95 protein-coding genes, 17 tRNA genes, 1 rRNA gene and 2 pseudogenes (1 of these 115 running past the window's edge) are annotated in these 115,343 nt (G+C 38.2%); 85 read left to right on the plus strand and 30 right to left on the minus strand.

Going from position 1 to position 115,343, the window contains the following annotated elements:
- Positions 1-26: 26 nt before the first annotated feature.
- From rrf to J7E81_RS00225, 18 genes are all read left to right on the plus strand, one after another.
- A 5S ribosomal RNA gene (gene rrf / locus J7E81_RS00140) occupies positions 27-142 on the plus strand.
- Between the two features lie 14 nt (positions 143-156).
- Positions 157-231, plus strand: a tRNA-Asn gene (locus J7E81_RS00145).
- Positions 232-239: 8 nt separating this feature from the next.
- Positions 240-331, plus strand: a tRNA-Ser gene (locus J7E81_RS00150).
- Between the two features lie 10 nt (positions 332-341).
- A tRNA-Glu gene (locus tag J7E81_RS00155) sits at positions 342-416 on the plus strand.
- 9 nt (positions 417-425) lie between these two features.
- Positions 426-501: transfer RNA gene (locus tag J7E81_RS00160), tRNA-Val, on the plus strand.
- A gap of 149 nt (positions 502-650) precedes the next feature.
- Positions 651-724, plus strand: a tRNA-Met gene (locus tag J7E81_RS00165).
- 2 nt (positions 725-726) lie between these two features.
- Positions 727-803: transfer RNA gene (locus J7E81_RS00170), tRNA-Asp, on the plus strand.
- Between the two features lie 6 nt (positions 804-809).
- Positions 810-882, plus strand: a tRNA-Phe gene (locus J7E81_RS00175).
- Between the two features lie 170 nt (positions 883-1,052).
- A tRNA-Thr gene (locus tag J7E81_RS00180) sits at positions 1,053-1,128 on the plus strand.
- 28 nt (positions 1,129-1,156) lie between these two features.
- Positions 1,157-1,241 (plus strand) — tRNA-Tyr (locus tag J7E81_RS00185).
- 5 nt (positions 1,242-1,246) lie between these two features.
- Positions 1,247-1,320 (plus strand) — tRNA-Trp (locus J7E81_RS00190).
- 11 nt (positions 1,321-1,331) lie between these two features.
- A tRNA-His gene (locus tag J7E81_RS00195) sits at positions 1,332-1,407 on the plus strand.
- 25 nt (positions 1,408-1,432) lie between these two features.
- Positions 1,433-1,507: transfer RNA gene (locus tag J7E81_RS00200), tRNA-Gln, on the plus strand.
- 4 nt (positions 1,508-1,511) lie between these two features.
- A tRNA-Gly gene (locus J7E81_RS00205) sits at positions 1,512-1,586 on the plus strand.
- Between the two features lie 8 nt (positions 1,587-1,594).
- Positions 1,595-1,668, plus strand: a tRNA-Cys gene (locus J7E81_RS00210).
- A 33-nt stretch (positions 1,669-1,701) separates the two neighbouring features.
- Positions 1,702-1,787: transfer RNA gene (locus J7E81_RS00215), tRNA-Leu, on the plus strand.
- Between the two features lie 20 nt (positions 1,788-1,807).
- Positions 1,808-1,888: transfer RNA gene (locus J7E81_RS00220), tRNA-Leu, on the plus strand.
- 752 nt (positions 1,889-2,640) lie between these two features.
- Positions 2,641-2,714, plus strand: a tRNA-Gly gene (locus J7E81_RS00225).
- Between the two features lie 698 nt (positions 2,715-3,412).
- Here J7E81_RS00225 and J7E81_RS00230 read toward each other — a convergent pair.
- The gene (locus tag J7E81_RS00230) at positions 3,413-4,078 is read right to left on the minus strand and encodes a B3/B4 domain-containing protein (RefSeq protein WP_215039904.1); all 666 of its coding nucleotides are present in this window, start codon (positions 4,076-4,078) and stop codon (positions 3,413-3,415) included.
- A 110-nt stretch (positions 4,079-4,188) separates the two neighbouring features.
- Here J7E81_RS00230 and queG point away from each other — a divergent pair, with 110 nt between their 5' ends.
- From queG to J7E81_RS00265, 7 genes are all read left to right on the plus strand, one after another.
- Complete coding sequence (gene queG, locus J7E81_RS00235; RefSeq protein ID WP_215039905.1) at positions 4,189-5,322, plus strand: tRNA epoxyqueuosine(34) reductase QueG; 1,134 nt, start codon at positions 4,189-4,191, stop codon at positions 5,320-5,322.
- A gap of 83 nt (positions 5,323-5,405) precedes the next feature.
- Complete coding sequence (locus J7E81_RS00240; protein ID WP_215039906.1) at positions 5,406-6,287, plus strand: amidase domain-containing protein; 882 nt, start codon at positions 5,406-5,408, stop codon at positions 6,285-6,287.
- A 63-nt stretch (positions 6,288-6,350) separates the two neighbouring features.
- Positions 6,351-6,824: a tRNA (uridine(34)/cytosine(34)/5-carboxymethylaminomethyluridine(34)-2'-O)-methyltransferase TrmL gene (gene trmL / locus J7E81_RS00245; protein ID WP_215039907.1), complete on the plus strand. Its 474-nt coding sequence runs from the start codon at positions 6,351-6,353 to the stop codon at positions 6,822-6,824.
- Positions 6,825-6,878: 54 nt separating this feature from the next.
- Positions 6,879-7,628, plus strand: coding sequence for an oxygen-insensitive NADPH nitroreductase (gene nfsA / locus J7E81_RS00250; protein WP_215039909.1), 750 nt, complete (start codon positions 6,879-6,881; stop codon positions 7,626-7,628).
- Between the two features lie 364 nt (positions 7,629-7,992).
- Positions 7,993-9,888, plus strand: a complete 1,896-nt coding sequence (locus J7E81_RS00255) for a PrkA family serine protein kinase (protein WP_215039911.1) — start codon at positions 7,993-7,995, stop codon at positions 9,886-9,888.
- Positions 9,889-10,147: 259 nt separating this feature from the next.
- Complete coding sequence (gene yhbH, locus J7E81_RS00260) at positions 10,148-11,317, plus strand: sporulation protein YhbH (RefSeq protein ID WP_215041161.1); 1,170 nt, start codon at positions 10,148-10,150, stop codon at positions 11,315-11,317.
- A 124-nt stretch (positions 11,318-11,441) separates the two neighbouring features.
- A complete protein-coding gene (locus J7E81_RS00265; RefSeq protein WP_308162099.1) occupies positions 11,442-12,464 on the plus strand; it encodes a CAP domain-containing protein in 1,023 nt (340 codons plus the stop codon).
- Between the two features lie 69 nt (positions 12,465-12,533).
- Here J7E81_RS00265 and J7E81_RS00270 read toward each other — a convergent pair whose 3' ends face one another.
- From J7E81_RS00270 to J7E81_RS00280, 3 genes are all read right to left on the minus strand, one after another.
- Positions 12,534-13,592: an ATP-binding protein gene (locus J7E81_RS00270; RefSeq protein WP_308162100.1), complete on the minus strand. Its 1,059-nt coding sequence runs from the start codon at positions 13,590-13,592 to the stop codon at positions 12,534-12,536.
- 321 nt (positions 13,593-13,913) lie between these two features.
- Complete coding sequence (locus J7E81_RS00275) at positions 13,914-15,443, minus strand: diguanylate cyclase domain-containing protein (RefSeq protein WP_215039915.1); 1,530 nt, start codon at positions 15,441-15,443, stop codon at positions 13,914-13,916.
- A gap of 174 nt (positions 15,444-15,617) precedes the next feature.
- Entirely contained in the window at positions 15,618-16,277 is a 660-nt protein-coding gene (locus J7E81_RS00280; RefSeq protein WP_215039917.1) for an FMN-dependent NADH-azoreductase, read from the minus strand.
- A gap of 351 nt (positions 16,278-16,628) precedes the next feature.
- On the opposite strand from J7E81_RS00280, the gene J7E81_RS00285 reads away from it, so the two are divergent.
- Both J7E81_RS00285 and J7E81_RS00290 read left to right on the plus strand, forming a co-directional pair.
- On the plus strand, positions 16,629-18,032 hold the full coding sequence (locus J7E81_RS00285) for an MFS transporter (RefSeq protein WP_215039919.1): 1,404 nt from the start codon (positions 16,629-16,631) through the stop codon (positions 18,030-18,032).
- 309 nt (positions 18,033-18,341) lie between these two features.
- Positions 18,342-19,718, plus strand: a complete 1,377-nt coding sequence (locus J7E81_RS00290; RefSeq protein ID WP_215039920.1) for a glycoside-pentoside-hexuronide (GPH):cation symporter — start codon at positions 18,342-18,344, stop codon at positions 19,716-19,718.
- Positions 19,719-20,805: 1,087 nt separating this feature from the next.
- On the opposite strand, the gene J7E81_RS00295 is transcribed toward J7E81_RS00290, so the two are convergent.
- The gene (locus tag J7E81_RS00295) at positions 20,806-21,999 is read right to left on the minus strand and encodes an ROK family transcriptional regulator (protein WP_215039922.1); all 1,194 of its coding nucleotides are present in this window, start codon (positions 21,997-21,999) and stop codon (positions 20,806-20,808) included.
- Between the two features lie 274 nt (positions 22,000-22,273).
- Here J7E81_RS00295 and uxaC point away from each other — a divergent pair, with 274 nt between their 5' ends.
- The 7 genes from uxaC to J7E81_RS00330 all read left to right on the plus strand — a co-directional run bounded on the left by uxaC (position 22,274) and on the right by J7E81_RS00330 (position 30,391).
- Entirely contained in the window at positions 22,274-23,677 is a 1,404-nt protein-coding gene (uxaC, locus tag J7E81_RS00300; protein ID WP_215039924.1) for a glucuronate isomerase, read from the plus strand.
- A gap of 143 nt (positions 23,678-23,820) precedes the next feature.
- A complete protein-coding gene (gene gndA, locus J7E81_RS00305) occupies positions 23,821-25,233 on the plus strand; it encodes an NADP-dependent phosphogluconate dehydrogenase (RefSeq protein ID WP_215039926.1) in 1,413 nt (470 codons plus the stop codon).
- 237 nt (positions 25,234-25,470) lie between these two features.
- Positions 25,471-26,370 carry an AraC family transcriptional regulator gene (locus tag J7E81_RS00310; RefSeq protein WP_215039929.1) on the plus strand — a complete coding sequence of 300 codons (900 nt, stop codon included), beginning with the start codon at positions 25,471-25,473 and terminating at the stop codon, positions 26,368-26,370.
- Between the two features lie 30 nt (positions 26,371-26,400).
- The gene (locus J7E81_RS00315) at positions 26,401-27,288 is read left to right on the plus strand and encodes a sugar phosphate isomerase/epimerase family protein (RefSeq protein ID WP_215039931.1); all 888 of its coding nucleotides are present in this window, start codon (positions 26,401-26,403) and stop codon (positions 27,286-27,288) included.
- Between the two features lies 1 nt (position 27,289).
- Positions 27,290-28,447, plus strand: coding sequence for a Gfo/Idh/MocA family protein (locus J7E81_RS00320; protein ID WP_215039933.1), 1,158 nt, complete (start codon positions 27,290-27,292; stop codon positions 28,445-28,447).
- Positions 28,448-28,527: 80 nt separating this feature from the next.
- A complete protein-coding gene (locus J7E81_RS00325; RefSeq protein WP_215039934.1) occupies positions 28,528-29,532 on the plus strand; it encodes a Gfo/Idh/MocA family protein in 1,005 nt (334 codons plus the stop codon).
- Between the two features lies 1 nt (position 29,533).
- The gene (locus tag J7E81_RS00330) at positions 29,534-30,391 is read left to right on the plus strand and encodes a sugar phosphate isomerase/epimerase family protein (protein ID WP_215039937.1); all 858 of its coding nucleotides are present in this window, start codon (positions 29,534-29,536) and stop codon (positions 30,389-30,391) included.
- Between the two features lie 113 nt (positions 30,392-30,504).
- On the opposite strand, the gene J7E81_RS00335 is transcribed toward J7E81_RS00330, so the two are convergent.
- Positions 30,505-31,662 (minus strand): ROK family transcriptional regulator, encoded by a 1,158-nt coding sequence (locus J7E81_RS00335; RefSeq protein ID WP_215039939.1) that lies wholly within the window; start codon positions 31,660-31,662, stop codon positions 30,505-30,507.
- Between the two features lie 322 nt (positions 31,663-31,984).
- Here J7E81_RS00335 and J7E81_RS00340 point away from each other — a divergent pair, with 322 nt between their 5' ends.
- From J7E81_RS00340 to larC, 6 genes are all read left to right on the plus strand, one after another.
- On the plus strand, positions 31,985-33,253 hold the full coding sequence (locus J7E81_RS00340; RefSeq protein ID WP_215039941.1) for a nickel pincer cofactor-dependent isomerase, group 22: 1,269 nt from the start codon (positions 31,985-31,987) through the stop codon (positions 33,251-33,253).
- 18 nt (positions 33,254-33,271) lie between these two features.
- Entirely contained in the window at positions 33,272-34,042 is a 771-nt protein-coding gene (locus tag J7E81_RS00345; RefSeq protein WP_215039943.1) for an SDR family oxidoreductase, read from the plus strand.
- 81 nt (positions 34,043-34,123) lie between these two features.
- Positions 34,124-34,927, plus strand: coding sequence for an ATP-dependent sacrificial sulfur transferase LarE (larE, locus tag J7E81_RS00350; RefSeq protein ID WP_215039945.1), 804 nt, complete (start codon positions 34,124-34,126; stop codon positions 34,925-34,927).
- A 95-nt stretch (positions 34,928-35,022) separates the two neighbouring features.
- Positions 35,023-36,498 (plus strand): gluconokinase, encoded by a 1,476-nt coding sequence (locus tag J7E81_RS00355; protein WP_215039947.1) that lies wholly within the window; start codon positions 35,023-35,025, stop codon positions 36,496-36,498.
- Positions 36,499-36,517: 19 nt separating this feature from the next.
- A complete protein-coding gene (gene larB / locus J7E81_RS00360; protein WP_215039949.1) occupies positions 36,518-37,294 on the plus strand; it encodes a nickel pincer cofactor biosynthesis protein LarB in 777 nt (258 codons plus the stop codon).
- On the plus strand, positions 37,275-38,240 hold the full coding sequence (larC, locus tag J7E81_RS00365; protein ID WP_215039951.1) for a nickel pincer cofactor biosynthesis protein LarC: 966 nt from the start codon (positions 37,275-37,277) through the stop codon (positions 38,238-38,240). The genes larB and larC overlap by 20 nt, the downstream gene beginning before the upstream one ends.
- 243 nt (positions 38,241-38,483) lie before the next feature.
- Here larC and J7E81_RS00370 read toward each other — a convergent pair whose 3' ends face one another.
- From J7E81_RS00370 to J7E81_RS00385, 4 genes are all read right to left on the minus strand, one after another.
- A complete protein-coding gene (locus J7E81_RS00370) occupies positions 38,484-38,768 on the minus strand; it encodes a hypothetical protein (protein WP_215039953.1) in 285 nt (94 codons plus the stop codon).
- Positions 38,769-38,779: 11 nt separating this feature from the next.
- A complete protein-coding gene (locus tag J7E81_RS00375; protein WP_215039955.1) occupies positions 38,780-40,060 on the minus strand; it encodes an ArsB/NhaD family transporter in 1,281 nt (426 codons plus the stop codon).
- Positions 40,061-40,253: 193 nt separating this feature from the next.
- Complete coding sequence (locus tag J7E81_RS00380; protein ID WP_215039957.1) at positions 40,254-41,357, minus strand: metallophosphoesterase; 1,104 nt, start codon at positions 41,355-41,357, stop codon at positions 40,254-40,256.
- Positions 41,358-41,504: 147 nt separating this feature from the next.
- On the minus strand, positions 41,505-43,667 hold the full coding sequence (locus J7E81_RS00385; protein WP_215039959.1) for an MMPL family transporter: 2,163 nt from the start codon (positions 43,665-43,667) through the stop codon (positions 41,505-41,507).
- A 222-nt stretch (positions 43,668-43,889) separates the two neighbouring features.
- Between J7E81_RS00385 and J7E81_RS00390 the strand changes: the two genes are divergently transcribed.
- From J7E81_RS00390 to J7E81_RS00425, 8 genes are all read left to right on the plus strand, one after another.
- Positions 43,890-44,828, plus strand: a complete 939-nt coding sequence (locus J7E81_RS00390) for a DNA-binding transcriptional repressor DeoR (protein ID WP_215039961.1) — start codon at positions 43,890-43,892, stop codon at positions 44,826-44,828.
- Positions 44,829-44,949: 121 nt separating this feature from the next.
- Positions 44,950-45,624 carry a deoxyribose-phosphate aldolase gene (gene deoC, locus J7E81_RS00395; RefSeq protein WP_215039963.1) on the plus strand — a complete coding sequence of 225 codons (675 nt, stop codon included), beginning with the start codon at positions 44,950-44,952 and terminating at the stop codon, positions 45,622-45,624.
- Between the two features lie 15 nt (positions 45,625-45,639).
- On the plus strand, positions 45,640-45,810 hold the full coding sequence (locus J7E81_RS00400) for a XapX domain-containing protein (RefSeq protein WP_215039966.1): 171 nt from the start codon (positions 45,640-45,642) through the stop codon (positions 45,808-45,810).
- 122 nt (positions 45,811-45,932) lie between these two features.
- Positions 45,933-46,736 carry a pyrroline-5-carboxylate reductase gene (proC, locus tag J7E81_RS00405; protein WP_215039968.1) on the plus strand — a complete coding sequence of 268 codons (804 nt, stop codon included), beginning with the start codon at positions 45,933-45,935 and terminating at the stop codon, positions 46,734-46,736.
- A 208-nt stretch (positions 46,737-46,944) separates the two neighbouring features.
- Complete coding sequence (locus tag J7E81_RS00410) at positions 46,945-48,564, plus strand: response regulator (RefSeq protein WP_215039970.1); 1,620 nt, start codon at positions 46,945-46,947, stop codon at positions 48,562-48,564.
- 1 nt (position 48,565) lies between these two features.
- A complete protein-coding gene (locus J7E81_RS00415; protein WP_215039972.1) occupies positions 48,566-49,606 on the plus strand; it encodes a HEAT repeat domain-containing protein in 1,041 nt (346 codons plus the stop codon).
- A gap of 61 nt (positions 49,607-49,667) precedes the next feature.
- Positions 49,668-51,020 (plus strand): glycosyltransferase family 2 protein, encoded by a 1,353-nt coding sequence (locus J7E81_RS00420; protein WP_215039975.1) that lies wholly within the window; start codon positions 49,668-49,670, stop codon positions 51,018-51,020.
- Entirely contained in the window at positions 51,017-54,250 is a 3,234-nt protein-coding gene (locus J7E81_RS00425) for a hypothetical protein (protein ID WP_215039977.1), read from the plus strand. The genes J7E81_RS00420 and J7E81_RS00425 overlap by 4 nt, the downstream gene beginning before the upstream one ends.
- Positions 54,251-54,297: 47 nt before the next feature.
- Here the strand turns inward: J7E81_RS00425 and J7E81_RS00430 are convergent, their stop codons facing one another.
- The 3 genes from J7E81_RS00430 to J7E81_RS00440 form a co-directional block, all read right to left on the minus strand.
- Positions 54,298-54,873 carry a YitT family protein gene (locus tag J7E81_RS00430; protein ID WP_215039979.1) on the minus strand — a complete coding sequence of 192 codons (576 nt, stop codon included), beginning with the start codon at positions 54,871-54,873 and terminating at the stop codon, positions 54,298-54,300.
- 116 nt (positions 54,874-54,989) lie between these two features.
- Positions 54,990-55,991 carry an inorganic phosphate transporter gene (locus tag J7E81_RS00435; protein WP_215039981.1) on the minus strand — a complete coding sequence of 334 codons (1,002 nt, stop codon included), beginning with the start codon at positions 55,989-55,991 and terminating at the stop codon, positions 54,990-54,992.
- Positions 55,992-56,002: 11 nt separating this feature from the next.
- Positions 56,003-56,617, minus strand: a complete 615-nt coding sequence (locus tag J7E81_RS00440; RefSeq protein WP_215039983.1) for a DUF47 domain-containing protein — start codon at positions 56,615-56,617, stop codon at positions 56,003-56,005.
- A gap of 373 nt (positions 56,618-56,990) precedes the next feature.
- Between J7E81_RS00440 and J7E81_RS00445 the strand changes: the two genes are divergently transcribed.
- Entirely contained in the window at positions 56,991-57,245 is a 255-nt protein-coding gene (locus J7E81_RS00445; RefSeq protein ID WP_215039985.1) for a GlsB/YeaQ/YmgE family stress response membrane protein, read from the plus strand.
- A gap of 48 nt (positions 57,246-57,293) precedes the next feature.
- Here J7E81_RS00445 and J7E81_RS00450 read toward each other — a convergent pair whose 3' ends face one another.
- Positions 57,294-58,217: an RluA family pseudouridine synthase gene (locus J7E81_RS00450; RefSeq protein WP_215039986.1), complete on the minus strand. Its 924-nt coding sequence runs from the start codon at positions 58,215-58,217 to the stop codon at positions 57,294-57,296.
- 468 nt (positions 58,218-58,685) lie between these two features.
- On the opposite strand from J7E81_RS00450, the gene J7E81_RS00455 reads away from it, so the two are divergent.
- Entirely contained in the window at positions 58,686-59,072 is a 387-nt protein-coding gene (locus J7E81_RS00455) for a YhcU family protein (RefSeq protein WP_215039987.1), read from the plus strand.
- 200 nt (positions 59,073-59,272) lie between these two features.
- Positions 59,273-61,015 (plus strand): phospho-sugar mutase, encoded by a 1,743-nt coding sequence (locus tag J7E81_RS00460; RefSeq protein WP_215039990.1) that lies wholly within the window; start codon positions 59,273-59,275, stop codon positions 61,013-61,015.
- A gap of 126 nt (positions 61,016-61,141) precedes the next feature.
- Here the strand turns inward: J7E81_RS00460 and J7E81_RS00465 are convergent, their stop codons facing one another.
- Complete coding sequence (locus J7E81_RS00465; RefSeq protein WP_215039991.1) at positions 61,142-61,396, minus strand: YhdB family protein; 255 nt, start codon at positions 61,394-61,396, stop codon at positions 61,142-61,144.
- A gap of 149 nt (positions 61,397-61,545) precedes the next feature.
- Here J7E81_RS00465 and J7E81_RS00470 point away from each other — a divergent pair, with 149 nt between their 5' ends.
- Positions 61,546-62,529: a M14 family zinc carboxypeptidase gene (locus tag J7E81_RS00470; protein WP_215039992.1), complete on the plus strand. Its 984-nt coding sequence runs from the start codon at positions 61,546-61,548 to the stop codon at positions 62,527-62,529.
- 129 nt (positions 62,530-62,658) lie between these two features.
- A complete protein-coding gene (locus J7E81_RS00475) occupies positions 62,659-64,074 on the plus strand; it encodes a SpoVR family protein (protein WP_215039993.1) in 1,416 nt (471 codons plus the stop codon).
- Positions 64,075-64,140: 66 nt separating this feature from the next.
- On the opposite strand, the gene ald is transcribed toward J7E81_RS00475, so the two are convergent.
- Positions 64,141-65,274 (minus strand): alanine dehydrogenase, encoded by a 1,134-nt coding sequence (ald, locus tag J7E81_RS00480; RefSeq protein WP_215039994.1) that lies wholly within the window; start codon positions 65,272-65,274, stop codon positions 64,141-64,143.
- A gap of 133 nt (positions 65,275-65,407) precedes the next feature.
- Positions 65,408-66,640 (minus strand): PucR family transcriptional regulator, encoded by a 1,233-nt coding sequence (locus J7E81_RS00485; protein WP_215039995.1) that lies wholly within the window; start codon positions 66,638-66,640, stop codon positions 65,408-65,410.
- Positions 66,641-66,950: 310 nt separating this feature from the next.
- Between J7E81_RS00485 and alaP the strand changes: the two genes are divergently transcribed.
- Complete coding sequence (alaP, locus tag J7E81_RS00490; protein ID WP_215039997.1) at positions 66,951-68,351, plus strand: alanine permease AlaP; 1,401 nt, start codon at positions 66,951-66,953, stop codon at positions 68,349-68,351.
- A gap of 97 nt (positions 68,352-68,448) precedes the next feature.
- Here the strand turns inward: alaP and J7E81_RS00495 are convergent, their stop codons facing one another.
- The gene (locus J7E81_RS00495) at positions 68,449-70,404 is read right to left on the minus strand and encodes a helix-turn-helix domain-containing protein (protein WP_215039999.1); all 1,956 of its coding nucleotides are present in this window, start codon (positions 70,402-70,404) and stop codon (positions 68,449-68,451) included.
- A gap of 369 nt (positions 70,405-70,773) precedes the next feature.
- On the opposite strand from J7E81_RS00495, the gene J7E81_RS00500 reads away from it, so the two are divergent.
- From J7E81_RS00500 to J7E81_RS00535, 8 genes are all read left to right on the plus strand, one after another.
- Positions 70,774-72,009 (plus strand): MFS transporter, encoded by a 1,236-nt coding sequence (locus J7E81_RS00500; protein WP_215040002.1) that lies wholly within the window; start codon positions 70,774-70,776, stop codon positions 72,007-72,009.
- Between the two features lie 60 nt (positions 72,010-72,069).
- Positions 72,070-73,497, plus strand: coding sequence for an amidohydrolase (locus tag J7E81_RS00505; protein WP_215040004.1), 1,428 nt, complete (start codon positions 72,070-72,072; stop codon positions 73,495-73,497).
- A 210-nt stretch (positions 73,498-73,707) separates the two neighbouring features.
- Complete coding sequence (locus J7E81_RS00510) at positions 73,708-75,600, plus strand: XylR N-terminal domain-containing protein (RefSeq protein ID WP_215040006.1); 1,893 nt, start codon at positions 73,708-73,710, stop codon at positions 75,598-75,600.
- Between the two features lie 309 nt (positions 75,601-75,909).
- Entirely contained in the window at positions 75,910-76,665 is a 756-nt protein-coding gene (locus J7E81_RS00515) for an SDR family NAD(P)-dependent oxidoreductase (protein WP_215040008.1), read from the plus strand.
- A gap of 101 nt (positions 76,666-76,766) precedes the next feature.
- Complete coding sequence (locus tag J7E81_RS00520) at positions 76,767-77,894, plus strand: acyl-CoA dehydrogenase family protein (RefSeq protein WP_215040010.1); 1,128 nt, start codon at positions 76,767-76,769, stop codon at positions 77,892-77,894.
- Between the two features lie 87 nt (positions 77,895-77,981).
- Positions 77,982-78,269 carry a hypothetical protein gene (locus J7E81_RS00525; protein ID WP_215040012.1) on the plus strand — a complete coding sequence of 96 codons (288 nt, stop codon included), beginning with the start codon at positions 77,982-77,984 and terminating at the stop codon, positions 78,267-78,269.
- 35 nt (positions 78,270-78,304) lie between these two features.
- Positions 78,305-78,793 (plus strand): flavin reductase family protein, encoded by a 489-nt coding sequence (locus tag J7E81_RS00530; RefSeq protein WP_215040014.1) that lies wholly within the window; start codon positions 78,305-78,307, stop codon positions 78,791-78,793.
- Between the two features lie 14 nt (positions 78,794-78,807).
- On the plus strand, positions 78,808-79,170 hold the full coding sequence (locus J7E81_RS00535; protein WP_215040015.1) for a hypothetical protein: 363 nt from the start codon (positions 78,808-78,810) through the stop codon (positions 79,168-79,170).
- 103 nt (positions 79,171-79,273) lie between these two features.
- On the opposite strand, the gene J7E81_RS00540 is transcribed toward J7E81_RS00535, so the two are convergent.
- Positions 79,274-81,205, minus strand: coding sequence for a XylR N-terminal domain-containing protein (locus tag J7E81_RS00540; RefSeq protein WP_215040017.1), 1,932 nt, complete (start codon positions 81,203-81,205; stop codon positions 79,274-79,276).
- A gap of 267 nt (positions 81,206-81,472) precedes the next feature.
- Here J7E81_RS00540 and J7E81_RS00545 point away from each other — a divergent pair, with 267 nt between their 5' ends.
- From J7E81_RS00545 to J7E81_RS00605, 13 genes are all read left to right on the plus strand, one after another.
- On the plus strand, positions 81,473-82,795 hold the full coding sequence (locus tag J7E81_RS00545) for an MFS transporter (RefSeq protein WP_215040019.1): 1,323 nt from the start codon (positions 81,473-81,475) through the stop codon (positions 82,793-82,795).
- Between the two features lie 445 nt (positions 82,796-83,240).
- On the plus strand, positions 83,241-84,617 hold the full coding sequence (locus J7E81_RS00550; protein WP_215040021.1) for a hypothetical protein: 1,377 nt from the start codon (positions 83,241-83,243) through the stop codon (positions 84,615-84,617).
- Positions 84,618-84,648: 31 nt separating this feature from the next.
- Entirely contained in the window at positions 84,649-85,884 is a 1,236-nt protein-coding gene (locus J7E81_RS00555; RefSeq protein WP_251028383.1) for a dipeptidase, read from the plus strand.
- A gap of 289 nt (positions 85,885-86,173) precedes the next feature.
- A complete protein-coding gene (locus tag J7E81_RS00560) occupies positions 86,174-87,451 on the plus strand; it encodes a Rieske 2Fe-2S domain-containing protein (protein WP_215040023.1) in 1,278 nt (425 codons plus the stop codon).
- Between the two features lie 137 nt (positions 87,452-87,588).
- Entirely contained in the window at positions 87,589-88,998 is a 1,410-nt protein-coding gene (locus J7E81_RS00565; protein ID WP_215040025.1) for an amidase, read from the plus strand.
- Positions 88,999-89,070: 72 nt separating this feature from the next.
- Positions 89,071-89,517, plus strand: a complete 447-nt coding sequence (locus J7E81_RS00570) for a VOC family protein (protein ID WP_215040027.1) — start codon at positions 89,071-89,073, stop codon at positions 89,515-89,517.
- A gap of 22 nt (positions 89,518-89,539) precedes the next feature.
- On the plus strand, positions 89,540-90,454 hold the full coding sequence (locus tag J7E81_RS00575; protein ID WP_215040029.1) for a catechol 2,3-dioxygenase: 915 nt from the start codon (positions 89,540-89,542) through the stop codon (positions 90,452-90,454).
- Positions 90,455-90,502: 48 nt separating this feature from the next.
- Positions 90,503-90,829: a 2Fe-2S iron-sulfur cluster-binding protein gene (locus J7E81_RS00580; protein WP_215040030.1), complete on the plus strand. Its 327-nt coding sequence runs from the start codon at positions 90,503-90,505 to the stop codon at positions 90,827-90,829.
- A 2-nt stretch (positions 90,830-90,831) separates the two neighbouring features.
- Positions 90,832-91,266 (plus strand): GlcG/HbpS family heme-binding protein, encoded by a 435-nt coding sequence (locus tag J7E81_RS00585; RefSeq protein ID WP_215040032.1) that lies wholly within the window; start codon positions 90,832-90,834, stop codon positions 91,264-91,266.
- 98 nt (positions 91,267-91,364) lie between these two features.
- The gene (locus J7E81_RS00590) at positions 91,365-92,465 is read left to right on the plus strand and encodes an NAD/NADP-dependent octopine/nopaline dehydrogenase family protein (protein ID WP_215040034.1); all 1,101 of its coding nucleotides are present in this window, start codon (positions 91,365-91,367) and stop codon (positions 92,463-92,465) included.
- On the plus strand, positions 92,452-93,447 hold the full coding sequence (locus tag J7E81_RS00595; protein ID WP_215040036.1) for a 3-hydroxybutyryl-CoA dehydrogenase: 996 nt from the start codon (positions 92,452-92,454) through the stop codon (positions 93,445-93,447). Before J7E81_RS00590 ends, J7E81_RS00595 begins: the two co-directional genes overlap by 14 nt.
- Before the next feature lie 71 nt (positions 93,448-93,518).
- Positions 93,519-94,838, plus strand: coding sequence for an MFS transporter (locus J7E81_RS00600; RefSeq protein WP_215040038.1), 1,320 nt, complete (start codon positions 93,519-93,521; stop codon positions 94,836-94,838).
- 272 nt (positions 94,839-95,110) lie between these two features.
- Positions 95,111-95,929: a 5'-nucleotidase, lipoprotein e(P4) family gene (locus tag J7E81_RS00605; protein WP_215040040.1), complete on the plus strand. Its 819-nt coding sequence runs from the start codon at positions 95,111-95,113 to the stop codon at positions 95,927-95,929.
- Positions 95,930-95,995: 66 nt separating this feature from the next.
- Here J7E81_RS00605 and J7E81_RS00610 read toward each other — a convergent pair.
- Positions 95,996-96,359 (minus strand): annotated as a pseudogene (locus J7E81_RS00610) (cytochrome-c oxidase).
- A gap of 124 nt (positions 96,360-96,483) precedes the next feature.
- A complete protein-coding gene (locus tag J7E81_RS00615) occupies positions 96,484-97,740 on the minus strand; it encodes a DUF445 domain-containing protein (RefSeq protein ID WP_215040042.1) in 1,257 nt (418 codons plus the stop codon).
- Positions 97,741-98,182: 442 nt separating this feature from the next.
- Between J7E81_RS00615 and J7E81_RS00620 the strand changes: the two genes are divergently transcribed.
- Positions 98,183-98,716: a hypothetical protein gene (locus J7E81_RS00620; RefSeq protein WP_215040044.1), complete on the plus strand. Its 534-nt coding sequence runs from the start codon at positions 98,183-98,185 to the stop codon at positions 98,714-98,716.
- Positions 98,717-98,762: 46 nt separating this feature from the next.
- Here the strand turns inward: J7E81_RS00620 and J7E81_RS00625 are convergent, their stop codons facing one another.
- Positions 98,763-99,068, minus strand: a complete 306-nt coding sequence (locus tag J7E81_RS00625) for a HesB/YadR/YfhF family protein (protein ID WP_215040046.1) — start codon at positions 99,066-99,068, stop codon at positions 98,763-98,765.
- Between the two features lie 280 nt (positions 99,069-99,348).
- Here J7E81_RS00625 and J7E81_RS00630 point away from each other — a divergent pair, with 280 nt between their 5' ends.
- Complete coding sequence (locus tag J7E81_RS00630) at positions 99,349-99,645, plus strand: hypothetical protein (RefSeq protein ID WP_215040048.1); 297 nt, start codon at positions 99,349-99,351, stop codon at positions 99,643-99,645.
- 274 nt (positions 99,646-99,919) lie between these two features.
- Here the strand turns inward: J7E81_RS00630 and J7E81_RS00635 are convergent, their stop codons facing one another.
- The 6 genes and pseudogenes from J7E81_RS00635 to J7E81_RS00655 form a co-directional block, all read right to left on the minus strand.
- Entirely contained in the window at positions 99,920-101,272 is a 1,353-nt protein-coding gene (locus tag J7E81_RS00635; RefSeq protein WP_215040050.1) for a hemolysin family protein, read from the minus strand.
- Positions 101,273-101,333: 61 nt separating this feature from the next.
- On the minus strand, positions 101,334-101,540 hold the full coding sequence (locus tag J7E81_RS31040; RefSeq protein ID WP_308162104.1) for a hypothetical protein: 207 nt from the start codon (positions 101,538-101,540) through the stop codon (positions 101,334-101,336).
- 12 nt (positions 101,541-101,552) lie between these two features.
- A pseudogene (locus J7E81_RS31045) lies at positions 101,553-101,735 on the minus strand (MerR family transcriptional regulator); the annotation flags it as partial.
- A gap of 187 nt (positions 101,736-101,922) precedes the next feature.
- Complete coding sequence (locus tag J7E81_RS00645; protein WP_215040052.1) at positions 101,923-103,233, minus strand: hemolysin family protein; 1,311 nt, start codon at positions 103,231-103,233, stop codon at positions 101,923-101,925.
- Positions 103,234-103,442: 209 nt separating this feature from the next.
- Entirely contained in the window at positions 103,443-103,994 is a 552-nt protein-coding gene (locus J7E81_RS00650; protein ID WP_215040054.1) for a GNAT family N-acetyltransferase, read from the minus strand.
- Between the two features lie 369 nt (positions 103,995-104,363).
- A complete protein-coding gene (locus J7E81_RS00655; protein WP_215040056.1) occupies positions 104,364-105,521 on the minus strand; it encodes a histidine kinase N-terminal domain-containing protein in 1,158 nt (385 codons plus the stop codon).
- A gap of 201 nt (positions 105,522-105,722) precedes the next feature.
- Here J7E81_RS00655 and thiT point away from each other — a divergent pair, with 201 nt between their 5' ends.
- The 7 genes from thiT (at position 105,723) to fumC (ending at position 113,348) form a co-directional block, all read left to right on the plus strand.
- Complete coding sequence (gene thiT / locus J7E81_RS00660) at positions 105,723-106,313, plus strand: energy-coupled thiamine transporter ThiT (protein WP_308162106.1); 591 nt, start codon at positions 105,723-105,725, stop codon at positions 106,311-106,313.
- A 150-nt stretch (positions 106,314-106,463) separates the two neighbouring features.
- Complete coding sequence (locus tag J7E81_RS00665) at positions 106,464-106,688, plus strand: FeoA family protein (RefSeq protein ID WP_215040060.1); 225 nt, start codon at positions 106,464-106,466, stop codon at positions 106,686-106,688.
- Entirely contained in the window at positions 106,688-108,691 is a 2,004-nt protein-coding gene (gene feoB / locus J7E81_RS00670) for a ferrous iron transport protein B (protein WP_215040061.1), read from the plus strand. The genes J7E81_RS00665 and feoB overlap by 1 nt, the downstream gene beginning before the upstream one ends.
- Positions 108,692-108,712: 21 nt before the next feature.
- Positions 108,713-108,865 carry a FeoB-associated Cys-rich membrane protein gene (locus J7E81_RS00675; protein ID WP_215040063.1) on the plus strand — a complete coding sequence of 51 codons (153 nt, stop codon included), beginning with the start codon at positions 108,713-108,715 and terminating at the stop codon, positions 108,863-108,865.
- 172 nt (positions 108,866-109,037) lie between these two features.
- A complete protein-coding gene (locus J7E81_RS00680; protein ID WP_215040065.1) occupies positions 109,038-109,493 on the plus strand; it encodes a helix-turn-helix transcriptional regulator in 456 nt (151 codons plus the stop codon).
- Positions 109,494-109,630: 137 nt separating this feature from the next.
- On the plus strand, positions 109,631-111,655 hold the full coding sequence (locus J7E81_RS00685; protein ID WP_215040067.1) for a transglycosylase domain-containing protein: 2,025 nt from the start codon (positions 109,631-109,633) through the stop codon (positions 111,653-111,655).
- 313 nt (positions 111,656-111,968) lie between these two features.
- A complete protein-coding gene (fumC, locus tag J7E81_RS00690; protein WP_215040069.1) occupies positions 111,969-113,348 on the plus strand; it encodes a class II fumarate hydratase in 1,380 nt (459 codons plus the stop codon).
- 78 nt (positions 113,349-113,426) lie between these two features.
- Here the strand turns inward: fumC and J7E81_RS00695 are convergent, their stop codons facing one another.
- A complete protein-coding gene (locus tag J7E81_RS00695) occupies positions 113,427-113,633 on the minus strand; it encodes an alpha/beta-type small acid-soluble spore protein (RefSeq protein WP_215040071.1) in 207 nt (68 codons plus the stop codon).
- A 316-nt stretch (positions 113,634-113,949) separates the two neighbouring features.
- Between J7E81_RS00695 and J7E81_RS30395 the strand changes: the two genes are divergently transcribed.
- The gene (locus J7E81_RS30395; RefSeq protein WP_251028384.1) at positions 113,950-114,192 is read left to right on the plus strand and encodes a hypothetical protein; all 243 of its coding nucleotides are present in this window, start codon (positions 113,950-113,952) and stop codon (positions 114,190-114,192) included.
- A gap of 145 nt (positions 114,193-114,337) precedes the next feature.
- On the opposite strand, the gene J7E81_RS00700 is transcribed toward J7E81_RS30395, so the two are convergent.
- A protein-coding gene (locus J7E81_RS00700) for an ABC transporter ATP-binding protein (protein WP_215040073.1) crosses the window boundary here: on the minus strand, positions 114,338-115,343 show its 3' portion. Its footprint extends 107 nt past the window's final position; 1,006 of the gene's 1,113 nt are visible here — the last part of the coding sequence; the start codon falls outside the window, past its right edge; its stop codon occupies positions 114,338-114,340.

A 115,343-nucleotide genomic window follows, 5' to 3' on the forward strand; every position in this document is an offset into this window, starting at 1 on the left:
ATAATAAAATAGTGTCAAATAAATAGTCTGGTAATTAAGGCGAGAAGGTCACACCCGTTCCCATACCGAACACGGAAGTTAAGCTTCTCAGCGCCGATGGTAGTTGGGACTTTGTCCCTGTGAGAGTAGGACGTTGCCAGGCTGTAATACTATTATTCCGCAGTAGCTCAGTGGTAGAGCTATCGGCTGTTAACCGATCGGTCGTAGGTTCGAGTCCTACCTGCGGAGCCATTATTTATGGAGAGCTGTCCGAGTGGCCGAAGGAGCACGATTGGAAATCGTGTAGGCGGGTAACCCTGTCTCAAGGGTTCAAATCCCTTGCTCTCCGCCATAAAATATATGGCCCCTTGGTCAAGCGGTTAAGACACCTCCCTTTCACGGAGGTAACACGGGTTCGAGTCCCGTAGGGGTCACCATTTTAATATGGAGGATTAGCTCAGCTGGGAGAGCATCTGCCTTACAAGCAGAGGGTCGGCGGTTCGATCCCGTCATCCTCCACCATAATAATTATCGCGGGGTGGAGCAACGAGTGTTGCTTCGAAGAATAATCTGCGAGTTGTATCAATCGAGCTGCTGCTTGAATAAGCTTTCTGAGATTGATACAGTCCATGTAAACTATGAGCATGGATGAACAATATATTTTCTATTATCGCGGGGTGGAGCAGTCCGGTAGCTCGTCGGGCTCATAACCCGAAGGTCGCAGGTTCAAATCCTGTCCCCGCAATTGGTCTGGTAGTTCAGTTGGTTAGAATGCCTGCCTGTCACGCAGGAGGTCGCGGGTTCGAGTCCCGTCCAGACCGCCATTTAGTGGCTCAGTAGCTCAGTCGGTAGAGCAAAGGACTGAAAATCCTTGTGTCGGCGGTTCGATTCCGTCCTGAGCCACCTTTTATTTTGATTTTGCCGGTGTAGCTCAACTGGTAGAGCACGAACGAATATGCTTCCTTGAGTGAACATCAGCATACCGATCGAAATGCTGCTTGAATAAGCTTACTGAGATCGGAATGACGTTAACCTAACGTCGAGTATGATACTATTATAGATTTATGAATCATGCCGGTGTAGCTCAACTGGTAGAGCAACTGAATCGTAATCAGTAGGTTGGGGGTTCAAGTCCTCTCGCCGGCACCAGAAGCTGGCAATTTTCATTCATATATGTGGAGGGGTAGCGAAGTGGCTAAACGCGGCGGACTGTAAATCCGCTCCCTCCGGGTTCGGCGGTTCGAATCCGTCCCCCTCCACCATTTATAGGGGTATAGTTTAAAGGTAGAACGAAGGTCTCCAAAACCTTTGGTGTGGGTTCGATTCCTACTACCCCTGCCAATTATATTGTGGCGATTGTGGCGAAGTGGTTAACGCACCTGATTGTGGTTCAGGCATTCGTGGGTTCGATTCCCATCAGTCGCCCCATAATATCATTAATGATTATAAGCATTGGGCTATAGCCAAGCGGTAAGGCATCGCACTTTGACTGCGACATGCGTTGGTTCAAATCCAACTAGCCCAGCCATTTTGCGGAAGTAGTTCAGTGGTAGAACACCACCTTGCCAAGGTGGGGGTCGCGGGTTCGAATCCCGTCTTCCGCTCCAATTATATCGGCGGCATAGCCAAGTGGTAAGGCAGAGGTCTGCAAAACCTTTACCACCGGTTCGAATCCGGTTGCCGCCTCCAAAGATCTTTAATAAGCAAATGCTATTATATTATGCCGGGGTGGCGGAACTGGCAGACGCACAGGACTTAAAATCCTGCGGTAGGTGACTACCGTACTGGTTCGATTCCGGTCCTCGGCATTGCTAAAAAAACTTAATACGCCGGTGTGGCGGAATTGGCAGACGCGCACGACTCAAAATCGTGTTCCTCTGGAGTGTCGGTTCGACCCCGACCACCGGTATCTGAAATGTTGAATTGAAGCGATTTCCTTTTGTTGGGAGATCGCTTCTTTCATTTTTAACAGTGATTTTTGTCGTGCAAACCACAAAAAGAGTGAAGGAAGGCAACCATTTTTCGAATCTCAATCAGTTAGCAAAGAAGCGATAATAGAAATTGTCATTCTTTTAAGAGAAAAAAAGGGAATCGCATGTAATATTAAGGTTAAGCACCCGAGCTGAAAAATAGACGGAAAAATTCCGCTTAATTAGTAATAATATTAAAAAAGTCCGAAATAGACGGAGAGATTCCGACTATTGACTCGAAAAATTCAAAAATGAGGGATTTTGCTGAGCATAAGCGGAAAAGCTCCCCTTATTTACCCCGAAACAACCTCCATTCTATATTTAACCGGAAATTCTCCACTTATTGTACTTTTGCTAGTTCCTCGATAAAAGACCAGATATCTTATTTAAAAGATTACGATGAAACCTATCCCCCAACCGATAAGTGCGGACCCTCTTGATCCTGATATGGAATCACCTTCTTTTTATTGACCAGCATTTAAAAATCAATAAAATTGGTACTTCGACTACAACTAGTAATATTAATTTGATATATAGAATAGATTAGCAGAAATAAAGAGATACATTATGTATATCTATCTAGATAACAAATTAAGAAAAAAATCGACAAACTTTGCGAAATTGACTTGACTCCTTTAATGAATATGTGTAGTATTTATTAAGTCAGATTGTTCAGTTCTTTTTCATAAATGCGGGTGTAGTTTACTGGTAAAACCTCAGCCTTCCAAGCTGATGTAGTGGGTTCGATTCCCATCACCCGCTCCATACATATTAACTAACGCAGTGTATCGTTACATTAGGAGAACGATGCATTGCGTTTTTTTATTTTGGCTATTAACGGAGATAACTTTTTATTGGACAATTTATAAAAATGCTTAAAGTTTTTTTTGCTAGATAGGTCCTAGTGGTAAATTTAATAAAACAAAACAATAAATTGTCTATTAGATTTGCTTCTATAGGACAGTTTTTGTAGGACTCCTGAGGATTTTGTTCAATAAGAGCTGCTAAAGGACAATTATTTATAATGCACAGGGAGGTTGTCCGTTTGAAAGATTCCAATGGACTTTTTATTGAGGAAACACATACTTTTGTCTATTAGAGCTGTTTCTATTGGACCGTTTTCTAAGATACCCGAGGATTTTGTCTAATAGAGAGCTGCTAAAAGACAATTATTTATAATGCACAGGGAGGTTGTCCGATAGGAAGATTCCAATGGACATTTTATTGATGAAAAACATAATTTTGTCTATTAGAGATATTCTATTAGACAGTTTTCTTAGATACCCGAGGATTTTGTCTAATAGGGAGGTGCTAAAGGACATTTTTTTAAAATACTTAATACTTTTGTCCATTAGAACCACTTCATCTTAAAATCGTAGACCTCTGAAAAGAATTCAAAAAGGATGAAGGACATCTTGCGATAATTTAATCCGGTAGCTGCCCTTCATTACTGTATAAATCAGTCATTCAACAATGTAATATGACGCTTCGCCTCCATGTATCTGGGTAAACATGGTCATTAATGATTTTGTAAGCTTATGCGCAGCCTCTACCTCTGTAGATGGACGGAGATAAATGATTTGCAATGCATTTTTTGTATGAATCGTCACTGGGGCTTTATCTGAATCAACAAAAGGGCTTCCAAATGGTCCATCTTCATCGGAAGAAAGAATTAAATGCTCCAAGGAGTTGGTCCTTCCATTCAATCCGTTGTATGTCTCGTTCTCCCTCCCAAACCTAATCATTACAGGAGCTTTTAACAAATCTTGGTCATAAACACCGATGGGAACTTGATATTGTAGGGAGAAAAAATTATTAATATCGATCGCACTATGGATTGAAGAAAGATAATTTTGTTTCTGTATTCTTCTAAATAATGCTTCAGCTGAATGACGGTATCGATTTGGATCCTTTCCTGTCTTCTTAAAAATATTTCTCCATTCCTTTATCCCAGGAAGGTCCGAAATCTGCTTGTTTTCCAGTTCAAAAAAGATCGACTCTTGGAAAAGCTGTAGTCTGCCTTTTACCATTTGTGGTGAATCCCCAACTGTTATATTTTTATATTCAATAACCCCAATTTTAAAATCGGGAATTAGTTCGCAAATTTCTGCTGAAACTTGAATTTCCAACCATTCCACCTCCAAAATTTGTTGAAAATAGTTTATCATAAATAGATATGTAACTAATAACTTTAACAACTTATATAAAGTTAAGTCGTCGTCGAAAGGAGGAGAAATCTATGGATGTTCAGGTTTTACAAAAAGAATTGATTGCTTATAGTAAAGAAATCGGTATAGATAAAATTGGATTTACGACCGCGGACCCGTTTGCAGAATTAAAAACACGGTTATTGAGACAACAGGAACTGGGCTATCAATCCGGTTTCGAAGAACCTGATATAAATAAGCGGGTTACTCCGTCAATGCTGCTCGAAGGCGCACAGTCGATTATTTCCATTGCCCTTGCGTATCCTGCGAAAATGACAACCCGTGTCGAGAGTAAAAAGGGAGAAAGAAGAGGGATCTTTAGCAGGGCTTCATGGGGACTGGATTATCATCATATACTTCGCGATCGTCTCAACAAACTTGAAGAATTTATCTTACGTAAACTACCTGATGCTAAGGTAAAATCAATGGTTGATACAGGAGAGCTTTCGGACCGGGCTGTAGCAGAGCGTGCCGGTATCGGCTGGAGCGGGAAGAATTGCTCCATTATAACCCCTGAATTTGGCTCATACGTATATTTGGGTGAAATGCTTACCAATATTCCTTTTGAACCGGATACACCGATAGAAGACCAGTGTGGCTCTTGTAGTAAATGCATAGATGCCTGTCCAACAGGGGCATTAATCCAAGGCGGTCAGATTAATGCCCATCGCTGTATTTCCTTTTTAACACAAACAAAGGAGCTTATCCCTGATGAGTTTAGAGATAAAATAGGGAATCGTGTTTATGGGTGTGACTCTTGTCAAACCGCCTGTCCGATTAACAAAGGAGTTAATTTTCACTTCCATGAAGAAATGACACCTGATCCAGAAGTGGCCAAACCTTTATTAAAACCGATCCTAAAATTAAGCAATCGTGAATTTAAAAAAAGGTTCGGCTCTGTTTCTGGGGCTTGGAGAGGAAAAAAACCAATTCAACGGAATGCTATTATTGCCTTAGCTCATTTTAAGGATGAAAGTGCGGTTCCTGAATTGATTGAAGTATTAGAAACTGAAGCAAGTTCAGTCTCAAGAGGAACTGCTGCATGGGCGCTTGGGAAAATTGGCGGTGAATCAGCTTTTGCAGCATTAAGAAGAGCCAAGGAACTCGAGACAGACATCGAGGTCCAAGCAGAAATAGAAAAGGGCTTAAATTTTTATAACAACTAGCGGGCAAACCAATTGGTTTGCTCTTTTTTTATAGTTAAATGCCACGTGCTATCATATGTATGAAGGGAAAGGGGTGGATAGGTTTGCGACAATTACTTCAAGACTTATTTGATAAAAGGGTAAATCAATTTGTTTCTGCTAAACGTAGCCAAAAGTTATTTTTTCCAAAGGCAGAGACAAAACAAGCATGTTTAGCCAATCGCTCAGCAGAGATAGTAAAAGTAAAAGCGGCAGGAAAGATTATAGAAGAGTCCGTGGAGGATGAGTTTCAAACAATCAAATACCAAGCCCATTATCAATATTTAATCAAACAAAATGGAATTCTTTATATGGAAGAGGAAATGGAAGATAGGTTAGCCAAGTTTTACAAAAATGCGTTAGTAATGGATGAGGAAATTAGACCAGTTCTAGAATCGGAAAATGACCCGGAAACTGAACTAAATCATTTGGACTTAGAGGATCATACTGAAAGGCTAAGCTATGCATACGATCGATTAAAAGCAGTTCAATACGCAGAACGCTGGTGGAATAGCTATAATCCTGCTTATAAAAAGTTTCAGAATGATTGTACCAACTTTATCTCTCAATGTCTTAAAGCCGGGGGAGCACCCATGAGAGGTTATCCAAAGCGGGATGCAGGCTGGTGGCTGCAAAATAATAATTGGAGTTATAGCTGGGCTGTAGCTCATTCATTGAGGCTATATTTATCCCATTCAAAAATCGGTCTTCGGGCAAAAGAAGTCAGCAGCCCGGATCAGTTAAAATTGGGAGATGTCATTTGTTATGATTTTGAAGGGGATGGAAGATTCAATCACAACACCCTTGTTACTGGAAAGGACGCTAACGGGATGCCTTTAGTGAATGCCCATACTTATAATAGCCGGATGCGTTACTGGGCCTATGAGGATTCATCTGCCTATACGCCAAATATCAAATATAAGTTTTATTCGATCATTGATGAATGATTCTTGAAAGCATAGGTCAGAGTGGTATAATTGCCCTTATAGTTTTGATATGAGGTGAATTTTTTGGCTATACACGTAGTTCTTTATCAACCACAAATACCTTCTAATACAGGAAATATCGCTAGGACTTGTGCAGGTACGGGTACTAATTTACATTTAATCCGCCCTTTAGGATTTTCCACAGATGATAAAATGTTAAAAAGGGCAGGTTTAGATTATTGGGAACATGTAAATATCACTTATTATGAATCGCTGGATGAATTTTACGAAAAGAATACTGGTGGTGCCTTTTTTTATATAACAGAATCTGGGAAAAAGGACTTTACCGGTTTTGACTATAGTGATCTGTCTAAAGATTATTATTTTATTTTTGGCCGGGAAACAACAGGACTTCCTACGGATGTTATTCAACATAATCTCGATAAAGCTCTAAGGATTCCAATGAATGAAAAGATTCGTGCCTTAAATTTATCCAATACAGCAGCGATTTTGATTTATGAAGCTTTACGCCAGCAGGATTATCCAAAACTAAAATAAGCATGGGGCCAACATAAGGCCTCCTGCTTGGTTTAAAGGGAGGAAAAATTTGTTATGAATGATGCCATCACAACCATCCTAAATCATCGCTCGATCCGTCAGTTTGAGGACAAGCCATTATCCGACGAGCAAATTCACACGATCGTTTCCTGTGCACAAGCCGCAGCTACATCGAGTTTCATTCAGGCATACTCCATTATTGGTGTGAAGGATAAAGAAAAAAAGCGGAAACTAGCCGAACTGACAGGAAACCAAGAATATGTGGAGAAAAATGGCCACTTTTTTGTTTTTTGCGCCGACCTTTTCCGTCATACGGTAGTTGCTAATAGGGAACAAAAGCAGGTAACACCGACACTAGAAAGTACAGAAAAGTTCATGGTAGCATTGATTGATACATCCTTGGCTGCACAAAATGCTGCCGTAGCTGCAGAATCTCTTGGATTAGGAATTTGTTACATAGGTGGAATCCGTAATCACTTGGAGGAAGTAAAAAGGCTTTTAAACATACCTGATCGGGTTATTCCATTGTTTGGCCTTGCCGTGGGCTACCCGGCACATCTTACAGATAAAAAGCCAAGACTGCCCTTTGCGCATGTTTATCATGAGGATGAATATGAGCAGGATATGGAGAAATTTAATCATCAGCTCGATGATTATGACCAGTTAATTTCAAATTATTATCAGACTAGAACAAAAGGGCAAAGAAAGGATAGGTGGACTGAACAAATTGCCAATATGCTCTCCAAACCAACCAGAATGTATATGAAAGAGTTTATTCAAAAAAATAAACTTGATTTACACTAAAAAAGACTGCCGGCATGGCAGTCTTTTTTAGTCTTTAAACATTATTTGTTAGTCCCCGGCTTGTCGTTATACCCCGCTGTGAAGATGGCTGCCAAAAACGCAACCATAACTAAAATAACAATGAAAGTATGCATGTTATGTACTGCCCCCTTTGTCCCGTTTTTAATTAGGTAGAATCCGCTAACGGACGCATTTCTGACACATACAATTTTATTATAGCCTAAGATTTTAAAATGAAAAGAGCAATATTCCTTTTATTCAAATAAAAAAGATAGACAATATCTCGAAATGGTTACGCATGTTCAAGTCTTTTAGTGCATAGAGTATATTAATCGTCTCTGATAACCTACAGGGGGAGGGCCATATGGATATTTTAAAAAAAATCGAGAGCTTTCGTGAAGAAGAGGAAAAACTGCGCTGGGAAGGTTCATTCGCTGACTATTTATTGTTGTTGAAGGAAAAGCCGTGGGTAGCACAATCTGCACATTCTCGAGTTTACAATATGATTAGGGATGCAGGAATTGAAGAAGTTAAAGGGACGAAGCAGTACAATTTCTTTAGTAATCAATTATTTGGCTTAGAAGAGTCACTTGAAAGGCTTGTTGAAGAATACTTCCATCCGGCTGCCAAAAGGCTGGACGTTAGAAAGAGGATTTTACTTTTAATGGGCCCGGTGAGCGGTGGTAAATCAACCCTTGTTACCATGTTAAAAAGAGGGTTAGAAAACTACTCACGTTCAGACAGAGGCTCCGTTTTTGCCATCAAAGGCTGCCCGATGCATGAAGATCCATTACATTTAATTCCTCATCATTTACGAGCAGACTTCTTTGATGAATACGGCATCCGGATTGAAGGTAACTTGTCACCATTGAATATGATGCGCCTAGAACAGGAATATGGCGGCAGAATTGAAGATGTTTTAGTAGAAAGAATATTCTTCTCAGAAGATAAGCGGACTGGGATTGGAACCTTTAGTCCATCTGATCCAAAGTCTCAGGATATAGCTGATTTAACAGGAAGTATTGATTTCTCAACGATTGCAGAATATGGCTCTGAATCTGATCCAAGGGCCTATCGCTTTGACGGAGAATTAAACAAGGCGAACCGTGGGATGATGGAGTTCCAAGAGATGTTAAAGTGTGACGAGAAGTTCCTCTGGCATTTATTATCACTAACACAAGAGGGGAATTTTAAAGCAGGAAGGTTTGCGCTCATAAGTGCAGATGAACTGATAGTTGCTCACACCAATGAAACTGAATACCGCTCCTTTATTTCTAATAAGAAAAACGAAGCTCTTCATTCGAGGATCATTGTAATGCCGATTCCTTACAATTTAAAGGTTTCACAAGAAGAAAGAATTTATGAAAAAATGATTAATGAGAGCGATGTTTCGGACGTTCACATTGCACCGCATACATTAAAGGTTGCAGCAATGTTTACGATTTTAACCCGCTTGAAAGAGCCGAAAAAAGGGGATATCGATCTTCTGAAAAAAATGCGTCTCTACGACGGGGAGAATGTAGAAGGATTCAATTTGGCTGATGTAGAAGAATTGAAACGCGAGTATCCTGATGAAGGCATGAGCGGCATAGACCCTCGTTATGTTATCAATCGGATATCCTCAACGATTATACGTAAAGAGGTACCGTCCATTAATGCCCTGGATGTATTAAGATCGTTAAAAGATGGACTCGACCAGCACCCATCTATTACAGCGGAACTTCGTGATCGTTATATGAATTATATTTCATTAGCGCGAAAAGAGTATGATAATATTGCGAAAAATGAAGTACAGAAGGCATTCGTGTACTCCTACGAGGAATCAGCTAAAACATTAATGGATAATTACCTTGATAATGTTGAGGCCTATTGCAATAAAGCAAAACTGCGTGATCCGTTAACAGGGGAAGAGATTAATCCGGATGAAAAGCTTATGCGTTCCATTGAAGAGCAGATTGGCATCTCCGAAAATGCTAAAAAGGCCTTTAGGGAAGAAATATTAATCCGGATTTCAGCCTTTGCCCGAAAAGGGAAACGATTTGATTACAATTCTCATGACAGGCTCAGGGAAGCAATCCAAAAGAAATTATTTGCGGATCTTAAGGATGTTGTTAAGATTACAACTTCATCCAAGACCCCGGATGAGCAGCAATTGAAGAAGATTAATGATGTTGTTGCTCGTTTAATTGATGAACATGGTTATAATTCGACATCAGCAAATGAATTACTACGCTATGTTGGAAGCTTATTAAACAGATAATCTGGGTTAAAATAGCAGGACTGGCAGAGAAAAAACTGTCAGTCTCTTTTTTTCCAATAAATAGATCCCCATGTGATAATCTTGTCCAATTAGTAGGCTATCAACCAATTGTCAAAATTATTTGTAAATTATTTGCTGCTTCTGCATAGGATAAAGTAATCCATCATTTAATTGAATTTTTTCATTCGCGTTATTCTATGTATTGGCTAAAAAAATTGTGCAGTATGGAGTAAATTTTTAATTTAATAAGGAGGGGTTTATAGTGACTGTCGATAACCATCAATTTGTGATTTCTAGAGAAGATTGGTCCCTCCACCGTAAAGGCCACGATGACCAGCAGCGCCATCAAGAAAAAGTCCAGGAGGCAATTCGAAACAATCTTCCAGAATTAATTACAGAAGAGAGTATTATAATGTCTAATGGTCGCGATGTGGTAAAAATTCCAATTCGTTCATTAGACGAATACAAAATTCGTTATAATTATGACAAAAACAAACACGTGGGCCAAGGTGACGGTGAGAGTCAAGTCGGTGACGTTGTAGCGCGGGACGGTTCCAGCGGGCAAAAGGCACCAGGCAAGGGTCAAGGTGCAGGGGATCAAGCAGGTGAAGACTATTTTGAAGCAGAAGTATCTTTAATGGAGCTAGAGGAAGCACTATTTAAGCAATTAGAACTGCCAAACCTAAAGAGGAAGGAAGAACAAGAACATCTCGTTGAAAATATTGAGTTCAATGATATCCGGAAAACAGGATTAATGGGGAACATCGATAAAAAACGTACGATGATGTCTGCCTTTAAACGAAATGCGATGAGCGGGAAACCTGCCTTCCATCCAATTTATAAGGATGATTTAAAGTTTAAGACTTGGAATGAAGTCGTGAAACCTGATTCAAAAGCTGTTGTCATTGCAATGATGGATACAAGCGGTAGTATGGGAATATGGGAAAAATATATGGCACGAAGCTTTTTCTTCTGGATGACACGTTTCTTGCGAACAAAATATGAAACGGTTGAAATTGAATTTATTGCACATCATACTGAGGCAAAAGTAGTCACAGAAGAAGACTTCTTCTCGAAAGGTGAAAGCGGTGGGACCATTTGTTCATCAGCCTATCGAAAGGCTTTAGAAATCATTGATGCTAAGTATAATCCACGGAAGTTCAACATCTATCCATTCCACTTTTCTGACGGTGATAATTTGACATCCGATAATGCCCGGTGCGTGAAGTTAGTTGAAGAGTTAATGAAAGTTTCTAACATGTTCGGTTACGGAGAAGTAAATCAATATAACCGCCATTCCACATTAATGTCAGCTTATAAAAACATCAAAGACGAACAGTTCCGCTATTATATACTCAAACAAAAAGCAGATGTTTTCCATGCGATGAAAAGCTTTTTCCAAAAAGAAGAATCAAAATTATATGCTTGAAAAAATTGACAGGAGGAAGCTCCTGTCAATTTTTTTGTTTCTTTTCAGACTTTACCAAATATAATTTTCCTAAAAAAATCAACACTAAAAAAGCAAGAACATCTTTAAAAAGGGGGTATTACCAGTGATAAAAAAACCGGTTGGATTACTGTTAACGGCTATTCTTACAATGGGACTGGCCGCTTGTACTAATAATGACCGAAATAATATAAATGATCGGACCACGAATCGAGTAGGAATGGATACAAATGATCGGACCACAAATCGAGTAGGAATGGATACAAATGATCGGGATTATCGAAATTTAAATGTTCGTAATGGCCGAGACAATGGAATTGATCATAACGGGCCACTAACAGAGGATTATTCAAACCGTAACAATAATGAGCCTGATTTAGATACAAATCTGTTCAATGATAAGCGAAAAGTTAAACGTAATAACGATGACATGATTTCCGCATATCAAACAAACTTAAATAGCAGTCAATATCCACATACACAAGCGGTTTTAATTAGGGATGCCAAATATCAGTATATTACCATCGATCCTAGACAAAGAAACTGGTTTCAATTTGGATTTATTCAACCAGGACAAACTAATACCCAGCAACAAAGCCCTACAGTACCAGCACCTGCGCAGCAGCAAACAACAAGGCAGGCACCAAATCAAGCACCTGCCCAGCAGGCAACACCTGTACCTAGACAGCAGCAGACACAGGCACCAAGTGGTGCTGCACAAAATCAAAATAATACGGCAACCTCGGGTACCGTTAGTCAGTATGTTCAACAAGTCATTTCTCTTACCAATCAACAAAGAACTAAGAATGGTCTGCCGGCGTTAAAAACAGATACACAGCTTAGTGGTGTAGCTCAGAAGAAAGCAGTGGATATGCAGCAAAACCATTACTTTTCACATACCAGTCCGACTTACGGTTCTCCATTTGACATGATGAGAGATTTTGGTGTTACCTATAAGTCTGCAGGTGAAAACATTGCTCAAGGACAACGAACACCACAAGAAGTTGTAACTGCTTGGATGAACAGTGAAGGTCACCGTAAAAATATTTTAAGTGCTAATTTCACCCATATTGGCGTAGGATTTGAGCAAACAGGAAAAAACTGGTCGCAAATGTTTATTGGAAAGTAAGAAAAGCACAAGTGATTGTTTAGCGCAGAAAAAAAACAAACCGACAGATTCTAAATTCTGTCGGTTTGTTCATTTGCCGCTGATCGGCAGGGTTGGGAATTCAAAGTGAAAGATAGTTCCTTTTCCAACCTCACTTTCCACCCATATCGATCCATCCATGGCTCTGACAATGCTATAAACCACCATCATCCCTAAGCCAGTGCCATTCTTTCCTTTAGTGGAATAGAACGGTTCTCCTAGTCTGTCTAGCTGCTGGGAATTCATCCCTACTCCTGTATCCTGTACTTTGATTGTTACCTCATCTTGGCTATATTCAGTTGAAACATATAAATATCCACCATGCGGCATTGATTCAATGGCATTTTTTAGTACGTTTACAAAGCATTGTCTAAACTTTTGTCCGTCTCCTTTGATATATCCAATAATGGAAAAATCAGTTACGATTTCGACTGAATTTTGGTTGGCTAACGGCTGTAGAATACTGATAATTTGCCGAAGTTCGCTTTTTACATTTAATTCTTCAAGAGATTCAAGTGAGGGTTTTGCAAACGTTAAATAATCCTGAATGACCTTTTCAGCTGAAAATAACTCTTCCTTAACGATTGCTAGATATTCTTTTCTTTTTTGCCTAGATAAATAATCGTCTTGGAGCAGCTGAACAAATCCGCTCGCCGCTGTTAACGGATTTCTAATTTCATGGGAAATAGCAGCTCCCATTTGCTCTACAGCCTTTAATTTTTCCGTTCTAATAAGCTCCTGCTGCATCTCGTTCGTTTTTCGTATAAATTCAACTCCATATGAAATGATCGCAATACCTAAGGAAGGAATGACAAGATACGCAAACCATGCATCCACAAGATTAAGCGGTTCGTCGTAAAAGCTCATTCCTAAAACTGTCAGGATACCAAGAATCATTCCCAGACATACGGTACAGAAAATTCTCCGGGCAGGGGCCTGCTTGTAAAACCAAGGGTGTAGCCGCCATAGGACCAATCCAAGTGGAATATAAAGCGCCAGGGTTTGCCAAAAGCCAAGATTAATCCCATAAAAACTACGAATAACAATCAGTGCTGCCATGAGAATGGGGCCAATACCGACATATAAACCGCCAAGAACGAGCGGGATCATCCGTAAATCAAATCTTGTGTATGAAATAGGTGTATAGGAAAATTGGATACATAACCAAATCGTTACTATAAACAAAATTATAAAAGAGGGCTTCGATAGGGAGAATTTTTTGCTTTTTTCAAGATATATTAAACCGAAAAATAGTAAAATTATCATAAGAGAAAGATTGAAGAAAAGGTGTTTCGTGATTTCCATTTTCTCACCATCCATAATGAGCTCATAGGAAAATTTTACATTTTATTTTGGCAAGTTACAACAAAATTCGCAAAATATTTTGATAAAACGAATATTAAAGTTGATTATATTAAAAAACCTGAAAGGTCACTTAGAATCCTTCCAGGAAAGTTCGTTGATTGAGATGGTATTTCTGCCTCTTGTTTTAGAAAGATATAGGGATGAATCAGCTGCTTTAATTAATAAATCTGGATGATTTAGTTTAGTAGGATACATAGATGCAATCCCGATGCTTAACGTGATAATATCCGCTATTTCTGAACTTTTATGTGGGACTTTAAGGGACTGAACTGTTTCTTTAATTTGCTGTGCTATCTCTAAACCGTTCTCACCATTACTAGATGGGAGGATTAAGGCAAATTCTTCGCCGCCGTACCGGCAAAATGTGCAGTTTGAAGGTTCTGGAAACAAATCGTTAATAGCTTGAGCAATCTTTTGTAAACAAAAATCTCCTTTCAAATGACCGTATGTGTCATTGTATTTTTTAAAATAATCAATATCAAACATAACCAAAGTAATGGGTGTATGAAGGTTAATCGCTTTGGCCCATTCCCTAAGAAGTGTTTCATCAAAATATCGGCGATTAGCTATCCCTGTTAACCCATCCATATAAGATAATCGGTTCAGAAGCTCATTTGCTTCTTGGAGCTTTTGCTCAGTCAGTTTTCGGTTCGTAATATTTCTTGAAACAATGATGACCTTCTTCTCACCTTCTTCTTGATAAGGCACACTTTTTAAAGTGGATTCTATCCAAATATAATCACCAAATTTTGAACGGTAACGGTGAGTGGATTCAGCAGAACCTTTTTGTAGAGCCCTTTGAAACATACTATTTGTTCGTTCGACATCGTCTGGATGAATAAAGGTCTCCAATGTTTTTCCTAAAAGCTCAGGATATTCGAAATGAATGACCTCTTTTACAGCAGGGGAGATGTATATATACTCTGCTTGATCATTATGCATAGTAATCATGTCACTAGAATACTCTGCCAGTAAGCGGAACCGTTCTTCGGTTTCTTTTACCTTGAAAAGGCTATGTTTTAATTGGTGTTGAGTCTCATTCGAATCGACCACAAATACAAAAAAATGATAGCCAAACACCCCTCCTACTAAAGATATGAGGCAATGCAGGGATAACACATTTTTCAGGACCGCTGCATCTTCAATGCGTATGATAAAAACAATCGATATAATTAGTAACCCGCATAGATTCATGGTAAAAGCTTTTGCTGTACGATGAATGTTTAATTTGGAGATCACACCGCAAACAACTCCAGTCAATAATGCTGCAACAGCAGGCAGGAGGGCGGAATGGTTAAAGCCAAATAAACAAATTCTTCCTATAGAGATTAGTGCTGCGGCAATAATTGCCGGTATGTACCCGCCAAACGCACCAGCAATAACGATTGCTAAGTGGCGCAAATCTGCATAAATGTCTGGACCTACTTGGAATGAAAACGACATTAAAACATTACCAAGAATACCAAAACAAGTCCCCCAGTAGAGTTTTGTAGATAATGGTGAGGTGGGATATAATGGCTTATCTTTAAATAAAACACCCATAAGAGAAAAAGAAGCAATTAAGAGTGCTGCATTTGAGATGAATTCTTTAAGCATATAAGAGGATTCTCCTAAAATGAAATAGAAATGAATGCTTGCCACTATCGTGTTTTGCAGGTAATGACAAAGCATTCCAATTATACTATAAGTTGATATTTATAACTAAGCAGTTAGGAAAACAATCTGTGAATAAAAAAAGCCCCTTAAAAAAGGAAGCTATCTTGGTCAGAATTATGCTTGAACCAATTCTCTCACAAATTCTCTGGCTGCCATTCGGGCATGGACTTTGCCTTGTTTAAGAAGTTCAGGTACTTTTTGTGGATTTAAATCAAAACCTTCTGCGATAACTGACTCACTTACCTCCATTCCTAAAAAGCGAAGAGCGATTTTTAAATATCGATCACCCGACTCCAATTCCTCCATTGGGGTCCCGGTATACTGGCCTCCTCTTGTTTGAATATGAATCGCTTTTTTGTTAGTTAAAAGACCTTTAGGACCATTGGCAGTATGGGCAAAAGTTTTTCCCGAAATAAATAAGTTGTCAATATAAGCTTTTAAAACAGCAGGAGAATTTAAATTCCACATAGGAGAAACAAACACATAATAATCAAACGTAATAAACTCATCTGCAAGAGCGTGCATCTTCGTTATTTTTTCTCTTTCTGGAACTGTAAGCTGATCAAGGGTGAAACCATAACCGGCCAACTTTCCTCGTGCTGACACCAAATCAGCATCCATTTGTGGAAAATCATAGGCAAATAAATCGATTCTGTTGATTTCTATATCTGGACGTTCCTCATGAAGTGCTTCTAGAAATGCTTCTCCAATTTTTAGCCCTTTTGATTTCTCTAAACCTTTCGGGTTTGCTGTTACATATAGTAATTTTTTCATATAGGATCACGACCTTTTTAGTTAATATTACTTATCACTTCAATTATAGTAAAAATATCCTTCATCAAGATTGAACAATTGGTGACGTTCATGAACATTAAGTGAAATGGACAAGCCAGTGGACTAAAAAAAAAGCCAATTATAAATTGGAAAAAATAATTAATCAAACGCTTACAAAAATGTGTTGACGCGCTTTATAGAGGGTGATAAGATAAGGATACATTAATTAGTTAGTTCATTAAACTAATTAATGGAATCTCGAGATGCAATTATATTTTTTTTAATAGTTTTGTAAAGGGTTACAAGTCAAAAAATTCATATTAAAGAATAGTTATTTTGGAGGGGAAAAAAATGGGTCAAGCGATGCGAAAAGTAGAGACAAATCAAACTACTGCATTTAGAAAGTTTGGTATGAAGGATAAAATTGGTTATATGTTTGGTGACTGGGGTAATGATTTCTTCTTTATTCTTGTAGCGTCTTTCTTAATGGTTTTCTATACCGATATTTACCATTTGAATCCGGCTACAGTCGGCGGACTATTCCTAGTCGCACGTTTGTGGGATGCAGTAGCAGACGTTTCTTGGGGACGATTCATTGATACAAGAAAAGCTGGGATACACGGAAAATTTAAACCATGGATTTTAAGAATGTCATTTCCACTCGTTATTGTCGGTGTGTTAATGTTTGTACACATCCCTGGTATGTCTAATGGATTTTATCTGGCTTATGCCTATGTAACGTATATTTTATGGGGAACTTTGTATAGTACTGTTAATATTCCTTATGGATCAATGGCATCTGTTATCACAGGTGATCCGGTTGAACGTACAACACTATCAAGCTGGAGAGCAATGGGTGGGAACTTAGCAGGGTTAATCATTAACGTAGTTGGTCCTATGATTTTGTTTGTTAACAATAAAGCAGATGCTAATCACTTTTTACTAGGCGCAATTATTTTTGCTGTACTTGCACTCGCTTGTTATATCGCTTGCTATAAATTATCAATTGAGCGTATTGTGATCGATGAAACAACAAAACCAAAGATGAACTTTGGAGTAACAATGAAAGGCCTTGTCAAAAACAGACCGTTAATTTGGTTCCTTATTGCTTCCTTATTGTTTATGGTTTGTTTCATGTTAATTGGTACTGTAAACGTTTACCTATTTAAAGATTACTTTGGTGAAGCGAAAGCATTAAGTATGGTTGGACTTATTCAATCGGTTGCTGTATTTATTGGTATGCCGATGGTAAAACCATTAGTTGCAAAATTTGGTAAAAAGGAAGTAGCTTCAGGCGGTTTATTACTTGCAACTTTAGTATATGCTCTCTTATATTTCCTTCCAAATTTAACAGCAACACAATTTATTGGAGTATTATCAATTGCCATGTTTGGTTATGGTATCTTCAACCTTGTTATTTGGGCTTTCGTTACAGACGTCATTGATTATCATGAGTATTTAACTGGTCTTCGTGAAGATGGAACTGTTTACTCCATCTACTCAATGGCACGTAAAATTGGACAAGCAGTTGCTGGAGGTTTAGGTGGTGCTGTGATTGCAGCAGTAGGATATAATTCAACTCTTCAACACCAAACATCTGGAACTCTTCAAGGAATTCACACACTAGCAACTTTAGTACCTGCCATCACATTGGCTATTGTGTTCTTAATTATAGTGTTCTGTTATCCTTTAAACAAAAAACGTACAGCACAGCTTACAGTTGATTTAGCAGAGAAAAGAAAAGGTAAAAACTAAGTAAAGATATATAAACAGAGAAAAGATAGCTAAGATCCTTTAGCTATCTTTTTTTGTTTATAAAAAACAATAAATAGGTTTAATAGGAAACGACAACAATCAAATTTTGATAATCTATTGAAAAACGCTTACAAATTTTTATTGACGAAATGTGTCGAGAGGTGTATTCTAACTATGTAATTAGTTAGTTTAGTAAACTAACTAATGGAAACGTTGATATTCACAAAAATTTTATCGTTCATTTTTGCTGATTTTGAAAAGGGTTACAGGTTAGACAATTATTTAACTTCTAGAGGGAGAGTGGACACGATGGGGAATAATAGCTCAAAAAAATTAACCTTAAAAGAGAAAGTTTCATATGGATTAGGCGATGTCGGAAATGGATTTATGTTTGATATGGGCCAAATTTATTTGCTTAAGTTTTATACCGATGTGTTAGGGATTTCGGCTTACTGGGGAGGATTAGTATTTTTAATTTCGAAAGTTTTTGATGCGTTTGCAGATTCCACTGTTGGAGCCTTTGTAGATAAACGAAAGGTAGGGAAACGAGGTAAGTTCCGGCCGTTCATCTTATTTGGATCGATTCCGCTTGCCATTATGACAGTCATTTCCTTCATGGCACCGGATTTCTCAGGCACAGGAAAAATTGTATATGCGTTTATCACTTATATGGCATTTGGGTTGTCTTATTCTATTGTTAATATTCCTTATGGTTCACTCGCGGCCTCTATGACACAAGATTCTGTGGACCGTGCATCTCTTGGATCTTTTAGAGCTATTGGCAGCCAGTTTGCAATGCTTATCTCTGGAATGGTTGTTATTCCAATTGTTCTATATTTTCCAAACCAAAAATTAGGATACACTGTGGGAATCGCATCTATGGCATTAGTAGGGGTCATCTTCCACTATATTTGCTATCGGAATACCAATGAGAATGTAATAAGGGAACCTAAAATAGAAAAAGAAAAAGTTCCAATGTCAAAACTATTCAAATTACTGCTTAGTAACAGACCACTAATTGCTCTTTGTTTCGTTTGCTTGTTTATGGTAGCCGCAAGTAACCTGCGTACGGCTGTTCAGTTATATTACTTGCAGTATAATTTAAAGAACACAGGACTTATGTCATTGCTTTCTTTTACTAGTATTGGAATCGCCGTCATCGGTTCGTTTTTTATTCCAGTACTTGTTAAAAGGCTAGGAAAAAAGAATACATTCATTATGGGTCTTTTAATTGGAATTGTTGCAGATGCTTTGAACTTTTTATTACCAGCAAGTGTACCGGCTTTTCTTACATTACTTTCAATTGGAAGTTTAGGTCTAAGTTTCGCTATGGGATTACCATGGGTAATGGTAGCAGATGCGGTAGATTATCATGAATGGAAAACAGGACAACGGACGGAAGGGATTGTCTATTCAAGTTACAGCTTTTTCCGTAAATTAGCACAAGCACTAGCTGGATTTATTCCTGGCGTTGCGCTAGGCTTAATCGGTTACGTTCCGAATGCAGAGCAAACTGCAGGAACACTCCTTGGAATCAAGGGGCTAATGTTCCTAGTTCCAGCTGGATTAAACCTAATAGCAGCTGTTATTTTAATTGTTGTTTATAACTTAACAGAGGATCTTTATAAAAAAATTATTGATGAACTTAAAAATAAACCAAAAACTAACGATAGTTTAAGCGCTTAATTAAATGATTAAACAGAAAACCCCTTCTTGCTGCAGCAGGAAGGGGGTTTTGTTAAATTGCTTTTTTTTAATACGTGCCGAAATGACAATTCTATTGGCATCGTTATCGGTAACGGTATATAAAAAAGGAAAACTGCTAGTAATTGAACTGCACTCCATATTAGACACAAACTCGGCTTCGGACACCACCTTATTTTTTTGATATCACCTTGTCCAAAGTTCAAATGGGTTAGGACACCAACATGCCTTTATATTCACTTGGCTTCGGACACCAACATGCCTTTACAGCTTTACGGTGTCCAAAGCTCACACGACTTCGGACACCAACTAGCTTTTTTAGTTTTCCCATGTCCAAAGTTCAAATGGCTTCGGATACGATCAAGCCTTTATAGCTTTACGTTGTCCAAAGTTCACACGACTTCGGACACCAACAAGCCTTTACAGCTTTACGGTGTCCAAAGCTCACACGACTTCGGACACCATCTAGCTTTTTTAGTTTTCCCATGTCCAAAGTTCAAATGGCTTCGGACACGATCAAGCCTTTATAGCTTTACGTTGTCCAAAGTTCACACGACTTCGGACACCAACAAGCCTTTATAGCTTTACGGTGTCCAAAGTTCACTTGGCTTCGGACACGATCAAGCCTTTAAAACTTTACAGTGTCCAAAGCTCACACGACTTCGGACACCATCTAGCTTTTTTAGTTTTCCCATGTCCAAAGTTCAAATGGCTTCGGACACGATCATGCCTTTATAGCTTTACGTTGTCCAAAGTTTACTTGGCTTCGGACACCAACATGCCTTTTTAGTTTTCCCATGTCCAAAGTTCACTTGACTTCAGACACCATCTTGCTTTATTTGCTTTCCCATGTCCAAAGTTCACACGACTTCGGACACCGCTATATCACTTTGGTATTGTCTGTCCGAAGTTCATCCGGCTTCAGACACCACCTCATCTTTTTGGTACTGCCTTGTCTAAAGTTGCTGCCTCTATTTATGATACGGTTCACCATAATACAAAGACCGATAAAGAAAAAGACGTATGCAAATTCATACGTCTCTTTTCTTGGGTTTTTCTAAGGGTTATATCAAATGACTGCGCTTTCATCTCTAACTGTTTTTAAAAGAAAAGGTAAATTTAACATTGGAACCTCTAGAAATTGCTTGATTGCAAAGGCGCAGGCTCCAAGAATGCTTGACTTCCTGCCAATGGATGAGATTCTCAATTCACGGTAATGGCTGATAGATGAGTTCAGATTCGCACTTATTTTCTTGAGAGAATCCGGATAAATACTCAAAAGTTTACTATCAAGCACAATTACATCGGGATTATACATGTTAATCATATTATTCAGACCAATTGATAAATAGAAAACAAATTCCTCCATTACCTCAAGTACTTCTTCATCGCCTTCATTTATCCAATCTTCGATTTGTTCATAAGTTAAATTCTCAATTTGTCTAATTTCGGACAGATGTCGAAAAATCATTGATTCTGAGGCATATTTTTCCCAGCATCCTTTATTTCCACAATTACACTGTTTACCTCCCGGAACGACAATCATATGACCAATTTCACCTGCATACCCTTCATGGCCTCGAAAAAAATCATTATTCATCATCATGCCAAGTCCGATTCCTGAATAGAGGGTTGCGCATAATAAATTGTCTGTTTCATGATGTACAAATACACGCTCTGCAAATGAGCTGAGATTGGCGTTGTTTTCAAGATGAATTGGGATATCGATCTCTCTTTCCAGGTCACTTTTTAAGTCCATCTCATGCCATTTCAGACGCGGAACATAGTGAATGATCTCTTCTTTTGATACCAAACCATGGATCGCAATAACAATACCAACAATCCCATAGCGGCTTTCATTAAAATCAGCTTTGAATTTTTTTATTTGTTCAATAAGCAGCAAAAGAATGTCTTTATAGTCTGTAGTATTTATTTTGACACTATTTGATGAGATTGGACAACCAAGAAGATCTGATATGGTAAAAGATATTTCTCCATAATCAAGATCAATTCCAAGTGCATAACCAGCCTTTCCGTTTAAGGAAAGCATAATCGGTTTTCTGCCAACGGTATAGTGCTCAAGATGCGTTTCTATAATGAGCCCTTCTTCTAATAGATCTGCAACCTGGGCAGAGATGGTTGCTCTCGTCAGGTTAGTGGCCTTAGATAAATCAGCCCTTGATATCATTCCTTCTTTAATTATTTCTCTTATAATGAGAGAACGATTAATTTTCTTTATATATGCCGCATCACCGGTAACCATTTATATCCTCCATTTCGGGCATTTGCCTTTATGTATATTTCTATTATATCAGTTATAGGTAACAAATGACTGTTATTATTCAATTAATTCCTAAATAGTTAATTGACTAAACATATTAAACGTGATAAATTATGATTGTAGTTAATTTGTTTATTAAACAAATTAAAGAAGTATAAGAGTATTCATTTTCAGGAAAAGATTTATTAGTAATTCTGTAAGGGGTTACAGTGGGTAAGCTAACAATATAAATTTAATTTAAAGGAGAGGACTTTGAATGAAAAGTTTTATAGACCAACACTTCTTATTAAATACAAAGACGGCTGTTAAGCTTTATGAAAATGCTGCAGCTGAGGCGCCTATTTTTGATTTTCATTGTCACTTAGATCCTAAGGAAGTATGGGAAAATAAGTCTTATGAAAATATAACACAAATATGGCTAGGCGGAGACCATTACAAGTGGAGAACGATGCGTATGCACGGCATTGGCGAGCGCTACATTACCGGTGATGCTAGTGATTGGGAAAAGTTTGAAAAGTGGGCGGAAACCGTTCCCCATTTAATTGGCAATCCTGTTTATCATTGGACACATTTAGAATTAAAAATGTTCTTTGGAATTGATAAGGTTTTAAGTCCTGAAACTGCTCGTGAAATTTGGGAAGAATGTAATAAAAAATTACAAAAGCCTGAATTCAGTGCAAGAGGGCTAATTGAGAGATCAAACGTAAAGTTTATCGGAACTACTGACGATCCCATTTCCACTTTAGAATATCATCAATTATTGAAAAACGATGAAACTTTTAACACAATGATTGCTCCAACATTCCGTCCTGATGGTGCACTCTTTATTGAACGTCCAACTTTCAAAAGCTGGATTGAAAAATTGGCTGATGTTTCAGGCGTGAAAACCGATTCCTTAGATGGATTTTTAGCAGCATTAAAACAACGAGTGGAGTATTTTCATGAAAATGGAGGCCGTGCCTCTGACCATGATATTCAAAAAATGCAATATGTAGAAACAACAAAAGTAGAGGTTGAAGCGATTTTCAATAAACGTGTAAGCGGCGAACAACTTTCAAATCAAGAATTGGTTGCTTATCGCATTTTCCTCTTAAAAGAACTTGGCAAAATGTATGCTGAAAAGCAGTGGGTTATGCAGCTTCATATGGGAGCTATGCGGAATAATAACACAAGAATGAAAGAGCTGCTTGGAACAGATGTAGGATTTGATTCAGTTGGAGAAGCTAATATGGCGGAGGGATTATCTCGATTCCTTGATTCCCTTGATCAAATAAATGCACTTCCAAGAACGGTTTTATTTAACTTGAACCAAAAAGATAATGTCGTGTTAGCAGGAATGATGGGGAACTTCTATGAAGAGGGTATTCCTGGAAAGGTCCAACTAGGTTCGGGCTGGTGGTTTGTTGACCATATCGATGGAATGGAAAGACAAATGAAGGATTTTGCAAATGTCGGTGTATTAAGCCACTTTATTGGAATGTTAACGGATTCTCGCAGCTTCCTGTCATATGCACGTCATGATTATTTCCGTAGAATTCTATGTAACATTCTTGGCGATTGGGTTGAAAACGGCTTAGCGCCAAACGATCTGAAGCATATGGAAAAAATGGTTCGGAATATTTGCTATGATAATGCCGAACACTTCTTTTTAGAGCGCTAGGATGTAGAAAGGGATGACACGCATAGGGCCATCCCTGATTTGACTGAAATACCTGATAATATTTTAAATTAAGCACTTTTTTATTGTCATTAGGGTAAGAATATGGTTATCTATAAAGAATACAACAATGAAAGAGGGATAGTATGTCAAAACAACAAATTGGTGTAGTTGGACTAGCAGTTATGGGTAAGAACTTGGCACTAAATATTGAGAGCCGTGGCTATTCTGTAGCTGTTTTTAACCGCTCCTATGACAAAACGGAGAGCTTTTTAAAGAACGAAGCCGAAGGAAAGAATTTTGTTGGGGCTAAAACAGTGGAGGAATTTGTGAATTCCTTAGAAAAACCGCGCAAGATTTTACTAATGGTTAAAGCTGGTGCAGGAACGGATGCAACAATCGATTCTTTAAAACCATTCCTAGAAGAAGGAGACATCCTAATCGACGGTGGTAATACATTCTTCCAAGATACAATTAGACGTAACAAAGAATTAGCTAATGCTGGTTTCCATTTTATTGGAACAGGTGTTTCCGGGGGAGAAGAAGGAGCGCTTAAAGGACCATCCATTATGCCTGGCGGGAATAAAGAAGCATATGAATTAGTTCAGCCTATTTTAGAAGCTATCTCAGCTAAGGTTGGGGGCGATCCATGTTGTACTTATATTGGACCAAACGGTGCAGGTCATTATGTGAAAATGGTTCATAATGGAATTGAGTATGGAGATATGCAATTAATCTCTGAAGCGTATTTCATTTTGAAAAATGTTCTTGGCTTAAGCGCTGAAGAACTTCATAATGTGTTTTCTGAATGGAATAAAGGCGAATTAGACAGCTACTTGATTGAAATTACTGCAGATATCTTTACAAAGGTAGACGAAGATACAGGTAAACCAATGGTCGATGTAATCTTAGATACTGCTGGTCAAAAAGGTACTGGTAAGTGGACAAGCCAAAATGCCCTAGATTTAGGTGTGCCACTTCCAATTATCACAGAATCAGTATTCGCTCGCTTTATCTCGGCAATGAAAGAAGAACGTGTTAAAGCAAGTAAAGTATTAACAGGACCAGAGGTTAAACCATTTGACGGCAGTAAGGAAGAATTAATTGAAGCGGTTCGTAAAGCATTATATATGAGTAAAATTTGCTCGTATGCACAAGGCTTTGCTCAAATGCGTGTTGCATCTGAAGAATATGACTGGAACCTTCGTTATGGGGATATTGCGATGATTTTCCGTGGCGGCTGTATCATCCGTGCTCAATTCTTACAGAAAATCAAAGATGCATATGATCGTGATTCCGAACTAGCTAATCTTTTATTAGATCCATACTTCAAGGATATTGTAGAGAACTACCAACAGGCGTTACGTCAAGTCATTGCAATGGCGATTGAGCGTGGTATTCCTGTTCCATCATTTGCAAGTGCAATTGCTTACTATGACAGTTACCGTACTGAAACACTTCCTGCAAATCTGTTGCAAGCACAGCGCGACTACTTTGGTGCTCACACGTATCAACGTGTCGATAAAGAAGGCGTATTCCATACAAATTGGATGGAATAAGGACTTCCTAAGGTTAAGTGATTTATAGAGACTATACTGGCCCATAAGGGTTGGTTAGTCTCTATTTTTTTACATTTCGTTTTGACTGGAAACTTTTTATAAAAAGCAATCTTAGACAAAAAAGAGGGATATTTGAGCACTTTTAGAGAATGATTTTTACTATGAAGTGCAATAAAATATAAATATGGTTCGTTAACGAATTAGTTGTTAACGCTTACTTTTGAGGGTGTGGAACTAATGAATAAAGTGAGTTCATCTAAATATAGTAAAAAAATTATGGATGAATGGATAACAGCTTTTTATCGGGTACAAGGTTTGGACAACTCATTTAAATTTCACTCCCACCAAGAATATGAGATTTATTTTTTTCATTCAGGTGATTGTAAGTACTTAATTAACAATCGAATTTATGAATTACAGCCTGGTGATATTATCTTGTTGGATGGGATGACCTTGCATAAACCAAATCCGGGTACTGGCAGCACCTACACAAGAAGTATGCTTCATTTTTCACCTACTTGGCTTCGTGAATTGTTGGGCACTCTTGGAATCCCTAATTTATTAGATCCCTTTAAAAAACTTAATAATTGCTTATTGCGAACGGGATATGATGAATCAGGACAAATAGTAGATGGAATGATGAAGGAAATTGCAGCTTCGTTGGAACTAATTGATCTAGACTTCCAAAGAACCCATAAGAAAAATGAGCTATTAGAAGCAGAACTGAAACTTGAATTAATTCAATTATTGTTACGAATTTATAAAATGAGCCAAAAGGAATTATCTCAAGTAACAAGTAAAAAGACTGAAAAAGAAGCTCATGCAGAGTCTATTGCTTCCTGGATTAATGACCACTATATGGAAAAGGTAAGTTTGGAACGTATTGCAGGAGAATTAAATCTCAGTAAGTACTATGCCTCACATGTTTTTAAGGAAGTTACAGGTTTTACCGTAATGGAATATGTAATGGGGTGCCGTCTCAACCAGGTGAAGTATCTGTTGGAGATGGAACCGAATCTCACATTAACAGAGGTCTCGCAATCAGTTGGATTTGAGAGCGTTGCCCATTTTAGCCGGTATTTTAAAGAAAAAATGGGCAAAACACCATCACAATATCGTAAGGAAAAACGAAAGTAGAATTCGTGTAAAGAAGGAGGAACAGGGAAAATGGATAATGATTTATTGATTTCCGGTTTTTCGGATGAAATCTCTTCTGATTTTGATACCCAGCTTGAAGTTGTAGCAAAATTAGGGATGCGTTATATATCCTTGCGGGGTGTAGATGGGAAAAATATCGGTGATTTTACTGTGGAAGAGATTAAAGAAAGTGTCCAGCCGCGGCTTCAACAAGCTGGGATAGGTGTTTCTTCGATTGGATCGCCAATCGGTAAGGTGTTCATCAATGACGAAGAGGGATTTGCCAAACAAAAGACCATGTTAAATACACTTTGCCAGATTGCTAATTTATTAGAATGTAAATACATCCGTATTTTTAGCTTTTATATTCCAAAGGAAGAAGATGCTGACACCTACAGAGATGAAGTAATTAGTAAAATAAAAGAGTTTGCAGCAATAGCAAATAAATATGATGTTATTTTATTACACGAAAATGAAAAGGACATTTATGGGGACATTGCTAGACGCTGTCACGAGATATTAAAAGAGGTTGGTTCTGATCATTTTAAGGCAATCTTTGATTTTGCTAACTTTGTTCAGTGTGGCGAGGATGCCCAGGAATGCTACGATCTGTTAAAAGATGAAATAGTCTATATACACATCAAAGACGCTGTCACAACCGATAGTCAAAACGTGGTCTGCGGTACGGGGGAAGGTAAAATACCTGAAATTTTAGCACAAGCGATTCAAAGCGGTTACAAAGGCTTCCTAACTCTCGAACCTCATCTTGTTCGTTTTGATTCTTTAAAGGATCTAGAACTTGAAGATGCTGACCAGATAATTAAAGATAACAAAGACCTTGATGGTGCAGGCGGATACCAACTTCAATATGAGTCACTAGTAAACATTCTTGAGAAAATAGAAAGCGGGGAAAAATAAGATGACAAATGTTAGATTGGGAGTTATTGGCTTAGGAGCACAAGGCGGGGCTTACGCAGGTTTTTTAGCAGAGGGAAAAGTAAAAAACATAGTACTTGGAGCAATCTGTGACATTGCCCCAGCAAAAAAGGAATTGGCAGCAGAAAAATATCCTGAAGTTCCATTCTTTGATAACTACATTGACATGTTGGAAAGCGGTGATGTTGACGCTGTAGTTACCTGTGTTCCACATTACCTTCACCCTGAAATGGGAATTGAAGCATTAAAAAGAGATATCCATGCATTGGTAGAAAAACCAGCTGGTGTATATACAAAACAAGTAAGAGAATTAAATGAATTTGCTGCTACAAAACCAGAATTAACCTTCGGAATTATGTTTAATCAACGAACAAATCCACTCTATCAAAAGGTGAAAGAGATTATTGATAATGGTGAAATTGGCGAAATTCGCCGTACTAACTGGATCATTACGACTTGGTGGAGACCACAAGGCTATTATGACCAAAGTGCATGGAGAGCAACATGGGGCGGCGAAGGCGGCGGTGTCCTTGTCAATCAGGCACCACACCAAATTGATTTGCTTCAGTGGATCTGTGGTATGCCTAAAAAGGTCTATTCTAATGTTAAATACGGCTACCAAAGAAATATCGCTGTAGAAGATGAAGTAACGACAATCTTAGACTATGGTAATGGTGCAACAGGCGTATTTATTACTTGTACACACGATGTTATGGGAACTGACCGCTTTGAAATTTTAGGTGATAAAGGAAAAATTGTTGTCGATGATAGCAAAAAAATAACCGTTAAACGTCTAAAAAAATCTGAATCTGAAATGAGCGCAACCATGAGCTGGGCAGATGTAACAAAAATTTTCATGGGTCAGGGCTTATCTGAAATATTTACAGAAGAAGTAATTGAATTTGAAAGTGTTTGGGGAGGTCAGCATATTGCTGTAATGGAAAACTTTGCAGCGAATATCGTGGAAGGAACTCCATTACTTGCACCAGGCAGTGACGGAATCAATGGTGTTGCTCTCGCAAATGCAATCCACCTGTCGAGCTGGTTAGGTAAAGAAGTAGAACTTCCAATTGATGAAGAGCTATACTTCGCTGAGTTGAGTAAAAAAGTGGCAGAGGAAAAAGAGAATCCAATTAAATAACCTATTTTATCATCTATAAATCTAAACGAACTCGGGGAGTCTTGTTTCCTCCTCGAATTCATTTTAAAGGGGAATAGCTAATGCTCAAAATAGCAGTTATAGGACTTGGCGATATATCAAAAATTCATATTCCAGCTATACAAGCAAACCCTCATGCCGTGTTAACGGCAGTATGTGATCTTGATGAATCATTAAGGAATACCGTCCCTGATATAAACTTCTATACCGACTATCAAGAAATGCTGAACAAAGAATCATTGGATTGTGTACATGTTTGTTTGCCGCACTATCTTCACTATCCAGTAACAAAGTTCTGTGTTGAAAATGGAGTTCATGTTTTTCTGGAAAAACCCTTGTCTTTGAATACACAAGAGGGTTTGGCTTTAGCAAAGCTCGAAGAAGAGCTGCAGGCTAAAATCTGTGTATGCTTTCAAAATCGTTATAACGAGTCCTTTGAATTGCTGCAAGAACTAATTACAAGCGGTCAATTTGGCAAGATGATTGGAATAAAAGGATTAGTCCCTTGGTTTCGGCCAAAAGAATACTACGATGTGAAACCATGGCGGGGAAAGATGGAGCTTGCCGGCGGTGGAGTGATGATTAACCAGGCTCTCCATACCCTTGATTTAATGCAGCTGCTGGGTGGTGAGATTGATACGATGAGAGGGTCCATCGATCAATTATTAGATTACGGGATTGAGGTTGAAGATACTGCATCTGCTCATATTCACTTTAAAAATGGCGCAAAGGGATTATTTTTTGCAACAAATGCCAATGCAGAAAATTCAAGTGTCGAGCTAGAGGTTTCCTTTGAAAAAGGTAAATTCAACATCAAAGATAGTATTTTAACAAAAATTGATAAAGATGGAAAGAAAGAAAATTTGATTGAGGATGCCAAGATGCCAGGCACAAAATTCTATTATGGGGCAAGCCATATTAAACTAATCAATCAATTTTATACAGCAATCATAAATAACTCTCAGATTTATGTAATGGTAAAAGATGCCCTTACATCGATTAAAATGATTGACGCAATCCGCCAATCCTCAGAAGAAAAAAGGATCATAAAAATGGAGGAATTATAACATGCAAACAGCTAAAATTGGCGTTCAAATGTTTAATCTTAAAGAAAAAATCGTAGAACTAGGCGCATATGAAACATTAAGAAAGATAAGTGAACTTGGCTATCATTATGTTGAGGTAACTCAAATTCAAATGACTGAAGAAAATGTAGCTGAATTAAGAAGAGCTAGTGTTGATTTTGGAATCAAGATTGCTTCCATCTCAGCTCCATTAGACACCATGCCAGGCATGCCCGGTGAGTCACTGACAAAAGACTTTGATAAAATTGTGAATGATTGCAAAACATTAGATTGTAATTTTATCCGCATTGGTATGATGCCAATCCAATTAATGGGCCATAAGGACCAAGTTATGGAATATATAAGTAATGCAGAAGCGATGGCAGAAAGACTAGCGGAGCATGGAATTGAATTATATTACCATAACCACCACATTGAATTTGAAAAATATGATGGAAAATCTTTATTGGACATTATGAAAGACAATACTTCTAAACTCGGATTTGAGTTAGACGTTCACTGGGCTCAACGAGGTGGCGAGAATCCGATTAATGTCATAAATAGATTTGCAGGAAGGGTCTCATTAATCCACTTAAAAGATTATCGAATTGGAAATATGAATGTAAGTGAAGAAGATTTTAAAGATATGTCTAAGTTCATGCAAAAGTTCACAAATATAATCGAGTTTGCGGAACTTGGTCAAGGCAACTTGGATATAAAAGGTATAATAGAAGCTGGTGTCAAGAGTGGTGTACAATATTTCCTAATTGAGCAAGATGATACGTATGGCCGCGATCCATTTGATACGTTAAAGGATTCCGGAGACTATTTAAGAGAGTTAGGTTATGGTGATTGGTTCTAATTGGTAATTGGAGAAAATATTAACAGGGGAGTGTCCGGCATAAACGGCCGGGCACTTTTCTTTTATTGATATAGAAAAGAGCCTCCAGTGCCGGAGGCCAATATGAATGTTGGCTAAAGGGTTAAACTAAGCTCGGAAACGTCTAAAAACTTTTGAATTCCCATTGCACATGCACCCATAATACAAGCTTTTTTTCCGAATTCGGATAGTAACAGCTCAGAATAATGGCTGATTCTAGAAGAGAAATGTGCTTTAAGTTCTTCAATGGCATTCGGAGTTATACGAAGTAATTCACTATTTACGACTAGAATTTCTGGGTTATAAAGATTAATCAGATTATTTAGCCCAAACGACAGATACATGATAAATTGTTCCATTTCTTTACAAATTATAGGTTCTTTTTCGTTAAGACCATTCTGGATATCTTCAAAACTTAGATCAAGTTTTTGTAGATCATGAGAAATTCGCTGTGTCAGACTATTTTCTGAAGCATACTGTTCCCAACATCCTAAATTACCGCAGCTGCATGGCAAGCCATTGGGCACAATGATCATATGGCCTATTTCCCCAGCATATCCATGAAATCCCTTTACAAGCTCACCGTTTATCATAAATCCAAGTCCAATCCCAGAATATAAGCTTACGGAGAGTAAATTCTTACTATGATGATGTTTGTAGACCTTTTCCGCAAGTGAACACAAATTTGCATTATTTTCGATGTAGACATTGATGCCAACTTCACTTTCTAAGTCTTTTTTTAAGGTTTTGTTTTTCCAACCATGTTGAGGAACAAAATAAATGACTTCATCGGTATCGACAATTCCATGAATCCCAATGACGACTCCAATAAGGCCATAATGAGTTTTTTCACATTTGGATTGATATTCTTTAATCTGCCGGCTAAGTATATCAAGAATGACTTCGTAGTTAGAATCCTGCAGGTCAACTACATCCGTGTGAACGGGATAGCCACTTAGATCTGCCAGTGTAAAGGTAATCATAGTCTTATCCAAATCAATCCCCAAGGCGAAACCGGCTTTGTTGTTAATTGAGAGCATAATGGGTCTTCTGCCTAAACTCGTGTGGTCTAGATGTGTTTCGATTATTAATTCATTCTCCAAAAGTTCGGAAACCTGGACAGAAATAGTCGCTTTATTCAAGCCGGTAACTTTAGCAATTTCCGCCCTCGAGATCCATTTATGCTCAACGATTGTACTCAATATTAACGATCTGTTCATATTTTTTATAAGTGATGCATCACCAGTGAGCATAAAAACCTCCTTGTCTTATTAAAAGGGTTTGTGATAATGATAAATTTGTTTATGAAACACTGTTTGGAGTGGAGAGTAACAGCCAAATTAACGGAGCTTTTTAAACGAAATATCCGTATTTATTTATTGACGTAAGCACCCCATAATGATATATTATACAGGTAATTAGTTTGTTTGGTAAACAAATTAAATGAAGATTTTAATAAATATTTTAAAAAGGTTGATTTGAAAGGGATTACAGGAGAGGATTCTTCCTCTCTGTTAATACATTGAATAGATTCCTTAGTGGTAAACTTAAATTAAACAAAGGAGTGAAATAGATATGGGAATTCTTCAAGAACTCTTAAAAGATATTCCGGTGCCAAAAATGGCCAAAGTAAGGGTGAATTTTGAAAATAATAAGATTGATGACCTTGGATCAGAATTAAAGATGAAATTAAACCAGGTACATATTCAAGAAAAAATACTGCCTGGAATGGAAATTGCCATTGCAGTTGGAAGCAGAGGGCTGGATCGCCTTGTAGAATTAACAGCTGTAACAGTTCAATTCCTAAAGGAGCAGGGAGCGAAACCGTTCATTGTTCCAAGTATGGGAAGCCACGGCGGTGCAACGGCCGAGGGACAGCGTGAGGTATTAGCCCATCTAGGCATAACAGAAGATACTGTAGGATGTGAAATCCGCTCATCGATGGAGGTTGTAAAAGTTGGGGAATTACCTAACGGTTTACCAATCTATGTTGATAAGTTTGCCTCAAAAGCAGATGGAATTGTAGTCATTAATCGTGTAAAACCTCATACAGCCTTCCGAGGTCCGGTCGAAAGCGGCATAATGAAAATGATTAGTATTGGACTGGGGAAGCAAAAAGGGGCGGAAGCATGTCACCAAATGGGTTTTAAATATATGGCTGAGAATGTTCCCGCAATGGCAAAGGTGATTATGGAAAAAACTCCTTTCCTTTTTGGGGTTGCAACAATTGAGAATGCCTTTGATAAAGTGGCAGTGCTCGAAGTTCTTACCCCCAAGGAAATTGTGGAAAAAGAACCTGCACTACAACAGCAAGCAAAGGAGCTATTGCCGAAGCTTTTCTTTGATCAGTTGGATGTTCTTCTGATAGATGAGATTGGTAAAAATATTAGCGGGGATGGTATGGACCCCAATATTACCGGTCGTTATCCAACCCCATATGCCTCAGGCGGTCCTGATGTGAACAAAATGGTCGTGCTTGATGTGACCGTTCAATCAGAGGGGAATGCGAATGGAGTAGGGACAGCTGATTTTACTACCCAGCGGCTGGTAGATAAGATGGATAAAGAAGGTACGTATGCAAATGGGTTGACTTCAACCGTTTGTGCACCTACAAAAATTGCTACTACCTTGCCAAATGATAAAATGGCAGTTCAGGCAGCGGTTAAAACCTGCAATATCTTAGATTTTACAAAAGTTAAATTAGTAAGGATTAAAAATACATTAGTGCTTAGTGAAATTGAAGTTTCAGAGCCATTGCTTCCTTACATTGCACAGCATCCAAATATGGAGCAAATTTCAGATGTGTATGATTTCCAATTTGATGATAAAGGGAATTTATTTTAAACAAGAGGAGAGATAGATATGGCAAATTTATTTGATTTAACAGGAAAAACAGCAGTTGCAATCGGGGGAAATGGTGTATTAGGTTCAGCCATGGCAAAGGGCTTAGCCGAACATGGAGCAAGAGTAGCTATTGTCGGCCGTAATTTGGAAAAGGCAGAAGCAGTTGTAAAGGAAATTAACGATAATGGCGGCGAGGCAAAGGCATTTCAAGCGGATGTCAGTTCTCGTGACTCCTTAATTAAAGCAGCAGATGAAATTGACCAATGGTCAGGCGGCTGTGATATTCTCTTAAATGCACCTGGAACGAATAGTTCAACCCCATTTCTTGAACTTGAAATGGATGAGTATGATAAAATTATGGAAATTAATTTAAAAGGAATTGTGTTAGCTTGTCAGATCTTTGCGAAAAGGATGATTGAGCAGGATAGAAAGGGAAGTATTATTAATATTTCCTCTGTATCTTCTACCACACCGCTTTCTCGGGTATTTACGTATTCTGTTTCAAAAGCAGGACTTAATAGTGTCACCCAATTTTTAGCTCGTGAGTTTGCGCCAAATGGAATTCGCGTAAATGCCATTATTCCAGGGTTTTTCCCTGCCGAGCAAAATCGTAAAATATTAGATGCAGATAGAATTGAAAGTATTATGAGACATACACCAATGAACCGTTTTGGGGAAGCGGAGGAGCTTCAAGGTGCAACAGTATGGCTTGCTTCAGATAAAGCTTCAAGCTTTGTGACTGGTGCCTTGATAAGAGTAGATGGCGGATTTGGAAGTATGACCATTTAGTTTGAATCCACATAAAGCAGCTTTTCTAAAAATATGTTAAAAGAAGACAGAAATTAAAGAAATGGTGAGGGAGTTGGGGAAATGCTAACAGAGAAGTATAAAAAATTACAATCCATTCTCCGTGAAATGAAATCAGTTGTTGTTGCATTCTCAGGAGGGGTAGATAGTACGTTTTTGTTAAAAGCTGCGGTTGACACGTTAGGTACAGAACAAGTACTAGCAGTTACAGCAGACTCTGAAAGCTATCCCTCAAGTGAATTGGACGAGGCCAAGAAATTAGCAGAAATAATTGGTGCTAAACACCAAGTCATCGAAACATCAGAACTAGCAATCCCAGGGTATGCAGAGAACGATAAAAATCGATGCTATTTTTGTAAAAGCAGTCTGTTCGATCACTTAATCCCTGTGATGGATGAAAAGGGATTCCAAAATGTTATTTATGGTGTTATCGCAGACGATATGAATGAATTTCGCCCTGGTATGAAGGCTGCGAAAGAAAAGGGAATACGAGGTCCGCTTCAAGAGGCGGAATTGTATAAAGAAGAAATTAGAGAACTTTCCAAAGCGTTTAATTTGCCTACCTGGAATAAACCATCCTTAGCCTGTCTCTCATCCAGAATAGCTTATGGGGAGTTTATTACAAAAGAGAAATTAACCAAGGTTGAAAGAGCCGAGGATTATTTAAGATCACTTCATATTCACCAAGTACGGGTAAGGACACACCAGGAGATTGCAAGAATAGAAGTAGAACCAAGCGATATGGCGATTATTTTAAATCAGCATGAGCAAATAGTTAAACAACTTCAAGACTTTGGATACAAATACATTACACTAGACTTAGTTGGTTATCAGAGTGGAAGTATGAACAAAGTTCTCTCTAAATAATAGTTGCCTAATGTGTTATACGGAAAAAAGAAAAGGCTTTGGTAGAATCCAAAGCTTTTTCTTTTAAATATGTTATAAATAAAGGAAGATGAATTATGTCAAGTGAATATGTAATGGGGCTTGATATTGGAACAACAAGTGTGAAAGCTTGTCTGTTTACGTTAAAGGGAAAATTAGTAGCCGAAGTAGAGAAAATGAACACGTCCTCATATCCCCATCAAGGCTGGGTGGAGCAAGATCCTATTGAAATTGAACAAGCTTCCATTCAAGCTATAAGAGAAGTAATTGAAAAAGCAGCTATCGAGAAAAGTGAGTTAGTTTCCATTGGCTTTTCTGCTGCGATGCATTCACTAGTTTGTATAGATGACGAAGGAAGACCAATATCTCCAGCACTTATTTGGGCGGATGGCAGGAGTTATGAACAAGCTGAAAATATTATGAAAACCCTGGGAAATCAGGTTTATTCCCAAACCGGAACTCCGATTCATCCAATGACACCTTTTGTAAAACTAGTCTGGATGAAAGAAACAGGATATGAGCCTTACAAAAGAGCCCAATATTTTATGTCCATTAAGGAATACTTACTGCAATGCTGGTTTGGTAAAAGAGTAATCGACTATTCCATGGCATCAGCTACAGGATTATTCAACCCACAAACACATAAATGGGTACAGGAATTATTAGAACTTGCAGGTATTAAAGAAGACCAGCTTTCCGAAATTGTTCCTCCGACAAAAATCCTAACAGGTATTAATCAAGCAAAGGCTGAAGAAATGGGTATAAACCCGCAGATGCCATTTGTTGTAGGGGCTGCAGACGGCCAATTGGCAAATCTCGGCATTGGAGCTATTTTACCTGGTGAAGTGGCTGTATCTGTAGGTACGAGCGGTGCAATCAGGCAGCTTACAAGAGGAGTAAGGATTGGTGAAAATCAAGAAACTTTCTGTTATTCCTTTACAGAAGATACCTCTATTATTGGTGGTCCAACTAACAATGGAGGAGTAGTTCTGCAATGGCTGAAGGATCTTTTACAAGATGATCGAAGTTTTACAGACTTTTTAGCTGATGCAAAAAAGGTTGGGCCGGGGGCAGGTGGAATCCTCTTTCTTCCTTATCTAAATGGTGAACGAGCTCCTCTCTGGAATCAACGGGCAAAAGGGAATTTCTATGGAGTTTCGATAACCCATAAAAAAGAACATTTTATTCGAGCTGTGCTAGAAGGAATTACGTTTAATCTTTATCAAATAGGTAAAGCCCTGGAAAGGTTAGCCGGTGAGCCGAAAAAGATTTATGTTAACGGTGGTTTAGCCAGATCTCCATTATGGCTGCAAATGATGGCAGATATTTTTGAAGCAGAGATTTATGTTTCGGAAAGCCACCATAGTGCTGCCTGGGGAGCTGCATGGACAGCCCTTGTCGGGATTCATAAAGTAGAATCTTTTGAAGATATTAAAAAGAATATACCGATGGGGGAAGCGACCTTACCAAATAAAGATACAAGCGAAATTTATAAGGGAATCTATCAGAATTATATCGAATTGGCTACAGATATGAAAAAGTACTTTAAATAGAAAATTAAGGGGGAAGCTTATGCTTGAGGAAATATTAAAACAAGTTCAAACAGGAACCCTTAGTATTACAGAGGCGAAAGAAAGACTAGCGACCTTTGAAAATTTAGGTTTTGCTAAAGTGGACCATCATCGTAAGAAACGTCAAGGCTTTGCTGAGGTCATTTATGGAGAAGGAAAAACAGCTGAGCAAATTATCTCAATTGTTCAAGCTTTACGGGCGCGGAATAACGAAATCCTTGTCACAAGGGTATCTAAAGAAAAAGCAGAAGTCATCCTGCATACTTGTCCGGAACTTACTTATAATGAAACAGCGCATATTCTTTTTTGGAAAGATGAAACGGGGCCAATAAAAAACAAAGAGGGATACATTGCTGTAATAGCAGCAGGTACCTCTGATTTAAGAGTGGCAGAGGAAGCTGCCGTTACTGCAGAAGTTTTAGGCAGCCCAGTTCATCGCATTTATGATGTTGGGGTTGCAGGAATACATCGTCTTTTGAACCATGCGGAAGAAATTCAAGAGGCAACGGTATCTGTTGTGGTGGCAGGAATGGAAGGAGCCCTTCCAAGTGTGGTTGGAGGACTTGTCTCACACCCTGTTATTGCTGTTCCGACTAGCATTGGGTATGGAGCTAATTTTCATGGATTATCTGCCCTTTTAACGATGCTAAATTCATGTGCCTCGGGAATTAGTGTGGTCAATATTGATAATGGGTTTGGCGGCGGCTACAACGCAGTCTTAATTCATCAACTAGCACAAAAAGGGGAAACCGTAAAAAATGAAGACACTTTACTTTGATTGTTTTTCAGGAATTAGCGGGGATATGGTCATTGGTGCACTAATCGATGCAGGAGCAGACCCGGAACTTTTAGAGGCAGAATTGAAGAAGCTTAAATTAGACGGCGAATATGAATTAAAGTGGAAAAAGATCGTCAAGAATGGAATTACGAGTACTAAGTTTGATGTGATTTTAAAAAATACGCCTAGTCAAATTGAGATATCTGCTGAACAAGGTAAAGAGCATACTCATAACCATGTTCATGGAACCCAAGACCATCATCATGAGCACCATGATAATGATCATGAACATAGTCACGATCATGAACATAGTCACGATCATGGGCATAGTCACGATCATGGACATAGTCACGATCATGGACATAGTCACGGTCATGAACATAGTCACGACCATGTGCACAGTCATAATCATGATCATGGCCACCACCATCATCACGAACACCGTGCCTATAAAGATATTGTAGAATTAATAGATGCAGCTGATTTTGCTAGTCCAGTGAAAGAAACTGCTTTAAGGATATTTAAACGGATTGGTGAAGCGGAAGGGCTTATTCATGGTATTCCTTTAGAAAAGGTTCATTTCCATGAGGTAGGTGCCATTGATTCCATTATCGATATTATAGGTGCAGCGATATTAATTCATCAATTAAATGTTGAATCAATAAAGTCATCCCCTATTCCAGTAGGAACGGGAAGAATCCGTATTGACCATGGAATTTATCCAGTTCCGGCTCCTGCCACACTTGAGATTCTTAAAGGAGTTCCAATTGAACAGTCGGATATAAGGGCAGAGTTAACCACACCCACTGGAGCGGCTATTATAGCGGTACTATCTGAGGAATTCGGGCCAATTCCTTCAATGAAAATTTCTTCTATTGGCTATGGTGCAGGAACAAAAACCTTTAAACAGCATCCCAATGTACTTAGAGTAATTATCGGTAATTAAAATAAGAAGGTGTCCCAAAAGTATAACTCTTTGGGCACCTTCTTTTCTATACATTAACCTAGTCTGTTGATTTCCGCTCCAGGCGCTTCGCTTTCCGCGGGCGGTACGGGGAGCCTCCTCGTCGCTTCGCTCCTGCGGGGTCTCCCCTGCCCCGTACTCCCGCAGGAGTCTTCGCGCCTTCCGCTCCAATCAACAGAGTGTGCAAAAATTATTCCATCAACCACCTTTTGGGTCAGCCTTTATTTAAGTCCATTTTATCTCTTTTAATAGTTGCTGCCTAAATAACTGAATGATAAATTCATTGTAAAAGTCATTCCTCACAATCACTTGATAGTTGTTATTCGGATGAATGTAATAATGAATATCTGTTAATACCCTATTATCATCAAAATACTGCCGTACTTTCATAAGGTTTTTCTTTAACTCAGAATTCAATAAGGTAATGAAAAATTCAATATCGTTACCGTTCGTTGTTTCTTTTAGTTCGATATGCTTTTTGTCATACGTGTACTCGACTCTCATTCCCAATCCCAATCCCCCTATAGTAAGTATCTTAAATAGATGTAGATGGTACAAATTACAATTGAAAGAATCATTAACGGAAAAGCGATTAATAGGAACTTCCCAAAGGTAATCTGATGACCTTCCTTTGCAGCCAGACCAGCTACAATCACGTTGGCACTTGCGCCGATCAATGTACCATTCCCCCCAAGACAGGCTCCAAGAGACAGGCTCCACCAGAGTGGTTCCAAATTGTGAATCCCCAGTTCACCCATATCCTTGATCATCGGAATCATCGTGGCGACAAAGGGAATGTTATCGATAAAGGCAGAGGCAATCGCACTAACCCAGAGAATTAAGATCGATGTAGAGGTAACATCCCCGCCGGTCAAATGAACGGAGTAATTGGCTAATAAAGAGATGACTCCTGTTTCAATCAAGCCCGAAACAAGTACAAACAACCCTATAAAGAAGAGTATGGTTGTCCACTCCACCTTTGAAAAAGACTTATCCAAATATTCTTCTCCTGTTAATAAAAGTAAGAGAAAGGCCCCTGCTAGGGCCACAGTTGCTGATTCAATATGCAGCAGTTGATGCAGGAAAAATCCTATAATTGTTAAGAAAAGGGCTGTTAATGACTTAATTAATAGTTTTTTATCGGTGATTTCTTCTTTTTCATCAAGGTCCATTAAACTAGCCTTCAATTCAGTTGAAGTACGAAGCTGCTTCCGATAGAGGAAGGCTAAAATACAGATATTGACAAATAAAATGAAAAAAGATATGGCAGCAAGATTGTTAATAAAAGCGATGAACGTTAGTTCCTTTACAGCACTTCCCAGCATGATATTTGGCGGATCACCAATTAAGGTAGAAGTTCCGCCGATATTAGAGGCGATAACCTCCGTAATTAAAAACGGTATGGGATTGACACGTAATTGTCTTGTGATACTAAATGTCACAGGTACCATTAGTAGAACCGTGGTGACATTATCTAAAAAAGCGGAGCCTAATGCTGTAATCACTCCTAGGGCGATTAATATCCTCAATGGATCGCCTTTCACCTTTTTAGCTGACCAAATGGCGATAAATTTGAATAACCCTGTCTCAGTTGTAATGGCAACAATAATCATCATCCCCGTCAACAACCCGAGTGTATTAAAATCAATGTGATGTAAGGCCGTTTCTTGACCAACAATCCCTAAAAGGACCATCATGATTCCACCAGCCATTGCGATAATGGTGCGGTGAATCTTCTCGGTGACGATAAAAGCGTAGGTAATTAAAAATACACCTATTGCCATGATTGCTTGGATTGACATGTATGAACCACTTCCCCCTCTATAGTTTTACATCATTGAAAAATGCAAAAAAGGAGCCTGTATTGACAGACTCCACCACAAAATCAATATATGTATTATATGTTTTATTGTAATAAACTATCCACGGGATGTAAAGGGAATATATTCGCTTAGGAATCAGTCAGCCTTGTTTCTTTCAAAATCTCAGTTGTTTTTATAATCCCAACTTCTTAATAAAATCAACAGTCTCCTCATGTTCCTCTTTGACTAGTTTATACAATCCTATATCAGTTTTGACGAGGGACTTTCCATTTTCATCTGCAATGGGCTTTGTGTATGATTTTTGTGCAACTATCTGCCATTTCCCTGATCGATTGCTTAATTCAAGATCAATGATACCAAGGCGGCTCCCAAAGGCTGCAGCCATCACGACGGGTTTTCCGTTGATTTCTCCTGTCTCCAAATTAGTATTTGGCAGCGCTTGATAGACAGGACCAGGAAAGACGCTGTGTGAATGCCCTGCCAGAACGACATCGATTTCCGGAATTTGCGTTAAATAATAAACGGCATTTTCGGTATCGGCATGATAGGGTTCACTGCTAATCCCTGTGTGGGCAAGGGCGATAATTAAATCAGCTCCCTCTGCCTTAAGAATCGGTACAAACTCCTTAGCCGTTTCAACCATGGGTTTCGCAAACACTTTTCCTTCGAGATTGGCTTTGTCCCACTTCATAATATGCGTAGGCATTAAAGCAATAAGGCCAATTTTTAGCTCGTGTGACTTGCCGCTTTGATCCACTACTTTTCTATTTAGTATCGTATAGGGTTTAAAGTATGGTTGGTTTGTCTTTACTGAGAACACATTTGTATTAAGGACAGGCATCCTTGCCCCTTTTAATGCAGTCTTTAAAAAGCTTAATCCGTAATTAAATTCATGATTTCCAATTGCGATTGCATCATATTTTAAATAATTAAATGCCCGGTAGACGGGATGTATTTTTCCTTTATGCATTCCTCTGATTCTGGCCAGATATTCGCCGAGTGGATTGCCTTTTAAATGATCTCCATCATCGAACAACAATGTGTTTTTACTTTCCTTCCGAGCCAGACGGATGAGTGTCGCTGTCTTAACCAATCCAATTCGATTGTCCATTTTTGTTTGATAGTAATCATAATTTAGCAAATCTGCATGTAAATCAGTGGTTTCTAATATCCGCAAATTCACCAATGCCTGACTCTCTGGTCTCGGCTCGGCTGCAAGAGTATTAGATGTAAAAGTAAAAAATAATATGAATAAAGATATCATTCTTTTTTTCAATATGATTACCTCCTACATATCATGGTGTAGAGTAATCTTAGTATGGTGTTTTTTTGTCAATTTATCCTCGCACAGTGCTTCCATGCATGAAATAGTAAGAAGTGGCTGTGCTGGGAACAGGAGCCCGTCAACTAGTTAGGCTGGACTTTAACTTCGATTCCGCTGTCGTTTAAAGTGAGTGCCAAAAAACCACCAATTCCAGTCACCGAACAGTCTCATTAAAGCGGGGACTAGCACCATTCTGACAATTGTTGCATCAATAAAAATGGCCATCGCAATCCCCACGCCAAGCTGCTTTACCGGCATAACCCCTGTAAAAGCAAACGCCCCGGTTACGACAATCATGATCGCAGCAGCGGAGGTAATGATTTTACTAGTGAGGGTTAACCCGGAAATGGTGGCTAAGGTATTGTCACCAGTTTGATCGTAAAATTCCTGTATCCTGGAGATAAGGAAGACCTCATAATCCATAGAAAGTCCAAAGACAAGGGTGAAAACAAATACTGGTAAAATTAATGCAATATCTACAGGTTTTATTCCAAAATGTCCCTGCTGAAAGATCCAAACAACCATTCCGAAAGTACAGCCGAGGCTCAACACATTCATTAAGATAGCCTTAAATGGAATGAGTATGGAACGAAAAGCAGCCATTAGAATCACAAGAGTTGATAGGAAAATTAATAAAAGCCCATATGGTGCCTTTTTATAAATCTCTGCAAAAATTTCTTGTTCAAATTTGATGGGACCGCCAAAAAAGGCTTGGACACCAAGCTTTTTTTGTGACCAATCTTTTACCCAATCCCTCGCTTTTGGAGAATGCTCCCCGGTATTTAAATAAACCTCCACTAGCATTTTATCGTTTCTGATAAAGTAGTTCCTTAATCGCGCAAGCCGTGCTGGATCGCCCTTCTGAAGAAACTGATATAGCTGCTCATCATCCCTTATTCCTGATGCAGTAAAAGGAGAATTAACCATATTAACCAGCTTATCCTTCTCAAGTGTATGAATGATTGTACCTATTTTCTTGAAATTATTACTCTCCGTAACCGGACCATTTGTTTTTAGAACAATGGTTACTTTTTTGTCATCTTGTTTCTCTTTTGCAATAAATTGCTTTTGAAATGTTTCCAGTGCCAACCGAGAAGGGTAATTGGCCGGCAGAGAATCCGTACCGGGAATGGCCAAAACCATTTGTCTTACTGGTACTAGACCAGCTAAAAGAATGGCGAGTGCAAGGACGGCCATTATAATCGGATGATTCATCACCAGCTTGGCAAATCTGTGCCAAATGCTATTCTCCTGTTTTATCATCCCAATAATACTTAATTTGTTAATACGCTGTCCTAAAAGTGAAAGTAATGCCGGAAGAAAGGTTAAAGCGGAAAGAACAGAAATTAGGACGACCAGCATTCCCCCAAGTGCAACATTTTGAAAAATGTCAATTTTAATAAACCAAAGTCCAGAAAGCCCAATAAATACACAAAGTCCCGAAAAGATAATCGAACGTCCAGCTGTTCTAACAGTCACCGCAACTGATTCTTGAATGGAATTGATTTGCAATTCCTCCTTATAGCGGTTAATGAACAATAAAGCAAAATCAATACTTAGGGCAAGACCTATCATGGGAACAATATTTAGAATAAAGATCGTTAGATCAACACGATAACTAAAAAGATAAACAGTTCCCATCGTGATTAAGATGGAAACCACTCCAATCACAATGGGAAGGGCTGCCGCAACAAGACCCCCGAAAGCAAGGATAAGCACTACTAATGCAATTGGCAGACCAATCATCTCTGCTTTTGCTAAATCCTCCTGGCTGGCGACATTTAAGTCTTGGACAATAATGGGTTCTCCAGTCATGGTGACCCTTAAGCCAGGCTGGTCCTTTAGAATCCTTTTTAATTTCGTGATTTCTGTTCCAAGACTTTCTGCTTCTTTGTCAAAGGTTAGCAATCCATATGCATAATTGCTTTTAATCATCCCTTTTCGATCGAACGGAGAGGTAATATCTCTGGCGGAGTCGAAATTATTAAGTCTATTAAATGTATCTTGAATAAATTGATGAAATTCCTCAGCACTGATGGTTTTTCCTCTTTCAAAAACAAGGATAATCGAGGATTTGGGTTGCCCAAACTCTTCTTCCAGTAGTTTCTTTGATTGATTATATTCTCCATTGAATTGGAAGCCATTTCCTCTTAAAACACTAGGCAATTTCTGGGCAAAAAGGCCGAATAAAATTATGGCTGCTAACCAACATAGCAATACCCATTTTCGATTTCTATAGATAAATCCCCCTAATTTTTCCAAAATCTTGGCCTCCTTTACGAAACGATTTCCTTAGGTGTAAGATAAGACACTATCCGCGCACTTTTTGCTTTCCGTAAATTTTTCCCTAATTCTAGTTGAACATTCACGTGAAAACTATAATGAAAAAATGTTCAAATCAACTGATGCAAATGTAAAAGAAGATGTGAAATTGGATCAGTTATTGGTACAATAAAGAAAATCGATAGTGTATAGGTGATACTTTTGGAGCAAGATAAATTAAACAAAGTGATTGAAGCAGCAAAGTTATATTATTTACTGGATTATAACCAAAATGAGATTGCAAAGATATTGGGGGTTTCCCGCCCGACAGTATCGCGATTGCTACAGCAGGCAAAGAGCGAAGGCATTGTCCAAATTACCATAATGGACCCAACAGAAAATGTTGAAAGTTTAGCTGCTCAACTAGAAAAAAAGTTCCATCTAAAAAAGGCGATTGTCGCCTCTATACCACAATATGAAGACCATATTATCAAAAATTACCTAGGTGAAAAGGCCGCAGCTTATTTGGATAGCATCGTTAAAGAAGACGACATTATTGGGGTTACATGGGGAACAACGCTTTATCATATTGCGATTGAGCTAAAACAAAAGTTTGTAAAGAACGTCAAGGTAGTCCAATTAAAAGGCGGAGTGAGTCATGCGGAAACCAATACGTACGCCTCGGAAATTCTATATCTTTTCGGTAAGGCCTACAATACGACTCCTTTGAATCTTCCCTTACCTGCCATCGTGGATCATGTAGTTGTAAAGCAGGCAATGGAGGCAGACCGGCATATCCGCAGAATTTTGGAATTGGGAAAACAGGCTAACATCGCCATATTTACAATAGGTTCAATTAAGACAGATTCATTATTATTTCAATTAGGATATTTTATAGACAGTGATTTGGACTCACTATATGGCAAGGCAGTTGGTGATATTTGTTCACGATTCTTCGATAAAAATGGCCAAATTTGCAATGAAAGTTTGAATGAAAGAACCCTGGGTGTGAACCTTGATGTGCTTAGCCAGAAAGAATATTCTATTGTTGTAGCTGGAGGGCCTAACAAAATAGAGGGAATCTATGGCGCCTTAACAGGAAAATATGCAAATGTTTTAATTACCGATCAATTTACTGCAAGATTCCTGCTTGATAAATAGGATAAACACTTTTACATTTGTTCATATTATTGTTTACAAATGTTCACTCTCTTTGTTATAGTTAGGTTGTCGTAAAAAAGAATGTAGTCCGAATAACTTAAATAATTAGGGGGAAATTAAAATGACTCAAAATATTGTTAAAATAATTGATCATACATTATTAAAAGCGGATGCAACGCGCGAAGAAATCATTAAAATTATTGATGAGGCAAAAGAGTATTTATTTGCATCTGTTTGTATTAATCCAACATGGGTTAAAACCGCAGCTGAACTGCTTGCTGATACTCCAGAGGTTAAAGTATGTACGGTAATCGGATTTCCATTAGGAGCATCAACCTCGGATACAAAAGCATTTGAAACCAAAAATGCTATCGAGAATGGTGCGGATGAGGTGGATATGGTTATTAACATAGCTGCACTTAAAGACCAACAAGACGAAGTAGTCGAACAAGATATTCGTGCTGTCGTTGAGGCGGCAAAAGGTAAGGCACTAGTGAAGGTAATTATTGAAACATGCTTACTAACCAATGAAGAAAAGGTCAGAGCTTGTGAGCTTGCTGTAAAAGCAGGGGCTGATTTTGTAAAAACTTCAACAGGATTTTCTACAGGTGGTGCAACCGTCGAAGATATCCGTTTAATGCGTCAAACTGTAGGACCTGATATAGGTGTAAAGGCCTCCGGAGGAGTTAGAAGCCGTGAAGATGCCTTAGCGATGGTAGAGGCAGGGGCTACCCGCATTGGCGCAAGTTCTGGTGTTTCGATTGCAAAAGGGGAACTTTCTAATAACAACTATTAATGTGAGGGTAATAGGATGAAAGAAGTCGTAATGGCCTTAATTGCTGGTCTGGTTGTAGGAATGTTATTTAGGTTCTTAAAATTACCGTTACCGGCTCCACCTGTATTTTCAGCTGTTGTGGGTGTTTTCGGTGTTTATTTTGGCGGCGTAGTTCTAGATTGGATTTTAAAGGTCATTCGGCATTAATAGGTAGGGAAAAGAATTTTTTCTTAATCGGTGAGAAGCTATTTCTATGGAATATCTTCTCTTTTTTATTTATTTAAAGTAGTGAAATGGAATTAATTTTTCAATCGTTAGGAATGAAGCGCATGATAAAAAAGATTGGGTTCATCGGGGCCGGAAAAATGGCCCAAGCAATGATTGGTGGAATCTTACAAGCAAATGGAGTTAGTAAGGAGCATATAATGGCCAGTGCTTCTACTGAAAGAACGATACAGGCTATTTCTGAAAAGTATAGGATTCTCGTATCGTTGAACAACAAAGATGTGGCAAGGTTTGCTGACATCCTTATTCTAGCAGTGAAACCTGACCAGCATGCAGGGATTATTGAGGAAATTAAAAGTGAAATAAAACAAAGCACCATTATCGTTACGATTGCAGCGGGTATTACCTTAGCGGATATCGAACAGTTATTTGGTTTAGCAGTTAAGACCGTACGGACCATGCCTAATACTCCTTCGTTGGTAGGTGAGGGCATGACCGCACTCTGTGCAAATAGTTATGTTAAGGAGGAAGAGCTAGCAGCGGTTGAGCAATTGCTGCAATGCTTTGGTCAAACTGAGCGCATGGATGAGAAATTAATGGATGCAATACCGTCTATCAGTGGGTCGTCACCGGCCTATGTTTATATGTTAATAGAAGCAATGGCCGATGGCGGAGTACGTCAAGGCATCCCTAGAGATCAAGCCTACCGCCTGGCTGCACAGGCTGTACTGGGAGCCGCTAAAATGGTTCTGGAAACTGGCCTGCACCCTGGAGAGTTAAAAGATCAAGTTTGTACACCTGGCGGCACAACCATAGAGGCAGTGGCAACCCTTGAAAGAGAACAGTTCCGGGGTTCAATCATAGCCGCCATGGAGAGCTGTACAAGTAAGGTGAAAAATTTAGGCTAAAATTAGTTTGGGATTCCATAAAGGGATCCTTCTTTTTTTAGCTTGTATATGAATTTTGTACACTTCTGAAAATTTTCGCCTTTTTTCGACTTTTTTCATGGTATTTCTGATCAATTCATAATACACTCAAGATAATCACAAACTTATCACATATGGTATGTTACGATCGTCATTATTTTCTCATAGAAACTTGGGGTGCAGGTAGTTAATGGACTTAAATAAATATAAAAATTTGCTTATTCAGAAGGTAAAAAATCAACTATCAATGTGGTTTGATAGTAACGAAGTAATCAAACATTCAGAAGTTTATCGATTTCTGCATTCCCTTCATGGAAGTGCAGGCACATTACAATTAGTGGGTCTTCATCAGCTTTCTGGATTTTTACTGAACCAGATCAAGGCAGAAGATGAAAGGGTATGGGGTAAAGGAGAACTACAAAAGTTTTTAGAAGAAATCATTAGCCTGACAGATAAATACGAATCATACTCTGAAAAGGGGTCGATAATCCCCAACGAGCGCCGATATGAGGAAAGATTACCGCTTATTCAAATCATTGATGATGATATTTCCATGCTTATTCTCCTTAAAGATACCCTCGAGGAAAAGGGGTGGATGGTTGCTGCCAATACCGATTCTAAAAAGGCGATTTCACAATATTACGATTTAAATCCTGACTGTGTAATCATTGATATTAACTTACCTGGAATTAATGGTATTGAACTGTTAAAGGAAATTGGGCAGCATACACATCAACATTTTGTTCCCACAATCATGATTAGTCTAATGAATGACCGCGAAACAAGAATAAGAGCTTACGAACTAGGTGCTGATGATTTCATTGAAAAACCAATTGATTTAGAAGAATTGACTGTTCGAATATCCCGTCATATAAAGAGAAAAAAGTTATTAAATCAACTTGTACTAGTAGACGAGCTTACACAGTTATATAATCGAAAGTTTTTATTCGACGTGTATAATCGCTGCCTTAGGGATATTAAACGAACTAAACAACCTTTCAGTATAGCCATCTTAGACCTTGATCATTTCAAACAAATTAATGATTCCTTTGGGCACGTCAATAGAGACAAAATCCTTGCAGCTTTTGCCTCTTTTTTAAAAGAACATACAAGAAGCTCTGATACCGTTTTTAGATATGGCGGTGAGGAGTTCATCATTATCTTTGAGAATGCCCATCAAATTGAAGTGGCTGAGATTGTTTCAAGATTACTTACCAAATTTTCAACCATCCCTTTCCCTTTAAGGGAGGAGACACATTATGTTACTTTTTCAGCCGGTATTTATACGATCCATCATTCTGATGTTTCGATGGAAACAGCTATCTTGGCTGCAGATCAAGCCTTATATTCAGCAAAAGCAAACGGCAGGGCACGGGTGGAGAGTGCCAATGAGTCCATAATGGATGTCCCAAAAAGGAAATTATTTGTTTCCATTATTGATGACGACCCAATTATTCGAACAATGTTAATGAGAATTCTAAATGTCATGGATTTTTCTAATTTTGAATTAAACTTGGCGGAATATGGAGATGGAGTACAGTTTTTTCATTCAAATCGAATAGAAGAAAAAGGAGAACATTTTTTAATAATAGATGGTGTGATGCCGGTAATGGATGGGATTGAAGTTCTTCAAAAGGTACAAAAAATAAAATATAGCCACAATATTCATGTCCTTATGCTGACTGGAAGGAAAAATGAAGCTGATATCGAAAAGGCTTTAGCACTTGGTGCAGATGATTATGTAACAAAGCCCTTTAGCATTAAGGAACTGCAGGCGCGAATACAAAGGTTAATTAAAAGGATGAAATAAATTGTTTACAAACGAGTTACTGTTCCTTTCCATTCTAACTCTCTCCTTACTAGTGCTGCTTGTCATTTTACTGGGATATTTAACGATTAGAAAAACGGTTGAGATTCGAAAGAGAAAAAAAGTTGAACGATACCGTGAGGTCTACAATCCCCTTATTTCTTCTAACTTAATAGAAGGTGTGATCTCAAGGAAACTCACACCTGAATCGATTCTTCAGCAAAAGGCTATCGAACAACTGCTGAGCAGGTATACGAAGGTAATTGAGGGAGCAGAGGAAAAAGCCCGTTTAGCGAAACTAGCTTCGATGTATCTATCGAATTATTATCAAAAACAGCTCCAGAGCCACAAGTGGAGCACAAGAATGAATACCCTTTATCATATTGAAGATTTTAATATGGTAGACCTCACTGACGATGTCCTCAGGTTATTAAATAGGAAACGGCTTTCACAACAAGAAATTATTTATATCTTAAGAATTCTGGCTTTATTCCAATGTAATCAGCTATTCGATTTGTTAACTACAAAATATCAAGACCTAACCGAATTTGATTACCGCCATATACTGATTCCTTTAGAGCAAAAGAAATTTGACCAGTATGTGCTTCATTTTCACCATGCAGGCATGCCGCTTCAAAAAGCAATTATTGATGTGATTGCAAGTAAACGTGAGGTCTCCTATAACCATTTCCTTGAAAAAATCTTTTCAAGCTATTCCGGTGAAATAAGGTTAAGGGCTTTAAAAGCTTTGGCCGAAATTGGTTATGTAAAAGATAGTGCCCCATACTTAGAACTTCTCTATTCAGATAAATGGAAAGAAAGACTAGTAGCAGCCAAATTAATCGGATCACTAAAAGAAGGAAAAGCTATACCGCGATTGATTGAGTTGCTGCATGATCGTACTTGGTGGGTTCGCTCACAAGCTGGGGAGGCCATCAGCCAATTTACTCAGGGAAAAGCCATCTTACAAACTGTATTAGAAACATCAACCGATCCATTTGCAAAAGATATGGCCTGGGAATGGCTGCATAAAGGGGGAGAATAAGCTGGCATTTATACTATGGGGAGATATTGTTACGTCTTTTGCTTGGTTTATTGCATTTTATATGGTAATTGTCATTGTTTTTTATACCGCGATTCTCATAATATCATTTTTTCAGTTACGAAAGGAATATCAGCTTGATCGGATTCAGGCCTATGAAGATTATTTAGATGAAATTTATACCAAACCGGTTTCGATCATCGTTCCTGCCTATAATGAGGAGGCCGGAATTATTCAAAGCGTCCGTTCACTTTTAAGTATAAACTACCCAACCTATGAAGTAATTGTCGTAAACGATGGCTCTAAAGACAGCACCTTGCAGAAAATGATCGATTTTTATGATATGAAGGAAATACAAAAAGTGGTTAGAATCCAGGTGAATGCTAAACCAATTAAAAGGATATATCAATCATCGATACTTTCTAACCTTTTTCTGATTGACAAGGAAAATGGAGGAAAAGCGGATGCCCTTAATGTCGGTCTAAACTTCTCTCATTATCCTTATTTCTGTTCTTTGGATGGTGATTCTGTTTTAGAGGAAGATGCTTTTTTAAAGGTAATGAAGCCAATTGTGGACTCGAATGAGGAGGTAATTGCTTCTGGCGGCAGTGTGAGGATTGCCAATGGATGTGAAATTCAGAATGGTCATATTCAAAATATTGGCCTATCAGATAAGCCCTTGGTGGTTATGCAAATAATTGAATATTTACGAGCATTTTTAATGGGGAGGATAGGTTTAAGCAGACACAATCTTCTCCTTATTATTTCTGGTGCATTTGGTGTTTTTTCAAAACATTGGGTCATTGAAGCAGGCGGCTATCGAACCGATACCGTAGGTGAAGATATGGAACTTGTTGTACGAATGCACCGCCTCTTAAAAGAAAAGGGACTTAAAAAGAAAATCGTATATGTACCGGATCCTGTTTGTTGGACAGAAGTACCGGAGGACATAACATTTTTGCGGAGGCAGCGGAGACGCTGGCATAGGGGGCTTTTTGAAAGTTTATGGACCCATCGTAAATTAACCTTTAATCCTAAGTACGGGTCCATCGGATTACTTGCATTTCCTTACTTTTGGATTGTAGAATTTTTTGGTCCGATTATTGAACTATCAGGGTATATTTTTATGATTTTATGTTTGCTCCTTGGAGGAACCTACATCGAATTTTCAATTTTATTATTTTTACTTTCTTGTTTGTATGGGTCCATTTTTTCGATGGCTGCTGTTCTTTTAGAGGAGTGGAGCTTAACCAAATATCCAAAAGTTACAGATATCTTCAAGCTTTTTTTCTATTCGTTAACAGAAACCATCTGGTACCGGCCAATGACTGTTTTTTGGCGTTGTGAAGGGGTTTGGCAAATCATAAAAGGAGAGACAAGCTGGGGAGAAATGAAAAGAAAAGGTGTATCAAAATGAAAAAGTCAATCTACTTATTTTTCTATGCTATAATTTTTCTAGCATTAGTAACAAGTCCATTTTGGCTATGGAAACTTCAGCCGGAGAAGAATTTGAATGTACTAATTATGGATAAAACAGTACCAAATTCATCTTATCGGGAGCATAAGGGATTGGTTTGGATCTTAAACAATGCTAAGTATTTTAAAAATGGTCAACCTTATTCTGCAGAAAAGGATTATAAGGGATTTGAGCCAAAAGGTAATCAAGACTATTCGATTGTCCCACTTCCCAAAGATATAACTAAATATGATGTTTTTTATCTTACAGATCAATACGGTGTCTATAAGAAGGAGTTTTATGGACAGAATTCCAGTGGAAAAAGGTCAGCAAAAATTTATGGCGGTCTAACACAAAGTGAAGTTAATCAATTGAAGAAGGCACTTATTCAATCAAAACCTAAAACATTAATAGCAGAATTTAATACCTTTGCCAGTCCAACCTCAGATCCTGCAAAAGAGGGAATATCAAACCTATTGAATGTAGAGTGGTCGGGATGGATTGGCAGATATTTTTCAGATTTGAATAACGAAGAGGTACCTGAATGGGTAAAACAGAATTATCAAAAGCAGCATGAAAAATGGACTTTCAGTGGAGAAGGTTTTGTCTTTGTTAGTAAAAGTAATTATGTGGTAGTCATAGGAAAAGAAGATGTTAACGATCACGGACTCAAATTTACATTAACAAATAAAGGTCAACAACACTTTTCGGAAAAGATAAATGGAACCTATCAGTATTGGTTTGATATTATTCAAGCCAAAAATAATAATGAGATCTTAGCTAATTATCAGCTGCCTGTTTCAAAAAAGGCGAGTGAAAAGTTAGCGGGATTTGGAATACCGAACAAGTTTCCTGCGGTCATTTATCATCAGAATGCTAGATACTCCTCCTATTATTTTTCTGGTGACTATGCTGATGAAGCAGATGTACCAGGCATTTACCAGACAAAAGGTTTGGATAAGTGGAAAAAGACATTCGGATCAAACCATTCTTTTTATTGGTCAGCTTATGTCCCTATGATGAATGATATCCTGAAAAAAGGGATAAAAAAGGTAGAGCAGCAAGAGAAAGTGGAATTAGTCGACAAAAATGGGATTCAGACCAATAGTCAAACAAATGATTCCTATATTCAAATCCAAAAGAATGGAACGTGGCAGAACTTTTTAATTAAAGGAGTGAATATGGGGATTGGCAAACCAGGCTACTTCCCTGGGGAAACAGCTATTACAAAAGAAGAATATTTCCGATGGTTTCAAGAAATCGGAGCAATGAATGCTAATGCCATCAGGGTTTATACCCTTCACCCTCCCCAGTTTTATGAAGCTTTTTATGATTATAATCAAATTGCTAAAAAGCCTTTATTCTTATTTCATGGAACGTGGGTAAATGAAGAAAATTTAATCAAAACCCAAGATGCATTCGCCAAAGTAAATGTGGATGATGCGAAATTAGAAATAAAAAATATGGTGGACATTATTCATGGAAATGCTACTCTTGCCAAACGGCCAGGTCATGCATCGGGTGTGTATAAACATGATATTTCAAAGTTTGTAATTGGCACCATTATTGGAACTGAATGGGACCCTGCAATGGTTCAAAATACAAATAAAAAGCATTCCGGTTTGAGCCAATTTAAAGGAAATTATTTTGAAACAGATCAGGCCAGTCCTTTTGAAATTTGGCTCGCTGAGTTGATGGATTATGCAGCAAGTTATGAGGCAGCCCAATACAAGTGGCAGCATTCGATGAGCTTTACGAATTGGGTCACTACGGATTTGCTCAAGCATCCATCTGAACCATTGGAAAATGAGGATATGGTGTCGGTAGACCCCAATCATATTAAAGCATCAAAAACCTTTACAGCTGGCTTATTTGCTTCCTATCATATCTATCCTTACTATCCGGATTTTCTCAATTATGAGAAGAAATATCTAAACTATACCGATGCTAGTGGGAAGAAAAATAATTATTCAGGATATCTAAATGAGCTGCGCTCTGCCCATCATATGCCAGTCTTAGTAGCAGAATTTGGCGTACCTTCTTCAAGAGGCTTAACGCATAAAAATCCTTACGGGATGAATCAGGGATTTCATTCTGAGAAGGAACAAGGACAAATTGATCAGCATTTGTTTCAATCTATTGTTGCAGAGAAGTACGCGGGCGGACTTGTGTTTACTTGGCAGGATGAATGGTTTAAGCGGACTTGGAACACAATGGACTTCGATGACCCGGACCGCCGCCCGTATTGGAATAACCAGCAAACAAATGAACAGCATTTTGGCTTGCTTGGATTTGAACCAGGTAAGAAGGAAACAGCCATAATTGTCGATGGTGCGGCAGAAGATTGGGACATAGCTGCTGCAAAAGCAGCCTATCAATCTGACAATAAGCAGGGTTTGAAGGAAGTACGGTTCACCTCTGATAGTGGCTATTTGTACTTCTTACTAAAATATAATCAACCCGTCGATTTTAAAAACGAAGGTACCTATCTATTACTCGACACAATTGGGAACCAAGGCCAAACAACCATTCCTATTAACCAGCAAGTAAAGATTAATGCAGATTACGGAATTGACTTTCTTATTAAGCTGCAGGGTCCAAATAACTCGAGAATATTGGTTGATAGTTACTATGACACGTTCTATTACCAGTATGGAAAACTCTTGCGAATGATTTCAGAAGAGCCATATGCCTCTCAAAAGAATAATGGCCTATTTAATCCAATCCGCTTGGCACTAAATAAGCAACAAACAATTCCTTCTACCAAGGTGGTCCTTCCATTTCAGGATTATGAAACAGGGGTATTACAATATGGCAGCGCTAATCCAGCCAGTAAGAATTTCAATTCCTTAACTGACATAAGTATGAGCAGCGATAAAAAGATAATTGAAGGAAGGATTCCATGGCAGCTTTTAAATGTGAAAGACCCCAGCTTGAAAGAAATAATGGGAGATGTGTGGAAACAAGGATTGTCAGTCAGTGAAGAGGCCAGTGGAATCAGGGCTGCAATTGTAACAACAGCGAAAGGCGGTTTAGAACAAGCGATTCCAAAAACGGTGAATGGGCAGCTTCAGCAAAAGGGTTCACTTGTATACAACTGGAATTCATGGGATCAACCTCCATTCTATGAACGCTTGAAGACCTCATATGAAATCATGAAAAAAACATTTGGATCTGTTGAGGCCAAATAACTAATTAACCGAAATAGTAAAGCCACCTGCAAAAGCTGCTGGTGGCTTTAATGTGTAAGTGGCTTTGTGGAAACCGTAACGGTTGTCATTAAGCCTACGCAAATAATGGTAAGTAGAGAATAAAAGAACTTTTCCAGTCCAACAACTTGAATTCCGCTTGTAATGATTAAACCATCAATTAAAAATATAATGATCCCAATATTAATCGATGTAAATTTGGTAAGTAACTGGGCAAGTAAGTCTGTTCCACCCGTACTTGTTTCATAGCGGAGCATGAGGCCAATCCCAATGCCAACAAGTACGCCGCCGATTATGGTGCTTGGCAAAATTCCTATTTGTATTTTGCCGTTGATAAAGGAAAATACATCAATGCAAAAGGAAGAAATAATTAAACCATGCAGGCTATAGAAAAAATATCGTCTCTCGAAAAACCAAGCTAAGATATATAAGGGAAGGCTCAAAAATATGATACTTAGACCTGTGGGCAAACCGTAAAAATAATGAATAATTAGTCCCAAGCCTATAACACCGCCATCTAGTAGATGGTAAGGAATAAGAAACCCATTAATTCCTAGACTTACTAGCAATGAACCAATCAGCATGGCGAATATTTTTTCTTTCAATACTATTCCCACCTCAATACTTGTCCTTATACATAAAAATATGAGAAGAAATGACATTTAGAAGTGCAGCAATGAAAGAAATAAAAAAACCAGAGAAAAGTCTCTGGTTAAAGTAATTAAAAGAATAAATTCAGAATATAAAAAACGATGGCAGCAATAATGGCTGTAATTGGCAGGGTAATAACCCAAGTAATCAACATCCGTTTCGCCGTATCCCATTTTACGCCTTTAAGACGGTGAGAAGCACCTACTCCGAGAATACCAGAAGAAATTACATGCGTAGTACTTACTGGTAGATGAATATAGGTAGCACCGAAGATAATAGCTGCTCCGGTAATATCAGCAGCAACACCATTAATTGGACGTATTTTCATAATTTTTCCGCCGACCGTTTTGATGATCTTCCAGCCGCCAATCGAGGTGCCTAGACCCATTGCAACAGCACAGGAAAGTTGTACCCAAAAAGGGATTCCTGCATCAGGGGAAAGATACTTACTGGATACAAGTGCCAAGGTGATGATCCCCATTGATTTTTGCGCATCATTTGTTCCGTGTGAATAAGATTGTAAAGCAGCTGTTGCGATTTGAATATAACGGAATCTTTTGTTTGTTTTTGCTAAATTTAAATTCTTAAACGCTACTTTAAAAATACTATAGAGAATATATCCCACAACAAAGGCAAGAATTGGTGATAATATCAGTGCTTCAATGATTTTGATAAAACCAGTGTAGTTCAAAGAATTAAATCCTTCTGCTGCAATTGCAGCCCCAGCAATTGATCCAATGATAGCGTGAGAAGAACTGCTAGGAATTCCGTAATACCAAGTCAGTAAGTTCCAAAAGATTGCCGAAATTAGTGCAGCCAAAATAACAACGGATCCATTATGTAAGGTAAACGGATCAACAATATCCTTTGAAACGGTTTTGGCTACGCCCGTAAAAGTTAAGGCACCAACTAAATTCATCACTGCAGCCAATAAAATGGCTTGACGAGGTTTTAAAGCTTTTGTTGAAACGGAAGTGGCGATTGCATTTGCTGTATCATGAAAACCATTAATAAAATCAAATGCAAGAGCACCAATGACAATTAAGATTGTTAAAATTAATACAAGACTCATCTTTTTGCTCCTTAGGCATTTTTCATAATAATGGATTCTAGCGTATTAGCTACAGTCTGACAGTAGTCAGCAATATCCTCAAGATCTTCGTAAATCTCCTTATATTGAATAATGCGGATAGGGTCTTTCTCGACAGCAAATAAATGCTTGATGGATTGTCTTAAAATATTATCGCATTTTGATTCATAATCCTTAATTTTAATGGCATGTTCTCTAATTTGAGCTAACTTTTTGTTGGATAGTAATTCAACAGCCTTCTGAATTTCGTGAACACTGCCTTGAATAGCGTCGACAAACTTTAACATAAATTCATCAGCATCGGTAATGGAATACATTTCGAATAGGGCAGCACATGCTTCAAGACCATCTAATACATCGTCCATGCTCATTGCGAGCTGGAGAATGTCCTCTCGTTCGATAGGAGTTATAAATGCATCGTTTAATTCTTTAATAACTTCATGAACGAAGGTATCACCTTTGGATTCATACTCTTTCATTTTCTCAGAGAAGATTTTTAAATCACTGATATTTTTTAGTTTATATTCAGTGAAAAAATCAACACTTTCATCAAGATTCGTTGAGATATTACTTAGTAATGCTGAGAATTTATCTACTTTTTTAGCCATTGAATATACCTCCAATATTTACAACAATAATATGTTTACTAGCGCACCCAAATTATTTTATCTAAAATTTGTCGAAAAGAGAAAGAATTTACGTTAAATTTACAAAAACTTAACATTAGAATTTTCTGAATACTATACGTTAACTTTAAAGTTCCTTTATTTCAATTTCTTTTTGCCTAGTATTTTTCATTTATGTCATGTTCATGTATATTTTAGGCAAAGTTCAATTAATTATTTTTAAATGATTATAAATAAAAAATTAGGGTACTTTATAGGTACAGGCAGTAAACAATGGATTTTTCAATAGCAGTTCAGCTGTCTGAGTAGAAATACAAAAAAGTGAAATGAAGAATACTAAAAAGGAGTGTTCTAAATGAGTTTCATTTGGTCATTAATTGTTGGTGGAATAATCGGCTGGTTAGCCGGATTAATTGTCGGGAGAAATATTCCGGGAGGCATTATTGGTAATATCATCGCAGGTTTTATTGGTGCATGGTTAGGAACAGCCGTATTAGGTAACTGGGGTCCAAATGTAGCAGACTTTGCGATTATCCCGGCCATTATTGGTGCAGCAGTATTAGTACTACTTTTAAGCTTTATCATGCGTGCCTTTAGGAAAGCTGATTAACAATAAGAGGGCAAAGAAAAGGATGTCTCCCAATAGAGACATCCTTTTTCACATTTTATAGACATCCATGCTGTTAAAAATTTCAGGTAAATCTGTAAAGGGGGCATAGCAAAGAATTGTTTCCTTCGTAAATGGATGGGAAAATTCGAGCTTTGCGGCATGGAGAGCCTGCCGATTCGTGAGCAGTTGTCCTCCGTATAAAATATCTCCAATTAAAGGATGACCATAATGACTGAAATGAACTCTGATTTGGTGAGTCCTCCCCGTTTCCAGCCAGCATTTAATGTAAGTTAACTCTTTTTGCTTATTATATTCTAAGACTTGATAGTGAGTAACGGCATCTTGTCCAGTAGGTGACACCCTGCGTCTAGTTGCATGATGACGGTCCCGCCCAATCGGCAGATTCAGGGTACCCTTCCGCTGCTTTAACAGGCCATGAACAGCTGCGATATAGGTTCTTTTGATAGAACGTTTCTCAAGCATTTGATCTAAAATGGCACCTGCTAAAGCATGTTTGGCAAAAAGAATGGCCCCCGATGTATCACGGTCCAGTCGATGAACTTGCCGAACATTTGCTGATTCTCCTTTTGATAAGAGGTAAAAGGCAGCGGCATTCATCAGGGTATCGGTTTCCTTATAAGGGTCATTTGGATGTGTATTCATAAAGGGGGGTTTATTGATAATTAAAACATGTTCGTCTTCAAATAATATATTTATCTCATGGTATGAAGGGATTACTTGAGAAGCTTCTTCTTCAAATAGATGAAGCTGTATTTTTGCTCCTGAAGGCAGTGGAGTGTTCCAATTACCCCGATTACCTTCGAGTAAGACTTTATTCTCGCTCCGGAATTGATGGGTTAATTTTTTGGGAGCCTGCCAGACCTCTCGGAACAGGTCAGTAATCGTAATCCCTGCCCATTCACTTGGTATAATGATTTGCAGCCATTCACCAGTACGTTTAGTTATAATCATATTGTCTCCTTTGATAAATTATCCAGCTCCAGCACTAATCAAGGCGCCTCCGCTTTTGTTCAAGACTAAGTCAAAAAACTACTTTGAAAATTGGCCAGCTCCAGCGCCCTAGCGGCTAGTGTCCTTCGCGCTCCGCCCTACGATAAGTCAACATCGAATCGCTATCGCTCTTCGTGTTGTCTAGCTCCGGCGCCTAGGGGCTCGGGGTCATAAGCCAATCCGTCAAGAAGGCTAAAAAGCAGCCTTCTCGCCGGCTCGTCTTATGCCTGTCGCCCCTGAACAAGGCGCCTCCGCTTTTCGACTTTCCTTTATCTCAGTTGGAACGCTCCAGGCCATACCCCGCTGACCAGGGCGCTTTCGCTTTTCTTTCTGTGGTGATAATTACCACCGAAAATCCACCTCAAATTATGTTATTCTTATGATATATATTACGACAGAAATAAGCGATGGCAAAGGTGGGTTAAATAAGTGAAAATAGTTTTTGCCTCGACACCAAGTCAAGAAGAAGAGATTAATGAACTGGTGAGGTACGTTTACTCCAATATTTTTCCTCAGTTTTTTAATGACGAAGAAATTAGTCAATTTGAGGAATTAAAGATCCTCGACACGTCTTTGGATTTTAATACATTAAAAGATGCATTTCAAGTGATGACATGCATTCAGACAATCATCTCCATTCTAGAATCATCACCTTTAGATGAGCAATACGAAATGGTGTTCAACAAAAATGCTGCTACCCTAAATGAATTTGGACTGTTTTTTCCCTTTGATTTTGAACAGTTTATGGAAGGTAAAAGTCTAAAGAATTCGATTCTAAGTATTTATACTAAAGCAGATAATGAACTAATTATATAAGCAGTTATGCCCTTAGCCTGTGATTTTTTACAGGCTTTTTTTAAATTACTCCCTTATTGTCATATTTTTGAGGTATTATAATATGAGTAGCTTCCCACGTACCCTGCAAAAAATGTCGGTTTTTATCCTGTCATTTTTAGAGGAAAAACAGAGTTAAACTTCGAATTATTGGATGTACATAAATAGGAGGGATCACATCTATGGAATGGAAAACAATTGCGAAAAGTTGGCTGGAATTTGAAGGGTTAGACAATGAATTAAAAAATGAATTAGAAGCTTTAAAGGGAAATGAAAAACAGCTAGAAGAAATATTTTATAAGAATCTTGAGTTTGGTACAGGTGGAATGCGCGGGGAAATTGGAGCAGGGACTAATCGCATGAACCTTTATACAGTCCGTAAAGCTTCCGCAGGATTGGCAGCTTACATAGAAGAGCATGGTGAAGAAGCGAAAAAGCGCGGCGTTGTAATTGCTTATGATTCACGCCATAAATCACCCGAGTTTGCATTGGAGGCTGCTAAGACGCTTGCCTCTAGAGGAATCCAAACATATGTATTTGACGAGTTACGTCCTACACCAGAATTATCGTTTGCCTTAAGAACGTTAAATGCTTTTTCAGGTATTGTGGTTACAGCGAGCCATAATCCCCCGGAATATAACGGTTATAAAGTTTACGGCTCAGACGGCGGTCAGCTGCCACCTGAAGCGGCCGATATTGTCATTACAAAGGTAAATGAAATTGAAAATGAATTACTCATCCAAGTCAGCAGTGAGGAAGAATTAAGTCAGGCTGGTTTGATCAAAACTATTGGTTCTGAAATTGACCAAGCCTATATTGAAAAATTAAAAACCATATCAGAGAATCCAACTCTTGCTGAAGAGACGGATATTAAAATCGTATTTACTCCATTACATGGGACGGCCAATAAATTAGTCCGAGCTGGCCTTGCGGCATTAGGTTATAAAAATGTTTCGGTTGTTAAAGAACAAGAACTTCCTGATCCTGAATTTTCAACAGTAAAAAGCCCAAATCCCGAAGAGCATGCTGCCTTTGAATTAGCGATTCGTGATGGAAAGAAGGTCGGAGCTGATATTTTAATAGCAACTGACCCTGATGCCGACCGTCTTGGGATTGCTGTTCTAAATAATGAGGGAGAATATATTGTCTTAACCGGTAATCAAACAGGTGCATTATTAGTAGATTATCTTCTTTCTCAGAAACAAGCGAAAAGAACATTGCCGGAAAATGGTGTGGTTTTAAAGACCATTGTCACATCCGAATTAGGACGGAGAATTGCTTCTGCATTCCATTTAGAAACAGTGGATGTTTTAACAGGATTTAAATTTATTGCAGAAAAGATCAAGGAATATGAGACAACAGGAGAGCATTCGTTCCTATTTGGCTATGAAGAGTCGTACGGTTACCTCATTGGCGACTTTGCACGTGATAAGGATGCAGTTCAGGCTGCCCTGCTTGCTACCGAGGTCTGTGCTTATTATAAAAAGCAAGGATTAACCCTATATGAAGGAATGCTGCGTGTTTTTGAAAAATATGGTTTCTATCAAGAGGGACTTCGTTCTTTAACATTAAAAGGAAAAGAAGGGGCAGAAATGATTCAACGCCTGTTAGCTTCATTCCGTAATGAACCATTAACAAACTTAGGTACAGTTAAGACTCTTGCGAGCGAAGACTATTTGACAAGTATCCGGGCAACGAAAGATGGCGAAGAAACGATTTTATTACCTAAATCCAATGTATTGAAATATATTTTTGAAGATGGATCTTGGGTATGTCTACGTCCTTCAGGAACAGAGCCTAAAGTTAAATTTTATTTTGGTGTGAATAGTTCCAGCCTTGAAGAAAGCAAACAAAAGCTTCAAACGATTGAGAAGGACTTTATGGCATTAGTAGATAAGAAAGTAAAAATGGTACAAACTATTTAAGCCCCTAAAAAAGGACTTAATCATATTAAAGAACGGCCTCCATCATTGGAAGCCGTGTTTTTTTGGTGGAATTCTTTTTTCCCGGTAGAAAAAATTTTCTCAACAATTTGGTATCCACTCTAGTTTTCAGGAAAGACTATACATCGGTAAGCCATTTTCATCAGGATCCAGTGATTCATTAGCATGGTCAATGTAACGAAGAAGATTATATAATTTTGTTTCAATCACAGTGTAGTCACGTTCAAAATTATAAGCGTGCAGGAATTGTTCAATCTTTTTCGATAAAAATTGGTCTTTGGTCCGAACCATTAAGATAAGCAAATTGTCCCATTCAGATCTGTGCGTATAATATAACGCTCGGTCGTAATCCATCTTATTCATTTATATTTGCCTCCTCCTTATTAGGAGTTGACTTTATTTTATGACATTCCTCAAATAACTTTCACAGAAAATGTTGGACACCTAATGTTTACGCTGTTTTCAACATTTACCAGTATAAAATAGTTTTCTAATGAAGAGTGGTGCTTTAATTGGTTAGAATTATTTCTGTCCTTTTCGTTCTATTTACCCTACCGTTAGCTTCAGCAAATGCAAAAATTGTACAAGTGGATAAACCATACACATATAAACGTCTGCTGCAGGATTTAGAAAAAATGAATGATAAATATCGCGGACAAATCGAAATAAAATCAATTGGAACAACCCATTTTGGAAAAGAAATTTGGGGAGTAAAACTGGGAAGTGGAAAAACTAATATCGTTTTAATTGGTGCTCATCATGGACGAGAATGGCTGACAAGCGCCCTATTGATGAACATGCTTGAGAATTATGCCGATGCCTATCAGAACGGTAAGAGAATGAGCTTTAGGTCAACAGATATCCTTAATCAAGTTTCGATTTGGTTTATCCCTATGCTAAATCCTGATGGAGTTTCCATTCAACAAACTAACTTCGAGTCATTTCCCGCTAATCATCAAAAACAATTGTTACTAATGAATGAAGGATCAAAAAATTTCAAACGATGGAAAGCGAATGGGGTGGGCGTGGATTTAAACAGACAATATCCCGCAGGCTGGAAACAGCTTAATCATCAACCCTCAAACCCCAGCTATGCATTTTATAAAGGTAAACGTCCTTTAGAAGCTAAGGAAGTGATCGCTTTAACCGAATTTATTAAGGAGATAAAGCCCTCGATTGCAGTTGCGTATCATACGGCAGGAAGGGAGATTTTTTGGAATTATAAAAATGGGAAATATCTGGACCGTGATTATAAGATTGCAAAGAGGATCTCTAGACTAACCAACTATAAACTATCTAAACCTGACACCGAGGCAATCGGCGGGGGATTTACAGATTGGTTTATTACAACTTATCACAAACCAGCACTGACCATAGAAATCAGTTACTTAGTTGGGGATACAAGTCCACCCTTGTCCGTTTTTAAAAAGGAATGGAAAAGGAATAAATATGTCGGTTTGCTTCTTGCAAGGGAAGCAAAAAAGATGGACCGATAAGCTTATACGGTTAAAATTGGAGTAAAATCACAAAAAACCATAAGGCTTGCAATTGTTTTTTGGCCATCTCCCTCATCAATCCCGCCTTTTCTTCATACATTGTGTTAAGAGGAAAAGGGGGAGTGAGGAATGAACATAGAAGATCGGAAGAAGCTTGAAAGAGCCATAAGTGAAATTACTGAAATTGCCACTGGTTTTGGACTGGATTTTTATCCAATGCGTTATGAAATTTGTCCAGCTGAAATTATTTATACATTTGGTGCTTATGGTATGCCAACACGATTTTCTCATTGGAGCTTTGGAAAGCAATTTCACAAAATGAAACTGCACTATGACTTAGGGCTAAGTAAAATTTATGAGCTCGTTATAAACTCAAACCCTTGTTATGCATTCTTGCTTGATTCAAACACCCTGATACAAAATAAGTTAATTGTTGCACACGTGTTGGCTCACTGTGATTTCTTTAAAAATAATGTCCGTTTTCAAAATACCAAGCGGGATATGGTGGAAAGCATGGCGGCTACTGCTGAACGAATCCATAAATATGAGATTCAATATGGGAAAAAGGAAGTCGAAACCTTTTTAGATGCCATCCTGGCGATTGATGAACATATTGATCCTTCGCTTATGCGGCCAAAGCTTTCTTGGTCCATTGGCGATGATGAGGAGGACGAAGAATTAGATCCCATTGCTGTAACGCCTTACGATGATCTCTGGAAACTGGACGAAAAAGATCAAAAGGTAAACCATCAACCGAAGAAAAAGAAATTCCCGCCACGGCCTGAAAAGGATCTTTTGTTATTTATTGAAACTTACTCTAGAGAGTTGGAAGATTGGCAGAGGGATATCTTAACGATGATGCGTGAGGAAATGCTTTACTTCTGGCCGCAGCTTGAAACGAAAATCATGAATGAAGGCTGGGCTTCCTTTTGGCATCAACGAATCTTAAGGGAACTGGACTTAACTAGTGGTGAAGCAATTGAATTTGCCAAGTTGAATGCTGGGGTTGTCCAACCATCAAAAACGGGAATAAACCCTTATTATCTGGGTATTAAAATTTTTGAGGATATCGAAGAGCGATATAATAATCCAACAGAGGAAATGAAACGAAGAGGAGTTCAACCCGGATCAGGCAGGGAAAAAATGTTTGAAGTTCGTGAAGTGGAATCAGATATTTCCTTCCTGCGTAATTACTTAAATAAGGACCTTGTTATGAGAGAAGATATGTATCTTTTCCAAAAGCAAGGGAGGGATTACAAAGTCGTTGATAAAGAGTGGGAGCATATTCGAGATCAACTAGTAAATATGCGGGTTAACGGAGGATTTCCATATATTACTGTTAATGATGGCGACTTCTTGAAAAATGGTGAACTATACTTAAAGCACTGGTATGAAGGTGTCGAATTAGATGTGAAATACCTTGAAAAAGTACTTCCCTACATTCACCAGCTTTGGGGCAGACCGGTTCATATAGAAACCATGATTGAAGAAAGAAAAATGCTGTTTTCCTATGATGGAAAGGGTGTTCATCGGAAGTATTTATAAAGCAAAGGCAGCTATCAATTGATAGCTGCCCTTTGTTTTATCTACATTATGTTTGATAATTTATATTTAGATTGAAGCAAGTTCCTTTACCAATGCTTCTTCTACCGGTACATATGGATAATCTAAATCCTTTGCCACTGCTTCATAAGTAATTTCTCCATTTGCCACATTTACGCCAAGTTTTAAAGCTGCATTTTCTGAAATAGCTTTTAATACCCCTTTATTAGCAATTTGTAATGCGTAGGGAACGGTTACATTTGTCAGGGCAATGGTAGATGTTCTAGGAACCGCACCAGGCATGTTGGCCACTGAATAGTGAACCACCCCATGTTTTACAAAAGTAGGGTTATCATGTGTTGTTACATGGTCACTAGTTTCGACAATTCCACCTTGGTCAATCGCAACATCGACAATAACAGAAACTGGCTTCATTGATTTCACCATGTCTTCTGTTACTAGCTTTGGAGCCTTAGCTCCTGGAATTAACACAGCTCCAATGAAAAGATCAGCTTCCGCAACCGCCTCTGCGATATTAAATGGATTAGACATGAGCGTTTTAACTTGATTTCCAAAGATATCATCAAGCTGGCGTAAACGGTCCGCACTTAAATCGATGATTGTCACATCTGCACCTAGACCAATGGCCATCTTTGCTGCATTCGTTCCGACAATACCACCGCCGAGAATGGTTACCTTACCACGATTAACACCTGGAACACCAGCTAAAAGGATTCCTTGACCTCCGTTATTCTTTTGTAAAAATTGTGCACCAATTTGTGCAGCCATACGTCCTGCAACTTCACTCATTGGAGTTAACAGCGGCAGGGTGTTATTGACGGAGACTGTTTCATAGGCAATGGCAAGTACACCTTTATCTTTTAGTGCTTGTGCAAGTGCAGGTTCTGCAGCAAGGTGTAAATAAGTAAATAAGATTAATCCTTCGCGGAAATACTGATATTCACTTTCTAAAGGCTCTTTTACCTTCATAATCATTTCTGATTTTGACCAGACATCTTTACGATCTTCTATAATTTTCGCGCCAGCCTCTAAATATTGTTCATTAGTGAAACCGCTTCCATTTCCAGCGTCCTTTTCGATTAATACCGTATGACCAGCTTTAACTAATGTAACCACACCTGCTGGAGTAAGTGCTACACGACTTTCGTTATTTTTAATCTCTTTAGGTACACCAATAAACATATCTAAATTCCTCCCTAATACTGTAAAATATCCTTGCTATGGGTAAAGTATAAGACGTTTTTTGCAAAAATACTTTGTTTAGAAAGGAAAAAATTTTTTATCCCTTTTGGGGATTTTCACAAAATGTTCATATCTATTTGTATTTCTCAAGCTTTAGGTCAAGATACAGAAGCATTTTCTGGTTTGGATCTTTGAGATTCACATCGCCAATTTCAGAGATACGCTTTAGCCGATAATTAAGGGTGTTGGCATGAACATTTAGTTCCTTAGCGGCATCATTTATATTGTTATCTTTATTTAAGAAGACTTCTAGTGTTTCAACTAAATTACTATGATGTTTCTGGTCATATTCTTGCAGTTTTTTTAATGAATCATTTTCATATGCTTCACTTTGTCTTTTTTCCAAAATGAGTTCAAATAGTTGGTAAATCCCCAGCTTGTGATAATTAAAAATATTTTCTGTTTCGAATGGGAATTTTTCTTTAATTGTTAAAACTTTTAATGTTTCCTGATAGGCTTGGCCGATTTTTTGATAATCTGCATAAATGCTGCTGTATACAGGAGTGATTCCCTTGATATCGTACCGCTCGTTCATGGTTAATACAAAAGTTTGGACAAAGCGATTAAATTCCTGATAAGGCTCTTTAATAGTATCAGCAGAGAGTAAGATGATTAATTGATTACAGTCAATGGTATAAAGCAGAATTTTCATTAGTTGGCCTGTTTTTAATAAATACGAGATGTTTTGCTCTACTTTATTTGTTATGTTTTCAGGAAATTGAAATACTGCAATAGCAAAAGAAGCTGAGGGTGTAATTTTTAGCGCCTGAAATCGTTCATATATTTCCCTTTCACCTTTCAAATGTCCTGTTAGTAGTTTCCAAAAGAATTCCTGCGAATGTTCTTCCTTTTTATTTTTTCTGGTTTGAAGCTGTAAAAGTTTATTTTTTGCGGAATCTGCTGCTTTTTTGAGTAAGTCAAAATCTTTTTCTGTTAAGATCTTGTCAATCTCGATCGCCCAAATAAAGCCTAATACTTCATCTTGTTTCCAAATAGAGATAGCCACTCGATTATGAAGTCCGATCTCATCCATATTTTTAACTCGTACTGGTTCACGAGTTTGCAGCAGTGCAGGAATGGTTCCTTCTTTCCATAATTGATTGATCACTTTTTCAGGCACTCTTCTTCCAATGATGGTATAGATCCTTGCAGGATCTGTCCGTTCATCATGTGTGCTATAAGCAAGTAGTCGATGGTTTGCATCCTCAATCGTAATGGGGCAATTTAAAACTTGGCTTATCAGATCAACAAATTCTTCTAAACTATCAAAAGCCGCTTTAAATGGATCATGGTGTCTAGTATTCAAAATAGTAACCTCCAGAAAATCTGTCAGGATAAGATTATATGCTTTAGTATAATTCTACAAAAAGTTACGGTAAATTTCTCGTTTTTCAACAAAAAAAGATTGTTCACAAAAATGTTAAAATTATGTCAGAAAATGTTCTAAAAAAATTAAATAAATTTGAAAACGCTAACAATTTGAAAAAGGGGAGGATATGCTGTCGCATAATTTACGGATAAGTAGTATCATATTTATTCATAAATTATTTTATTTAAAGTCATGAACAAGTGGATGCATGGGGAAATTGAAGTTTTGATCAGGAGGAGATTCATAGATGAGTAAAGGCACTCAGGACAAAGAACTTCATCGCGGTTTAGAGGAAAGACATATAACGTTAATGTCTCTCGGCGCAGCTATTGGGGTAGGATTATTTCTTGGTTCAGCGTCAGCTATTAAAATGGCGGGACCAGGTATCTTAGTCGGTTACGCATTTAGTGGGTTAATCATGTTTTTAATAATGAGAGCCTTAGGGGAAATGGCTATTCAAAAGCCGGTAGCAGGGTCATTTAGTAAATATGCTCGCGATTATTTAGGACCGCTGGCTGGGTACATAACAGGTTGGAATTATTGGTTTTTATGGGTTGTTACCTGTATGGCGGAAATTACAGCCATTGGTATCTATATGGAGTACTGGTTTCCGTCTGTTCCAAGATGGATTTGGGCGTTGGCGGCACTAGTCATCATGGCGGGAGTAAACTTTCTTGCTGTTAAAGCCTATGGGGAATTAGAATTTTGGTTTGCTTTAATTAAGATTGTTACCATCATCGCCATGATTCTCATCGGGGCCGGGATGATTATCTTTGGACTTGGTAATGGTGGAATGGCAACGGGTATCAAGAATTTATGGGAACATGGAGGTTTCTTCCCGAATGGGATAAAAGGTGTGCTATTATCCTTGCAAATGGTTATGTTTGCCTACCTGGGAATTGAAATGATTGGCGTTACAGCAGGAGAAGTGAAAAATCCTCAAAAGTCGCTTGCACGTGCAATCGATACAGTATTTTGGCGGATTCTTCTCTTCTATGTGGGGGCATTATTTGTGATTATGGCGATTTATCCATGGGAAGAAATTGGTACAAAAGGCAGTCCGTTTGTCCTTACTTTTGAAAAAATTGGTATCCCAGGGGCAGCGGGAATTATAAACTTTGTTGTTCTAACTGCTGCTCTTTCATCTTGTAATAGTGGTATTTTTAGTACTGCACGGATGCTATTTAACCTGGCAGAGCATGGGGAGGCCCCTAAAAACTTTGGGAAAATTACAAAAAGCGGGGTTCCTGGAATAGCCGTCCTTGCTTCGGCAGCTGCTCTATTAATTGGTGTGGTCCTTAACTATATTGTTCCTGCAAAGGTCTTTACTTGGGTGACGAGTATTGCGACGTTTGGGGCCATTTGGACTTGGGGAGTCATTCTTTTATCACAAATTCGCTATCGTAAAACCCTAGATATGCGGGAAGTTAAGGCTCTTAAATATAAAATGCCGCTATTCCCCTTTACATCTTATCTAGCTCTAGCCTTTTTAGCGTTTGTAATTGGTTTAATGGCTTATAATTCTGATACGAGAATTGCCATAGTTATTGGTCCATTATTTCTTGTCTTCCTAGTGGCGGTTTATTATATAAAAGGCTTCCATAAAAGAGATAATATAAAAACCACTGTGAAAAAACGAATTATATAAAGAGAATGGAGCAGCAAGTCTATGATGGACTTGCTGTTTTTTTTGCGGAAATCGGAGACTCACAAAAATTTTAACCACCAATACTAGGAAATTGGCTCTAATACTTTTCACTCAAATAACACGCCAATAGTACCGTTAGCCAATCCTCCGGGTCGTTGAGGTCAACCTCTAGTGCGTCCTCAATTTTCCTTAATCGATGGTAAAGTGTATTTGAGTGAATATGCAACCGGTCTGCTGTCATAGAAACCGAACGATTGGTATCTATGTATGTTTTAAGTGTTAACTCCAAGTCGCCGGCTTTCGCCTTTGGTGATTGGAGTGAAGATAAAACTTCCAAGATAAACTGCTCAATATCCTTAGGATCTTGATTTAAAAATAATCGGTTAATCCCAATTTTTTCATATTGCAATATACCGGAAATATCTCGATTTAAGAGATAGGATAGTGATTTATTAGCTTCCTCAGCACTTTTCGCAATATACTCAAGACCCGTATAAAATCTTCCCACCCCACCGCGGAGGACCGTTGAACGGTTATTTTTCCACAGGCTTCCACCTGCTTTTATTTTTGTAATAATGTTCTCCCGGCCCGCCTCATTCTCAGCATGAATGATCATGGTTACTTTATTTTGAAAACCGAAGAGAAGATGGTCAGACTGTTTAAGCGCTTTATTAAGGGAAGCGATTAGCTGTCTCATATGAGTCTCCCGTTTCTGTATGTTATCACCCTTTTCCTTAATCTGTAATACAGCCACAAAAAAGGGCTTCTCAGGAGATAGACCATATTCTTTCGATTGATCCATTAGTAATTTTGGTTCACGATATAGTAAGAGCTCATTAAAAAACTCATAGATTTTTTCATAATACATATCTGTCAATGAGTAAGTATTAACCATTTTTAGAGCTACTAAAGCTCCAGCCTGCTCTAACACGACCGTATCAAGAGGATGTAAAGACCTACGTAACTCAACTGTAAAATAGCCAATTGGAAAACCCTCATTTGCAATTGGATACAAATGGAAGTCTATTTCGTTAGCCGTAATCGATAAAGTTTTCACCCCATTTCCCAAATCCTCAGATAGTATCGTATCTTCAAGTTGTAAAAGTTTATCTGAGGAACGTGGTTGCCATTCGTTTTTGGTTAAATCGAAAAGAAAAACCGGCAGACCAACCAGGCGTTCAACCGTTTGCACGATCTTTACCAAATCGGCATTTTTCAAAGAAAGGTTAGTAAAAACTTCATGAATTTGATTCCGTTTTATCAAATATTCATTTTTTTCACGGAGCTCGGAAAATAGCCTGGCATTCGATATGGCGATTGCCGCCTGATCGGCAAAGCCTTGTATTCGGCGTAAATCTTTGCTAGTCAGCCCTCGAGTATTTCTTTTCGTTTGGTGGACAACCATTACACCGTGCTTTTCTTTATTCATTCTGACAGGAACTGCCATTACAGGTGATATTAGTTCCGGGCCTCCAGCGGCCTTCATTAAGTTTTTATAGTTTTCCTCCTTTATATTGCTTATTCCTTCTATGACTTGTTCCGGATTGTAAATGTTCCCTTTATCATCTAGGAAAACTTTTCCGGCAATCCCCTCACCGATCTCGGTTTTAAAATCATAAATCGAGTCTCCCATGCCAATGGCTGCTTTCGGTACAAGCCTTCGAAGCTCTGGGTCATAAAGTGTAAAAAAACCTTTATCCACTATTGGAATGGCGATCAGAGCGTTTTGCATGATATTATGCAAAAGCTCATTCAAATCTAGATTTGAAGTAAGTGAATTCAAGCCTTGAAGCCATGCGTCATGCTCTTTCCAATACCGCTTAAGAGATTGCTGAACAAGCATATAATCAATCTGCATGACAAAATTCTCAGATTCCGCTTCCGAAAGCTGTTTTTCGGAGTGAATTAAGGCATGGACTGTCATTGACTCCGGAGAGTCTGTTTCAAAGGTGAACAATTGACATTTTTTTTGCGGGTCGTACCATGATGCAAAACATTTCTCATTTTGTATTTCCGGCCATTTTAATTTTTGATAAACTTGCTCCTCCTCCATAGACAGTTGAACTCCGCAAACATGAACCCAATTCATATAAGAATTTAATGTCCAAACATGTAGTGATGAACGACTGAACTTTTTTTCTATCGAGGGATTATTGTTGTTATATAACAAAGATGTTTTCTCCTTTGTTAATGAATTTTTTAAATACGTATCTTTACTATAATTACATGAATTATGTGAATACACAACTATTTTCAGAATACATTGTGTATTTAACCAGTGATTTTTTGAAAATTCTTATTTATTATTTAAATTAACTTCATTGACAAGGAGAGTGAAAAAAGTAAGGGCTTACATTTTGTGATAGCAATATGGGAAAAGGATGTATATGATGTATGTGATAATTAATAAGGAGCGTGTTGTATGAAGGATAAAATTAAGGCCCCAAATGGAAACAGTATTTTATTAGCACTTTATTTCACCTGGATTGTATCATACATTGACCGGACTACCATTAATCTTTCCATTGTACAAATGGGTAAGGATTTATCACTGGATGCTTCACAATTAGGGATTATCTTGAGTGCCTTTTTCTTTGGATATGCCTTAATGCAGATTCCCGGTGGCTGGCTTGCGGATCGTTTTGGCTCACGGAATGTAATTGTAGTAGCCATTTTGATGTGGTCCATATTTACCGCATTAACTGGCTTTTCCTGGTCGCTAACTTCATTATTTATCATCCGGCTTTTATTCGGACTAGGGGAAGGCGCGTTCCCTGCAGGTAGTACTAAGGCAATTTCTGATTATTTTTCAAAAGAGAAAAGGACGAAGGCACAATCAACAATGATGTCCTCCAATGGCCTTGGGGCAGCTATTGCACCAATTCTAGTTGCACCACTGCTCGTTTGGCTTGGGTGGCGCCATGTCTTTTTGGCTATATCAGTGCTAGGTATCATCTCAATCATTTGGTTTCTCTTTTCAACAAGAACGAAAGGTGAATTTGCTGATTCTGAAAAAGCGCAAAAGCCAAGTAAAGAAGAGTACCAAAAGCTTCTTCGAAACTCCTATGTATGGAAAGTCTTGATAATTTTCTTTTTTGTTAATATTACAAGCTGGGGCCTAATGTCGTGGATGCCTTCCTACTTGATGCAGGTTCTGGGAATCAATCTTAAATCGGTTGGATTTTTAAGCGCTATCCCTACTTTGTTCTTAACTATCGGCATGATTATTAGCGGCAGAATTATAAATAGGTTTGGTTCTTATGCAAAGGCTGGAGTTCTAACCGGTATCATTATTATGGGGATTTCGCTTTATCTGATGGCACAATCTACAACCATTTTTCAAGTTATTTTATTCCAGTCCATTGCGTTTACTTTCTTGTCATATATTTTTAGCTTCATTTTTACTCTGCCTCACCGTGCATTGGAGCCGAAAATTGTAGGTACCGCCTTTGGTATCATTAATTTTGGCGGACAAGCAGCAGGTATTTTTTCCCCAATTATAATGGGAGCACTTATTTCGGCTTCTGGTGGCTCCTATAAAAGTGCGTTCATGTTTTTAACAATATGCTGCGTAGTTGCTGGCGTGATTACATTATTTTTACCGTCTACAAAAAAACAGGCCGTCGTAGTCAATGGTGCTGAAAAAACAGTAAGCTAAATAACTTATTTGTCTTATTTATGTTTTTACAAAAGATAATTTGAAAAGAGGTAATAAGAAGTGGGAAAAAATGATATTGTAAGCTGGATTGAGGAGAACGAATCAAAATTCGTCGATGTGGCAAAACAAATTTGGAATCATCCTGAAGTGGGCTATACGGAAAGTTTCGCATCTGCCTTACAAATTAAAGTGTTGGAGGAAGCTGGTTTTACAATTACTGCCGGGGTCGGAGATATCCCAACAGCCTTTATCGCAGAATATGGTACCGGTAAACCAGTCATTGGGATCCTTGGTGAATTCGATGCACTGCCGGGGTTGTCTCAGCAAGTATGTCCGGAATATTCACCAGTTGTTCCGTATGGGCCGGGTCATGGCTGTGGACATAACTTATTAGGAACATCAGGAGTAGAGGCAGTTATTGCTCTTAAGGTGCAGATGGAAGGGGAAAAGCTTTCCGGAACAATCCGTTATTACGGCTGTCCAGCAGAGGAGTTACTTTCCGGAAAAACATATATGGCCCGATCAGGTGTATTTGATGATTTAGATTGTGCGCTGACCTGGCATCCTTGGACATATAACAGTACAGCCAATGCCAGTATGCAGGCATTAACAGCTGTTGAGTTTTTCTTTTCAGGAAGAACATCCCATGCCGGAGCGGCTCCACATCTTGGCCGCAGCGCACTGGATGCGGTTGAACTGATGAATGTAGGTGCCAATTATTTACGGGAACATGTTCCAGATGGATCTAGAATTCAATATCAGATTACAAATGGCGGGGCAGCACCAAACATAGTACCAGACGCAGCCAGTGTCTATTATTTCTTGCGCGCAAGCGACCGTAAGCAAGTAGGTGAGATAGAAGAGAGATTAATAAAAGTAGCGCAAGGGGCAGCGATGATGACTGAAACTTCTGTCCGCTGGGAGATCAAATCCAGTTGCTATGATACATTGCCAAATAAAACCCTTAATGAGCTCATGTTTAAACAAGTGGAAGCAGAAGGACAAATTACGTACACCACCGAAGAAGAGAAATTTGCCGAGGAACTCGTTCAAACAATCGATCCATCTGTTATAGCTGCAGTAAAACGTCAAATGTCGGGCAAGAATTCAGATACCCTGCTCAATTCACATTTTTATCACGATACAAATCAGTTTGGGACAACTATGGGTGGATCATCTGATGTAGGTGATGTTTCGTGGATTGCACCGTTGGGACAAATCATGACCACCTGTGCACCACTAGGGGTTCAACTGCATTCATGGCAGGCTACCGCTTCATTCGGCTCAACCATTGGCATGAAGGGAATGCATTACTCGGCAAAAATAATGGCATTATCCGCCTACGAACTGCTTCTTGATCCGAATGGTATTCTTGAAAAAGCAAAAGAAGAATTTGCTGCAAGTACAAAAGGAGTGGTATACAAGGCAGGTATTCCGGCCGAGGTGAAACCACCCGTATCAAATATGGATGCTGTTTTAGAGCATTAGTAGAAGCAAAATCAGTTGCACAAATTGTCTGCAGTTATTTTGAATAAAAGAGGAACGGACATAAATTCTGTGAGGGTTGCGTTTTCCAAGGTTTCGTAACTTCCATAAATCCGGCAATAAGCTGCAAAATGGTATTGTAAAAAACTTTGTTATTTTGTGGATAATTCAGTAAACTGTAATGAAAGAGTCTAAAATAATGAGGGTGAAATTGTGAGTATTAAAGCAAGCGATTTAAGTTTAGATCACTTTATGCGTATTTCGGAAAGAACTGGCATGAAAATGCGGGAACTTCAATTATTGCTTACGAGTGCTGATGCTCAGGGAATGCTTTGTAAAGATCTAATTACTGCCCTAGGAATTGAGCGTGCTAAGAGATTTCTACTCCGATATGGTTATCATTGTGGTGTCCATGAGGCACGTTTGTTAAAAGATTCTGTCCAATGGCAAAGCGACCTTGAATGGTTAATTGCCGGTTCCAAAATGCATCAAATTACTGGGAGAGTGTTTTCCTACCCGGAGAAATTTCGTGTGGATATGGAAAAAGGGATCTTTGATGTGGCTGGATACTGGAACGACTCCTTTGAGGCGACGCAATACTTAAAGTACTTTCCGCTGCATAATGAACCCATTTGTTATTATATGGTTGGTTATGCAAGCGGATACAATACTGAATGTATGGGGAAAAAGATTATTTTCAGAGAGACGAAATGCAGGGGTAAAGGTGATGATCACTGCTGCTATGTCGGAAAAACGTTGGAACAATGGGGAGACGAAATCAAAGACGATCTTCTGTTCTTTGAGGATGATGATATGTCTGCCGAGCTGGATCAGATGTATAGAAAAGTAGAGCAGGAAAAAGAAAAATTAAAGATTGGTTATGCCCTAAGTCGCCATTTAACGCAAGCCATGCTGCAAGGAAAAGGGTTTAAGACCTTTGCGAAGCTTTTAGGAGATAGTCTTAATTGTCCAGTTTTAATAGAAAGTAATAATTTTGAACCCCTTGCGCAGTACGGAGAAATCCCTGGGTTGGTTAATGACATGACTGTTAAAGGCCAGCAAGAGAAGATAGAAAAGGTGTTCCGGCGTAAATCGATTTTTAAAAGGGAACCGGAAAATAAACCGATAAAGTTTCTAACAACGGCCATTATGATAAAAGATAAAATACATGGTTATGTAACGATTGCTTCAGTGCAAAGATTTACTGACTTTCATTCTGACCTCCTAGAACGAACAGCCACAACAACGGCATTATACATGCAAAACGAACAGGTTGCCTTGGAAACGGAACAACGTTTAAAGGGTGATCTTCTAGAAGAGTTAATTAATAATAAAGAAGCAAAAGCAGAAGATATTCATGCTCGCCTCGCCATCCTTGGATATGATATTAGAGAGCCGCATTATGTAATTCATTTTGAAGTGAAAGAGAAAAATAAAGAGAAAGCATCCTCTTTAAATTCCGATTATTTGAAAATATACAATAAGTTTAACGATATTTTTAAATTTGTTATTAATAGAAATGGTCCTACCGCACTCATGCTTCCTAAATTAGATACAGTCCAGGCTATCATTTCTAAAAAATATATTGATGCTGAACATATGACCGTCAAAAAGTTCGGTGAAAGGCTACTAAGGGAGCTCGGGGGAAATAATCATAGGGTGTATATCGGGATTAGTGAGGAAACTAGTACCCTATCAGACTTCTATCAAAAAGCAGTAGAAGCAAAGAAAGCTGTCGAATTGGCGAAGGTAAGATCCTCTGATTCTAAAGTGGTTTTAGCAAGTGAACTGGGACATTTAACATTGTTTTTAAATGCAAGGGCTCCCGAGGAATTAGAAGCGTTTGCTATTGGAAAATTGCAAAGTCTCTTGGATTATGATGAAAAAAAGAATGCGGACCTACTTTTGACACTGTTTTACTATTCTCAAAATGAATTCAATTTACATAAAACAGCGCGAGGTATGACCATTTCTATCAGTGGAATGAGATATCGTCTTCAAAAAATAGAAGATTTACTGAACATTGACCTTTCGAATTCAAATGATCGATTTGAAATACAACTTGCACTGCAAATACTTTTATTGTTGGGGAAAATCAATCTATAGGAGAAAAGTACATGGATGAAAAATAAAAGAAAGTGATTTGCATAAAAGGGATAGTCTCATATTAAAGTATCTGGGATCCGCAAAACACCTATTTAGTAACCATTATGATCAGTTACTAGAAATCGTTCTGCGGTGACAGGTACTTTTTTTTGAGATTTCCTTTTTTTTACTTTCGGTACTAATAGTACAAAATTTATAGAATATTCAAACCTAACTTGCTGTGGTTAAAGTTTTTTAAATATTCTACTATTATTATAGTGATTATGTGAACTATAGGATTTTTATTTTTTTGAAAAGGAGAGGAATATAATGCAAATGAGTGATCAAAGAGTCGCAATCGTTACTGGAGCAAATAAAGGGCTCGGGTTAGCCATTGCTGAAAATTTTGTGAATGAAGGAAAAAAAGTCGTTTTCGTGATAAGAAACAAGGAGAATCTTGAACAAACAAAGCAGCGATTTCAACCGGAAGTCGTAGAGGAGCAAATGATGTTCATCCAATTGGATGTATCTAGTATTAACGGTATTAAAGAGGCAGTCAACCAAGTTTTAAACAAATGGGGGAGAATCGATATTCTCGTGAATAATGCAGGAATTCGATTTGAAACCCCGATAGAAGAGATCAATGAGGAAGAATGGGATCAAGTTTTATCTGTAAATTTAAAAAGCACATTCTTTTTTTCACAAGCTGTCATTCCTCCCATGAAAGAACGAGGGTGGGGACGAATCATTAATATGTCCTCAATTGGAGGACAGGCTGGTCCATTATCTTCTGGCGCTCATTATTCTGCTTCTAAAGCCGGACAAATTGCCTTGAGTAAATCCTTTGCTAGATCGTTAGCGGCTGATGGCATTACAGTTAATGCCGTTGCGCCAGCCTCTGTTCGTACACCAGAGATGGATAAAATGGATCCGGATAAATTAGCCCAAATGATAGAGACGATTCCACTCAAACGTGTCGGAGAGCCACAAGAGGTTGCTGACTTAGTATCCTATTTAGCCTCTGATTCTGGTGGATTTACCACCGGTGCCACATTTGATTTAAATGGCGGCAGGTTTATGAGATAACGCAGCCAAACGTTTCATCACTTAGATGAATCGCCTTTGTCCTATTATAGAGAACCACTAATCATTTAATGAAAATACAAAAGATGTAGGGAGGAAAAAACATGACTGTTGAAATGCAACGTAAAGACCTGCTCAATCATGTGTTAACTGAAATCCGCACCCGCCGGGACGAATTCGAGGCGAAGCGACACGTGCCTCGGGACATGGTCGAACAACTAAAGCAACTGGGTGTCTATCGTGCGCACACACCGCGTTGCTTTGGCGGCGATGCCCTCTCGCCTTCTGAGTTTCTCAAACTGATTGAGTCCATCTCCGAAGCTGACGGATCCGCCGGATGGGTAGCAAGCTTTGGCTCTGCTTCACTCTATCTTGCAGCACTCCCTAAGGATACACTCGCACGTCTTTACGCAAATGGTCCGGATGTTGCCTTCGCGGGCGGCCTGTTTCCGGTCCAGCCTGCAGAAAAGGTTGAAGGTGGCTGGCTTGTTAACGGTCTCTGGAGGTTCGCAAGTGGCTGTAAGGGTGCAGACATTCTTGGTGTCGGTATTGGCGCCGGAGAAGGTGGCAAACCACTTACCGCTGTGCTTAGACCTGAGGACGTGGAAATCATTGAGAACTGGGAAGTGATCGGGATGCGCGGAACGGGCAGCCATGACTTGCAGGTGAAAGACGCCTTTGTCTCTGACGAATGGACCTTTGTCCGTGGCGGTGTGCCTTCTATTGAAGAACCGATCTACCAATATCCATCTATCGCATATGCAGCACAGGTACTTGCAGTGGTCAATCTTGGCATAGCCCGTGCTGCGCTTGATGAAGTGACTCAGATGGCCGGTGGCCGTTCGAGCATTACTGGCGCACCGAAGATGGCTGATCGTGCTTACTTACGAATTTCTTTAGCAAAGGCAGAAGCATCATTAAGATCAGCCCGCGCTTTCTTCTATGAGACCACTGATTCCGTTTGGGCTTCGATCCTACGGGGTGACGGTGTTTCTCCTGAACAAACAAGTATGCTGCGCCTGGCGGCCACTCAAGTTGCCCGTGAAGGTGCAAGCGCTGTGCAGTCAGCCTACCTGCTTTCGGGCACCGCCGCGATCTACGATGGGCACCCAATTCAGCGTTATCTGCGCGACGCGATGGTCGTGACACAGCACGCATTCCTCAATGAAAGCATGTACGAAGGAGCCGGATCGGTATTACTGGGTGTGCCGCCGATGCGTGGTTACATCTGATCCTGCTAATCAATACCGGAGCCTAGATCTCCAATCTGCATAGAACAGCATGTTTTCAAAATATAGAAACGAGGTGTTTAAAGTAAAATGGAGCGAAATTTAAGCGTTGTTAAGGAACCATTATATTTCAATCTTCCTGACAAAAATTTCTTTGATCTATGTAATGTCCGTTATGGGATCAACAGGGGTGTCTATAATGTGATCGATCATTGGTTCTTTCTCAATGGATTTCAAGATATTAAATCAAGAAGGGGTACCATTCTTAAATTTTTAACTTTTTTGCATAAACATCAAATTAAAAAGTTTGGTAAAGGCGGAGTTAAAAAAAGTCTGGAATTATTTTTGGCAAATCGAAGGGCAAAAGAGGTAGGTTGACTCTTGGGAAAAATTATTCTATAGGAGGAAAGTACATGGATCCGCGTCAATTTAGAAACACACTTGGACATTTTGCAACTGGGGTAACGGTTATTACAACTAAGAAAGAAGAAGAATTAATTGGTTTAACAGCTAATGCATTCTCATCGCTTTCATTAGACCCGCCGTTAATCCTAGTTTGTATTGATAAAAAGGCTGGTAGTTTATCGGCTTTTAAACAGGGGCATTCCTTTGTCGTTAACATTCTTCAGGAAGGACAGGAAGAAGAATGCTGGAGATTCGCAAAAAGATCAGAAGATAAGTTTGCGAATTCAAGTTATACCTTATCAAGTCATGGCATTCCTGTTTTAAATGATAATCTTGCTACGCTTGAATGCACCATAGCGGAACTCCTTGAAGGAGGGGACCACATTATTGTAACAGGGAAGGTTGAAGCCGTTTCTTATGATGAAGAAAAGAGTCCGCTGTTATTTTTCCGTGGAAAGATTGGCCAAATGAAAAAGGAAGAACAATTAATCAAATAGAAGGAGGAATATAAATGGGAGAGATTAAGCACGGAGCACCACAAGTGCCAAGCCCGCTTCGAGTATTCATTACATTTGAATCCACAGGCTGGTTTGATACGACACAACAACAAAAGGAAAAAGAACTTTTACCACTGTTGAAAACTGTTTTAGAAGAGTGGAGAAGCAATGGCTCGGAGTTGCTTGGAACCTTCGATCGTGATATTTTAACAGCGGGTCATTCGGGCCCGACATTTTGGCACGCATGCTTTTTATACAATGTACCTAATTTGCAAACGGTTGCAGATATGACGCATTCATTTCGAGCAACAGGCCTTGACCGCTATTTTCGACTAGAAGCATCCATTGGACGACCATTTTTCTTGCTGGAACAATAAATAAATATAGAAAAGAAAACGAAGAGAAAAAGTCTTGTTTCTCTTCGTTTATATACGAAAAGAGGGGGCAGTCATGAAAGAGACAGCCCCCTCCTTATCTTTCTTAATCTAAATGAATCGATGTCAGTTTGCCAAAGGCTAGATAGATGTCTAAGGCCATTTGGACTTCACGGCGAGTAGTAGAATTCATCATATCTATGTTAAATCGCTCTTTTAAACTAGCAAGGCGATAACGCATTCCGCCAATTGAATAATTCATGCAGCGTGCTGTTTTATGCAAATTACATTCATTATACATATAAAAATAAAGAGTTTTTAATAGTTCCGTTGATTTCTCAATATCATAGGCATAGATTGGGCCTAGAATTTGATCGGCATAGTTCTCCAATTCCTTTGGATTTCGTGCATCTAATAAAATGGAAATATGTCCAATAGATGAAAATAAAATGACTTGTTGTTTCTGATTATTAAATTGAGTAATTTCCAACGCTTTTTTAGCTTGTTTATACCCTTCATGAATTTCAGTAATTTGGGTGCAAATATTACTTATTCCGATTAATAATTGGGAAGAAGGAAACTTTTTCTTAACTTCTTTCAATAGGATCTCTCCAAATTTTTTAGGACTCCAATTATGTGTAGATAAAAAGTCTTCGGAGATTAGTGCCTGAATTTGTTCAAACGAATGGGAAACGAGCATATTTTCTTTTGCAATAGCGGCATATCTTCTTAGGGTATTAGTAATAAGATCCTTTTCTACATCTAAAGATTCAGTTTGTTGATAGTCTTGATTTTGCAAGCGAAAAATAAACAAATAATGTGGTTTGTTAAGATTATATCCTAAAAAGGTTAATTTTTTCATAATGTTGGAATCTAATTTGTTCTGAAGAATGATTTCGTCTAGTAATTCCCCTTTCATTCGTTGTTCTGTATCAATCGCTGTTTTTTCATTTAAGATATGGAGAGCGCAAATATTTGCTGCCCGTTCTATTAAAGAGGATTCAAGTTCTTCAATTTCCTTCGAATTTTTAATTATTGATATATATCCATAAACATTGTTTTGGACAATAATTGGGGTAATTAACGGATAATGTAAAAGGCCATGTTCTTCTAAAAAATTTAGCTGAATGGTTATTCGATTCGTAATCATTTTATTGATTTTTTTTCTGTCAGAGGCGTTAAATATATGCTGATTTTCAACAATGTCTTTTAGAGAATAGTCGACTGCTTGTCCATATTCTGTAATTGTTTCAAAATGCTTATTGGATATAACAATGCCGTAGCCAAGGCTTCGTCCAAGTGTTTGAGCAATCGAATCTAGTCCTTTTCCTTGTAAGACAATTTGAGTTAATTGGTTACTTATCAAATTCCCGCGTTTAAGAATTTCACTTTGCCTTTCAATTCGTTTATAAGCCCTGTCTAACTCATCTCCAATATCTTCTCGTGCGTAATCAACCTCTTCTGGAGAAATTTCGTCTCCCCATAAATCCAGTGTTTTGCCTACGAAATGACAATGCGGATCACCCTTACCGATACATTCAACTTCTTTAAAAACAACTTTTTTTCCTAAAGAAGTACTGCAATAACCGCTAGCATACCCTTCTAAAAAATAGCAAACTGGCTCAGAATGAACAGGAAAATGTTGTAAGTATTGTTTGGCTTCATAAGAATTATGCCAGAAACCTTCTACGTCAAATTCTTTTGTTTCTGGATTAATATTGGCCTTTATGGGAACGGATGTGGATCGGCCTGATAAACCATGCATGGTAACACCGCCCATGATCCATTCCTTCGTATTTTCCCAATTAAACATATTTTTTAACATCATGGCCTCATGTTTCCCACACTGATATCCATAACGTAATAAAAAATGTTTTGCTCGTTCAATTCCGAGTGCTAAAACTAAATCCTTGATTAAGGCTCCCCAAGCATCTGCACTAGAAATAAACATTCTTTGAGACTGTAGAAAGTTATTCTTCTTGGTATCAACGCCAAATAAATCGCTTAAGGTAATAGTGTTTGCTTTTATTGTAGACATTGGAAACCTCCTATAAAAATAAGGTTATCATAAACTATCACTCATTATTATATTACACATTGGTACAGAATAATTTAAATTTTCCAACAGTATATGCGGGATACAAATAGAGTGAAATCTTTGTATAATCAATTTTACAACATATCTATAGTGGAAAGGGGAGGAGTATTAAAATATAAAGTTAACCTTAATAGAAAGGCCCACATTAATAGTAAAAAGTGGGTACCCCTTGACTGCAAATGTAAGAATCTATCGGAGGTGTAAATTGTGTCTAGCAATAATTCAAATAGTATTTTAGATAAAAAAATGGCAAGAAGAGCACTAATTGGTTCTACTTCTGGTGCCATTATTGAATGGTATGATTTTTCGCTTTATGCCACTGCTTCTGCTTTAATCTTTCCCAAACTGTTTTTTCCCAATACAGATCCATTTATCGCAACAATCCTGTCATTCGCAACTTTTGCAACCGGTTTCTTAGCAAGACCAATAGGAGCTATTATTTTCGGACATTTTGGTGATCGAATCGGACGGAAGAACGCATTAATTGTTACTTTATGGATGATGGGGTTAAGCAGTGCCGCTATGGGATTAATTCCTAGCCATGCTTCTATTGGAATATGGGCTCCCATCCTGCTTGTTTTGTTGAGATTAATCCAAGGAGTTGGAGTTGGAGGAGAATGGGCAGGATCCATACTATTATCAATGGAATGGGGAAAGAAAAAGCAGCAAGGATTTATGGCAAGTATCCCAAATGCCGGGGTAGGAGCGGGGATGTTACTATCTTCAGCGGTTGTAGGATTGTGTATCACTTTAGCAGGGGACAGTTTCTACGTGTGGGGATGGAGAATTCCCTTTTTAGGAAGTTTATTGCTATTAGTTGCAGGCCTTATTATTCGCTCAAAAATTATTGAAACACCGTCATTTCGTAAAGTTCAAGAGGGCAAAACAGTATCAAAATTACCGGTTATAGATGTTATGAAACAACATCCAAAGCAGATTCTCTATACAGGTTTTGCTAAATTAGTAGAGCATACACCGTTTGTTATCTACACTACCTTTTTGATTAATTTTGCTATCAATAATTACCATGTTAGTTCGTCCTTTATGGTTAATACCAATACTTTGGCAAGTTTCTTATTATGTATTTTGATCCCATTCTTTGGGTACCTTTCTGATAAAGTTGGAATTAAACGTCTATTTATGATTGGTATCGCTGCAACATTTGTTTGGGGATTTGTTTTTGTTGGTTTAGTTGATACAGGTGCGCCGGCTTTTATCGCAACGGCCATGCTCATTTCAATGCTTCCGTTTTGTATGCTAACGGGTGCACTTCCAGCTTTAGCTTCACAGGCATTCCCTGCTCGTTTACGGTATAGTGGTGCTTCACTGGGGACACAAATCCCAGCTATCTTTGCAGGCGGTATTGCCCCGATGGTCTGTACGTATTTGATACAGGCAACTGGAAAGATTTATTCAATTGGAATTTATATAGCTATTGTGTCTATTCTGGGCTTTATAGGTACAAGTAAACTTAAGAATTTTTCAAGCGAACATGAAGGTGATGTAAGTGCTAACAATAGAAATGCTTGATATTAAATACCCCGGAAGGTGTAAAAGAATAATAGTTGTTCAGAAAATAAGGGGATTTTTCCATTAAAAAAGTTGGTTCACATTTCAGCAATTTAAAAAATATCCTTCATCAAGGCGATGAAGAATATTTTATTACAAACGAATGTTGAATTATAGGTCCTGTATGATTCGGTTGTAAAAATTATTTTTTTCCGCCTAAAAGTAAATTGTTTTAATTTCCTTCTATTAATAATATGTAAATATAAGTTTTCTGAATAATTTTTCAAAATGCGTTAATGGATATCCTTATCCGTGTGTTGTTATGAATGGATTTCAACAAAGTACGTTTTGGTTACCTAGTTTATTTAGATAAACTACTGAAAAGTAAAAATCTTATACGGTATTGTTTGTTAAACTTTATGTTGTGCTGTTCGTGGTATGTTGAAAATAAAGGGGTATAACAATCATGGGTACATTTTCTTCATGGATGGATGGGCATATATATATTCTATATGCCCTTACTTTTTCGTTTTACATGTATACGATTTTTTTTCCAAATGAAATTATCCAATACTTCCTTGGAGTAATGGCCATTATTCTCGTATTTGTCTCCTTCAAAAAAGCAAGTAAACTATTTAAAATTTTATGTATCATTTTTAGTTTAACGGGTCTGCTATTTTTTATGTATGCAGAAATCCCTATTGTTCATATTCCGCTATATATGTCCTCAAACATGTCACTGTTGGTTTTGTTAACCGTTCTACCTTTTATGACAAGTGTTGTGCATGCAGGCAGATTTGACCGAAGACTAAATGAATTAATAAAAGGGAAGGTGGGGAATTTAGGAAATTTATATATTAGGAGTTCGATGACAACCTATCTTTTAACAGTATTTATTAATATATCTGCATTAACACTATCTCAGGAAGTATTACATTCAAGTTTACAAAATATCCCGCAAAAAATAAGAAAAGTCTTTATTAGTAGGACGACACTTAGAGCTCTAGCTGTAGCATTAATCTGGAGCCCGACGGAAATAATTGTGGCAATAACAGTGGATTCCACAGGTATCAGTTATTTATCCCTAATACCATGGCTATTACTCTGTTCCTTTATTGTTATTTCTTTTGATTGGTTTATCGGGAAACAAAGGTTTCGTTCTATAACCATTGATTACGATGAAGGTATAGATCAAAGGATAAATTTCAAAAAACTGACGGTTCAAATTATAAAATTAGTAATGGCTCTAGCCATTTTTTTAATTGTTGTTGTGCTAATCGGGAGTATGTTGCACCTTAGTTTTATTTTATCTGTCTCACTTGTGATTCCAGTGTTTTCAATATGTTGGGCCCTTTTTTTGAAGAGATGGAAAAGCTTTAGGGTAATTGGTCTGAGAAATTGGCTGGAACGAACCAATAAAATGCAGAATTTTGTTGTGTTGTTTCTTTCCCTTTCTCTATTTTCCGGCGGATTAAAAGAGACTTCCTTTCAAGATGTTTTAAAACAACCATTCTTTGCCTTTAGTGATTACCCCCTTATGATTTTAATTTTTATTCAAGCTGTATTTTTGCTGGGCGGATTAATCGGTGTACATGCCATCGCTACTATTGGTGTTTTATTTGAAGTGATCCAGCCTTTAAATGGGGTAATTAATCCAATTAGTATCGCTATCGTGGTGATTACAAGTGCACTGGCAACCGCAACAGTCGGAGCTTACGGGGTTACAGTTACCATGACTTCTGCGGCAACCCAGCAAAACCCCTACAGGATTACATTAAATAATTTGCCTTTTTCCTTACTTTTTGGAGCCATTGGCATATCAATCGGATATATTCTGTTGTAATAAAATCATATGAAATTTTGGAGGAAGAAAGATGTATAAGACGCCGCAAAAAAGTAAATTGAAAAGTATAATTGTAAAAAACTTTGATGGATACCTATCCTTTCAATACTTGATACCAGGAAAACATTATAAACCATTCCAACTGCCGCAGTTAGAAAAATATCGACAGACAGAAGAAATAAAACTGAGAGAAGATCAGGAAAGGATTTTTGAAACGTTATTGAAATACTACCCAATTGTGTCCCTTAGAGATCATGGCTTTGTGGTGCCAAAGAACCAAGAAGATATTATTCCTTATTGCCGTCAGCTCCATACAGTGTATGATTACGAAGGATTAGCCTTATCTGGAATAGACGTACTATTCGAAAACTTCATGGATGGAATCTCTATTTTGACTTCAACAAATGGGTTAAAGTGGGATGACGTGATTTTAACATTAGGCATTCGATATTGTGATATTACCAAACAAAATACAGCCTATATTGCTAAAAATTATCATGATTTAACTGAGGCAAAAAAGACAAAGCGAATCGCGATTCTGCCCGCATTGGAAGCAGCAAGTATTTTAGAGAATGAAGTGGACCGTGTAGATGTTTTATATGGATTAGGGATTCGTTGCATGGGTATTACCTATAATGAAGCTAATACATTAGGAGCAGGTCTAATCGAAAAAAATGACAGTGGATTAACTAAATTTGGTTACAAAGTAGTCGAAAGGATGAATCTGCTGGGAATGGTAATCGATATCTCGCATTGTGGTGATCAGACAAGCCTGGATGTTATTGAAGCAAGTCGAGCCCCTGTCTTTATTACACATGCAGGAGCGCGTACAATCTGGAACTCACCACGAATGAAATCTGATGAGGTATTAAAAGCCTGTGCAGCTAAAGGTGGTATAATCGGTGTATGTGCAGCTCCCAATACTACGCTGTCATCCAAGAATCCTAATGAGCACAGCATTGAGTCTGTTATGGAACATTTAGAATACCTAATTGATCTTGTTGGAATTGATCATGTTGGACTTGGTCCCGATACATTTTTTGGAGACCACGTCGGACTGCAGCACGCATTTGACGATATGTTGTCCCTTAGTGAATCACATGGAGAAAGTTTTGAAGAATCTCCATATGTTAAAGGTTTAGAAAATCCGACAGAAGCAATGAAAAATATGATCAAATGGATGATTAAACATGACTATAAAATTCAAGATATTCAAAAAATTATTGGCGGTAATGCGATGCGGGTTTTAAGGGGAATTTTAAACTAAGGGGTATCAAGTAGAAAAGTACAGTTGGTCATGTATTATTTGTTTTACAGAAAAGATAAATCTTTAATAAATTACTGGAACATCTCTGTTTAGTGGAGATGTTTTTTTTTTATCAATATTTTCCGGATTTAATATTGAGTGGATGATTCCATACTGTACGAATCGGTTGTAAAAATGAAAATTTTAGACCTAAACTTAAATTGTTTTGATATGCCGGGATTTATTATCATGTAGATAGTGGAAATTGGAATTTTTGAAAAATTCACAGTATGGTTAGGGGGATTTTCACATGTTATCAAAAGAAGATAATCATTTATTAACACGCACGGGACCAGGTACACCAATGGGCGAGCTGTTTCGTAGATATTGGATTCCAGCACTAAAGTCAGATGAATTAAAAAGTGATGGTAAACCACAACGGGTCAAACTGCTTGGCGAGGAGCTAATTGCTTTTCGTGATACTAAAGGAACTGTTGGGCTAATTGAAGAAAGTTGTCCTCATCGCGGAACTTCACTTTACTATGGGATTAATGAAGGATGTGGAATCCGCTGTATGTACCACGGTTGGAAATTTGATACGAATGGCGATTGTACAGAAATCCCATCCGAAGAAGGCGATCCAAAGTTTAGGACAAAAATTAAGATAAAAAACTATCCTGTTAAAGAGGTAAAAGGGATTGTCTGGACTTATATGGGGCCGCTTGAAAAACAGCCTCCATTTCCAGAATTTTATTGGGTGGGATTGCCAGATGAAAATACAATGGCTGAACGTGTATGGCAGGAATGTAATTACGCTCAGGTAATGGAAAATGATCTAGACTATGTACATGCCGCTTTTCTTCATAAAGCACATGGAAAACAGGAAACGGGTGAAGGGATTTTAAGTACGGATTTAGGAATTGATCCTGATCATCCACTTGTGAGAAATCCGCCTGTAAAACAAGATGTTGAAGACGCAAATTATGGGAAACGCTGCGTGGCTGTCGGGATTGGGAATGAAACCGAAAATGCATTTATGGAAATTCATTATATCTTTCCATTTTATACATTCCCCCCTAGATTTGGCGGTGAGGATGGTATGTGGCACGCATTTATTCCGAGAGATGACTACAGTACATGGTCTTGGGATGTACAATTTGCCCACAATCGTCCGATTGATGTAAAAGCAAATTATGAGCGCCGCGGCTTAAAGTTAGATGAGAATTTCAAAAAACGAATTAACATTGAAAATGAGTATGAACAAAGCCGTGAGTTACAAAAAACAGGAAACTTTACCGGCATTCGCGGGATAGCCAATCAGGATCATGCTGCAACTGAAACCATGGGAGCCATAGTGGATCGTTCAAAAGAGCATCTTGGAACAAGTGATTTACCGATTATCCATATGCGACGTCTATTGCTTCAACAGGTTAAAGCTTTCCAAGCAGGAATGGAGCCGTTCCAGTTAGATAATGATTCATTAAAAACATTGTTCAGTGACGGTATCTATGATGAAAACCATAAAACTTGGCAAGAAGCCTTTCCAATGAAAGAACAGTTTCAAAAAAGTACGACAGTAAAATCTTGATAAAACTTATAGCGAAAGAAGGGGTTGGATGTCCTTAGATGAGTATTTGAAAATGATTCTAGAGGATGGGGAAATAGATATTGTCAACGTAGAACCTGCCTTTTCTTTTAATCTAGAAAGTTATGAGGTTTCAGACAATGACTGATATTCTCTTTGAGCCGATTGAAACGGTAGTGACTCATATTAAAAATAAACAGTTATCACCAGTCGAATTAACGCAATTAACCATCAACCAAATTCACGAACATGAACCTAGGTTAAATGCCTTCATTACTGTTATGGAGGAAGAGGCAATGGTTCAGGCGAAACAGCTTGAAAGAGAGATGGAGAATAATCAAATTAGGGGTCCATTGCATGGGATTCCTATTGCTGTAAAAGATATTTTGCAAACAATGGGTGTTCAAACGACCAACGGCTCTAAAATTTTTGAAGGATGGATCCCTGACGAAGATGCTGCAGCGGTTCAAAAATTAAGAGAAGCTGGTGCTATTATCATTGGGAAGGCAAACTTGCATGAATTCGCAATGGGGGCAACTACAGAAAATCCGCATTATGGAAGTACCAAAAATCCTTGGGATGGCACTAGAATTCCCGGAGGTTCAAGTGGCGGATCTGCAGTAGCAACTGCAACGGGTATGGCCTTTGGAGCGGTGGGTACTGATACAGCTGGTTCCATTCGCCTCCCAGCAGCAATGTGCGGAACTGTCGGATTAAAACCAACCTATGGTTTGGTTAGCAGGGCTGGCTGTCTACCTTTCAGTTGGTCATTGGACCATGTTGGCCCGATGACAAGGACGGTAAAGGATGCTGCAATTATACTTGAAGTTATGAAAGGGCACGATCCTAGAGACCGTTCAACGGTAAAAAGAAATGATTCAATATTATTTAAACCATTAACCGATTTAAAAGGCGTAAAGTTTGGTTTTTACGAGCCATATATGTTCTCAGGGATAGATGATGGAGTTAAGAATGTCATTGAACAAGCCTTTCGTCAATTAGAATTGCTTGGAGCAGAAATTGTGCCAATTGATCTGCCTGGAATCGAACAAGCTTTAGATGCTCTTAAGGCTATTGCACAAGCAGAGGTTGTCTCTGTTCATAAGCCAATGTTAAAGAAATTTAGTCATCTATATGGAGATGATTTAAAGTATCGCTTTGAATATGGAAGTGAAGTTTCAGCCGCCACTTATATTCATGCTCAAAGAAGTAGAGATCAGTTCGTTAGAGGAACTCTCAAACAATTGAGTTGTCTTGATGCTTTAATTGGACCGACGAATGTTAAAATACCATTTGAAATCGGTACAATGGTTCCAGAAATGGCCATTAGCAACATGTTTACACTGGGGAAAACTCCACTTGCAAATATTTTAGGCTTCCCCGCTTTATCGGTTCCATGTGGATTCACAACAGAAAACCTTCCTGTTGGACTGCAATTCATTGGAAAGCCTTTCACAGAGCAAAGGCTGTTGCAAGTCGGTGATTGCTATGAGCAGTCAGAGCATTGGTTCAAGGCATTAAAAAACAAATTTACAAGGGAAGCTGTTTAGCTTCCTTCGTGCCCTTAAGAATCAGCGATAGTACTAATTTGAAATGTAGATAAGTGGTTAGGAGAACAAACTATGATTAGTAAAATGGAGCATGTAGCTATAATCGTTAAGGACTTGGAGCAGTCCATTCGATTTTATTCGGAAATATTTGGGTTTAGGGTTCGCCTTCGCGGAAGTAAGCCGGATAGAGAAATGGCTTTTTTATTTCTTGAATCACAGTCAGACATAGAGATCGAATTAATACAAGAGATGAACGTAACGATTGAAACTAGCGAAAATGGAATCGTAAATCATCTTGCATTCACGGTAGAAGATATTGAAACGACAATAAACTATTTAAAAGAAAAAAATATAAAATTTACTTCTGATGAAGTTAAATCCACTCTTGAAGGGGGGCGAATGATCTTATTTTGGGGGCCAAACCGAGAATTACTACAACTTGTTGAACGTTTACAGCCCATTTTTGAAAGTGATTTTGATTTAAAAGAATACAAGCTAGATGTTAATCTCTTTAAATAACTTTTGAGCAGGAGGAAATAGAATGGGGAGAGTATTACGTATTGGTCGAGTAGAATTAAAAGTCTTGGACTTAGAAAAATCAGTAGACTACTATACAAATATTATTGGTTTAGAAGAAACAGGTCGTATGGGTGACAGTGTCTATTTAAAAGCATGGGATGAGTTTGATCATCATAGCGTTATTTTGACAAAATCAAATTCGCCTGGATTAGCACATATGGCCTTTAAAGTTGAGACAATGGATGATCTAGCTTATTACGAGAAGAAAGTCGAAGAGTTTGGATGTACAACGACAAGAATTTCAAATAATACAAGACTAGCTGAAGGGGAAGCTGTTCATTTTATTTTACCAACAGGCCATCATTGTGAACTTTATCATGAAATTGGTTTCCTTGGTACCGCAGTTGGATTTAGAAATCCTCATCCATGGCCATTAGGCTGGAAAGGAATTGCACCACACCGATTAGATCATATTCTATTAACGGGAAATGATTTGAAAACGGTTACTAGATTCTTTGTGGAAGCGCTTAACTTTAGGCAAAGTGAAAAAGTTGTAACGGAAGGTGAAGAAGAATTACTCGGAAGCTTCTTATTTACAACAAATAAAGCTCATGATATTGCCTTTGTTAAGGGGCCTGATGCTAAACTCCATCATGCAGCATTCCATGTTGATTCTGTTCATGATGTCTTTAAAGCTGCTGATCTTTTGTCTATGTATAATGTTCCATTTGATGTCACCCCTACCCGCCATGGTATTTCAAGAGGGGAAACGATTTATTTCTTTGATCCGTCTGGAAATCGTAACGAAGCCTTTGCCAACGGATATATGAGCTATGCAGATATGCCAACAATTACTTGGGACGCTGCTAAAATTGGAACTGGTATTTTCTATCATGCAAGAGAATTATCAGAATCATTTATGAAGGCGTTGACTTGATAAATATTATGAATTATTGGAAATAGCAAAAACATAGGGGGTAATCGAATGTATAAAGTAACTTTAAATGCTAGGGGGCAACAATTTGAATATAACACTTTGCCTGACCAATCGCCTCTTCAAGCAGCTCGAAATGAATTTATACCTTTTCCAACTGGATGCAGGCGAGGGGGATGTGGCCTATGCAAGGTTAAGGTATTAAGTGGTGAATACAAACAAGAATTGATTCGATCGCATGAGGCGCTTCCCGATGAAGATTTAGAAAATGCCTTTGCCTTAGCATGTTGTATGACTCTTAAGAGTGATGTTGAGCTCGTTACAATGGAGGACTATCAAAAATCTATGCAGCCAGCTGCTTTGATAGAGACTAAATAACAATGTTATATCAAAAATATGCATTAACCCAGTCACTAGCTTTAAGAATTATCGATGCCGTTACGAGCGAAGCGGAAAAATTACAAATTACAATCAATGTGGCAGTAGTAGATGAAGGGTCAAATTTAAAGGCATTCATTCGGATGGATGAAGCTCCCTTGCTTAGTGGAACAATTGCACAAAACAAAGCTTATACATCTGCAGCCTTTGGTAAACCTACCCATGAATGGTATTCGATGATTAAAGACGACCCGGCCTTATTAACCGGAATTGTCCATACAGATAGACTAGTCGTATTTGGGGGAGGAATTCCACTAATTTTTAAAGGGATAATTGTTGGAGGAATCGGGGTTTCAGGCGGTACAGCTGATCAAGATCTCCAATGTGCGCTATCTGGTTTAAAAGTATTTGAAGAAGATTGTCAAAAAGAAGAATAGTCTGTTTAGATGCCAATTTAGTAGGAGTATTTCTACCGGTAAAAAAGTCAACATGATCTACACATTAATAAATCATATTGAGAATGGGGATGAAGTAATTGGAAATTTCTGTACTTGGCGGTGGAAACGGCTCCTATGCAGCCGCGGTAGATTTAACTGAACAGGGTCATAATGTAAGGCTGTGGAGAAGGGATGCAGAAGCATTTCAGGAAGTACTAGCAAAACAGCAGATCCTGTTAAAAGATCACAACGGCTCAAAAATGGTTACCCTGAAACTAGCAAGCACTGATTTAAAGGAAGTAATCCAAGGAGCAAAGCTAATCGTGATCCCGCTTCCAGCTTTCGCCCAGCAGGCATTAGCGAAGCAGCTGGCACCCGTACTTGAAGATGGACAGGTTCTTTTCTTGCCGCCAGGAACCTTTGGCAGTTTCCTGATGGCCAAAGTTTTGGAAGAAGAAGGTTGTAAAGCAAGGGTAAGTTTCGCTGAGACTGGCACCCTTCCATATCTTGCTAGGAAATACGATGAACAATCGGTTTCGATTTCAGGGCGGGCGACTCGTCTTCCAACAGGTGTTTTTCCTAGTAATCAATCAGATGAAGCATTTGAAATCTTGAAAACAGCGTTTCCAGCCATCGAGCCGATTCAAGATGCACTTGATGGTGCCTTGATGAATGCCGGATCGATCATCCACCCGCCGCTCATTTTAATGAATGCCGGTCCGATCGAACATTTTGATCGGTGGGACATTCATAATGAAGGAACCCAACCTTCGATACGAAATGTTCATCGGGCTTTGGATGAAGAAAGAGTGAGAGTACGTGAAGCTTTGGGCTATTTAGCGCCACATTTTCCACTTGACGATCATTATAATCCAGAGGGAGAAGAATGGATGTATGGGAATGGGGCCCATGAGAAACTCGTGGATGGAAAGGACTGGTTTGAGCCACTGAATTTATACAACCATCGTTATATGAGGGAGGATATTGCCTGCGGATTAGCATTTCTCGTTTCGCTAGGAGAATGGCTGGGTGTTCCTGTCCCAACGGCAGCTGGGCTGCTACAAATCGCATCTGCAGTGATTGGTGAAGATTTGAGAAGCACAGGAAGAACATTGGAAAATCTTAATCTGGCATCCAAAACAAAAGAGGAATTGAAAGAAATTTTGAACAAGGGGCTACACCATTATGAACTTAGCTAAAGAGCCCATTTTTATTGCGGGCGCCGGGCGAATGGGCCGAGGTATTGCGGTTGCATTTGCCTATCAAGGGCATGAAGTTAGGCTGATCGATATTAAAAAAAGAAATCAGGAAGAATTTGAAGAATTAACGTCAGCTGTCAAGGCTGAAATAAACAGCCATTTGAAATTTCTAGCCGTTTCCGATGTAGTACCGAAGGAGATGGTTCTGCCTATTACCGAACGGATCAAAGTGTATCGTATGGAGGATCAGTCGAATATATGGAATCAAGCAAACATCATCTTTGAGGCTGTCCCGGAAGTGGCAGAAATAAAGAAAGAAGTGTTCAGTCGGATTTGCGCAGGGGTTTCAAAGGATGCTCTGATTGCATCGACAACTTCCTCTTTTTTAGTAAATGAATTAGCTGAATTCGTAACCCATAAAGGGCGATTTATAAATACACATTGGTTGAATCCTGCCTATTTGATGCCATTGGTAGAAGTAAGTCCCGGGAGTGAAACGAGGGAAGACAAGACAAATCAGATGATCCAATTGTTAGAAAGCATTGGAAAGGTGCCAGTGAAATGTGCGCCATCTCCAGGATTTATTGTGCCAAGAATACAGGCGCTTGCCATGAATGAGGCAGCTCGGCTCATGGAGGAGGGAGTTGCCTCTGTTGAAGATATTGATAAAGCGTCCAGGATTGGCTTTGGGCTTCGGTTTGCCGTGTTAGGACTTTTAGAATTTATTGATTGGGGAGGTGCTGACACGCTTTTCCATGCCAGCCATTATTTAAAGCAATCCTTAAATTCCGATCGTTTTTCGCCACCTCCAATTGTCGAAGAAATGATGGAAAGTGGGAATATTGGTTTAAAAACAAAATCAGGTTTTTATGATTTTGATAGTACCAAGATTGATGAATATCAATTGGAAACCCTGAAGAAGTTTATTGACTTATTACAACATCTTGGGCTTCTTTCTACTCCTAAAGAACATGTATTATGATCTTTTTAGTTTTTTGAAAAATTCAAATAATGCATAAAAGTCTATAACAAAACAATCTTAGGAGGAAACAAATGGAAAATAAATCTAATCAAAAAATGGGAAAAAAAGCAGCGGTTGCTGCCACGATCGGCTCGGTTATTGAATGGTATGATTTTTTTCTTTATGCAACAGCTTCTGCATTAATCTTTCCAAAAGTATTCTTTCCTTCGGCTGATCCATATTTAGCCATGCTGCAATCTTTTGGCGCATTTGCCATCGGTTTTATTGCCCGTCCGATTGGAGCTGCCATTTTTGGTCATTTCGGAGACCGTATTGGCCGTAAAACAGCCCTTGTGTTAACCATGTTTTTAATGGGGTTAAGCAGTTTAGCGATTGGACTGCTTCCGTCTTATGACAAAATTGGATTTTGGGCACCAACTTTGATTGTGATATTGCGTTTAATTCAAGGGATTGGCGTAGGCGGCGAGTGGGGCGGAGCTGTCCTCCTTTCAATGGAATGGGGACAAAAGAAAAGACAGGCTCTTATGGCAAGCTGGCCGCAAATGGGAGTTTCCGCAGGACTTTTAGTATCGTCCATTATGGTTTCAGTGTTTATGACTATATCCGGTAATGGATTCTATACGTGGGGATGGCGCATCCCATTTCTGTTTAGTTTTGTCCTTCTCATTTTCGGTTTGATTATCCGGGCAAAGATACCTGAGACACCATCATTTCAAAATGTTCAAGAGGAGAACCAAGTTTCTCGGTTTCCTGTATTAGAGGTAATCAAGAAGCATCCTAAAGAGATTCTTTTAGCTGCTTTAGTAAGACTATCTGAAAACGGTCCATTTTATGTATATACTGTGTTGATGATAAATTATGCGATGGATAATTTTTCGATAAATAAGCAGTTTATAGTCAATGCGAATACTGCTGGTGGCGTGGTAATGGCATTTTGTATTCCGCTCTTTGGTTATTTGGCAGATCGATTTGGTATTAGAAAAATGTATTTGATTGGGGTTGGAGCTACTCTTTTATGGGCTTTTCCATACATTGGACTTATTAATACGGGAATTCCAATGGTTGTTTTCTTGGCAACGGCATTGGCAATGATTCCCCACAGTATGCAAGTTGGTCCCCAAGGTGCCTTTGTCGCCCAAAGTTTCCCAGCGAGGCTAAGGTATAGCGGCCTATCCTTAGGGTCCCAGTTTGGATCGATTATTGCCGGAGGAATCGCACCGTTAATTTGTACGTTTCTGTTGCATAAATTTGGCACTTCATATGTGATTAGCTTCTATATTATATTCGCCGCGATCATTACCTTTAGTGCTTCTCTTTTAGTCAAAGCATGCCCAGAGGAGGAAGAGGACAATGCTGATACTGAATTAAGTGCGGTTTCCTCGACGATCTAATCACCAATCGTTTTTAATATAAAAGATCTTAAGAATGAAAATTTTCAAGATTTCAAAGAGAGATTGATTCTGTTAAAATGGCTGGAAAAAAGGAACTGCGTAGCAGCTCCTTTTTTTGTGCCTAACTAACGTTTCATTTAGATGATTTTACATTTAGATTTTAAAGGAACAGCCCTTATTTTTTAAAATGATAATTTTCCAATTTAAAATACTTAGGTTTTATCCTTCTTTCACATACTAATATTGGTCAAACATTCAAGGAGGTTATCATAATGAAAGGGAAGATTATTTGGATGGTCCTTGTTTTATTAGGACTTTTTATTAACGGTATTACGGTAAAGGCTGCAACACAAGGCAGCCCATCACAAAACTTGTATGAGCAAAATACCATGTCCGTACTTTGGTTTCAAAACTCAGCCGAGGCAAAAGCATTATATTATCAAGGTTATAACATTGGCAGAATGAGATTAGATGAATTATTAAGGGACCGACCAAAGATAAACAAATTAAAACCTGCCATCGTCCTTGACATTGACGAGACAATACTTGATAACAGTCCTCATCAGGCGTGGTTTGTTCTTTATGGCAAAGGAATCCCGTTCGGCTGGAATGGATGGTTTAACCGTGGAGAAGCAAAAGCCTTGCCAGGTGCAATAGAATTTCTGCAATATGCCAATGCAAGGGGAGTAGCTATTTTCTACATATCTAACCGCAACGAAGCACAAAAAGAACCAACGATGAAAAATTTAATCAATGTTGGTGCTCCTCAAGTTAATAGTGAGCATGTATTATTACAACAGCCTGGTGAAAAGGGAAAGGAAACCCGTCGCATTCAAGTCGCAAAAACTCACGATGTTCTTTTGTACTTTGGTGACAACTTAGGTGATTTTAGCGGTTTTGAGGGTCTATCGGTTTCAGAAAGATCTAAAGAGGCAGACAAACGCCAAGCGGAGTTTGGCCGTAAACTAATCGTTTTCCCTAATCCAATGTACGGTGATTGGGAGGGTGCTATTTACCAATACGACTATAGAAAGACAAATGAAGAAAAGGACAAACTAAGAAAACAGTTATTAGAAATTTATAAAAGGTAATTTTAATTAAGAAGACACCATTTCGGTGTCTTCGCTTATGTTAGAAGAGAAATATAGAAATGTTCATCACTTTACATTTTTCAAGATATTTATCGCAAAGACAATAATCGCAATTACCATTAATGTCCCGCCAACAGCAACTACTGGGCCGGCACTTTCTACACCAGAGACCAAAAGTGCAAGCCCGATCATCATAATGGGAAGTGAAATATTATGAAGCCAAAAATGAACCTTCGCAAGTTTGGTTTCAGCTGCATTTGGAAATCCCAGATAAAATAAAGCCGGCTAGTGCTAGTGACATCCATCCTAATAAATTAATATGCACATGTACGGGTGTAAAATCAAAGGCTTCTGTCATCGACATATACATGCCAATGAGCACTCCTATAACAAAATAAACTACAGAAATCTTAATCAGCTTTACAGCCATTTTTCTGCCCCCTTATTTCGTAAAAAATATGACTATAGTACTAAATATGAAGGGGGAATCTGAAAAAGAACTATTTTTTTACTGATGGTTGATCACAAAAAAAAGCCTTATTAACTAAGGCAATTTAAAAGAAAGCTCTAATACCTACTAAAATAAGACCAATCAAAAATCCGCACACTGCTCCATTTACTCTTATCCATTGCAGGTCTTTGCCAACGTTCGTTTCGACCATGTTAATCAATGTTTTATCATCCAATCTGTCTAAATTCTCTTTAACAAGTTTGCCTATTTTGGAATGATTTTTATCCACAAAGGATGAGAGTTTTGATTTCAACCAAGTATCTATTGTCTCTACTTTTTCTTGGTTGTTTTTTAATGCAATTAGATTGTCATTTATAAAAGGAAGTAAGTAATCATTTAAGAAGGCAGGTTCTCCAACAAAATTAATTACTTTTAGCTGAAACTTTTCTAATATATCATTAATTTGCTCTTGTGGTTCCCATTTAGTAATGGCATGTGATTTCAAATTCGAAAGCTCTTCATAGATCTTTTCGTCTGTTTTGATTGATTCAAGCTTGTTCTCAATATGAATTAATAATGTTTGCCGATTTGGATTGTATGGATCGCGGTAACTGGAAACACCTTTTTGAATCAAGTTTTGGATGATATTACCTAATTTTTCCTCGTTAACAAGATTACTAAAAGATTTTAAGGCAAACTGCATAAATCCATCTGCCTTAATGTTTTCCACCGCGTCCACTGCCATTCCGCCCAGTTTATATTTAGTGGAATCCTTCGAAGCCCATTCATCAATTTCCTTAAGAATATAATCAAGGGTCTTTTCGTGATATTTTCGTGCTGTTACTTGATCAATAAGTAAGGGAAGATATTTTTTTATATCCCAGTCCATTAATTTTGCTTTTAATTCTTTTTCGATAATTGGTGTTAATTTCCTTACCTCTATTTTTCTAATCAAATGTTGGGCAAACTTAACAATATTTTTTTGTACTGATTCGGAGCTGTTTTCAGCCTCGACGATGTCTGCTAACTTATTTGTAAAGCCAATCGAATTAATTTTTTTGTTAATACTTTCTTTTGTAAGCCAATCATTTTCAAGCATAGAAATAATTCCTTCAGTAATTCTTTGCCGGTTCTTAGGCAGCAATGCAGTATGCGGAATAGGAATGCCAAGCGGATGCCGAAAAAGAGCTGTTACCGCAAACCAATCTGCTAATCCCCCGACTAGACCTGCTTCAAAACCACCTTGGAGGATATTCCCCCAGAATGAATCTTGTAAGGGAAGTGTAGCAACAAATCCAATTCCCATGATTGCGAGAGAAATAGTCGCTAAATGCTGCGATTTATTTTTCTGTTTTATCATCTTTGTACCCCTCATTTTTATATTATTATTAAATAGTTTAGTGCTATTATCTCAATATTGTTGAAAGAAAAGCAAAAAAAACCATCCGAAAGAAAAAAAATTCCTCTCAGAGTTGAGAGGAGTTTTTATTCTTAGGCTTAACATGTGTAATGAGTCCATCTAGGTCGGTAATGTAAAATTCCGTAACAGTAAAAAATTCATTATTGTATCATATTTCAACTTATGACTATTTATTTTGAAAAACATAGTTTACATGCTTGGGTATAGCAGTAATGGTGGATACATACTACACATTGTTTTACAGAGTATAGGAATTACTTCAATATATTTTCAAGGATAATATCAAAAATTATTATTTAGGAAACATATTTTTACTTTTCTCTTAACATGAAATGATGTAAAATAGTCAAGGCATTAAAAAGAGAAAATGGGGGAAAAACGGATGAAGAAATTTTTATTATCCTTATCTGCCTTAACAATGGCCATAGGGTTAGCTGCTTGTTCAGCAAATGACGAGTCAAAAACAGATAAGAAGGAAACAACGAATGACACAGCTGCATCTAAAGTGGATGTTAAAAAGGAATTAGTTAAATTTTATATAGAAATTGGCAACAAGGTTAATGCAAAAGATCCTGATTTAAATTCATATATGGCAAAAGCAACTAAGGAAGACGCGTCGCCTGAAGAATTGCCAACTGTTGAGGAGAAGACAAAAGCGAGTGCATCTGCTGCTGCCGTTGCCGAAGAATTAAACAATATTCAAGTTCCTGCGGGGCTAAAGGATCAAAAAGCTGGTCTTGAGGGAGCATTAAAGGACTATGCTGCATCCTATCAAGCAAAAGCAGATGAATTGAAAAAAGATACACCTTCACTTACTGCAGGCGATGATCTTTTCGCACAGGGTGAAGAGAAACTTGGAAAAGTTTTTGAAAGCGCAAAATTATTTGCCCCAACCTTAGGTAAGCAAGTAAACTAGCAGTAGAATAAAAGACCAGCCATTTTAAAACGGCCGGTCTTTTATTTTACTGGATGGCTGATGTTTCCTTATAGTTAATTTGAATTTCCTCTATTGCATCATTAAAAGATAAGTATGTCTCGGTATCTTCAAAAAACCAAATGTCATTTCCCTCTACATAAAAGGTTATTCCGTTCAATTCTTGTGTGTATCCGACATTGCCGGGCTGCTCAGCTGAAAAAGCAAGACTAAATCCCTTATTCTTTTCCCCAAAGCCGGCATATTGGGGAAATAGACGAATATTGATTGGCTTATTCATTTCAAATTCCTTCATGAACCATAATGCAGCTTTTTCATCGATCGATATGAACATATTTTTACACCAACCTTTTCAAGTTAAAAATCCGTTATAAGGATAGAGAGGTTAAGATAAAAAGGTAAGGATCCCTCCGCCTTATAATCTAAGATTACAATATTTATAGTACAAATAATGTGATAATATACACGTTGATATCAGTATTAAATAAATGTTCATTTTTTCGTTGCAGAATGTTCAAAAGTTTAAATGGTATAATGACTGTACTGTTTTTGTAACATTATAATAGTGAAAATGATGTTAAGATATAAGTATTAAAGGAAGGGAGGTTTGTTCAATGGAAAAAGAATTTGTAAAATTACCAGAGAACGAACTGGATTTAAAACGGTTAATTCAAACATTTAACACTACATTGGAAACCATTGAAAAAAGGCTCTCACGATTAGAAAAAATGGATAGTATTGAACATAGAGTAGAAGTTAATCAAATTGATTTGTCAGATATTAAAGATTCACTTCAGCGTATTGAGGAGTCACATAATAATGAGCTTCAGCATGTTAATCGCCGCCTGGATTCTCATTTAGTTAAAATAGCCAAGTTAGAAGAAGAGCTGATTATTTCAATAAAAAAATAATGATAGTGGAGACTGTTTAGCGTAAACAGTCTTTTTATTTAAAGATAAGAAAGTATAAAAGTTTTGACTTTGAGAATTGTCTAGCTCCAGCGCCCTAGCGGCTAGTGTCCTTCGCGCTCCGCCCTACGATAAGTCAACATCGAATCGCTAACGCTCTTCGTGTTTCCTTTATCTCAGTTGGAGCACTCCAGGCCATACGCCGCTGACCAGGGCGCTTTCGCTTTTCTTATGAATATAACCCAAAAAAATAGACCGATCGATTCGGCCTATTTTTCTATGAGAGGACTTCTGAATTTGTTACTTGTACTTGTTGGGATGTTGATTCCTCATTATTTGCATTTTTTGATACCTCAATGTACTTGATATGATGTTCTTCCATATCGAGAATTTTAAAGGTATAGGAATCATGAAGAATGATGTCGCCTTCTTGGGCTTCGTAATTCTCGGTTAGAATCCAACCACCGATTGTATCGACATCTTCATCATCAATTTCAACCCCTAGTAAATCATTAATCTCACTCACTAAAACCTTTGAATCGATGATGTAATGGTTTTCCTTCACCTTTCGGATTTCTGGAATCTCATCCATATCAAATTCATCTCGAATTTCACCAACAATTTCCTCTAGGATATCCTCGACCGTAACAACTCCTGAAGTTCCACCATATTCATCCATTAAAACAGCCATATGAACACGGTCTTTTTGCATCTTCACTAATAAGTCATGGATTGGAATTGTTTCTATTACTCTAATAATTGGACGAGTATAACTTTCTAGTGTTTGTGATGAAAGATTTTCATTGCCTATTAAATCAGTCATGACTTCTTTGATATTGATTAACCCAATTATATGGTCTTTATCTCCATCAATAACAGGATATCTAGTAAACTTTTCTTCTCGTAAGACCTGAAGAAATGTTTCTAACGAATCGTCCTTTGATAAAGAAACCATCTCTGTTCGAGGTACCATAATTTCTTTGGCAATTCGATTGTCAAATTCAAAAATTTTATTTACATACTTAAACTCTGATTGGTTAATTTCGCCACTTTTATAGCTTTCAGACAGGATAATTCGAAGTTCTTCCTCAGTATGGGCAATTTCATTTTCCGACACCGGCTTTAGCCCGAAAATACTGGAAACAATCCGTGCAGATTTATTTAATACCCAAATAAAAGGGTACATAATTTTATAAAACATGATAAGCGGACGCGAAACAAGCAAGGTAATTAGCTCTGCCTTTTGAATAGCAAGTGTCTTAGGAGCTAATTCTCCAACAACTACATGCAGGAAGGTAATAAGAGCAAAAGCAATTCCGACCGATAATATTTGAGTCACGCTCTCAGGGATGTTAAGTCTTAGAAAAAGCGGACCTAGAATATGTTCAATGGTCGATTCCCCAATCCAGCCTAATCCTAATGCAGTTATCGTAATACCTAATTGACAGGCAGACAAATACTCATCTAAATTCGATATTACTTTTTTTGCCGGTACTGCCTTCGAATTTCCTTCCTCAATTAACTGATCAATTCTTGAACTTCTAATTTTGACAATAGCAAATTCCGAAGTTACAAAAAAGGCAGTTAAGGCAATTAAAATGGCTATAATAACCAAGTTAAATATGTCCAAATAAGTTCCCTTATCCCGCTGTTAGACGGGTAAGGTGTCACCTCCCAGTTATTTAAAAAAATTAAGTCGTAACACTTAAAAGTGATTTCATTAGAACTGCTGTAAGCAGACTAAGATTGTTTGTCAGCTTTTCTTTCTGTTCCTCATCCAATTTTTCTAAAATAGGGATGAGGTCAAATAAGTCGCTATGCAGCTGTTTCATTTGCTGCGTTACAACACTTACATGCTTTTCAACCTCAGATTCACGAAGGTTTTTTTCTTTACGCATCTCTAGTTTTCTTTTAATCTCGTCTAATGGAAAGTGCAGACATTTACATTCCTCTATAAATCTCAAATCATCCAGTGCTTCATCTGAATAAATGCGGTAATTTGATTTAGAGCGTTCTGCCTTTAACAAGCCAATTGACGTATAATAATCAATCGTGCGTTTTGATAAGTGCGCAATTTCCGCTATTTCACCAATCCGATAAACAGCCCCATCTTACCACCTCTACAATTTACAATTTAATAATAATTATAAAGAAATTAAACCGTACAGTCAAACGTTCTAGTTTAGTTAGTAGTATATACTCATATTTTATGGAAAAAAGCAGTAAATATGAACGAAAAACGAAGGATTACAAAAATGATGCCTAATGAAAAACGCCCCACTATTTGGAGGCGCTGTTATTATTCTTACTAACTTCAATAAAGACGATATGATGCCCTTCATTTTCTTTTATTTGGAACGTGAAGCCTTCCATATCAATTGAATCCCCTTTTTTGACATCAAATTTTTGTGTTAAAAACCAGCCGCCAATTGTGTCTACTTCCTCTTCTTCAAGTGCTGTTCCCAGGAGATCATTTACCTCGCTAATTAGAACTTTCCCATCCAAAATGTAGTGATTCTCTCCCTTTTTTTGAATAAGGGGAAGCTCATCCATATCAAATTCATCACGAATTTCCCCGACTATTTCCTCGAGAATATCTTCAACGGTGACAATTCCAGCCGTACCACCATATTCATCGGATAAAACCGCCATATGAGAGCGGTTCTTTTGTAATTTCACTAAAAGCTCCTGGATTGGAATATTTTCAATTACATGGATTACGGGTTTGATATAGGGGAGAAGAGGTTGTTCCCCTGTACATTTCTGCTGAATACAATCGGTAAGGACCTCTTTAATATTGACTACGCCTAGAATATTATCTTTATCCCCATCAATGAGGGGATATCGTGTATATTTCTCCTCACGGACAATGTTGATAATTTCATCCATAGTGGCATTTTTTGAAAGGGTGATGATTTCAGTCCTTGGCACCATTATTTCCTTTGCGATTCGATCGTCAAATTCAAAAATATTATTCATATAACTGTATTCGGAATGATTGATTTCGCCGCTTTCATAGCTTTGAGAGAGGATCATGCGCAGTTCTTCCTCTGATAAAACAATCTCTTGCTCTGAAGTTGGTTTAATCCCGAAAAGGCCAGTTACAAACCGAGCAGACCGGTTAAGAATCCAAATAAAGGGATACATCAACCGATAAAAAAGGATCAATGGCTTTGCAAATCGCATAATGATTTGTTCTGACTTTTGAATGGCAAACGTTTTTGGTGCTAATTCACCAATAACAACATTGAAGAAGGTAATGATCGAAAAGGCAAGAATAAAAGAGATCACTTGTTCCAATGATTGCGGTAAATCGATCCAAGTGAAAATTGGTTCTAAAATCCCGCGAATGGTTGGCTCTCCCAACCAACCTAGGATGAGAGAAGTAATCGTAATTCCGACCTGTGTGGCCGATAAATACCCATCTAAATTAGAAATGACTTTTTTGGCTGCTTCCGCTTTTTTATTACCTTCTGCCATTAATTGATCTATTCTAGTCGTTCGTACCTTTACCATAGCAAATTCAGATGCAACAAAAAATGCGGTAAAGGTAATCAGGATAACAATAATTAAAACATTCATCCAAATCATTTAGTACCTTACAAAGGGTAAGGTATGCCACCTCACTTACTTTTAACTGTATGTAATAATTATTCCCGATAAATCGAAAATCTAACTTTGTTAAATTGGTCAAGTTTCCTTATATTATTTCAAAGATGATACTTAATAGCAAATAAGCTATCATTTTAACAAAAAAAACAGCCGCTTTGGCTGCTGCTCGATTTCTGTTTTGTTGGGGGTTAAATCTGCACAGGATTCCATTCCCGTGCCAGCATACTATAAATAATGAGGTCATGAAAATGTCCATTTAAATGTTCTCCATCACGGACTGTCCCTTCTCTGACAAACCTCAAACGTTCTGGGATTGCCCGGCTTTTTTTATTTTTTACCCCACAGCGAATTTCAATCCGGTTTAAACCTAATTGAAAAAAGCAATAATTCAGTAGTGCTTTAACAGAACGGGTAATGACTCCATGACCTTCCGCTTTTTTAGCTAAATAATAACCGATACTTGCCATGCTGTTATACCAATCAATTTGGTGTAAACCTAAGGAACCGACAAGTTCCCCCCGATATTGAATGCCCACATTAAGGCCGCTGTTCTCTGCAAATTGATTAAGCCATATGGGGATTACAGCTTCAATTTGATACGGAGTGCTCATACTATCCACCCAGGGCATCCATTCCCGCAAATGCTCGCGATTTTCCTCAATAAGTTGGAATAACGATAAAGAATGATGCTGTTGAAACAATTGAAGCTCGATTTCATGATCCACTTTTAATGTAAACATAGGCCTATTCTCCCGATGATGATTTTTGGTACATCATATGCGCAGTTGGCCCAAAACGGGAGGAAGAATTTAAAAGAAAGGTTGTGTTAATCTTGAATGTTGATTTCCGCTCCAGGCGGCTTCGCTTTCCGCGGGCGTGCCGGGGACCTCCTCGGCGCACTTGCGCCTGTGGGGTCTCCCCTGCCCCGTACTCCCGCAGGACTTTGAATTTACATCCTTGAATCCGCCCACGCACGAAGGAAATGCGATAGCATTTTCGAGGAGTCTTCGCCGCCTTCCGTTCCAATCAACATGTTAAAACTCAACAAGAACGTTTACACAGCCAAAAGAAAAAAATCCCTGCTTTTTAAAAAGGGGGATTTGATGATTTCACGATAGATTAATTTCAGGCTCGTCAATTTGGTCTAAAACTACTGGCAAGAATATAGAAAAGGTAGTCTTATCTTCTGAAGAATCACAGGTTAATTTTCCTTTGTGTTTCTCAATAATTTCTTTACAGACAAACAACCCCAGACCTGTTCCCAGTTTTTTTGTGGTGAAAAATGGTTCAAAAATGGTTTTATGCAATTCGGAAGGAATGACTGGCCCATTATTTGAAATACTTATTTTAATCGTCGTAACATTTTCTAATGAACTTTTTATCTCAATGGTTGGTAGGGAGACCTCATGATGATTTAAAACATCAATCGCATTGAAAATGATATTGATAAAAACTTGTCTTATTTCATCTGCATAGCCAATCAAGGTGAAATCACCGGTCAAATGATTTTGAATTTTAACTTTGCCATCCAAGATGCTCGGGTAGAGGAAATTTAAAACCTCATCTATTAGGTTATTTAATTTGAAGTATACCTTCTCCTTGCCAATTAACTCTTTTTTTGATAGCAACAAAAACTGTGAGATACGAAAATTCAGCTGATCTAATTCGCTTGAGATAATATCTAAATATCTCATATTTGGATAATCAGCCTTAAGTAATTGTATAAATCCTTGTACAGATGTAAGCGGGTTTCTAAATTCATGAATAAAGCTTGAGGTCATTTGGCCGAGAAGTGTTAAGCGATCTTGATGGGTTGAATCAATAAACATCGTCTTTTCTTCAATAATTTTATTTTTTGCTTCAGAGTAATGAGATACAGCAAAATATAAAAATTTATCAAAACAAAAATTAATATCATTAATGGATTTCTGCAGTTCGGACCAGGTGAGTCCTGTTGTACTTAAATAGTTATATAAAACGGTCCTGCCAGTATTGACATTGTAAACAAAATCACCAATGTTAATGTCTGCCAAAACGCGTTCCTTTGATATATCAATGGCAATCTTTTCAATAACAGTTAATAATTCTTCTTTTGATAAGGTGTGCATCGTAAGAATGACATCAAATAGGGCTTCGGCATTTTCACGAATTTTACCTTTAAAAGGATCACCGTCATAAATCAATATTGTTTTTTCCCATTCTTTTACTAATTGCTGTTTGTTCTGAGCAAAAAAGGCGACTAAATCCGTTTGTTCTCCGGTAGACATGTTGTTTCCCCCTATTGGTTTTAACCAAACTGATTACCATGATAATTCGCTGATGATTGTAAAAATCCTTTTTAAAATTGTAGAAATATTTTTTATCTAGTAAAATGTTGATAATTATATATAATTTAGAAGCAAATTGATAATATTTGCTTCAACAAAAATCTTGTTTAATTAGCGAACATTATAATGGGGGAGAATTTGGTGTATCAAACTAGAAGTAATACATTATTTATCGCAGAGGTTGCTGTATTTACTGCACTGGCTTATTTATTAGATTTTGTAGCAGGGATGGTTTCTTTAAAGATCTGGCCGCAGGGTGGGTCCATCTCGATTGCGATGGTACCGATATTTCTGATTGCCTATCGTTGGGGGATAAAAGGAGGACTGTTAACAGGCTTTTTATTAGGTTTACTTCAGTTTATTATGGGGTTTTCACAAGTTTATACGATTGTTCAAGGAATTATTGATTACTTTATTGCATTTGCAGCAGTTGGGACCTCAGGAATTTTTGCTTCAGCCATCAAAAAAGCTCTGAATCAACAGAACAAAGGGAAATGGATGACGTATGTAATAATGGGGGCATTTTTGGGAAGTGCGCTAAGATATATTTGTCATGTGATTTCCGGGATTGTCTTTTTCGGTGAGTATGCTCCTAAAGGCCAGCCGGTAGCTATCTACTCCTTACTTTATAATGGGACTTATATGCTGCCGAATTTCATAATAAGTGCGATCATCGCCGTTTTGTTAATCAGTGCGCTACCAAAGAAAATGGTTTTGCAAAAGAGTTTATAAGAACAAAAAAAGGAAAGTATCTACTTTTCCTTTTTTTTTCGTGTTTTTTTCGAACTTTTGTCAAATTTATTATGCTTATTAACCCAAAAAAGTGCTAAAATACATTTAGAAAGATAATCATTCTCAATTAACATAGATAGGGTGATATACATGTTTAGTGCATTAAAAGCAGGAGATAAAGGGAAAATAATTGATCTATCTCATGTTGGTCACCTCGTTCAAAGACGCTTACTTGATTTAGGAATTACTGAAGGATCTGAGGTCTGTGTAAAATGTGTTATGCCATTTGGCGGACCGATTATGATAGAATCATCCGGCCAGTGTGTAGGCCTGCGGCGGAAAGAAGCAGTTCAGATCGAAGTGGAGAGACTATAATGGAAATCGCTCTAATTGGAAACCCGAATACTGGAAAAACCTCATTATTTAATAATTTAACAGGTTCCTATGAGTATGTTGGTAACTGGAGCGGTGTAACAGTTGAAAAGAAAGTCGGCGTTTTCAAGAATAATATTGGACAATTAATAGATTTACCTGGCGTATATACACTTAACCCTTTATCAAAGGATGAGGGAGTTGTTACCTCGTTCTTTTTGAATGAATCTGTTGACCGATTATTAAATATTTTAGATGCATCACAATTAGAACGCAATTTACATTTAACGTTGCAATTGCTTGAGTTTGAGAAGCCTGCCCTTATCGGTTTAAATATGATTGATGTAGCTAATAAGCGGGGTATTCAGATTGATGTGTCAAAGCTTGCCGAGGCACTGGGGGTTCCAGTTGTGCCTGTAGTGGCCCGAAGCGGAAAAGGCTGTGACAAGCTTGTTGAGGTAATCTCTACAAAATCAATTCAGTCTGTTAATAAACATCTTGTGTATTATGGTAAAGAAGTGGAGGAGGGGATTTCTTCCTTTACCGGAGAGATCAGTGGCAAGACTAGCCACTCTACACGTTTTCTAGCCATTCAATATTTTGAAGGAAATCAATACGTTCAAAATTATGTTAACAGTATTGCCAATCCTCTAAGAATAAACGAAATTGTAAACAACTTGGAAAACAAGCTGCAAGCACAGTTGGATAAGAAATCACTTGCCAATTATATTTATTTAAAACGCAGAGAAGTGATTGAAAAAATTGTTGCTGAAGTAGCAAGCAAAAGTAACTCTGGTTTACCACTTTCTGAAAAAATAGATAGCTTAGTAACAAATCGCTTTCTAGGGATGCCTATTTTTCTTTTGCTAATGTATTTCATGTTTATGCTGACATTCGATTGGCTCGGAACACCTCTATCAAATATACTTGATGCCTTTCTAACGGGACCAATTACTTCTGGCTTTGAGGCAGTCTTGAGTGCCGTTCATGCTTCAGATTTTATTCACGCCTTAATTATAGAAGGATTAGTAGCAGGTGTTGGCGGTGTACTGGTGTTTGTACCGCAAATTTTTATCCTTTTTTTCTTTATTTCCTTATTAGAAGACTCTGGTTACATGGCACGTGTTGCCCTTGTAATGGATCGCATAATGGAATCGGTAGGATTAAATGGCAAAGCGTTTATCCCGATGATGATTGGTTTTGGCTGTAATGTACCAGGGATTATGGCTGCTAGAACGATTGAGACACCTAGGGAGAGACTATTAACCATCCTTTTAACACCACTAATGTCATGTTCAGCACGGTTACCGGTATACGCTTTATTTGTAGGGGCCTTTTTTGCAGGACATAGGGCATTCGTTGTCCTTAGCCTATACGTGTTGGGAATTGTAGTGGCATTAACGTTAGCCAAAATCTTTTCTAAAACACTACTAAAATCAGAAACATCCTTATTTGTAATTGAACTCCCTCCATACAGACTTCCACAGTTTCAATCATTATGGAGAAGTACGTGGGATAAAGGGAAAGGATTTGTTAGAAAGGCTGGAACCTTTATATTTGCCGGTTCCGTCTTTATCTGGCTGTTATCATATGCAGGTCCTGATGGTTTAAAGGTTGATATGGATCATAGTTATTTGGCTGCCATTGGAAATATCATCGCACCTATTTTTGATCCAATTGGATTTGGCACCTGGCAGGCAACTGCTTCCTTAATAACCGGCTTCTTGGCAAAAGAAGCGATCATTTCAACCATGAATATTATTTACTTTGTTCCAAATGATGCAAGCCTGCAGGGGTTATTGGCTCATTACTATACCCCGCTTGCCGCCTATAGCTTCATGGTCTTTATCCTCTTGTATATACCTTGCTTGGCAACGACGGCAACGATTTATAAAGAAACAGGTTCTAAAAAATGGACGGCTTTTGCCATGATATATGCGTTTGTGATTGCCTACGTATTATCCTTGATCATCTATCAAGGCGGTAAATTAGTTGGATGGATGTAAAATCTGGAAGGGGTGGAACGAATGATTGCCAGTATCATAATCGGTGTGGCTATTTTTGGATATGCAGCCTGGGCTTTAGTTAAGTTTATCAATAAATCCAAAAAGGGAAAATGCGCCGCCTGTGATTTGAAAAATTCTTGTTCAAGTCAGTGCGATATTCCACCACAAATATAGAAAATCTTAAGCACCAGGTTCAGTAGATAATGCCTGGAGCAGGATCATTTTAAAAGAATAGGTACTTAAAACTGCTATAGTGATTTATAGCAGTTTTTTATTGTTTGAAATTTGAATACTCCTATAATCTTGTGTAAAATTACACTAGAGGAATTTGAAGGAAGGGCTTACTGTGACCAGAGATGAAATTATAATGCAGGTTTCTGTGAAACTTCGGCTAATCAGGGCGGAAGCAGGTTATACCCAGGATAAGATGGCTGATATTATTGGTGTCTCGAAGAAAACCCTTGTTCAAATTGAAAAAGGGAGGGTTTTAGCTGGCTGGTCGACGGTTGTTTCAATTTGTGCCCTTTTCCGAGAAACGGAGACGGTTCAATTTTTATTTGGAAATGAGCCCCTTGAGGTATTAGAGACAGTTGCCTTAAACGGAATTGATCTTCGTAAAACAAAAACGCTTGGAGGCCGAGTTTGGTGGAGGGTTATTTCACAAAAAAACGGCTTTATTCTCCAGCAAAATATTTTAAGTAAGCATTTTCGGATTCTAGATGAGCAAAACTATCGTATCTTTTCAAGCTTCGATGAAAAGCTTTCCAAACAACGCTTTAAAGAACTGGTAAAAAGTGAATAATAGAAGTAAAAAAAGATGTGGTCCTGACCCATCTTTTTTTGATAAAAATATTACTATCCCCAAGCCGTTATAAAGCCGAATAAATCATCGGAAAAGTATACCTTTAAAAGAGACTACAGCTAAAGGATGTCATCATAATGGTATTTACTAATAAAGTAATCGGGCTCTTTAAACAGCTGAAAAAGTGGCATTTATTTCAAGTGATGGTGTTGTTGATACTAATTCTAGTGCTTTCCTTTTTCGGATTCCTTTTCTTTTTTACAAAAGATGCAGATATATCAGGGTTAAAGAATGAGCTGCCGCAGCCAACTGTTTTTTATGATGTTAATGGAAAAATGGCTAGCAAAGTATCCGCAAATAAGAATGAAGGTGTACCCATTAAGGTAGTCCCCGCTTCCTTAAAGAATGCTATTATAGCGATTGAAGACCATCGCTTTTACAAGCATAATGGGGTTGATTTAATCGGGACTACACGTGCGCTCTTTCGAGACCTGAAAGCAGGCGGGATGGTTGAGGGAGGCAGTACGATAACACAGCAATTAACGAAAAATACCATTCTTACGTCTGAAAAGACCTTAAAAAGAAAGATGCAAGAGGTATTTTTAGCTATTGCAGTTGAACGTAAATATTCTAAATCAGAAATCCTGCAAATGTACATGAATCAAATCTATTTCGGCGATGGAGCCTATGGAATTAAACAAGCAGCCAGCAAATATTTTGCCAAAGATGTACAGGATTTATCCGTAAGTCAATCGGCTTTACTTGCCGGCTTAATTAAAGCACCTTCAGCCCTAAATCCCTATAAGCATATGGAAAAGGCAACGGAAAGACGAAATTTAGTCTTGGCTGCAATGAAGGAACAAGGCTATATCACTAACGGTCAGTATCAAAAGGCAAAAACAGAAAAGATTGTCTTAAATGATAACGGCGGTGATCCATTCCGTGGAAAATATCCCTATTATGTCGATCAAGTTTTAGATGAGGCCATTAAACGATACGGTTTTACACAGGATGAATTATTAACAGGCGGCTTCCGAATTTATACGGAATTAAATCCAAAGATGCAAGCGGCAATAGAAGAAACCTATCAAGATAATTCCCTCTTCCCTAAAAGTATCGACCGCCTTGTCCAGAGCGGCGGAGTATTACTTGACCCAAAAACAGGCGGAGTCAGGGCTATTATTGGTGGTAGAGGGGAGCATACCTTCAGAGGTTATAACCGTGCCTCACAATTAAAGGCACAGCCCGGCTCATCCTTTAAGCCGATAGCTGTTTATACACCAGCGCTAGAGGAAGGCTGGAAAATTACCGATATGCTTAAAGACGAACCAATGAAATTTGGGTCTTATCAGCCTAGTAATTATGACCACCAGTATGCTGGCGAGGTCCCAATGTACGAAGCGGTAAAGGAATCAAAAAATGTTTCTGCCGTGTGGCTCTTAAATGAAATAGGAATGGATAAGGGAGTGGATTCTGTTAAGCGGTTTGGCATTCCGTTTGATAAAGTAGATGAAAATTTATCAATGGCGCTAGGCGGTTTGCATAATGGAGTTTCTCCTTTAGAAATGGCCGAAGCATTTTCAGTCTTCCCTAATAAAGGAAGCAGAATCGAAGCACATGTGATTAAAAAAATCGTTGATCCAGAGGGGAAAGTAGTCGCCGAGTGGAAGGGGAAAAAGGTGAGGGTAACTACGAAGGCTGTATCGGATCATATGACGACTATGCTCCTTGGTGTAGTGGAAGCAGGAACGGGAAAAGCAGCAAAAATCCCTGGAAGGGAAACTGCTGGAAAGACAGGATCTACCCAGGTGCCAATCAAAGGGATCAATGGCTTAAAGGATCAGTGGTTTGTCGGTTATACGCCACAGTTAGTCGGTTCGTTCTGGGTTGGGTATGATCAAACAGATGCGTACCATTACCTGACCCCAACTAGCGGAAAGGGGGCTGCTGTTGTCTTTAGTAAGGTGATGGAAAAGTCATTAAGGGGCGCCTCGAATCAAAGTTTCAATGTCCCACATATTGCCCCCTTGATAGAAAAAAGAAAAAAAGAAGAAGAAAAAAGTGATTTTCAAGAGCATTTCAACAATGAAGTTCAAAGATGGGAAGACAAGTGGAATCAACAAATCGAAAAATGGAGGAATAAACTAAAAGGTCGGGACTAAAAAGAAATATATTCACAAAGAAGTCACATCCAGGTCACAAAAGTGTAATTTTTATCACTTGCTGCATCTGATCTTTATGATATTTTTAAATAAAAATCATAGGGTGGGATGTATATGTCAGAATACTCCATTGTTTTAGCAATTGGCAGTTTTTTAATTCTTTCTTACTTTATCGGTTATACACTCATTAAATCATAAGCTGCAGACAAAGTGTCTGCAGTCTTTTTATTTTTACAAAAATAATGTGAAGTTTATAAATAAGTCAACAATGGATATATATATTGAAGTAAGCGAAATTGTGAGGTGGATAATTATGGAGAAGTATAGGATTGAAAAGGACACGCTCGGAGAAATCCGAGTCCCTGAAGAAATGTATTGGGGAGCGCAAACACAGCGAAGTAAGGAAAATTTTAAAATTAGTGAAGAAAAAATGCCGCTAGAAGTGGTTTATGGTTTGGTCTTGATTAAAAAAGCAGCTGCAGTCGTGAATTGTCAATTAGGTAAGCTAAGCGAAGTCAAAATGAACGCTATCGTAAAGGTATGTAATGACATAAATAATGGAGATTATGATCAACATTTCCCATTACTAGTCTGGCAAACAGGTAGTGGAACGCAATCCAATATGAATGTGAATGAAGTGATTGCAAACCGGGCAAACCATTGGCTAGCCGAAAAGGGGAGTAAGGAGACGGTTCACCCTAATGATGATGTCAATATGTCACAAAGCTCAAATGATACGTTTCCAACTGCTATGCATATTTCCGCCTATATCAAAATTACTGACTCACTAATACCAGCGATTGTAGAACTGAAAAAAACATTTCAGGAAAAAGAGAGAGCTTTTGCTGACATTGTAAAAATCGGCAGAACTCATTTGCAAGATGCAACACCTCTTACCCTCGGCCAGGAAATCAGCGGCTGGAGGGCAATGCTGGATAAAAATGAACAAATGATTAAGGAATCGAGTCAGCATTTATTGAATTTAGCGATTGGGGGAACAGCGGTAGGGACAGGAATTAATGCCCACCCACAATTCGGACAGATGGCGGCAGAAGAACTCAGAAAGATAACGGGTTATTCCTTCAAATCGTCAAATAATAAATTTCATGCCCTGACAAGTCATGATGAAATTGTTTTTGTTCATGGAGCTTTAAAAGCATTAGCCGCTGATTTAATGAAAATTGCCAATGATGTCCGTTGGCTCGCTAGCGGTCCGCGCAGTGGAATAGGTGAGATTAATATTCCCGCGAATGAACCAGGAAGTTCGATTATGCCAGGAAAGGTTAATCCCACACAAAGTGAGGCCTTGACGATGGCAGCTTGTCAGATTTTTGGAAATGATGCCGCTATTAGCTTTGCTGCCAGCCAAGGCAATTTCGAGTTAAATGTCTATAAACCAGTCATCATTTATAATCTCATTCAATCGATACGACTTCTTGGTGATGGGATTCGTTCCTTTAATAAAAACTGTGCAATAGGAATAGAAGTGAATGTTGAAAGAATTAAAAACAACCTAGAGCGCTCGTTAATGTTAGTTACAGCACTTAATCCGCATATCGGGTATGAAAAAGCGGCGGAGATTGCTAAGCTTGCGTTTAAGGAAAATAGTACGTTAAAAGAAGCAGCCCTTAAAAGTGGTTATGTAACGGCTGAGCAATTTGCTGACTGGATTCAGCCTGAAAAAATGGTGTAATTGAACAGTGAAAGCCCCCTCCGTAAAAGGAGGGGGCTCAGCCATATTATTAATTTGTCCAATAAAGTTTGTTAAAGATTAGCGTTGGAATCCGCCGCCAAGTTGAGATTCTGCCATAGCTACAAGACGCTTTGTAATTTCTCCTCCGACAGAACCGTTTGCACGTGAAGTAGTATCTGCACCAAGATTTACACCGAATTCTTGAGCGATTTCATACTTCATTTGGTTAAGAGCCTGTTCTACGCCTGGTACTAAAAGGTTGTTAGAGTTGTTGTTACTTGCCATAGTTGAATAACACTCCTCTTATTAATTTTGGGGTCAGTATGGAATTGAACCATAATATTGCCACCTGGCCTAACCCATATTATCAATTGATTTGATAAAGAATATTAGTAATTGGAGATGGTTGGATGATCCGGAGTTGCACCGGATATTACCCTTGTTGGCTTCATCCATCGGTGTAATTGTTGCTTTGTAATCTTTATTATGATTAATTTTTAAAGTTCTATTCAAAAAAAACAACTAGAAATTTATTCCATTACATACGAAGTTTAAGTTAACGCAAACTAACAATATCTTATAAATAAAAGGGTGAACTATATTGGCGATATGCCCAGTTTGTAATGGTTTAAGAGAAGTTTATTTAATGTGTACGAATTGCGGGGAACCAATGTCAGAAAGCGGGCGTCTCATTGATTTTTTTGATGATTACAGTCCCTATATGGAAATTGATTTAATGAAACTCGAGGATGGTTATCCTGATACGAATTCAGGCCAAAAGTGTCCACACTTGTATAGATGCCCTAGCTGTCACAGTGATGAGGTGATTTTTATAAAAGAATAACCCCGTTACCTAGATAACGGGGCCGATTCTCTATATAAGGAATTGTCCAGCTACAGCGCCTAGGAGCTCGGGGTCATAAGCCAATCCATCAAGAAGGCTCGTCTTATGCCTGTCGCCCCTGGTCAAGGCGCTTCCGCTTTTCTATTTATCTTTCATTTACTGTTCTAATGCGTGATTCAGATTCGGTATCAAAGAAATGCGCCTTATTTAAGTCGAAAGCAAGTTCAATCGCATCTCCAGGCTGAACTTCTGCACGGGAATCTAAACGGGCAACGAAATCCTGTCCGCCAATGCTAGAATAAACCATCATTTCTGCACCAGTTAACTCGGCAACATCAACATTTGCTTTAATTTTTGTACCAGCTGATGCTTCGATAAAGACAGGTTCATCATGGATATCTTCTGGACGTACACCAAGGATGATTTCTTTTCCAACATAACCTTGTTCACGAAGAAACTTCATTTTTCCTTCTGGAACTGCAATTGAAGTATTGCCAATCACGAATTTTCCATCTTGAAGTTTTCCATTAAAGAAGTTCATAGCAGGTGAACCGATAAAGCCGCCAACAAAGACATTTTCAGGCTTTTCATACACTTCTTTAGGTGAACCGACCTGCTGAATGACGCCGTCCTTCATAACAACTAGACGTGTTGCCATTGTCATCGCTTCTGTTTGGTCGTGGGTAACGTAAATAGTAGTAGTATCAAGACGGCGGTGAAGTTTGGCAATCTCAGCACGCATCGCAACACGAAGCTTAGCATCCAAGTTTGATAAAGGCTCGTCCATTAAGAAAACTTTTGCATCACGAACAATTGCACGGCCGAGGGCAACACGCTGACGCTGACCGCCTGATAGTGCTTTTGGTTTACGAGTTAAGTAAGCTTCTAAACCAAGGATTTTTGCTGCTTCTTTAACACGGCGGTCGATTTCATCTTTTGGAAATTTACGTAATTTTAATCCGAATGCCATATTATCATATACAGTCATGTGCGGGTAAAGAGCGTAGTTTTGGAAAACCATCGCGATATCACGGTCTTTAGGAGCAACATCGTTTACTCTTTTTCCATCAATGTAAAAGTCACCTTTTGAAATATCTTCAAGTCCTGCAATCATTCGAAGTGTTGTAGATTTACCGCAGCCTGATGGACCT

The sequence above is a fragment of the Bacillus sp. ISL-18 genome, assembly GCF_018613415.1.
In the GTDB taxonomy this organism is placed as follows: domain Bacteria; phylum Bacillota; class Bacilli; order Bacillales; family Cytobacillaceae; genus Neobacillus.

Excerpts from the sequence above, each read along its gene's own strand:
- queG (WP_215039905.1), top strand. The coding sequence starts at position 4,189 with ATGGATGTTCAGGTTTTACAAAAAGAATTGATTGCTTATAGTAAAGAA.
- nfsA (WP_215039909.1), top strand. The coding sequence starts at position 6,879 with ATGAATGATGCCATCACAACCATCCTAAATCATCGCTCGATCCGTCAG.
- J7E81_RS00255 (WP_215039911.1), top strand. The coding sequence starts at position 7,993 with ATGGATATTTTAAAAAAAATCGAGAGCTTTCGTGAAGAAGAGGAAAAA.
- J7E81_RS00270 (WP_308162100.1), bottom strand. The coding sequence starts at position 13,592 with ATGATCCCGCTCGTTCTTGGCGGTTTATATGTCGGTATTGGCCCCATT.
- J7E81_RS00275 (WP_215039915.1), bottom strand. The coding sequence starts at position 15,443 with ATGCTTAAAGAATTCATCTCAAATGCAGCACTCTTAATTGCTTCTTTT.
- J7E81_RS00280 (WP_215039917.1), bottom strand. The coding sequence starts at position 16,277 with ATGAAAAAATTACTATATGTAACAGCAAACCCGAAAGGTTTAGAGAAA.
- J7E81_RS00285 (WP_215039919.1), top strand. The coding sequence starts at position 16,629 with ATGGGTCAAGCGATGCGAAAAGTAGAGACAAATCAAACTACTGCATTT.
- J7E81_RS00290 (WP_215039920.1), top strand. The coding sequence starts at position 18,342 with ATGGGGAATAATAGCTCAAAAAAATTAACCTTAAAAGAGAAAGTTTCA.
- J7E81_RS00295 (WP_215039922.1), bottom strand. The coding sequence starts at position 21,999 with ATGGTTACCGGTGATGCGGCATATATAAAGAAAATTAATCGTTCTCTC.
- uxaC (WP_215039924.1), top strand. The coding sequence starts at position 22,274 with ATGAAAAGTTTTATAGACCAACACTTCTTATTAAATACAAAGACGGCT.
- gndA (WP_215039926.1), top strand. The coding sequence starts at position 23,821 with ATGTCAAAACAACAAATTGGTGTAGTTGGACTAGCAGTTATGGGTAAG.
- J7E81_RS00310 (WP_215039929.1), top strand. The coding sequence starts at position 25,471 with ATGAATAAAGTGAGTTCATCTAAATATAGTAAAAAAATTATGGATGAA.
- J7E81_RS00315 (WP_215039931.1), top strand. The coding sequence starts at position 26,401 with ATGGATAATGATTTATTGATTTCCGGTTTTTCGGATGAAATCTCTTCT.
- J7E81_RS00320 (WP_215039933.1), top strand. The coding sequence starts at position 27,290 with ATGACAAATGTTAGATTGGGAGTTATTGGCTTAGGAGCACAAGGCGGG.
- J7E81_RS00325 (WP_215039934.1), top strand. The coding sequence starts at position 28,528 with ATGCTCAAAATAGCAGTTATAGGACTTGGCGATATATCAAAAATTCAT.
- J7E81_RS00330 (WP_215039937.1), top strand. The coding sequence starts at position 29,534 with ATGCAAACAGCTAAAATTGGCGTTCAAATGTTTAATCTTAAAGAAAAA.
- J7E81_RS00335 (WP_215039939.1), bottom strand. The coding sequence starts at position 31,662 with ATGCTCACTGGTGATGCATCACTTATAAAAAATATGAACAGATCGTTA.
- J7E81_RS00340 (WP_215039941.1), top strand. The coding sequence starts at position 31,985 with ATGGGAATTCTTCAAGAACTCTTAAAAGATATTCCGGTGCCAAAAATG.
- J7E81_RS00345 (WP_215039943.1), top strand. The coding sequence starts at position 33,272 with ATGGCAAATTTATTTGATTTAACAGGAAAAACAGCAGTTGCAATCGGG.
- larE (WP_215039945.1), top strand. The coding sequence starts at position 34,124 with ATGCTAACAGAGAAGTATAAAAAATTACAATCCATTCTCCGTGAAATG.
- J7E81_RS00355 (WP_215039947.1), top strand. The coding sequence starts at position 35,023 with ATGTCAAGTGAATATGTAATGGGGCTTGATATTGGAACAACAAGTGTG.
- larB (WP_215039949.1), top strand. The coding sequence starts at position 36,518 with ATGCTTGAGGAAATATTAAAACAAGTTCAAACAGGAACCCTTAGTATT.
- larC (WP_215039951.1), top strand. The coding sequence starts at position 37,275 with ATGAAGACACTTTACTTTGATTGTTTTTCAGGAATTAGCGGGGATATG.
- J7E81_RS00375 (WP_215039955.1), bottom strand. The coding sequence starts at position 40,060 with ATGTCAATCCAAGCAATCATGGCAATAGGTGTATTTTTAATTACCTAC.
- deoC (WP_215039963.1), top strand. The coding sequence starts at position 44,950 with ATGACTCAAAATATTGTTAAAATAATTGATCATACATTATTAAAAGCG.
- J7E81_RS00400 (WP_215039966.1), top strand. The coding sequence starts at position 45,640 with ATGAAAGAAGTCGTAATGGCCTTAATTGCTGGTCTGGTTGTAGGAATG.
- proC (WP_215039968.1), top strand. The coding sequence starts at position 45,933 with ATGATAAAAAAGATTGGGTTCATCGGGGCCGGAAAAATGGCCCAAGCA.
- J7E81_RS00410 (WP_215039970.1), top strand. The coding sequence starts at position 46,945 with ATGGACTTAAATAAATATAAAAATTTGCTTATTCAGAAGGTAAAAAAT.
- J7E81_RS00420 (WP_215039975.1), top strand. The coding sequence starts at position 49,668 with ATGGTAATTGTCATTGTTTTTTATACCGCGATTCTCATAATATCATTT.
- J7E81_RS00425 (WP_215039977.1), top strand. The coding sequence starts at position 51,017 with ATGAAAAAGTCAATCTACTTATTTTTCTATGCTATAATTTTTCTAGCA.
- J7E81_RS00435 (WP_215039981.1), bottom strand. The coding sequence starts at position 55,991 with ATGAGTCTTGTATTAATTTTAACAATCTTAATTGTCATTGGTGCTCTT.
- J7E81_RS00440 (WP_215039983.1), bottom strand. The coding sequence starts at position 56,617 with ATGGCTAAAAAAGTAGATAAATTCTCAGCATTACTAAGTAATATCTCA.
- J7E81_RS00445 (WP_215039985.1), top strand. The coding sequence starts at position 56,991 with ATGAGTTTCATTTGGTCATTAATTGTTGGTGGAATAATCGGCTGGTTA.
- J7E81_RS00450 (WP_215039986.1), bottom strand. The coding sequence starts at position 58,217 with ATGATTATAACTAAACGTACTGGTGAATGGCTGCAAATCATTATACCA.
- J7E81_RS00460 (WP_215039990.1), top strand. The coding sequence starts at position 59,273 with ATGGAATGGAAAACAATTGCGAAAAGTTGGCTGGAATTTGAAGGGTTA.
- J7E81_RS00465 (WP_215039991.1), bottom strand. The coding sequence starts at position 61,396 with ATGAATAAGATGGATTACGACCGAGCGTTATATTATACGCACAGATCT.
- J7E81_RS00475 (WP_215039993.1), top strand. The coding sequence starts at position 62,659 with ATGAACATAGAAGATCGGAAGAAGCTTGAAAGAGCCATAAGTGAAATT.
- ald (WP_215039994.1), bottom strand. The coding sequence starts at position 65,274 with ATGTTTATTGGTGTACCTAAAGAGATTAAAAATAACGAAAGTCGTGTA.
- alaP (WP_215039997.1), top strand. The coding sequence starts at position 66,951 with ATGAGTAAAGGCACTCAGGACAAAGAACTTCATCGCGGTTTAGAGGAA.
- J7E81_RS00495 (WP_215039999.1), bottom strand. The coding sequence starts at position 70,404 with ATGGAGGAGGAGCAAGTTTATCAAAAATTAAAATGGCCGGAAATACAA.
- J7E81_RS00500 (WP_215040002.1), top strand. The coding sequence starts at position 70,774 with ATGAAGGATAAAATTAAGGCCCCAAATGGAAACAGTATTTTATTAGCA.
- J7E81_RS00515 (WP_215040008.1), top strand. The coding sequence starts at position 75,910 with ATGCAAATGAGTGATCAAAGAGTCGCAATCGTTACTGGAGCAAATAAA.
- J7E81_RS00520 (WP_215040010.1), top strand. The coding sequence starts at position 76,767 with ATGACTGTTGAAATGCAACGTAAAGACCTGCTCAATCATGTGTTAACT.
- J7E81_RS00525 (WP_215040012.1), top strand. The coding sequence starts at position 77,982 with ATGGAGCGAAATTTAAGCGTTGTTAAGGAACCATTATATTTCAATCTT.
- J7E81_RS00530 (WP_215040014.1), top strand. The coding sequence starts at position 78,305 with ATGGATCCGCGTCAATTTAGAAACACACTTGGACATTTTGCAACTGGG.
- J7E81_RS00535 (WP_215040015.1), top strand. The coding sequence starts at position 78,808 with ATGGGAGAGATTAAGCACGGAGCACCACAAGTGCCAAGCCCGCTTCGA.
- J7E81_RS00540 (WP_215040017.1), bottom strand. The coding sequence starts at position 81,205 with ATGTCTACAATAAAAGCAAACACTATTACCTTAAGCGATTTATTTGGC.
- J7E81_RS00550 (WP_215040021.1), top strand. The coding sequence starts at position 83,241 with ATGGGTACATTTTCTTCATGGATGGATGGGCATATATATATTCTATAT.
- J7E81_RS00555 (WP_251028383.1), top strand. The coding sequence starts at position 84,649 with ATGTATAAGACGCCGCAAAAAAGTAAATTGAAAAGTATAATTGTAAAA.
- J7E81_RS00560 (WP_215040023.1), top strand. The coding sequence starts at position 86,174 with ATGTTATCAAAAGAAGATAATCATTTATTAACACGCACGGGACCAGGT.
- J7E81_RS00565 (WP_215040025.1), top strand. The coding sequence starts at position 87,589 with ATGACTGATATTCTCTTTGAGCCGATTGAAACGGTAGTGACTCATATT.
- J7E81_RS00570 (WP_215040027.1), top strand. The coding sequence starts at position 89,071 with ATGATTAGTAAAATGGAGCATGTAGCTATAATCGTTAAGGACTTGGAG.
- J7E81_RS00575 (WP_215040029.1), top strand. The coding sequence starts at position 89,540 with ATGGGGAGAGTATTACGTATTGGTCGAGTAGAATTAAAAGTCTTGGAC.
- J7E81_RS00580 (WP_215040030.1), top strand. The coding sequence starts at position 90,503 with ATGTATAAAGTAACTTTAAATGCTAGGGGGCAACAATTTGAATATAAC.
- J7E81_RS00585 (WP_215040032.1), top strand. The coding sequence starts at position 90,832 with ATGTTATATCAAAAATATGCATTAACCCAGTCACTAGCTTTAAGAATT.
- J7E81_RS00595 (WP_215040036.1), top strand. The coding sequence starts at position 92,452 with ATGAACTTAGCTAAAGAGCCCATTTTTATTGCGGGCGCCGGGCGAATG.
- J7E81_RS00600 (WP_215040038.1), top strand. The coding sequence starts at position 93,519 with ATGGAAAATAAATCTAATCAAAAAATGGGAAAAAAAGCAGCGGTTGCT.
- J7E81_RS00605 (WP_215040040.1), top strand. The coding sequence starts at position 95,111 with ATGAAAGGGAAGATTATTTGGATGGTCCTTGTTTTATTAGGACTTTTT.
- J7E81_RS00615 (WP_215040042.1), bottom strand. The coding sequence starts at position 97,740 with ATGATAAAACAGAAAAATAAATCGCAGCATTTAGCGACTATTTCTCTC.
- J7E81_RS00620 (WP_215040044.1), top strand. The coding sequence starts at position 98,183 with ATGAAGAAATTTTTATTATCCTTATCTGCCTTAACAATGGCCATAGGG.
- J7E81_RS00625 (WP_215040046.1), bottom strand. The coding sequence starts at position 99,068 with ATGTTCATATCGATCGATGAAAAAGCTGCATTATGGTTCATGAAGGAA.
- J7E81_RS00630 (WP_215040048.1), top strand. The coding sequence starts at position 99,349 with ATGGAAAAAGAATTTGTAAAATTACCAGAGAACGAACTGGATTTAAAA.
- J7E81_RS31040 (WP_308162104.1), bottom strand. The coding sequence starts at position 101,540 with ATGCGTAAAGAAAAAAACCTTCGTGAATCTGAGGTTGAAAAGCATGTA.
- J7E81_RS00645 (WP_215040052.1), bottom strand. The coding sequence starts at position 103,233 with ATGATTTGGATGAATGTTTTAATTATTGTTATCCTGATTACCTTTACC.
- J7E81_RS00650 (WP_215040054.1), bottom strand. The coding sequence starts at position 103,994 with ATGTTTACATTAAAAGTGGATCATGAAATCGAGCTTCAATTGTTTCAA.
- J7E81_RS00655 (WP_215040056.1), bottom strand. The coding sequence starts at position 105,521 with ATGTCTACCGGAGAACAAACGGATTTAGTCGCCTTTTTTGCTCAGAAC.
- J7E81_RS00665 (WP_215040060.1), top strand. The coding sequence starts at position 106,464 with ATGTTTAGTGCATTAAAAGCAGGAGATAAAGGGAAAATAATTGATCTA.
- feoB (WP_215040061.1), top strand. The coding sequence starts at position 106,688 with ATGGAAATCGCTCTAATTGGAAACCCGAATACTGGAAAAACCTCATTA.
- J7E81_RS00675 (WP_215040063.1), top strand. The coding sequence starts at position 108,713 with ATGATTGCCAGTATCATAATCGGTGTGGCTATTTTTGGATATGCAGCC.
- J7E81_RS00685 (WP_215040067.1), top strand. The coding sequence starts at position 109,631 with ATGGTATTTACTAATAAAGTAATCGGGCTCTTTAAACAGCTGAAAAAG.
- fumC (WP_215040069.1), top strand. The coding sequence starts at position 111,969 with ATGGAGAAGTATAGGATTGAAAAGGACACGCTCGGAGAAATCCGAGTC.
- J7E81_RS00695 (WP_215040071.1), bottom strand. The coding sequence starts at position 113,633 with ATGGCAAGTAACAACAACTCTAACAACCTTTTAGTACCAGGCGTAGAA.